Raw genomic sequence first — 115,343 nt, 5'->3', positions numbered from 1 at the left:
TCGATCATGGCGACACGGCCGTCGATATGGATGCTTGCTCCCAGCCGTGTCATTTCATTGACGTGCATGAAGCGGTTTTCGAAGATAGTCTCAGTGACCATGCTGGAGCCGGAAGCTACGCAATTGAGCGCCATGAACTGCGCCTGCATGTCGGTCGGGAAACCCGGATACTCGCTGGTGCGAAAGCTCTGCGCTTTCAGCGCCCTGCCACCCAAGCTACGGATGGTGATGGAGTGAGCTTTGGGGCCGTCTTCGCAGTGTGGCCCTCCCTGGGCCTCAATCTCTGCGCCGGCGTCGCGGAGTTTCTCAATCACCGCATCGAGGTGGTGAGCGCACGCATTGCGCAAGGTGGCTTCGCCGCCGGTAGCAGCCACGGCGCACAGGAATGTGCCGGCTTCGATACGGTCGGCGACGACCTCATGCGTGCAACCGTGGAGCTGCTCCACCCCAATAATACGGATGCGGCTGGTGCCGTGGCCTTCAATGCGTGCACCCATTTTGATGAGCATCTCGGCCAGATCGGTGATCTCAGGCTCCTGCGCCGCGTTTTCCAGTACGGTCTCACCTTCGGCCAGGGTAGCGGCCATGAGGAAGTTTTCTGTGCCCGTGACCGTGACCATATCGGTGGTGATCCGCGCACCCTTCAAGCGAGTGCGGCCCTCCGGCAAGCGCGCCAGCATATAGCCGTGCTCCACATCGATTTCCGCACCCATGGCTTGCAGACCTTTGATGTGCTGGTCCACAGGCCGTGACCCGATAGCACAGCCACCGGGCAAGGAAACCTTGGCTCGGCCAAAGCGAGCCAGCAGAGGCCCCAACGCCAGAACTGAAGCGCGCATGGTCTTGACCAGCTCGTAAGGCGCTTCTGGCGTCAGAGACGCCGCCGCATGGAAGCTCATGCCGCCACGCTCGCCGTGCGTTTCTGTCACGCAGCCCATGTTGTCGAGCAATTTGCGCATGGTGCGCACGTCCTGAAGGCGTGGCACATTGGTGAGCACCACAGGCTCAGCCGTCAGAAGAGCCGCGCACATTTCAGGAAGTGCGGCATTTTTGGCGCCGGAAATGACGACCTCCCCCCGAAGCGGTCGGCCTCCGCGGATCAGTAGTTTGTCCATGTCATTCTGGATTTTTTTGATATTCGGCGGGCGTCAATGTCTTCATCGACAGCGCGTGCACTTCATCGGTCTTCATACGATCGCCGAGAGCAGCATACACGCGCTGATGCCGCGCGATGGGGCGCAGGCCCTCGAAGGCGGTCGAGACGATGGTGGCGAACCAGTGGCGCCCGTCGCCTTCGACGTTGAGGTGTTCGCACGGCAAGCCGGCGGCAATAATGGATTGAAGTTCTTGCGCAGTCATGTTTTGTTTGGAAGAGGTGGAAGGGTGGACAACCCGGCGAAGACACTTACCAAGTCTCTAACGCCAAGGTTCAGCCGCATCCTCAACCTCTTAATTTGTACCCGATCTTGAGGAGGTGTAGCGTCAAAACCGCCATGCCGAGGCAACTGCCTCCGGCCACCGCAAGACTCAACCAGGGAGAAACGTCGCTCACCCCGAAGAACCCGTATCTGAAACCGTCGATCATGTAGAAGAACGGATTGAAGTGGCTGAGCTGCTGCCAGACACCCGGCAAAGAATGGATGGAGTAGAAGACGCCCGCCAGGAAGGTCATGGGCATCACGACAAAGTTCTGAAATACCGCCATCTGGTCGAACTTATCGGCCCACAGACCTGCCAGCAAACCCAGCACGCCCATCATCGTGGTGCCCAGTAAAGCGAATACGAAGATCCAAACAGGAGCAGCCGCCTGCGCCGGCGCATAAAACAGGGTGATCACATACACCCCTGTGCCGACCAGAAGGCCCCGCAAAATTGCCGCGCCTACGTAAGCAATGAACCAGTGCCACGGCCCCAGTGGCGTCAGAAGCACAAACACCAGATTGCCCATGATTTTGCTTTGTACCAAACTCGATGCGCTGTTTGCAAAGGCATTTTGGAGCATGCTCATCATCACCAGGCCAGGCACCAGGAAGGCCACATAGCTCACCCCTGGATAAACCTGCACACGGTCACTCATCACGTGACCAAAGATCAACAGATAGAGCACGGCCGTGAGCACAGGCGCGGCGATGGTCTGGAAAGCCACGCGCCAAAACCGGAGCACCTCCTTTTTGAGGAGCATCTTCCAGCCATCGTTGGGTGCGGGCACAGCCTCCAAGCGCGGCGGAGTTTGGGCAATTTTGGGCATAGCCACGTTGGCGTCGGTCATACGGTGGCCACCTCCGCCAAGCCAGCTTCGGTAACGCCGACCTCCGGCGCTCCGTTCATCAACTCGATGAATACATCCTCAAGGTCAGCCTTGCGAATCTCCATATCCTCCGCAGTGACGCCAGCCTCGCGCAGCGCAGCGAGATGGCGCTCGATGGCTTCCGGACCATCTGCCGGCAGCTCCACGATCCGGCCAGTCACCCGTGCCAGCCGAGCCAAATGCTCCGGAAGGGCGCTATCAGTTTTGAAGTGAAGCACGTTCGAAGTCGCATTGCTCAACAGGGTGCTAGTTTTCTCAAGCGCAATGACCCGCCCTTTCTTGAGCATGGCCAGACGCGAGCACAGTGCCTCGGCTTCTTCCAGATAGTGGGTGGTCAGAAGCACGGTATGCCCACGCTTGTTGAGATCTGCAACGAACTGCCACAGTGTCTGACGCAACTCCACATCCACGCCCGCCGTGGGCTCGTCGAGCACGATGACAGGGGGCTTATGTACCAGAGCTTGAGCCACCAAGACACGACGTTTCATACCGCCCGAAAGCTGACGCATGTTGGCGCCTGCTTTATCGGACAATCCCAGGCCATGGAGCAATTCATCAATCCAGGCGTCATTTCGGTGAAGCCCGAAATAACCTGACTGGAACACCAGCGCCTCGCGCACGGTAAAAAATGGATCGAACACCAGCTCCTGCGGCACGATGCCCAGATGGCGGCGTGCCTGAACGAACTCATGTCTGACGTCGAAGCCGTGCACCTTGATGCTTCCAGTACTGGCCCGCGCGAGGCCAGCCAGGATGGAGATCAAGGTGGTTTTCCCGGCGCCATTGGGGCCGAGCAGGCCGAAAAATTCGCCCTCTTCGATATCGAAGCTGACGTTGTCGAGCGCTTTGAGAGGGGATGAGCCGGGCTTACCGGAGGTCTCGTAGACCTTCGAGACCGACTGAATTGAAATAGCGGGCATAGGCTTAACCCGCGATTTTACGTGTTTGGGACTAAGCGCGCACGATCAACCCGCTCTCAGTCTGCAATGTCGTGAACAGATCCTTAAAGATCACGCCAGTTTGTAGATCAGACTGCCTGTTTTCAACACCTGCACACCATTGAGTGTTGAAAAGCTGACTTCGTTCAGATCCCGGCCATGATTGACCGAGATTTTGACGGAAGGGCCAGCGCGGTCATCGGCGAGTGGGGTTAGTAGCTGATAACCCATATCCGCACCGCCGAACAGGATGTATCCCGGCAGTTCAGCCAGCGTGCTCACTGAGACCGTCATATCGTCAGTCACGGTCCACGAAACCGACTCTCGTGACTCGTTGGTTGGCGACCATTTTGATTTCAGCCTGGCCTGCCACGCCGCGGAGATCTTGGGCAATGGTGCCAATTGCTGGCCTATCGGCAAGGTGATTCTTCCAAGCCCTGCTCCAGGCACCACTCGCTGTATCAAATATCGGTAACGGTAGGCCTTGCCGGAGTCATCGGTACCCGATTCCTCCGTGAAACGAAAGCTTGGCAGGGAACCGTTGTCACTCCACCACCACCCGTCGCTTCGGAAATGGAACCGCGGCGCATCCTTATAGAGTGAAGCCCAGGCTTGGCCATCCCATTGATGAAGCGTCAGGCTGGCGTCTGCCCCAAACGCCACCTGCATGGGGGCCTTATAGTTTCCATAGATTCCGGCTGCAGCCGCCAAGTTGGCAGGGGTGGCCTGAGCAGGCACGGTATTCACCACCGTTGGAGGAAGTGCAGCAAGGGCACCTTCTTCCTGCAACGCGCGCAGCAAGATGCCCTCGGCAATCGCGAGCGCCTTGCCGCCGTATGCGGCGTTGCCAGTCAATAGCAGGCCCATTTGTGCATCTGGCAGCACAAAAAATTCCGTGGAGAAAAACGCGGTTCCGCCGTTTTTCTCCCAGGCGAAGATGTTTGCATGCGCTAACCCGGGCTGCCGGACGCTGTCCCAACCCAGACCCCAACGCCATTCGGGCGACGGGTTGATCTGCAGGTTCTTCGTCTGATCGGTGGCCATGGCCGCAATACCGGCGGCAGAGACAATTCGAACACCCTGGAATACCCCTGCGCCAAGGAACATGCGGGCGAGGTTCATCATGTCCGACGGTGTGGAGCTCAAACCACCCGTGGCAAACGCATTGACGAACTCCAATGGGGTTTGCTTCCCTTCGAAACGTGGATAGGCAAAGTCGCCTTCCGGGTTCGGGCTTCGCAGGAAGCTGGAATTCGTCATTTTCAGGGGCTTGAGAATGTTTTCTTCCACGAAATCCGGATAGTGCTGCCCCGTGACAGCCAGCACAACCTGCTCGAACATGGTGAACCCGTCATTGCAGTACACAGCGAGCTGTCCGGGTGAGTGCTTCAGATGGGCGTTAGCAAGTTCACCCTCAGTGTCTGCGGAGTAACCGGGTATGGGCGCAAAGGAGAAGAGGTTTCTGCCATTCGTGCCGGGCAGGCCAGAGGAGTGGGACAGCAGGTGTCTTGAAGTGATCCGTTCGTACTCCGGTGACAGCATCTTGAACGCCGGAAGATAGCGGGTGATCGGCGTATCAAGATCAATCAATTTCCGGTCTTGAAGAATCACCCCCGTAAGGCCGGCCAGCACCTTGGAAACGGAACCAATATTGAAGCGAGTCCGGGTGGTCGCGGGTTTGCTTCCCTTTGCAGAAGCCGTTCCGAAGGCCTGTTGCCAGACGATAGTGTCACGCTTGAGGAGCGCTACAGAAATGGCGGCCGCATCGACTTGCTCTCCCATGACCTGTGCGATGGCTTTTTTCGCCCAGTCTATGGTGTTTACATAGGAGGGCACCACACTGACAGAGCCGCCGCAGCCAGGCAGGTGCGTGGCCAGTAGCCCACCGCCGGCAACACCTAGAAGCTGGCGACGGCTGACGTGTGTGGAGTCAAGGAAGTCTCTACTCATGGTGGTGTGGCTCAAAAAGCTTGAATTGATGGGGGCTGGAAAATGCCGATGCGCCTGCGAGTTGATGCATCAACACGGCTCAATATTTCGCCGGGAAGAATTTTTCTGTCACCACTGCGTCGTAGTGCACGCCGGTCTGTTTCAACCAGACACCAGTTTCGAATTGCGCGAGATCAGTGCCGTCCATGGGCAGGAGATTTACGCCCGACGTCACAAGGATGTGCTGGTAGATTCCGTCTGCAAACGTTTCGAGGAAAAATGAATCGTCGACTTCCCCTGCGCCATCGACACCGTCCATGAGACTGTTGATGCCTACGGGAGAGTACAGGTTGAAATTAAAATTGGCAACGGTGCAATCGAAAAGCCCTTCAACACTGAATTTCTTGGCGAACGCGGTGGATGGTGCACATACTTCAGAGGCAGCCGCGTAGGCCGCTTTGATCGCGTCTTTGATCTTGAGGTCCCACCCTGTGTCGACGAGCTTTTGATAAAGCTCTTCTTTGCTCACACCGCGTTCCATCCAACGCTCTTCCTTAAGCTCAACCGCCAAGCATACGCGTAACATGCAAGATCCGTCGTCCGGAACTTTCACGTGTTTGGCTCTCAGGGGCATGCGCTCGAAATCCTTCGGAAGCTTGTGAACGCTCTCCAGATCAAAAGTGCCTTCCACGCTTGGGGGCCGCATCATCCACCAGAGAGGACGCCATTCAGATTGATCAAAAGCCTGGACCGCTTCTTTGACTGCAAGTGGAATCGCTGAGCCGTCTTTCTCGCCGGTTAACCGAGTGGCCGCCAGCAACAAAAGCTCTGGCTGCGCCCGAGCGTGAGACGAGATGAACCCGCTGGTGATGTCCATCAGCTTCTGAACCATCTCCCGAACTGAAGACATAAAATCGTCTGAGCCTTTCGCAAACCTGCTGGCCAGCAGTGATTTTGAGAATGCAGCAATGTCTCCGCTACCAGCGGCACAGTTAATCACGAACTCATAATCGTCGGGCTCGCCGGAATCCACAAATGCAGTCAGGCACTCCCCTACTGTGCGTTGAGTGCCTGCCACTTTGCCGTTGACATCTCCAGAAGGATGGCTCGCTGCTTGCAGCAAGCTATTGCAGATGTCTTGTTGAGCGCCCGAGCAGTTGTCAAAGCCGACGACAGCGCCCAGATAGGGGGCGGCACGGGAATTAGAAATAGGAAGGGCGCTCATCTGGGAACATCCTTGGAAGCTTTAGCTCGTGTCATTCCTCATGAGTAACGAGCAACCGCCAAAGGTTCCACGGATGCTGACACCGTAGATCATGGATGCCAAAAAAAGGGGGACCATGACCCCAGCGCTGACTTGTCTTATGCCCCCATCCGCGTGAGTGAAATCCCGATGACTTCCAAATGAACTCTCTGCGTGAGTTCAAAGTGCTGTCTCACAGTGGTGGACTGAGAGGATGGCGAACATTAAACGGCAAGCTGCGCACATCTCGCCCTTCAATCACCAGAAGATTGCCCCTCTCTAGGAGCTACGCATGCTCGGGTAGTAATGCCGATATGCCGTATAAGCCCGCCAATTCGCGCAAACGCGGGGCCAATCCCCGCACTGCAAACGTTTTTCCGTCATGGATACATTCACGCCGGCATTCCAGCAAGACCGCCAATGCCGATGAGTCGAATCGCGCGAGCGCCTTGGCGTCCACGAGTATTTCTGTGCCAGACTCCGCCCGCGCGGCTTTCAGCAACATGTTCAGGCAGGGCTCAGCCTGCACAGAAGTGAGTTCAGCAGGAAGAACCAGCAATTCGATGTCCTAGTTCAGGATATAAATAGTTGATCTATCAGTTCTTCGTGCTGGCATTGGCCTGATTGCGCTCAACCAAAGACGCGACCAAGCCGTCAATGCCATTGGCATTAATCTGCTGGGCGAATTGCGGACGGTAAGTATCGACGAGCCAAATGCCAGCCACGTTCAGATCGTATATCTTCCAGCCGGCGCCCTGCCCGGGTGTTTTTTCCAGACGGTAATCAAGCTGAACTGGCTCGCCCTTGCCTTTGACCAAGGTGCGAACCAGCACCTCCTTGTCGCTATCAGTAGAACGCATGGGGCGCACTTCAATGGCCTGGTCGCTCACCTGCCTCAGCGCGCCAGCGTAAGTGCGCACCAACAGGGTCTTGAACTCCTGCTGCAGCTTTTGTTGCTGCTCAGGCGTGGCCTTACGCCAACCAGGGCCGGTAGCCGAAGCGGTCATACGACGGAAGTTGACGTTCGGCATGATCTTGCTGTCGACCACGGCCATGACGCGCGCCACATTGCCGTCTTGCAGCGATTTATCCGAGCGAATGGTGTCGAGCACTTCGGCTGAAAGACGCCGAATCATGGCGTCCGGGGCCTCATCTGCGGCATGAACCCAGGGCGCGGCCGAAGCTAGGGTCAAAGCTCCAACGAGGACAGCCGAGCATTTGAGGAATGAGCGGCGAAACGGCTGATTCATATTATTTCTTTCTCGCAAAATGACGCAACGCACGTCACCTGAATTTTGAATACACCGAACAGCTCGAGGTTCCCCTATGCTGTTACAAGTTGTTCTGTGAACCGCTGGTTCACGACACTTGCCACGGTGAAGTCTTCTCAGCGCGCGACGCGTCCCTGAGCAGGCCTGGGCGCGCGAGGGGAAGCAGCAGGGGCTTTGGGCGCCGTGCCAGAATCGCCCTCGTCGAGGTCGTAGCGCTCCTCGTTCGCAGAGCTGTTCCCGTCGGAGATATCACTCTGCCGCTTTTGGAGGTAGACATCTCGCTTGAAGGTGTAAGGATCCAGTGCGGCTGCATCCAGAATATTGCCAAGTTCGAGCAAACGTGCGCGGACATCCACTATTCCAAGCGCGGAAAGTGAGTTACGCAAGCGAACATTGTCGGCATGCCGGAGAGGCTGGCCATAAGAGTCGACTGGCAGCGCGACGGAGTCACGCAGCGTGCTTGGACCGAGGATGGGCAGCACCACATAAGGGCCCGACGGCACACCCCAGCGCCCAAGCGTTTGGCCGAAATCTTCTCGGTGGCGCTCCAGCCGCATCTCGCTCGCTGGATCGAAAACCCCACCAATGCCGATCGATGTATTGATCACCACACGCCAAAGCGAATGCAGCGAGCCTTCTGGTTTGGCTTGCAGCACGTTATTGACAAATGACCAGACGTCACTCAAGTTACCAAAGAAATTACCTACGCCCGTACGTACCGGCCGTGGCAAGACTTCTTTATAGGCCGTGGCCACAGGCTTCAACACGGCGTCGTCTACCGCGTCGTTGAACGTGGTCATCGAGCGGTTATAGGGCTCCCAGGGATCACGAGGGTCAGCGTTTGGCGCACTGGCGCAGCCAACCAAAGCCATTGCCAGCATGACTGCGGCCAATCGGCCAGACAACCGGAACCATGCCGGCGCTTGCGTATTCATCGAGTACCTTATTCTTAATTCATGCGATCCAACCTCTCGGGAGGAACCGCTTTTCGCTTATTTTGACGGCTATAGCAGCGCTATTTCGAGCCGTTTTTCTGTGCTTCTGATGCACCGCCTGAAGAACCAGCCCCAGCCGCCCCATTGAAGAGGAACTGGCTAATCAGGCTCTCCAACACAATGGCAGACTGCGTGCTGGTGACATTATCACCGGCGGCCAGATTTTTCTCATCGGCACCGGGTTCAACCCCAATGTATTGCTCGCCCAGCAGTCCGCTTGTAAGAATTTTCAGCGAGCTGTCTTTGGGAAACGCAAAGCGGGGATCCATGTCGAGCGCAATGTGGGCCTGAAATTTCTTGTCGTCGAAACCAATCGAGACCACGCGCCCCACCACTACACCCGAACTTCTCACAGCGGCTTTGGGTTTAAGCCCCCCAATGTTGTCGAAGTCAGCCGTAATGCGGTAGCCGCGCTGGAAATTCAGGCTCAGCAGATTAGCCGATTGCAGCGCCAGGAATACCAGCGCCACCAGACCGATGAGCACGAACAGCCCTACCCAGAAATCGTTTTTTGAACGTCCCATGTCGCTTGCAGTCCTTTAAACCAAGCACTCAAAAACTAAACATCATGGCCGTGAGCAGGAAATCCAGCCCCAGTACCATCAGCGACGCCATCACCACCGTGCGAGTGGTGGCTCGCGCTACACCATCGGCCGTGGGTTTGGAACGGTAGCCCTGCAGTAGCGCCACGAAGCTTACCGTGACACCAAACACCAGGCTCTTGATCACGCCATTGCCCAAATCGGCCCAAACATCGACCCCGCCTTGCATCTGGCTCCAAAACGCACCTGGGTCGACGCCAATCATCGTCACACTGACCACCCATCCGCCCAGGATGCCCACCGCATTGAAGACTGCGGTCAAGAGCGGCAGCACAATCACACCCGCCCAGAACCGGGGCGCAATGATGCGGCGCACCGGATCCACCGCCATCATCTCCATGGCCGAAAACTGCTCACCCGACTTCATCAGTCCGATTTCCGCCGTGAGCGAGGTGCCCGCGCGCCCGGCGAACAAAAGCGCCGCCACCACGGGCCCCAGCTCTCGTAACAGGGAGAGCGCGACCATCAAGCCCACGGCCTCGGCAGAGCCGTAGCGTTGCAGAATGTTATAGCCCTGCAGAGCCAATACGAACCCCACAAACAAACCTGAGATGGCGATGATGGCCAGCGAATAGTTACCTAAAAAATGGATCTGGTCGCGAACCAGCGAAAAACGCCGGAAAGTTGGCCCTGCCAGTTTGACCAGGCGCCAGAAGAAACGTGTGGCGTAGCCCATGTCAGCCACACTGGAGCGCAACGCGAATCCGATGTCAGAAGGGCGCCACCAGCTCATCGAGCCACCTCGGACGCATCTGCACCAAAATCTTGCTCAATAGTGGGGCCGGGGTAATGGAAACGCACGGGCCCATCTGCATCCGCGCCCACAAACTGCCGCACCAGCGGATCGTTACTGGCGCGAATTTCCTCAGGAGTTCCCTGGGCCGCAATACCCCCATCCGCCAAGATAATGACTTGATCCGCGATACGGAAGGTCTCGTCCACGTCGTGAGAAACCACGATGCTGGTGATGCCCAGTGCATCGTTCAGTTGGCGAATCAAACGTGCTGTCGTGCCGAGCGAAATAGGATCGAGGCCGGCGAAAGGTTCGTCGTACATCACGAGCTCTGGATCCAGCGCAATCGCGCGCGCCAAAGCCACGCGGCGAGCCATACCGCCAGATACTTGCCCAGGCATGAGATCGCGCGCGCCCCGCAAGCCCACCGCGCCCAGCTTCATGAGCACGATGTCGCGAATCAGTGCCTCAGGCAAGCTGGTGTGCTCACGCAACGGAAACGCGACGTTCTCAAAGACGGAAAGATCGGTGAACAGCGCGCCAAACTGAAAGAGCATGCCCATACGCCGGCGAGCCGCATAAAGAGGCGCCTCTTCCATGGTGCCTATGTCTTTGCCATCAAGCAGGACCTCACCTTTTTGCGCCCGATATTGCCCACCAATCAGGCGCAGAACCGTGGTCTTGCCGCCACCGGATGCGCCCATGAGTGCCGTGACTCTCCCGCGTGGCACCACGAGAGAGAGATCCTTGAGTATCGGCCGCTCTTCGTAACCAAAGGTCACGCCGCGCAGCTCAACCAGGGCATCAGCAACAGGGGAAACGTCAAGCGTCAAGACAAAAATCGCCGGGCGAAGCCGGCGTAAAAATTCGTTGAAGTCATTGTACAGAGCGGGCGTAATGCCCTTCAGGCAGCGTGTGGCCTTTCACTCTGTGCGCAAGAAACGCCTCAGGCGCGCGTAAAGAGCCCGAGTCCGTTACCGCTATACACCTCCACCCATAGGGTACCGGCGGCCACATTGAAGCGCAGCAAAGAGACACTTCCCGGGGGCAGGCTTTCGCTAGAAGGATAGTAGACGAAATCGTCTCCGCTCCAATGGCGCATCGAATACCGCTGCGGAATGGGCCCCAATGCAAGTCTCAGCATTCCGTCTTCGCCAATGTCCACGTTAAAAGCACCGAAGTAGTCATTTTTGTAGCTGCCCACGTAACGATCAAGCGCTTTAGGCGGCACGGGGTTGGTAGGCAGGGGTTGGCCCACCAGACTCCCCAGGGGTGCCGAGAGCTCAGCCAGGCCTTCGCTGTACAGGGTCCACCAATCCCGGGTTTCACGTCCTTCCACAACCAGATCCAGAAATTGGCGGCAGAGCGTTTCGGGCACGCCAATGGGAGAGCTGTTGGTCAGCACAATAACGGCAACATCGTGCTCCGGAACCATCATGAAGCAAGTGGCAGCCCCCAACCCAAAAGCGCCGGAGTGACTCGCCGTGCGGGGTCCTCCCTGGCTCATGATGCCGACATTGAAGCCATAACCATAGGATCCGTCTGAAGAATGCGGAGACATGGCATCTTGCAACGGGCCGGACGCGACCAGGGAGCGGCCGTCCCAGCGTCCTTCAGCCAACAACAACGCCAGCCAGCGCGCCATGTCACGCACACTGCTGCTGGCGCCCCCCGCAGGCGATTGGGGATCAGCGTTTCTCACCGCGCCCGGAGTCCACCCGGTGCCGTCACGCACATGCCCTACCGCTCGATTGCTCTGTGCAGCAAATTCTGCATAGCGCGAGGTAGTGCGCGTCATACCCAAAGGCGCGTAGAGCGTTGTCTGTGAGAGTGTGGCCCAGTCCGTGCCGGCACGGCCCGCTACGCCAACGCCCGCCACCGTGGGGCCCAGGTTTGTATATTTGTTGTACTGGCGAAACGGTAGAAGCGGCAGAAGGCGCGCCCGCTTGAACTCCTCGTGCTGAGGCCAGCCCATTTCTTCCAGATCATCGCCCCCATGACCAGGCAAACCACTGCGGTGCGAATAGAGATCAGCCACCGTCAATTGTTCGGTAGTCTCTGCGTTGCTGAGCTCAAATCCGGGCAGTAGGTCGCGTATCCGCGTATTCCAGCTCACCAGACCCTCACCCACCTGACGCGCCACCACAGTAGCGCCCAGCGGTTTGGAAATCGAGGCTAGCTGAAACACGGTATCGGCATTCACCGTTTCGGGACGCCCGATCTGGCACACGCCATACCCTTCAGCGAGCAGAATTTCGCCCCTGTGGACCACCGCTAAAGCGAGGCCAGGTACACCAGTTTTCTTCAACAGTTCACGGGCCATGTGAGGCAACGCGGCGGCGGCAGAGACTGCCGCGCTATCACTACCGCAGGCGGGCAGCCCCACCCCTAAGCCTATTCCAGCGCCCATGAAAGCCGCCCTCTGGAGCAAAGCACGGCGTGCAATCCCCTGCGTCGCGGGTAGTTCAAGAGCCGTTGAACGGGTGCTGAAGCGTTTGACTTTCATCTTAGTTTCTATCCTTGGAAATCCTGTTTGCCGAAGACCTTGCGAGCGTGCACGCCTCGGCAGAAGCGTAGACACCACGTGGTGGAGCGTGGCGGAGAACGTTTGCTGGTTCCACGCACACACGGCGATTTACCAGATAGAACCGTACAGACGCCCGAACGCGCACCAGCGTAAGCATGACTCTTCCTATGACTCTTCGCATGAATTTACAGGAAATGCACCCATTTGTACTCAGCCCGAGTTCCAGGTGCGCAGGTGTACGCACCCCTGCGACCCGCTCAGAGCCTTCGCGAGGGGAACTGCGGGAACCGCTTGAAGCGAACAGTGGAGTGTTGAACACGCCCCGTGAGCCCGCCGCGGGACATTTAAAAAAATCATGGGTCGCCACAAGGGGCACAACTGCCGCTGACTTTATAAAAAGCAGCTGATTTGAATAGATATTCGGCGTCTATTCCCCACTTACTCAATTGGACTGGTTAAAATCCAGTTTTATGAATCCCTCTGGAGTTAACTATGCAAGGTGATAAAAAGGCCATTGAGTTCCTGCAAGCTCAGTTGAAAAACGAACTGACCGCCATCAACCAATACTTCCTGCACTATCGCATGTACAAGCATTGGGGGTTGGAGAAGCTGGCCAAGAAGGAGTATGAGGAATCCATCGGCGAGATGAAACACGCCGATAAGCTGATGGACCGAATCTTCTCCCTTGACGGCCTGCCCAACCTCCAGGACCTGGGTAAGCTCATGATAGGAGAAGATGTACCCGAAGCGTTGCGCAGCGATCTGAAGCTCGAACAGGGCGCTCAAGCCACCGTAAAGGATGGCATGGCCCACTGCGAAAGCGTTCGTGATTACGTTTCGCGCGATCTGTTGCAGGAAATCCTCAACGACACTGAAGAGCACATCGACTTTCTCGAAACCCAACTCGATCTAATCGAAAAAGTGGGTCTGCAAAACTACCTGCAAACCCAGATGGGCAGCTAATGCCCCTCAGAAATCGGAGTGCTTTGAAATAGAAACCCGAGAATGTAATCAAGAATTGTTTTCATTCTTATTATTATCTCGGTTAGTTTCATATTGAAAAAACACTTTACAGACAACACTGAACTCCGATTAAAGGGTAATAGAAGTACTTTCTCCGTGCCAGCGGTGTGCGCCGGCACCGGATGCAGCCAGTCGGTGCTGCGAGCCAGGCACGCAATGCGCCCTACGCCGAAACGCCGGCCTCGACACCGTGCATTCGGCGCGCTCGGACCAGAAGGCTGTCGGGCTTGGAAATCACCGGTCACAAGCGTCTCCTTTTTGCAACAACACGAATGCAAACGATTCTCACTTGAGTAGAATCGCAAAGTTTTCTGATTCATTGCAAGCAAGCGAAACGCGCCTCAGAGATGGGACGCTCATGTAGCCAGCTCCCTTTTCTCATCCACTGTCTGACTGGCCCATCCATGTCCTCTCCTTTCCACGACCTTGAGTCTCCCCTGGCCCGTGCCGCGCGCCAGGCGTCTAGCCCTGTCGCAAGCACGGCTGCTCCGGCTTTGCGCCCTCTGGGGGCGATGCTTCTTGCAGGTTCGTTGGCGGGTGGGGCGTGGGCCCAGACGCAAGCGCCTGCCGCTCCCCCGGCGGCTACGCTGGGCACGGTAACCATTCGGGATTCAGCGCTGAAAGACAGCGGCGCCACCAACAGCAAAAACGAGCTGCGTGCCACCCGTACCCAGATCGGCAAGGGTGATCAAGAACTTCGCGACATCCCGCAAAGCGTCACCGTGATGACAGAAAAGCTCATCAACGATAGAAATCTGGATGACTTCCGTGATGTGCTGCGCACTACTGCAGGCGTCACCTTCCAGGCTGGTGAAACCGGCGAGGAAGATGTCCGCCTGCGCGGCTTCTCGCTCGGCCAGGCTGGCGACATCTATCGTGACGGCATGCGCGATGCACCTTTGTATGAGCGCGACACCTTCAACGAAGACCGCATTGAAATCATCAAAGGATCTGCCTCGATGCTGTTCGGCAAGGGCTCTACCGGTGGGGTGATTAACCAGGTCAGCAAGCAACCGTTCCTGATGACCCAGCACGAGTTCAACGCCACGATCGGCAGTGGCAGTGAAAAGCGCGTCACAGGCGATCTGAACTTCCAGACTGGCGATGACTCCGCATTACGCCTGAATTTGCTGGGCCACGACGCTGAGAACTGGGGTGCCAAACAACGCAAGATCGGTATCGCGCCAACATTCCGCTGGGGCATCGGGACGCGCGATGAGTTTTCCGTCGGGGCCTACTATCTGGACGTGCAAGGGCGCACAAGCTACTCGCACCCATGGCTTCTGGATTCCGCTGGCAACATTATTCCAACGCTGCCTGCGAAGGGCTTCTACGGTTTGGCCGGCGACCATCAGGACACGTCCGCCAAATACCTCACCTTTGGCCACACCCACCGCTTTGACAATGGCGGCGAACTCAAAACACGTCTGCGCGCAGGCCAGTATGAACGTGATGTGCTGGGCAGCACCATTGGATTCGCAACCCCCCGCCCAACGGTGCTGAGCGACATCACCGACAGCACAGTGCTGACGCGTGGATCCAAGGGGCGTATTGGCAAGAGCGACGTCGTACAGCTGCAAAGCGATTACAGCCAGACCTTCAATCTGGGTGGCCGCAAACACACCCTGCTGACAGGCGTCGATATCTACGATGAGAAAGCCAAGCGCAACAACAACTACCCGCTGCCCAACACTCCAGCGCGGCCCAACACGACCGTAGGCACTCCCAACGACGGCGCGTCCGTGCCAGATATGCGTGCCACGCCGGTGCCCTACAACACCTTCACCTCGCGCAGTATCAGCCTCTATGCGCAAGACACCATGGAGCTCACCGAGACGCTCAAACTGGTGGGCGGCGTGCGATTCGACCACTTCCGTGCGTCCTATCACAACGCTGATGGCTCGCTCAGCAATGCGCGTAACGACAACCTCTTTAGCCCACGTCTGGGCCTCATCTATCAGCCCAACGACATCTCCTCGTACTATGCGTCGTATGGCACTTCGTTCAACACCTCGGGGGACGCCTACCAATATGGCGTGTCCGTGGGAACAGGTACAGCCAAGTCTTCCAACACCCCACCGGAGAAAAGCAGGAGCTTCGAAATCGGCGGCAAATGGGACCTGTTTGAAAAACGCGCTCTGGCTGGCGTAGCGCTCTTCTATAGCCAGAAGTACAACGAACGCAATACCGACCCGGACACTGCGTCTTCACAAGAACTGCTTTCCGGCAAACGCCATGCTGCAGGCATGGAATTTAACTTCGCCGGCCGCGTGACCCCAGCTTGGGAAGTCTTCTGGAACCACACCTGGATTCCTCGCGCCAAGATTGACAGCAGCAACGTCGCACTGGCAGCCAACGGTGGCGGAGCGCAAGTGCAGGGAGATCGCCCAGGCCTCACGCCCCGGCATTCCGGCAGCCTCTGGACCACATACCGCGTCATTCCTCAGCTGCGTTTTGGTGTAGGTGCCAACTACCGCAGCAGCCAGAATCCGGAAGGCTCACGTGCCGTCCGCGCGGCCAGCTTCGTCACGTTCGATGCGATGGCTGAGTATGCGTTCAGCGAAAAGATCACGCTCAAGCTCAACGTGAGCAACCTGACCAACAAGCTGTACGCTGACGCCTTGTATCGCGGGTTTTACGTGCCCGGCGCACCACGCAAAGTGCAGCTCACGCTCAAGGCATTGTTCTGATAGCTTCCTAGCGACGGCCGGTTGAAAGCGCTCGCTGCCCTCGTGGCGCGAGCGCTAGCTTCTCTGCGGTAGTATCCACCGAAAGTAAACAACCGGCTAATTACCGCTCCAGGTCAAATGCTGCTGCACCTCAAAGGCCTGCTCACCCCCGACGAAGTAGCGCAGGCGCGCGCCCTCTTGTTGGCGCCGGATACGCCTTGGATAGACGGGCGCACCAGTGCCGGCGCACAGGCCGTTCAACAAAAAAACAACCAGCAACTGGCGCAGGAAAGCTCTTGCGCCCGCGCATTGGGAGAAATGGTGCTGGGTGCCCTGCGGCGGGATCCGGTGATGCTGTCTGCAGCCTTGCCGCGCAGGATCTTCAACCCGCTCTTCAATCGTTATAGCGGCGATGCCAATCATTACGGCCCCCATGTAGACGGGGCGGTCATGCACTCCTCAGCCAGTGGCGAATGGGTACGCAGCGATCTCTCCTGTACGGTGTTTTTCTGCGATCCGGTGGACTACGAAGGCGGAGAGCTGGTAGTGCATGGCGGCCCTGGTGAACCCTCACGCGAAGTCAAACTGCCGGCCGGAGATGCAGTGTTGTATCTTGGCACCAGTGTGCACGAGGTGCGACCGGTGACGCGAGGCGAGCGCCTGGCAAGTTTCCTATGGATCGAAAGTATGGTGCGATCGCCTGAACAACGCGCCCTGCTGTTTGACATGGATATGTCACTGCTAGCGCTACGGCAGCGACACGGAGAAACTGCCGAAGCGCGAGCCCTCACCGGCACGTACCACAACCTGCTCCGCATGTGGGCCAACACCTGAACGCTTGGGAACGTGTTCACCGGTGCAGAGCCTGACCATGAACTAAGCTTCGCCATGGCTGTTTCGCACATCACGCCCCCTCTTCAACCGGTGACTTTGGCCGACTACGAAGCCCAATCGCGCGAAAAGCTGGAGCCCGGTATCTGGGCGTACTTCAGCGGAGGCGCAGCCGATGAACTGACGCTTCGCAGAAATACCGAAGCCTGGCAGAGCCTGGAGCTATGGCCGCGTGTTCTGAGGCCATTGACCGGAGGGCATACCAAGCTGCGACTGGCAGGGCGCGAACTGGCACACCCCATCTTGCTGGCGCCCGTAGCCCACCAGAAGCTGGCACATCCGGATGGCGAACTCGGCAGTGCACTGGCCGCCGCCGCCCAAGGCGCCGGATATGTGTTGAGCACCCAATCCAGCACACCTATGGAAGCGATTGCCAGTGCGGTGTTGGACGATCCTGGTCGCGGCCCGCTCTGGTTCCAACTGTACTGGCAGCATGACCGCGCCTTCAATCTTGCGCTTGCCCAACGCGCACAAGCCGCCGGCTATGAATCACTGGTATTAACCGCCGATGCGCCAGTGAGCGGCGCGCGTGACCGCGAACGACGCTCCGGCTTCACACTGCCCACAGGCATGGGCAGTGTGCATCTGCAAAACCTGCCCGCCCCTTCATACCAACCAAGCGAGACCTACTGCGCAGGCCTGCCTGCGCACGCCCCTTGCTGGGAAGACATCGCCTGGCTACAGGAGCGAACACCCTTGCCAATCTGGCTCAAGGGCGTACTGCATCCGCAAGACGCGCTGCAGGCCAAACGACTCGGCGTGGCCGGCCTGATTGTTAGCAACCATGGCGGAAGGACGCTCGATACCGCCCCCACCACCACGCGTGCCCTGCCGCTCATTGCCAGGGCGCTGGAAGGAGGCTTACCTCTCATCGTAGACGGAGGGATTCGCCGCGGCACCGATGTTCTCAAGGCCCTGGCGCTGGGTGCCAACGCCGTGCTGATCGGCCGGCCCGCTATGCACGGCCTGGCCGTGGACGGGGCCCTGGGTGTGGCGCGCGTCATACGGCTTTTGCGTGATGAGTTGGAAATAGCCATGGCGCTGACCGGTTGCCGCACGCTGGATGAAGCCACGCCAGCGCTCCTCAGCCCCTCCTGATCGGGGCCCCGCTGCTCATTACTTTCCCCTATTGACGGCATAGCCATTGACAATGAGATTAATTCTCATTTATTATGGAGGTCAAGAATTCGCCTCCAAAGGTTATTTCATCATGATCGTTTGCGTTTGCAATCGGGTTTCAGATCGCGACATCACTCGTCATGCGCATGCGGGCATGAGCTTCGATGACATCCAGCTTGAGCTGGGTGTCGCGACGTGCTGCGGCGCCTGTGAGGGTTGCGCCCGGGACATCGTGAACCAATGCAGTGCGAGCCACCCCACCGCTGCTCTGCGCCAGGAAGGCGCAGCCAACGCGAGCGGCTTTAATAATTTCGCCGTCGCCTGACCTGGGTACCAGCAGATGAACGGTGGAGCTCTTCTGGCTTTCGGCGGTAGCTTGATCCTGGTGATCGGTGCGCTGCTGTGGGTACTGCGGCGCTAAAAATCTCTCCTTATTGAAACGCAAACCGCGGCCTTTTTTTCATTTCGTCCTGTATGGTCATGCAGCCGCAAGGGTTCCGCTGGCCGCCGCGATTACGATGTCCAACTCTTCTTCCTTGTCCCCTCAACAGACACGCACACTCCGCCTGAGCCGCAATACGGTCATTGTTGGCGGCGTACTGCTATTTCACGGTTTGGGATTGTGGGCACTTCAAAGCGGCTTGTTACGGCGCGCGGTAGAAGTGGTGGTTCCGGCTGAAATACTGGCCGAATTCATCACTCCCGCACCACCTGCGCCGGAACGCCCGCCCGTACCACCACCGCCGGCGCCCACCCCGCCGGTTCCTACACCTCCCAAACCGCGCCCCCAACCGGTTGAACGGCCACGCCCTGCGCCTGCGCCACAACCACTGGCGATCAACTCACCAGCCCCTGCGGTAGATAACGCGCCTGTCGTCACTGCGCCGGCGCCGGCGCCGGTTCCTGCGCCTCAACCGGCACCGGCGCCACCAGCTCCCCCTGCACCGCCCGCCCCACCCGCACCACCGAAAATGGTGCAACCGTCGAGCACTGCGGACTATTTGAACAACGCAGCTCCGCCCTACCCTGCCATGAGCCGCCGTCTGGGCGAAAGTGGTCGGGTTGTCGTACGGGTGTTGATCGGCCCTGACGGGCGCGCACAGGAAGCTCGAATTCAGCGTTCCAGTGGTTTTGAGCGGCTCGATCAAGTCGCTTTGGAAACCGCGCGCGACCGTTGGCGCTATAAGCCTGGCACCCGCGATGGCGTGGCGGAGGCGATGTGGTTCAACGTACCTCTTAATTTCGTTCTGGAGTAAGCATGGATTCTCAGTTTGGTCTTTATCACGTGTGGTCCCAGGGTGACTGGGTCACTCGCACGGTGTTCATCGCGTTGATTGGCATGTCGCTCGCGTCCTGGGTTGTGATCCTCATCAAGGCGCTGGATGTCATACGCGCCAAGAGCCTGGCCGCGAAAGTGGAAGGCTTCTGGCATTCCACGGACATGGCAGAAGGCTTGAACAAGCTTGGTACGTCAGACAGCAACCCTTTCCGTGAGCTGGCCATTGAAGGCCGCGAAGCAGCTGCCCACCACCGCGCTACGCAAGCCCAATTGCACGATTCGCTGGATGTGAGCGATTGGATCTCGCGCGCCCTGCGCAACAGCATCGATAACACCACCGGCAGACTGCAAGCCGGTTTGGCTATTTTGGCGTCTGTGGGCTCCACTGCTCCGTTCGTAGGTCTGTTTGGCACCGTGTGGGGTATTTATCACGCCCTGATGAGCATCGGTGCCGCCGGTCAAGCCACCATCGATAAAGTGGCCGGCCCCATCGGCGAAGCACTGATCATGACCGCGATGGGCCTGGCAGTCGCTATTCCTGCCGTGCTGGGCTACAACGCACTCGTGCGTGGCAACAAGCACATTCTGGCCAAGCTTGGTCGCTTTGCGCACGATCTTCATAGCTACTACGTCACGGGTGCCCGCGTCATTGCTGGTCCTGCAGATAGCCGCGTAGTGCCGATGAAGAAGGCATAAGATGAGTCGAGGAGCTAGATAATGGCCGGATTTATCGCCGACGATACCGACGAGGTGATGAGCGAGATCAATATGGTCCCGTTCATCGACGTGATGCTGGTGCTGCTGATCGTCTTCATCATCACCGTGCCTGTTATGAAACACGCCGTGAATGTGGAATTGCCTAACGTCTCGAACGAGAAAGAATTGATCAAGCCCGAGACGCTGAATCTTTCCGTGCAAGCCGATGGTAGCTATTTCCTGGGAGAGGAAAAGATTTCAGACGATGCACTGCCCGCACGCCTGACCGCCGAATCCGCGAAGGAGCCCCAACCAGAACTGCACATTCGTGGTGACAAGGAAGTTCGCTACGAGCGCGTGGCCATGGCCATGGCGGCGGCACAGCAGGCAGGCTTGAAGAAAATCGGTTTTATCACTGAACCCAAACGCTGAACGGGATTACCCATCATGCCAAGCGCCTCGGACATGCCCCAGCCGCATCCCTCCCAATCTGGGAAAGTGGCGGCAGCAGCCGAGCCGGCGGTTTCCCCCTCTCCACTACCTAGCAATCACCTGCTTCAAGGCCGCAAAACGATAGAGATCACTCACAACGGATCGGTCTATCGGTTGCAGGCCACCAAGCTGGGCAAACTGATCCTGACCAAGTAACAAGCCGGCATGCGGCAAGCGCCCGGCTCATAAAGCGGCCCTGTACGCTTTATCCCAGTCCAGCGGTCTATTCGCTTTGTTTCTTTCATCGTGGGAGGCGCCCGTCTGGCGCCATTGAAGAGCCTGCCAGCCGGCACCCTAGTGCTTGCCAGCGAGGCTCATTTTTTTCGTCCTCCCCCCGCCTCAGAGCAGACACGCTAAACTTCAGCGGTTACTACATCACATACAACCTGACAGCTACCGCTCTTAGCTTAACCATGCCGGAACCAGCCAAGTCCCAAGCTCATGAGCTGACCAAGCATCAGTCACTGGTGCTGGATGCGCTTGCGCGCGAAGAAACGCCATCCAGTGCGTACGCACTGTTGGACCAGCTGCGGGGTGAAGGGCTGCGTGCACCGCAACAGGTCTACCGCGCGCTGGACAAGTTGATGGAGTACGGCCTCGTGCATCGGGTGGAAAGCCTGAACTCTTTCGTGGCATGTGCGCACCCGCACGATCATGGACACGGACATGGGACCCACCTGGTTGTCTTTGCCATCTGCGACCAATGCGGACACGTGGACGAGTTCTCGGACACAGCAATCGATCGGCGCTTGAAAAGCTGGTCCCGCGAGAATTCTTTCAAATTGAACACGGCTGCAGTGGAAATGCACGGCATCTGCAGTGATTGCAGCCTCAAACCCAACTCATCGGAAGCGCCGGGCGGCCTGCACGGCACTGCGTAATTACGGACTCCCGCGACGCGTGATGAGGTGTGTGTGGCACGCCTCGCACGCGGCTCAATTGGGCAAGCTCGCAAGGAAACTGCCCCAGAGCCAGTCTTGCAGAGTGGCGCACTATGATCACCCCATGCCAACTTCTGACGACACCAACGACCGACTGACCGCACTGGAAATCAAGGCCAGCTATGGCGAAGACTTGCTCGACCAGCTCAATCTGACCATCTACCGGCAACAGCAACAGATTGATCGCCTCTTGATCGAGCTGGATGACTTGCGCAGACGGGTGCCCGAAGGTGGCTCACAAACCTCCACCAACGCACTCGACGAGAGACCACCGCACTATTGAGCCTACTGACGTTTTCGTCAATCGTGACAATCGACCTAGCCCGGTCACGTTGAGCCTAGCCTATCCTGAGCAGTCGAAGCGTCGAAGCGCCGCGCAAGGCTTCGACAGGCCCGAACGGGTATTGGTCATTATCTATAAAGTCTCAATGGGAGCCGCTTATAACGGCTTCGTCTACGCAGTCAATTTTTGAAGTTCAATCTCCAGCTCCCTGCTGACTGGTGTCATCGGCGCGCGCAGTTCATTGCGCATGCTCCCCAGTTGAGCAAGTGCAGCCTTCAACGGCCCGGGATTAGGTTCTGCAAAAGTGGCCTGTATGACCGGAACCAAGGCATGCCAGATCGGACGCGCTTCAGTGAGCTTCCCCTCCCGCAGCAAGCACGCCAGCGCAACGAACCGCTCAGGAAAAAGGTGCGCCGATGCCGCGATCGCTCCGCTGCCGCCCTCGCAAAGCACATTGAATAGATCGAGGTCTTCGCCGCAGAGCACTTCGAGGCGCCCATCGAGAATGAGAGACCGTGTCTTTTCAGGTGCGCCTCCACAGTCTTTAATGGCTGTGATTCGCTCATGCGCCGCGAGCTCCAGGAGTGTCTGCAATTCAAGCTCCACTCCAGTACGTGCCGGAATATCGTAGAGGATCACGGGAGCCTGGCTCGCGTCCGCGATTGCCGTGAAGTGGCCGATGATGCCTGCTTGCGATGGCTTGATGTAGTACGGCGCACTGACCAGTACCCCGGCAATGGGCCGGGCATTGAGTGCAGCCACACGGTCACAGACCTGTGCAGTATGGTTGCCGCTCACGCCCACCGCGACCGGCAGGCCGCCTGCTGCTGAGAGCACGGTGGCGAGCACAGCGTCTTGCTCGCGGTCATCCAGTGCAGCGGGCTCGCCCGTTGTGCCCAGGGCCACAAACCCGGAAATACCGGTGCGTGCGTAGCGCCGGACCAGCGCATCGAGCGCGATGAAATCGACGCTGCCCGCGTTGAACGGCGTCACGAGTGGAATCCAGATACCTGAAAAATGAGACATGTTTTTCCCTTGAACTCGACCGACTAAAAAGTCCGTTCAGAGGCGCGCTAGACAAGCGAGCCGGGAAAAAATGGGAGGGAGATGCCACCGGCCTGCTGTTCCGTCGCTCATCCGACGGAACAGCTGGCTCCGGTCAGATGAGCGACTGTTTCTTGGCTTTGGACTTCGCACTGACTGGCGCCGATGCGCGCTCGAGAACCACCATCGTGCAAGAAGCGACGAAGGCGTTGAGAGCGAATTGGCGAGGCAGAGAGCGAACCATGTCCCGGAGTATATCGATGATCAAGCCGCACTCCAATCCCTGCAGGGTGAGGTCAGCGCATCAGCCAGGGCCTGATAAATTTTCACCACACCATGGAGATGCTGGCTGCACCTACCCTGAACCAGCCGGCAGGGGGTGCGCCGTCTTCAGTCCGCCTTCTACTCTGCCTTGATAGCCAGCTTCTGGATCAGATCCCCCCAGCGCTTGTTCTCAGCCTTGATGAAGGCGGCAAACTCCTGCGGGGAGTTCACGCGCAGATTTCCCGAAATATTATCGAAGGCGGATTGGGCTTCGCCTGTCTTGGCACCCTCCGCCCAGGCATCGTGAAGCTTTTGCACGACAGCTGGCGGTGTCGCGGCAGGCGCCACCAGACCAAACCAAGTCTCCACCTCGAACCCAGGAAAGCCTGACTCCGCCACGGTGGGCACATCCGGCAAGGCCTTGGAGCGTTTGGCAGACGTCACGGCAAGAGCTTTCAACTTTCCAGCCTTGATGTGCTGCAAGGTGGTCGCCAGCGAGCTTTCCATACTGAGTTGAATCACTCCGGACAGCAAATCAGGAATGATCTGGCTGGAGCCTTTGTAGGGAATACTGGTGAGCTGAATACCGGCCACTGACTGCAGCAATTCGGCGGCCAGGTGGTTGCTGGTGCCAATGCCGGAAACGGCGTATTGCAGTTTGCCTGGATTGGCTTTTGCGTACGCCACCAAGCCCTTCAAATCACTGAACGGTGCCGAAGGATTGATCACAACAACGCAAGGCGTGGTGCCCACAAGAGAAATCGGCGCCAGATCCTTCTCGACGTTAAAAGGAAACTTGCTGTACAGGTGCGGACCTATCGCCAGGCTGCTGATGGCGGCCAGGGCAATGGTGTAGCCATCTGCCGCAGCCTTGGCGACCGCATCCGTGCCAATGTTGCCACCGGCGCCGGCTTTGTTTTCAACCACGAATTGCTGGCCCAGTTTGTCACCCATAGCCTTGGCAGCCGTGCGGCCCATGATGTCGGTGGGGCCGCCGGGCGGAAATGGGACGATCAGTTTCACCGGCTTGGCAGGGTACGCCGCTTGTCCCCATGCCAGGGTGGGCAGAGTACCGGTACTTGCTACTGCCGCTGCGGCGGCGATCAGATGGCGTCGTTTCATGAGGTCTCCTGATAAAAATGAGTTTTGAGTGAACTAAGAGCCAATTTCGAGTGAGCACGGCTTCCGGACGCCGGGCACTGAGCCGTGGGCGCACACCCGCGCGCCAACGCCCTCCCGCTTAAGGGGAAAGCGAGTTAAAGCCAGCAGGGTTCCCTATGACAACGCTGGAAAAATCTTGCGTGACCCTAGGGTTTGGAAAGACTACGGGGAAGCCTCGTACTGAAGCACGACCGCTCCTGAATCAAACGAATCGTGTTGAAACGCTGCCCATGCCTTGCACCCGCAGCGTGACGTTGTCGCCGGCCTTGACTGATACCGCCTCGGTGATCCCGCCAGAGAGCACCAAGCTTCCCGCCGGCAGGCTCTTGCCGCGCCGGCCCAGGTGATTGACCAGCATGGCCACTGCGGCAGCCGGATGACCCAGCACGGCAGCTCCGGCGCCAAGCGCCACCACTTCGCCATTCTTTTCCAGCACGATCCCGGTGGTACGCAAATCCACACTGCGCGCATCTACGGCATGGCCACCCACGACGAAACGTGAAGCGGATGTGTTGTCTGCCACCACGCTCTTCAAATCGAACTTGAAGTCGCGATAGCGGCTGTCGATGATCTCGATCCCAGGCAGGACGATGTCGCTCGCGGCGAGCACGTTGGCGATGCTGCAACCAGGGCCTTTCAGCTCCGCCTTGGTCACAAAACAGATTTCGGGTTCGACCTTGGGGTGAATCAACTCGCTGACTTTGATCTCAGCACCTTCGGCCACGATGTAGTCATCGACGAGGAAGCCGAACACGGGGTCGGTCACACCCATCTGCTTCATTTTGGCGTGTGAAGTCAGGCCCGCTTTGTAACCCGCCATGCGAGCGCCGCGTGCAAGCTTGGCGGCCAGGATACGGTCTTGAATAGCGTAGGCGTCATCCCAGTCCATGTCCGGGTGGGTGTCGGTCACCTTCAGTGTGTCTTTGCGTTCCAACTGGCAATTTTCCAGATGAAGTGCCAGTTGGTCGAGAGTTTGCTTATCAAGTGCCATGTTCGTTCGTCTCCAGTCAGGCAGCCTTGCGCGCTGCAGTTTCGCGTGCTTTGGCCAGGGTGAGTGCCGTGTCTTCGATCATGTCTTCCTGTCCACCAACCATGCCGCGGCGGCCCATCTCCACCAGGATCTCGCGCGCCGGCACGCCGTACTTCTTCTCCGCGCGCTTGGCAAACAGCAGGAACGATCCGTAGACGCCTGCATAGCCCAGCGTGAGCGCATCGCGATCACAGCGAATGGGGAAATCCATGATGGGCACCACAAGGTCTTCCGCCACATCCTGAATGGCGAAGACATCCACCCCGGTCTCAATACCCATGAGATCGCACACCGCAACCAGGATTTCCATGGGGGTGTTGCCCGCACCAGCGCCCAGACCTGCGGCGGCTGCGTCGATGCGGTTGGCGCCTGCTTCAATAGCGGCGATCGAGTTGGCCACGCCCATCGCGAGGTTGTGATGACCATGAAAGCCCAGTTCAGTTTCAGGCCGAAGTGCCTGGCGAACCCGGCTGAGCTTTTCCTTGGTATCTCCCGGCAGCATGTGGCCAGCCGAATCGGTGATGTAGATACAGTTGGCCCCGTAGCTCTCCATCAGCTTGGCCTGAGTGACCAGGCCTTCAGGGGTATGCATGTGGCTCATCATCAGGAAGCCGACGGTATCCATATCCATCTTGCGGGCCATGGAGATGTGCTGCTCGCTCACATCGGCCTCGGTGCAGTGGGTGGCTACGCGAATGGTGTGCACACCGAGCTCGCGCGCCATCTTCAGATGATCGACAGTGCCTATGCCGGGTAGTAGCAGCGCCGACACCTTGGCTTGCTTCATGAGCGGAATGACCGCGCCAAGATACTCTTCATCGGTATGCGCGGGAAATCCGTAGTTGACTGAACTGCCGCCGAGGCCATCGCCATGGGTGACTTCAATCAGCGGCACGCCGGAGGCATCCAGCCCCTGGGCAATGGTGGTCATCTGCTCCAGCGTCATCAGGTGGCGTTTGGGATGCATGCCATCGCGCAGCGTCATGTCGTGCACGGTGATTTTCCTGCCCTTCAGAGCGCCCGCGTTCGTTTGTCTGTTCATGTTCGCTTCTCCTTCAGGCGGCGACGGGTTGGAGCTTGAGAGTGCCGGCAAGGATCTCTTCGGCGAACATTTCAGCTGTTCGCGCAGCAGCGGCTGTCATGATGTCCAGGTTGCCTGCGTACTTGGGCAGGTAGTCCCCCAGGCCCTCGACTTCCAGGTAAATGGAAACCCGATTGCCATCGAACACGGGGCCATTGACCAGCCGGTAGCCCGGAACATATTTCTGCACTTCGCCAATCATGTCGTGGACACTTTTGGTGATCGCGGCCTGGTCAGGCTCATCAACGGTCAGGCAATGCACGGTGTCTCGCATGATCAGCGGCGGTTCTGCTGGATTGATGATGATGATGGCCTTGCCTTTTTGCGCGCCACCCACTTTCTCCACCGCCCCAGCCGTGGTGCGCGTGAACTCATCGATGTTTTTTCGCGTACCAGGGCCGACCGAACGGCTGGATACCGTGGCCACGATTTCGCCATAAGCCACAGCCTGCACTCGACTCACGGCCGCCACCATGGGGATAGTGGCCTGGCCACCGCAGGTGACCATGTTGACGTTCATCTCCGCCTTGCCTACGTGCTGCTTGAGATTGACGGGTGGCACGCAATAAGGACCGATAGCGGCGGGCGTCAGGTCGATCATCATGGCGCCCTCCGCATTGACCTTGCGCGAGTTCTCGGCATGAACGTAAGCGCTGGTAGCATCAAAGACAATTTGAACGCCGTCTTGCCTGATGTGAGGAATCAACCCGTCCACGCCATCAGCGGTGGTCTTGATGCCCATTTCACGGGCACGCTTCAGCCCGTCAGAGGCAGGATCAATGCCCACCATCCACACTGCTTCCAGCACCGGGCTGCGCTGGAGCTTGGCCAGCAAATCCGTACCGATGTTGCCAGGGCCGATCAAGGCACATTTGACTTTCTTGCTCATGAATTTTTCCTCGAAATCTCGATGACGTGAGGGATTGGTTCACACCTTCTCAGGTGAATCGCACGGAGCAGGAACCGATGCCGCCGATGCTCACGCGCAGGTTGTCGCCAGCCTTCACCGGAACCATGATCGCCAACGATCCGGACAACACCACCTCACCCGCCTCCAACGCAATTCCATGCGCACCAAGCGTATTGGCCAACCAGGCGACCGCGTTGGCCGGGTGCCCCAAGGCAGCGGCGCCAGCACCTGTGGCAACGATCTCGCCATTTTTCTCCAGCACCATGCCGCAGGTGGCGAGATCCACATCACGCACATCCACCAGCCGGTCGCCGAGTACGAACACCCCACAACTGGCGTTGTCCGCCACGGTGTCCTGGATCTTGATCTTCCAGTCCTGAATGCGCGAATCCACAATTTCAAAGCAAGCCATCACGCCTTCAGTGGCGGCCAGCACATCCGCTGCAGTCACCCCTGGGCCCTTCAGCGTTCGCTTGAGCACAAAGGCAATTTCACCTTCGGCCTTGGGCTGGATCAGCGTACTGGCCTCAATGGCCTCGCCTTCGTTGTAGACCATGCCGTCGGTCAGCCAGCCGAAATCAGGTTGATACACGCCCAGCATGTTCATGACCGCTTTCGAGGTCACGCCGATCTTCTTGCCCACCACTTTCTCGCCAGCATCGAGGCGGCGTTTCATCATCCGCTGCTGGATGGCGTAGGCGTCGTCGATGCTGATGTCAGGGTGGCGATTGGTCAACGGCTCTAGTGTGCGGCAGGCCTTGAGCGCTTCGTAGAGCTCATCGCCCAGTTGGTTGATATGTTCGTTTTTCATGTCACCTCAGCTTTTCTAATGACTTTCGGCACTCGAGCGGGGCGGTCATCCGCGGGCCGCGCGGCCCATAGGCTCACCGATGACCTAAGCGCTACGCCCTAAAACTTGACCATCACGTTGCGAAGATCTGTGTAGAACTCGAACGAATGCACACCGCCCTCGCGCCCGATGCCTGACTGCTTGGAACCGCCGAATGAGGTGCGCAGATCGCGCAAGAACCAGCTGTTGATCCAGCACAGCCCCACTTCAATGGATTGCGCCATGCGGTTGGCACGACCAATATCCTGGGAATAAATGGAAGTCGCCAGGCCGTAGGGGTTGTTATTGACCTTGGCCACCACCTCTTCTTCAGTGTCGAACGGCGAGATATGGCAGCAGGGACCGAAGATTTCGTCCGTGATGACGGCTGCGGTTTCCGGCAGGCCGGTCCAGATGGTGGGCTGCACCCAGCACCCATCTTTGAGCGATTCCGGCATGTCCGGCACACCGCCACCGGTGACCACCGTGGCCCCTTGATCCTTAGCTTTTTGATAGTAGGACAGTACCTTTTTCTGGTGTTCCTTGCTGATGACCGGACCGATCTTCGTGTCTTTCTCAAACGGCAGACCGGGCTTCATACCTTCTGCTTTAACTTTCAGCGCAGCCACGAACTTATCGAAGATGGGGCGCTCCACGTAGACGCGTTCCGTGCCCAGGCACACCTGGCCCGCATTCTCAAAGCAGGACCGGGTCACGGTATCTACAGCGGTCTGGAAATCACAATCAGCGAACACAACAGCGGCATTCTTGCCGCCCAGCTCCATCGACACCGGACGAACCCCTACCGCTGCGGCTTGCATGATGGCAGTGCCGGTACGTGTTTCACCAGTGAATGTGATGCCATTCACACCGGGATGCTTGGTTAGAAACTCACCGGCCGAGCCGGGGCCAAAACCTTGCACCACGTTGTACACCCCTTTGGGCATGCCTACGGCATTCATTACCTCGCCCAGCAACGTGGCGGTGGCGGGGGTGTCTTCAGAGGGTTTCACCACCACCGTGTTCCCGCACGCCAAGGCCGGGCCCACTTTCCAGGTCATGAGGAGAAGGGGCAGGTTCCAGGGGCAGACCACGGCGATCACACCACGCGGTACGCGCACGCCGTAGCTGAGCGCCGTCTTGCCATCTGGCGTGCGCATGTTGAATGATTCCGTCGACATGCTTTTGATGGTGTCGGCGAAAACCTGAAAGTTGGCCGCACCGCGTGGAATGTCCACGTGCGAAGCCAGATCGTATGGCTTGCCGGTGTCAGCGATCTCTGCCTGCAGGAAATCGTCGAACCGCCGGTTGATCTCATTGGCCACGGCGTCCAACAACTTGACCCGCTCGCCAATGGCGAGCCGGCCCCAATCGCCCTTGAGTGCCGCACGGGCAGCGATTACGGCGGCATCCACTTCTGCATGACCTGCTTCGAAGACGTTGCCGATGAGGCTGTTGTCCACCGGATTGCGGTTCTCGAAGGTCTTGCCGCTGGCGTTACGGACGTACTCGCCGTTGATGAAGTTAAGAAACTCTTTCATATCACCCCTGATTTCAGGCACTCTGGCGCGCCGTTGCTTGGATGGAGCCGATTCTAGAAGCGCATTCGTGCCGTGTCCACAAAAATATCGATAATTTATTGGATGCCTTAGATTTACCAGCAGCACATTCCAAATTATCGAAATATTTATCGATATTTAAGTGAAATCAGTCCTTTCCTGAAAACGAGCTACGCGCATGACTGCTATGCTCCGGCTACCGCGCCAACTCTTTCAGGACACCGCTCAGGCGCCCGCCAGCGCCGCGAACCCATGGTCAAACGATCCGCCCTTCCCACACCGCCTGCAGAAGGCTCTTTTCCGAGCGATGACACGACCACGCCGCGCACGCTGATCGAGCGCGCCTATACGCAGTTGCGTGACGACATCGTGGACGGCCGCATTGCACCGGGAGAGAAACTGCGGGTGGAGCATTTGCGGGCCCGCTACGATGTGAGCGCGGGCACCTTGCGTGAAGCACTTAATCGCTTGGTGAGCGATGCCTTGGTTGAGGCGGAAGGCCAGCGGGGCTTTCGGGTCGCACCCATCACGGTTCAGGATCTGGACGACCTGACGGATCTCCGGGTGCGCATTGAGATCGAGGCGCTCAGGCAATCCATACGGCACGCCGATGAAGCGTGGCGCCAGGAACTGCAGCAGGTCTACGCCCGGATGTCAGCCATTGAGCAACCGATTCTTCCGGAGCTTGTTCAGCGCTGGGAGGCCTTGAACACCCAATTCCACGAATTGCTGGTGGCCAACTGCGGTTCCGCCTGGACCGTGCGGCTGCTGCGCATACTGAATCGCCATAGCGAACGCTATCGACGCTACGCGATCGACCTGGGCCAGGGCAAGCGCAACGTGCACGAGGAACACCGCGGCATCTTTGAAGCCGCCATGGCCGGAAATGAATTCCGCGCGGCCCTGGAACTGGAGGCGCATATCCGCGCCACGCCGGAGTTGTTAAAGGCCGCAGCGCGGGAAGGCATAGATGTGTTCCGCGCTTCACCTGAATCAGCTGCACAGGCTCGCCCCGCTATCGCATGACTCAACGCTCGGCTTAACCTAAGCTATGGGCTGTTGCCCGCCTTCCGATCGGCGGAATCAATCTGCGGAAACACGCCACCATGCTCAATGAAACCGACCAGTACCAGGAAATTCGCGACGCTATCCGCCACCTATGCGGGCAATTCCCCGATGAGTATTTCCGCAAAGTAGACGAGCAACGAGGCTATCCGGAGGAGTTCGTTGATGCGCTCACGCGAGCGGGATGGATGGCCGCCTTGATTCCAGAGGAGTACGGTGGCTCCGGCCTTTCGATGGCCGAGGCGTCGGTCATCATGGAAGAGATCAACCGCTCCGGCGGAAACTCTGGCGCATGCCACGGCCAGATGTATGTGATGAACGCCATCGTCCGCAGCGGCTCCGAAAAGCAAAAGCGCGATCTCTTGCCTCGCATCGCCAGTGGTGACTTGCGTATCCAATCCATGGGGGTCACGGAGCCCACGACCGGCAGCGACACCACCAAGCTCAAGACCACGGCCATCAGGAAGGATGGCCGCTGGGTGATCAACGGTCAGAAAGTGTGGATTTCCCGCATCCAGCACAGCGACATGATGATCTTGCTGGCCCGCACAACGCCTCTGGCTGAAGTACAAAAACGCTCAGAGGGCTTGAGCTGCTTTCTGATCGATTTGAAGGAGGCTATGAGCCAGGGACTCACCGTACGCCCCATCCTCAACATGGTCAACCACGAGACCAACGAGCTGTTTTTCGACAATCTTGAGATCCCTGAAGAAAACTTGCTGGGGCCGGAGGGGAAAGGCTTCAAGACCTTGCTTGACGGACTCAATGCGGAGCGCACCTTGATCGCCGCTGAATGCATTGGTGATGGGTATTGGTTCATCGACAGGGCGACGCGCTACGCCAAGGAACGCGTGGTGTTCGGGCGCCAGATCGGCCAGAACCAGGGCATTCAGTTTCCCATTGCCGAATCACTCATAGAGCTCGAAGCCGCCAACCTCATGCGCTGGAAGGCTTGCGAGAAGATCGATGGGCACCAGAACGCGGGCGCAGCTGCCAATATGGCCAAGCACCTGGCGGCGAAAGCGAGTTGGGAGGCGGCGAATGTGTGCCTGCAAACACATGGGGGCTTTGGCTTCGCCTGTGAATACGATGTGGAACGAAAGTTTCGTGAAACCCGGCTTTATCAAGTGGCGCCTATTTCTACGAACATGATTTTCAGCTATGTGGCTGAGCATATTCTGGGGCTTCCGAAGTCGTATTGAGGTTCTGAGGGCTTGGTTTGCAGGGACTGCAGTGACAGTTCAACGGCTGCTGACCCTCACGCCGCAGCCGGCCGCCCCAACCCTCTCCCGCAAGCGGGAGAGGGGGTGAGACACCTCGCCGCGCGCGTTTCGTGCGAGGGGAGCAATTCAGAATCAGAAGGCCGCGGAGCTGGCTTTGCCAGGCCGCTGGCTGCGTCCCCCTCAGGGGGATGGCGCGTAAGCGACTCAGGGGGAGCCCTTGGTCAATACGTCTCGAGATGCAAGCGGCCTTCTTTCTTGAGCTTGCCGCCGACCTCTTCCCAGTTCAGACCGGCGTTTTGCGCCACGTCGCTGAGCGCCAGCACCACGCCTTCCTCCATGCTCTTCAAGCCGCAGACATAGATGAAGGTGTTTGGATCTTTCAGTAGCGCGACCAGATCAGCGGAGCGTTCGCGCATCAAATCTTGCACGTACTTTTTTGGCTGATTTGGCGTGCGGCTGAAAGCGAAACTGGTGTCGATGAAATCCTTGGGCAGGCTTTGCAGCGGCCCGAAGTAAGGCAACTCTTCCTTGGTGCGTGCACCGAAGAACAGCATCAGCTTGCCACCTTCGAATTTTCCTGACGCGCGCAAGCGCCGACGCCATTCGGTCATGGCACGCATGGGGGCTGACCCCGTGCCGGTGCAAATCATCACGATGTTCGATTTCGGATGGTTAGGCATCAGGAAGCTCGTGCCGAAAGGCCCGGTCACCTGCACCTGATCACCGACGTTCAGATCGCACATGTAGTTGCTGGCGACTCCGCGCACTGGGTTGCCCTGATAGTCTTCCAGCACACGTTTGATGGTCAGGCTGATGTTGTTGTAGCCTGGCCGTTCACCATTGCGGGGGCTGGCAATGCTGTATTGGCGTGGATGATTGGGTTTGCCGCGCGCGTCCAACCCAGGCGGTATGACGCCAATGCTCTGGCCTTCGAGTACAGGAAATGGCATGTTGCCGAAGTCCAGCACGATGTGGTGCGTGTCGTACTCTTTTCCTACTTCTGTGACTCGCACGTTCCCCACCACGGTGGCGGTCACGAATTTCTCAGCCGACTTGGGCCCATAGAGATTCGCGTACGCATGCGCAGCCGACCAGGGAGGCGTGGTCGCGCCATAGGCGGAGGAGTTGAACGGTGCCTCTCCAGTGGGATCCGAAGCCGGGGTGGCGGCTTGCTCTTGCACCAGAAGATCCGCAGCGGCGTCATCTCCACTGCCAACACCTTGCTCTGCCAATTGCTCCGCCGTGAGCTCCACGGGAAGGGAGTCCCAGCCCAGTTGCTCTTCAATGGTGTAGGGCTTGATGCGTGGCATCAGTCGCCAGTTGTCGATGCTTCCAGTGGGGCAAGGCGAGATGCAATCCATGCACCCGTTGCAGATATCTGCCTTCACCACGTAATTCATTGAATCGTGCGTGATGGCGCCGACGGGGCAGATAGCCTCGCAGGTGTTGCATCGGATACAGATCTCGGGATCGATCAGATGCTGTTTGAGGACGGAGGAATCGGTAGAGGTTTCCATGATGGCGGTTTTTTCGTGGGGCGCTAACTTTCAATCCCCTCCCACTCTGGGTAGGGCAAGGGCCGGCCAACCGGTGAGGCATGCAGCGCTACCCATGGAAAAGCCGCATGCCCCCTCCCCTGCCCTTCCCCAGCGGGGGAAGGAGCCCCTCACCTCTACCCGCTGGCGAGAGAAGGAGAAGTGCAAGGCTGCACAAGAATAACAAACACGCTCTTAGTTGAAACGCACGTACTCGAAATCCACTGGCTGGCGGTTCACGCCCATGACTGGCGGGGCAATCCAGTTGGCGAACTTACCGGGCTCCACAACCCGGCCCATGAGCGAGCCCACGTAGGCGCGGTCTTCGTCGCTCGGCAACCATTCGTTGACGCGTTTGCTCCACTCTTGCTCGCTCACGACACGGCCGTCTGGAGCGATCTTGGCACCAGAGAGAGCGCCAATGTTGCGGTGGAAGGCCTTGTGCGGAACCGTGAGCTTGACGGAGATGCCCGCCTTCTCGATCACGCGGTTCCAACGCTCGACACCGGCCCTGGAATCAGTGATGTAGTCGTCACGCAGCACTTCGTTGAGCGCATTGAGCATGGGGACTTCTTTTTCGACCAACTTGTCACCCACGACGTTCAGCACCTTGTAGGTCTGGCCTTTGAGCAGGTGATCATCCACGCGCTTGCCTTCTTCGTAGCGGCCTTTCAAGCCCGTGCTGTAGAAAGTGGCGGCGTTGCTAGACTCGTCTGCACCGAACAGATCAATGGTGACGCTGTAATGGAAGTTGATGTAGCGTTGGATCGTGGGCAGATCGATCACGCCCGCTGCGCGCAGCTTGGTCACGTCATCGGTCTTGAGCTCGTTCATGGCGTTGACCGTGCGCTGGATCACACGAGAGATTCCGGACTCACCCACGAACATGTGGTGGGCTTCTTCGGTCAGCATGAACTTGGTCGTGCGGGCCAGCGGATCGAAGCTGCTTTCGGCGAGTGCGCAGAGCTGGAACTTGCCGTCACGATCGGTGAAGTACGTGAACATGAAGAAGCTGAGCCAATCAGGCGTCTTCTCATTGAATGCCTGCAGGATACGTGGGTTGTCCGCGTTGCCGCTGTTACGCTCCAGCAGTGCCTCGGCTTCCTCGCGGCCATCACGGCCGAAGTAGCGGTGCAGCAGGTACACCATGGCCCACAGGTGGCGGCCCTCTTCCACGTTCACCTGGAACAGGTTGCGAAGGTCGTACTGACTAGGGCAGGTCAGGCCCAGGTGGCGTTGCTGCTCGACAGAAGCGGGCTCAGTGTCACCCTGCGTGACGATGATGCGGCGCAGATTGGCACGGTATTCGCCAGGCACATCTTGCCAGACGGCTTCGCCCTTGTGATCGCCGAAGTGAATCTTGCGGTCTTGCTCGCCAGGGTTCAGAAAGATGCCCCAACGGTAATCAGGCATCTTGACGTGACCAAACTGCGCCCATCCCTGCGGGTCTACGCTGATTGCGGTACGCAGGTATACGTCGAAGTTTTGCGAACCGTCCGGCCCCATATCGTTCCACCATTGCAGGTAGTTGGGCTGCCAGTGTTCCAGCGCGCGTTGCAGCGTGCGGTCTTCCGACAGATTGACGTTATTGGGGATCTTTTCGCTGTAATCGATGCTGCTCATGGTGGGACTCCTCTAGGAAAAGTAACGCGTTGGATGTGCGAGGCGTGGAGATTTAGACGCGGTTCAGATCGAACTGAGCCTTGTCGCCCTTGCCGTACACCTTGAGTGCACCCTTTTCGCCCACGGCGTTGGGGCGCTGGAAAATCCAGTTCTGCCAGGCGGTCAAGCGACCGAAGATGCGGGTGAGCATGTTCTCGCGCTGAGCGAAGCGCAGGTTGGCTTCCAGACCGGTGAGCGCGTCCGGGCTCATGGCGGCACGCTCTTCAAAAGCAATGCGGATCTCATCTGCATAGTCAATATCGTCTGGCGTGGCGGTAACCAGGCCCAGCGCCAAGGCATCTTTAGGCCCCAGAGCTTTACCTGCGGCGTCGCGGACTGCGTCCATGGCACTTTGCTCTTCATAGAAGCGGCGCGCCAGGCGCGACTGACCATTGACCATGGGCAGCAAACCGAAGTTGAACGAATCAAGCGTGATGCTGGCAGCTTGTTCGTCGTCAAGCATATAAGTGCGGTCTGCGCAGAAAGCCAGCTCCGCCAGGATGCCGGCGAAGCACGAGCCTGGCTCCACCAGCGCAAACAGTGAGCGCGATGTGACATCAAGGCGTGCGAAGGTACGACGCAGCATGCCAATGGTTTCGTTGACGAACCAATGGCTGCTGTTGGCTTCCAGCGCCGCGCCAACGGCCAGCACAGCAGCGGCTTCACCGGTGGTCTTGAGTACCCAGGTGCCAATGTCCAATTCATTGGTACGCATGTGCAGGATGGCGTCATCCAGTTCACGCGCCATGGCCAGCGGCCACCAAGCCACGCCTGCGGCTTCGATGCCTGCGATGTCTTTCGGTTGTACCGCTGCGGGCGCCTTGATGGTGAAGACGGCTTGGCGTTTGACACGGTCAATCGTCACCTCTACATGCGAGTAGCTAACTTTGTCGCCGTCCACTTGGCGCTCAAGGGGCGTCAGAGCCACGCCTTTGCCGCTGCCGCGGTGGCTGCTGGCAGACAACTCAGCCGCACGCTTGGCCACGGTTTCCTTGAACACCTGCGGCTTGGCAATGGCATCAACCAGGCGCCAATCGACAGCGCGCTGACCGCGCACACCCTCTACGCTGGTGCAGAAGATGTCTGCCAGATCATGGCGGACATGGCGTTTATCCGTGACGCGGGTCAAGCCGCCGGTGCCAGGCAGCACGCCCAGCAAAGGCACTTCGGGCAGGCTGACGGAAGAGTTGCGGTCATCCACCAGGATGATTTCATCGCAAGCGAGAGCCAGCTCATAGCCACCGCCGGCGCATGCGCCGTTGACCGCCGCGATGAATTTCAGGCCGCTGTGCTTGCTGCTGTCTTCCAGGCCGTTGCGCGTTTCGTTGGTGAATTTGCAGAAGTTCACCTTCCATGCATGGCTGGAAACGCCCAGCATGAAGATGTTGGCGCCAGAGCAGAACACTTTGTCCTTGGCGCTGGTCACGATGACGGACTTGACTTCTGGGTGCTCAAAGCGGATGCGCTGCACGGCATCGTGCAATTCAATATCTACCCCCAAGTCATAGCTATTGAGCTTTAGCTTGTAGCCAGGACGCAGGCCAGCGTTTTCATCAATATCGATCGCCAAATGCGCCGTGCTGCCCTCGAAGGAGAGCTTGAGGTGGTGGTATTGGCTTGGTTCAGTCCGGTAATCGACGGTCAGCTCTTGCGACATGGGAATCCTTTGGGCTAGATTTTTCTAGTGACGGCGCTGTGGCTGGCTTGTGAGATGAATCAAGATGCGCCGGAAAGCCAGTACATGAATAATAGTGCATGTTCAGATTGCCGTCAATGCATTTTATTGCAACAATCTATTCGAGGCAGGTTCAGGTGACTACGTTGGCGCGCACCAGGTCTCGCAACGCGTGGAACGCGGAATCCTCGTCCGGGTGGTGGCTGGTGTCAAAACGCAGATCCGCCTTGGCATAAAAGGCAGATCTGCCCGCCAGGATGCGCTTCAAATCCTCCATAGCCTCAGGACTGGCCGCCATGGGACGCATATCACCCTGCGCCGCCACTCGCGACATGTGATCTGTAGCGTCAGCCTGCAGCCACACTGTGGTGCAGTGCTGTAGCAGCAAGTTGAAATTAGCGGCATCCGCCACCAGACCACCAGGTGTGGCGATCACTACTTCGGGGTAGATTTGAATGGCTTCTTCCAGCGCTCGACGCTCATAGCGACGGTAGGCATTGGTGCCGTAGAGATTGTGGATTTCGTTGATGCTGCAACCAGCGAATTGCTCAATTTCCCGGCTGAGTTCGATAAAGGCATAGCCCAGATCAGCGGCCAGGCGCTGGCCTAGCGATGTTTTGCCCGCGCCGCGCAGGCCAATCAGCGCAATGCGAGCACCCTTGGCCCGGTCTGACCCGGCGTGATGAAACATCTCGCTGAGTGACTGACGCGCACGGCGCAAATCACTTTCTCCGCGGCGCTCCAGCAACTCACGGATCATCAACCATTCTGGCGATGACGTGGTCACATCGCCCAGCAACTCGGCAAGCTCGCATTGCAGCGCGTTCGCCACTTGCAAAAGCACCAATATAGATACGTTGCCGGTGCCGTATTCCAGGTTCGCCAGGTGCCGCTCCGACACTTCAGCCGACTTGGCGACGGCTTTACGCGTCATGCCGCGACGAAGGCGGAGTGTTCGCACCCGCTCGCCCAGGGCGACGAGGAAAGGGTGGCGCACGGCATCCGGCGCAGGGGACGCAGTGGCGGCCAGGGGGGACGCTTCTTCAATCTCCATGCTCATTCTCTGTTTTGATCGGCTTGACATGCACTTTACTGCATGTTAGGGTTGGCACAATAATGCATTTCACCACGGGGGCGCTGAAATATCAATTCCGAAAGGCTTTGATTTTTTGACGCCACAGGCGCGGACTTGTTCCGACAGCAGTCCACGAAGGACACTCGCCCCCGTCGTACGATTCGTTTAGAAAAAGCCAGCCATTACGCCAGCCCTTAATTGGAGACAAAACCCATGAGCACTCCTGCCGCACTGCCAGAGCGTTTCAATTTCGCGGAGCACCTGCTCGCACAAAACACAACCCACCCGGAAAAGCCGGCGTTCATCGACGACAGCGGCTCGCTCGCCTACGGAGTACTTGATGAACGCGTGCGCCGCATGGCCGCCGCCTTGCGCAGCTTGTTTCTGCGCCGGGAAGAACGTGTGCTGGTCTTGATGCACGATGGCAACGACTGGCCTGTGGCGTTCCTCGGCAGCGCCTTTGCTGGTTTGGTGCCCGTGGCCGTGAACACGCTGCTCACGGCAGACGACTACGCCTACATGCTGGAGCACTCGCGCGCCCAGGCTGTATTGGTATCCGGAGCGTTGCTGCCCACACTGAACGCCGCGTTGACCAAGAGCGATCATGAGGTTCAAAAGGTGGTGGTCTCGCACCCTCAGGCGCCACTTCACCCTTCGGAGATCGAATTCGAAGCTTTTCTGGCGGCGCATGCGCCTTTGGACAAGCCAGCACCCACCACACCGGATGACCCTGGCTTTTGGCTTTATTCGAGTGGTTCCACCGGACGCCCCAAGGGAACCGTGCACTCCCATGGAAATCCTTACTGGACTTGCGAGCTCTATGCGAAAGACGTGCTGGGCTTGAATGAAAGCGACATCTGCTTTTCCGCCGCCAAGTTATTTTTCGCCTATGGCCTGGGCAACGGCCTCACCTTCCCGATGAGCGTAGGTGCCACCACTCTTTTGATGGGTGAACGACCTACTCCCGAGGCCACCTTTAAGCGCTGGGTGGGCTTGGTGGGAGACGTCAAACCCACCGTGTTCTTTGGCGCGCCCACCGGGTTCGCAGGCATGCTCGCGCACCCCCAGTTGCCGGCGCGCGAACAGGTCGCGATGCGACTCGTTTCGTCAGCTGGTGAAGCCTTGCCGGCCGAACTAGGGGAGCGCTTCAAGGCCCACTTTGGCGTGGACATTGTGGATGGCATAGGCTCAACCGAGATGCTGCACATCTTTCTCTCCAACCGGCCTGACAGGGTTCGCTACGGCACCACCGGTTGGCCCGTCCCCGGCTACGAGGTAGAACTGCGCGGCGACGATGGCAAACCCGTCCCAGATGGCGAGCCGGGAGACCTTTTCATTCAAGGCCCATCCGCCGCCATGATGTACTGGGGCAATCGCCAAAAAACCCGCGATACCTTCCAGGGCGGCTGGACCAAAAGCGGCGACAAATACGTACGCAATGAAGATGGCAGCTATACGTACGGCGGCCGCAGCGACGACATGCTGAAGGTGAGCGGGATTTACGTGAGCCCGTTTGAGGTCGAAGCCACCTTGGTGCAGCACCCCGCTGTGTTGGAAGCAGCCGTCATTGGCAAGGAAGATGCTGAAGGGCTCACCAAGACCAAGGCGTTCGTGGTGCTCAAATCAGGCCAAAAGGCGACAGAAGATGAGCTCAAAGCGTTCGTGAAGGATAGGCTTGCACCTTACAAGTACCCACGTTTTATCGAGTTCGTGACCGACCTGCCAAAAACCGCCACGGGGAAAATACAGCGATTCAGGTTGCGGGAGCAAGAGCGCGGGTAAGGGCGCTCAAGGCTTGCAAGTCCAAAGGGAACCGGTCAGGACGGGTTTCGTCGGTCGCATCGAGCTAGTGCGTCAGTCATCCGCACCCGCCACCTGTGCCTCCAACGCCAAAAACGCCTCGGCAAACTCTTCTTTGAATGACTGAACTACTTGGGTAGCGCTCAGCACGTTTTCGACCAATCCGACGCCCTGACCCACGAAGTAACTCACAAGAGGCAGTGCGTGCTGGTTACCGCCCTCCACCGCTTTGTTGATCTTCTTGAAAGCTGCCTGAGACACCATGCCCATGAGAGGCATCGGCAGGGCGCCGGGACTGGAGTCACCGTCCCAGGCGTCATGCCAAGCGGAGCGAAGTTGGCGGGCGGGCTTGCCGGTGCGGCTTCTGGAGCGCACAGTATCACGTGAGCTGGCTCGTACAATTTTTTCGCGAATGGCTTCGGTGGTCTCGGCCTCGGTGGTAGAAAGCCATACCGATCCAGTCCAGGCGCCGTCGGCGCCCATCGCCATACAACCAGCCATTTGAGCTCCTGTCATGATGCCCCCCGCCGCCAGCACGGGAACGTCGCGCACCGCCTTGACAGCCCGGACCACCTCGGGAACGAGCACCAGCGTAGAAACTTCGCCGCAATGGCCTCCGGCTTCACCGCCCTGGGCCACAATAATGTCGACGCCCGCCTGCACCTGTCTTAGCGCATGCTCCTTTGCTCCGACAAGTGAAGCCACAGGAACTCCGTGTACCTTGGCCCGAGAAATCATGGAAGCAGGCGCAATACCCAACGCGTTGGCAATCAACCGAATCGGGTGCCGGAAAGCCACATCAAGAAGTTGTTCGCTAATCTGGGGTAGTAGGGTTGGCAGCATATCGCGCACGACCTCGTCTGGCGTCGCGGCAATACCGTGCTTGGCGAGCAGTTCGACGACAAAGCGCCGATGCTCCGGCGATATCTGGTCCATCAGTTGCTCTTTGGTCGTCTGAGTCAGTACGGCGGAGCCCATGTTCTCAGGGATGAGCACATCGACACCATACGGCTTTCCATCGACATGATCATCAATCCAGCGCAACTCAATATCAAGCTCCTCCGGCGTGCAACTGCTTGCGCCGAACACGCCGAAACCCCCAGCACGACTAACAGCAGCTACAACATCACGACAGTGACTGAACGCAAACAGCGGAAACTCGCAGCCTACAAGCTTGCAAACTCGGTTTTTCATACAACGTTCCTCACTGGATTTCATTTCACTGGAATATTGAGTTCGCGAATGATGCTTTGCCCTGTCTCCGTATCGGTTCTTATCAAGCTCATTAACTGTTCGCGGCTCATGTCCTTCCAGATCAGCGCATTGGACTGATAGAAGTCTTTCACTGCCTTGCTGTTCATGGCGGTGGCCACGTCTCGCGCGATACGAGACACTACACTGGGGTCCATTTGAGCAGGTCCCTGAAGATAGTTCCAAGGTGCAAAAACCACGTCTACTCCCTGCTCTTTGAGCGTAGCGATGTCCGGTGCGAACGGCACCCGTGTAGTCGAAACAACCGCAATGCCTTTAAGCTGCCCCCCTCGGATCATCGGAAGAGCCGAGCCTATGACGGGCATTCCCAACGGGATTTGCTTGCCGATCACGTCGGTGATCATCGGGCTGTCCCCTTTGTAAGGGATGTCCTGCAAGTCAACGCCGGTACTGCGCTTGATCTGAACGCCCGCCATGTGCGTCGTACCGCCGACTCCACTGGTCCCGTAGGACGGCTTCGCGCCTGTGCGCTTACTCCAGTCGACGAACTCCTTCCAGGTATTGAAAGGGCTCGACGACGCAGTGGCCAGAACCAATGGGTACTCAGACAGGAAGCTGATAGGCGTGGCTGCTTCCAGTGGAGCGTATCGTGAGCCATGAGCCAGTGGTAGCACACTCATAAATCCAGAGACCTGCATACCCAGGACGTGGCCATCGTTCGGTGCAGCCATCAGTGCTTGAAGAGCGATCAATCCTGTCCCGCCGGGTTTGTTGTCCACGATCACGGTTTGGCCCCAGGCTCGTGTCAATTCGGCAGCGAGTACCCGCAAGGTGCCATCGGTAATTCCGCCGGGCGGGCCCGGAGTAATGATGCGTATTGACTTGGAAGGAAATTGATCCGCTTGGACATTCGTCATGCAAAAGACAGAAGCAAAAGCCAGTATTCCGTAGCGCCGCAGGTTCAGTTTCGACATCATCGTCTCCTTAAAAAACTACTTATGACCGCCGCAACAAAGCCGGAGATCGTCTTATTCACATGCAATAAAGTGTTTTCTGAGATAGCGCACTCAGTTGAGGCGTTCGGCCTTGCGATTCAGGCCCAACCCGCGCGTAGCGATCAGATTCCGCTGGATCTCCTGCGTGCCACCGCCGATGGTGTACATCAGTGAATGGCGCAAGAGCTGCTCCAGCTCACCGTTAAGCAGGTTGCCTTCCGCCGACCATGCGAGCGTGGCTTGCATACCAAGCAGATCTAACGATGCTTCACCCAACTGCTGCATTAAATCGGCGGAATACACTTTGCTCATAGCTGCTGCATGAGCCGACTGGTCGGCAATGACATCTCCTTCGATGCTATTGGCCAGAAGCGCTCGTGCAGCTTCCACCTTCGCGGCTAACGCGCCAACGCGTGAGCGTAGGTCATCTTTGTTTGCCAAGTCAGACGTTTTCCTAATTTGCGCGACCATCGCGTCAAAAACTCGGCGGCAGCGAAATACCACGCTGCCCATCTGGATCCGTTCCTCTGCCAGTGCCCCAGTCAGAATCCTCCAGCCACCGTTGAGAGGTCCCACCAAAGCCTCGCGCGGCACGCGCACATTCTCGAATCGGATGGTGCTAAATGGCCGGCTGTACATAGCCATACCAGGACGAATAGATACACCGGGGTAGTCCTTCAGAGGAACGAGAAACATGCTGATCCCGGCATGCCGGGGTTTAGCCTGCGGGTCGGTGCGTACTGCCAGCCACACATAATCTGAAAAGGTGGCATGGGTGCTCCAGAGCTTTTCTCCATTGATGACCCATTCATCACCGTCGAGTACGGCGCTTGTGGTGAGCGCGGAAAGATCTGAGCCCGCACCTGCTTCGCTGTAACCCAGGCAGATGCGGATTTCACCCCGCAGCAGGCGTGGCAGATAGAAAATCTGTTGCTTGGTCGTACCCCAGCGCATCAAGGCTGGCGCCTGTAGAGACATGCGCTGTCCCGGGGCATCCGCGTACTCCAGCTCCTGAATATAAGCAAGCTGTTCTTGGGGGGTACGCGCTTGGCCGCCGTGCTCCTTCGGCCAGGCGATCCCCAACCAGCCCTCAGCGCCCAAGGCGCGTTCGAACTCGGGGTGGTGCGCACGCTCGAGGTAAGGCAGCTCATCATGCGCGGCCTTTCGCTCGGCACTCCAGTGCTGCTCAAGCCATTTCCGAACTTCACAGCGAAAGCGCTCACCAGACTCGCCCAGCGGCGTATCCGGTAGTGCGCTGCTTTGATCGATCAACCGGTCAGCCAACTCACGCTCGGCTCTACGCACACCGCCGTGTCGTGCCAAATCTGCATGTACCCGCCGAAAATGACGTGGAAGCTCGTGTGATTCGTCATAGCCTACAGCGCCGAGCACCTGGTGTGCATCAAGCGCAACCTGCCGCAACGTGGCGCCTGCAGCAGCCAGCGCGGACAGGGCCGCCATGCGCCAAACTGGCTGACCCGCATCGCGCCATTGACCTATGCCGCGCAGCATTGCGCTGATGGCTTCGAGCGTGATGTAGGCGTTTGCCAGCTTGTGCTGAACGGCCTGAAAGCTTCCGATAGGCTTACCAAACTGTTCCCGCAAACCTGCATGCTCTACAGCGAGATCGAACATCCGTCGTGCAGCCCCATAGGCGCGTGCCAATAGCAGCAAGCGCGCCGAGAGTCCAAGATCAGCAACGCGGTTCGAATCGACGTCTATGCGCGTGGCGCTCACCTCCTCGAAAGCGATTGCGCCCAACGGAGGTACGGCCAGCCCGGGCAAGGACGACACGGGCAAACCGTCAAGGATCACCACTACAGCGACAGTGGTATCCCCGTCCAGAGCCAGCACCACCAATTGGGTGGCGTCCAACAATGCCTCGACATAACGCAAGCTGCCCGAGACGGCTCTTCCTTCCCAGCAGGCACGACCAGCATCCGCGTCGCCGTCATGCGATCCCAGGCTGAACGCAGCTTGAACAGCGCCGCTGCGCATCACATCCAGCATGGGCTGAGCTACCTCGCAGGACGACAGAAGCTCGTTGGAAAGAGCCAGCGCGGCCATCGGTGCCGGACAGGCAGCGCGCCCAAGCTCCTCCATGGTTAGAAGTAGCTCTTGCCAGCCACCAGCGCTGGCGTCATCGAGGCTACCTAAAGTTCCTAAGCCTACCTCCAGCAGTGCACGCCACACCGCCTGACGCTGCTCAGGCGTACCGCCATTGCCCGCCATATCGGCCGACCAATGGCGCTCAAAGAGTCGACGTAGGCTCGTTCGAAGCAAGTCCAGTTCGGCATGTTTCTCGGCATCGGCGCGGGCCATACCTTTGCTAGTTGCAGCTGTCATCTTCATCTTTCCAGATCGCGAGTCCATCAAGGGCTTCCGCCCCATCGCTCCCTACGCGAAGAGGGTTGACTTCAAGTACAGAAAGCTTTGGCCCAAGCGCAAGCGCCGCGTCTCCTATGCAAGCGATGACTTTAGTCAGTGCATCCAGATCGGCTGCCGGTGCTCCGCGCCAACCGTGAAGCAGGCGTGCACCACGTAGCTCGCCGAGCATGTCGCGAACTTGCTCCGGAGTCACGGGCAACAAGCGCAATGCGCAATCGCGCAGCACTTCTATCCACACGCCACCTAGACCTAATGTCAATACCGGGCCCCACTGCGCGTCTGTCGTCACGCTGACGAAAAGCTCCAAGCCCGCATCGCGCATAGGCGAGACGATCACGCCTTCGAGCCGAGCGGAGGGTGCCTTGCTACGTACTTCCGCCACCAGCTCTTCGTAAACCTTAGCCACTTTCTGGGCAGTCACATTCAAGCGCACCCCTCCCACCTCCGTCTTGTGCGCGATGTCGGGCGAAAGGATCTTGAGCGCCACTGGCCCATTCAGGTCCCTTTGTGCTGCCAGAGCCTGTTCAGGTGACTGGACCACGATGGCAGGAATTACCGGCACTCCGTGATGAGACAGGTGGAGCAAAACATCGCGTTCGTGCACGAGTCTGGGCGACACCTGGGCACTAATCGCCATTCTCTGCATGACTGTCGCGGTTTGTCGAACGCGTGCTGACCACCACAGGGCCTTCTTGACCGCACGCAAGGTAGCGGCCAGACCACCGAAAGCTCCACGAATGCCATGTTCACGCAAGACCTCCAAGCCTGCCCCGGTATACGGACGCACTGCGGAGGAGGAAAGAATTCCTCGCGAGCCGAGCTCACGCAACCCCTCTCCGATAGCCGTCACGAGCGGGAGACGAGGAGTCAGGCGCGTCTCGTCGCTAAACAGGCTGTAGCCAGCAATCACCAGACCGATGGAAGGATCTGAACCAACCGCGCGCAAACAGGATACGAAAAGCTGCGGGTTGCGAATCGCGGCACCGGTGATGTCAAAGGGATTGAGCGTCGCAGCGAAATCAGGTAAGTCGCAGCGCAACTTCTGCACGGTTTCTGCTGAAAAGGCGGGCATGGGAATGCCCAGCTTGTCGGCGTAGTCTGCAACCACGCCGCAGCCGCCGCCCGACAGTGAAACCAAAGCCACCCCTGGTTTTTCGATTACGCCAGTGTGTGCCAACAAGCCTGCAGTAGTGACCAGATCTTCCACACTCTCCACGCGCACAATTGCGTGCCGTTCGCAAGCGGCATCGAACACCTGATCATTGCCCACCAGCGAGCCAGTGTGTGCTTGTGCGACCGCTGCGCCCATGTCGCTAGCACCCACCTTGAACACCACCACCGGCTTTGCCTTAAGTCGTGCGATTTCGGCAGCACGAGCGAAGTCGGCCGGGTTGCGGATCGATTCGACGAACAATGCGATGGAACGTGTGCTCGGGTCGTCCGCTAGTGCTTCAATCACAGCGGCGACATCCACCATGGCTTCATTGCCTACAGCGCAGATAAAACTCAGACCTATTCCCTGCTGAACAGCGTAGTCTGCAATCTCGGAGCAGATCGCTCCACTTTGCGAGATTACCGCGACGTGGCCACTCAGCAGCGGCTGCGGAGGAGGAAGCGCGGCCAGCGCCCATCGATTAGCGACATGAGCAAAGCCCAGGCTATTGGGGCCCATGAAGGTGATGTCACGGCGCCGTGCCACCTCGACAACCGCTTCCTGCAGAGCTTTACCTTCCTCTCCGACCTCGGAGAAGCCGGAACTGAGAATGACGACGGTGCGGATGCCGGCGTCAGCCAAGTCTTCCAGAGCACCGACGACTGCTGAAGATGGTACGAAAACATAGCCCATATCCACGGGCTCAGGGATAGCAAGTGCACTGGTAAACCCCGGCAGACCGTGTGCCGGTGCGCCACGCTGGTTAACTGCATATATCGGACCTTCAAAGCCGTAGGCGCGAATGGATGCAAAGATGGACCGTGACCACTGCGAGCTATCGGATGCCCCGTACATCACAATGGACCGTGGCGGTGTGAACAGCGCCGTCATGTCCGGCCTGGTGCTAGTTTTTGCAACTTCCGTCATGTCACCTCCTGTTGATCAATGGTGTTGACTCCACCGGACTGGCAACTCACCTCGATGCGCCGCCCGATCGGCTCGCCATGCAGCAAGGCTGCGATCAATGCACCATTCCCCTCTACTGTCGCAAGGCAGCGCGTTCCGTCATCGACCATCCGTGCCGCAGCGATGAACGCTGTGGGCTGGCCACCTTCATAGCGCGCGGTGAAGCTTTCGATCACTGCCGGCCCTTGAGGCCGAACTGCCCGTGAAGGCGCTGGTAGAGCGTCAATTTGATCCTGCATAGCCGTGCTGCTGCACTCATGCCATGGCGCAGGTCGGGCTGAGTAGATTCCGGCTGCATGCTTAGACAAATAACCGCCATTGGCACCAATAAAGCCATAAGCTTGCCTGTCCAAACGCAAACGACCCAAGAGTTCCGCTATCGCATGCATCGAGTAGTTATTCCCCGGCCCGCCAAAATATGGCAACCCTCCGGTGACCGTGAGTCCACGCTGGTCCTCGAATTCGAGGCCAAGACCGTCGCAGGCGATGCTGGAAACAGCGATTGGAAAACAACTGTAGAAGTCGAAATATTTGCATGACGTCACATCAATGCCCGCTTGCTCGATGGCCGCATGAGCAGTCATGCGGGCAGCTGGCGAGGCTCCAAGGTCTTGGCGCTCCATCACCTCGCGCTCAGCGAGTTGCGCGTAACCGTGTAAATAGATCCATCGCTCCGATGAGATGCCCAGCTCTGATGCAACCCTAGTGGAAGTGAGCAGCAGTGCTGCACCTTGGTTAACTTGATCCTTTGCAACCATGCTCAGAAGGTAAGGGTCGCACACTAGGCGGTTACGCGTGCTCCCGGTTGCAATCTGTTCCGGTGCCTGTTCCGTTTGCACAAAAGCGCTATAAGGATTGGCAGCGGCCACCTTGGTAAAGGGCGCCAAAAGCCGTCCCATCTGCAGCATGTAGTCCTCACGGGTGAAGCCGAGAGTGGCGCGCCTCGCATTCTCAAGCAGGCCATAGGTAAGCGGCGCGCCCAACAGCCCGTGCTTTCGGTTGTATTCGGTGATGAGGCTTCCAACCGCGGGGCCGTGGTCCTCGACGTCACCAGCGGGTGACTCGTTCCAATCGAGCCGGATTCCTTGTTTGAGCAAGTGGCGCACGGTAGAGATTGCCTCTCCGCCAGCTAGCAGAACCATGCGAGCATCTCGACGCGCGATGCGTTCGCAGAACTCATTGACCAGTGTTTGAGGCGTGTCACCGCCAGCTCTCTCCCATAAGCAAAGACGTGGTTTGAGTCCCAGTCGATCGGCCACGGAACGGGGGAAGTTTCTACTCCCACCAAATGGGGCCGGCAGCCCACGCGAGTCGTCGAAAGTGCGCGTGGTTGCCACGACATCAATGTGAGGAGCCAAACGCACTAACCCCAAGGCGTCATCCACCGCAGCGTGTGCTGCCATAGCGGCAATATCCACAGGTGACCTCTGACCGTAGTCGAGTTCGCCGATGCGTTCGCAGAACTGTCCAACTCCGACCAGGATAGGTTGATCTTGTGAGGTTGATTTCATTTCTCAACGCCCTGTCCAGACCGGTGCTCGCTTCTCCGCAAAAGCACGAGGGCCCTCGATGGCGTCCGCGCTGGCTCGATTGCGCGCTGCGCCTTCTGCGCTGATGCGCCACGCGTCGCCATCCGCCTCCAGGTCGGACATTAGCGAGCGATGGATAATGTCCTTGCTGGCTCGCACTGCGATGGGCGAGTTCTCGCAAATGCGCTGGGCTAATGCAAGTGCCGTAGCGACCACCTCCCCTGGCTCAACCACTTCGTTGATAAGCCCCCAGCGCAGTGCCTTCTCTGCACTCATCGGGTCGCCAGTCAGGATATGTTGCATGGCCACTTTCAAAGGGATCTGCCGCGGCAACCGTAGTAGGCCGCCAGCCGCAGCCACTAGACCGCGCTTGACCTCAGGTAATCCGAAGTTGGCGGTGCGTGAGGCAATGACTATGTCGCTAAACAGCGCCAACTCCGTCCCACCACCCAGTGCATGTCCATTAACTGCAGCAATGACCGGCTTGTCCGCATACTGTTTGACCAACCCGGCAAAACCCCAACGCTGCATCTGCTCCGTCTGCTGAAGAAGAACCCCTGACGCCACTTCCTTGAGGTCAGCCCCTGCACAAAAACATCGGTCACCGGCTCCCGTGAGTACTGCGGCCCATAAGTCTTCGTCGGCTACAAAGCGCTCAAACGCATTGCCTAGATCATTCCAAGCCTGCACGTTGATGGCATTCATGGCTTCGGGTCGGTTGATCGTGATCTTTGCGACTCGGCCAATGCGTTCGAACAAAATGGTCTGGTAAGTCATGAGCGCTCCATCTCAAAAGGAAGGCGGTTGTGGTGTTTGGAGAACGTGTTCCACCAGCACTTCGATACCAATGTGATCGAAGTGCAAATACACAGGCTCAACGCTAAGGGGGTAGAAGTCCCAGGGCGCCGTTCTAAGAGCGACGAGTTCTGACGAATAGAGTCGACGCTTTTTTTGCCAGAGCCAGACCCTACTCACCTTTGTGAGCTAGCGTGCGCGAGATGGCATGCGTCGTACCAAGTACAAAGCCCTGATAGTTGTTGCGTGCCACTTCGTCACAGTGCGCGCGGAACGCACCCACACCTCCCATGTAGGGGATGAACCCGCGCGGCTTGCCCGGTATGTTGGCCCCGGTGTACCAGGAAGAGGCTTGAGCCAGCAGCGAGCGACCAGCGACCTCGTTCACATGCTCACACCAAGCTTCTTGTGCCTCAGGTAACGCTTCGATGCAATGCAGACCAAGGGCTTGCATATGACCAAGGCAATCCGTGATCCATTCCACGTGCTGCTCGATAGAAACCACCACATTGCTAAGCACGGAAGGACTCCCGGGACCGGTCACCATGAAAAGATTGGGCAACCCTGCCACCATAAGGCCAAGATAGGCATGAGGCCCGTCCGCCCACAGTGATTTGAGCGTGGGGCCGTCTTCTACACCGATATCGATGGCCAGTAAAGTTCCGGTCATCGCATCGAAGCCCGTAGCGAACACCAGAGCATCGACCTCGTAGGTGGCGTCTTGTGTTTGCACGCTGGACGGCCCCATCGCGCTGATGGGTGAGCGGCGAATGTCGACCAGGGTGACGTTGTCTCGGTTGAAAGTCTGAAAGTAACCCGTGTCAGCGCACAGTCGTTTAGTGCCGATGGGGTAGGTCGGTGTCAGTGCATCAGCCACCTTCGGATCCTTGACCACCTCGCGCATTTTCCGCTTCACGTATTCGGAGGTGATTTGATTGGATTTGGCGTTAAACAACACATCGTTAAACGCACGCGTCAGGCCGATACCACCCCAGTTCCAGCGCCGCTCGAAAGCAGCGTCGCGCTCCTCGGGTTGAACTTCCAGCACGGATTGCGTGGGAACGTTGAATCCCGCAACACCAGAGGGGCTCTCCCGCGCTTGCTTGCGTAACGCGGTGTAGCGCCCTTTGGATTCTCGTTCAACGTTCGCGTCCTGCGGGCCATTGCGCAGCGGAATGCAGTAGTTGGCCGTCCGCTGGAAAACATAAAGATGCTGAGCTTGTTCGGCGATCCTGGGGATCACCTGGATACCGGTGGATCCAGTGCCCACCACGCCCACTCGCAGACCGGAGAAATCAACCGGATCTTTCGGCCACGCGCTGGTGTGAAACCACCGCCCCTGAAAACTCTCAATGCCTGGAATATTGGGAACGCTCGCCTTGGAAAGATTGCCGGTGGCCATAATGCAAAAGCGGGCCCGAAACTCCTCGCCAGCCTCGGTCTTCAGCGTCCACTCGTTCTTGGCCGGCGCGAAACGCGCGCTCGCCACACGGGTGTCAAACATCACGTCTCGACGCAAATTGAAGCGGTCAGCGACGTGTTGAAGGTAGCGAAGGATTTCGCCCTGGCCTGCATAGCGCTCAGACCATTTCCATTCTTGCTGAAGCTCCTCGGAAAACGAAAACGAGTACTCCAGGCTCTCCACGTCACAGCGTGCACCGGGGTAGCGATTCCAGTACCATGTGCCACCTACGTCATCGCCAGCTTCGAACACTTTCACTCGCATACCCAGCGCCCGCAAGCGGTGAAGCAAGTACAGACCTGCAAAACCCGCACCAACCACGAGCGCATCGTATTCCTGGATCTTCTTTTCTTCTGACATCATGGTTCTCTTTTGTCGAGCAGTTTCAGGCTTTACAGGCTGTAGCCATCGCGAGCGCGGCGCTCAGCACAGCGGTGCGCGCGGTATCAACCAGGTTGAAAAGACGCACGAAGCCATGCGTCAGGCCTTGTACACGGTGGAGCTCCACACGTATGCCGGCAACGCGTAAGCGTTCGGCATAAGCTTCACCTTCATCCCGTAGAACGTCATACTCGGCCGTCGCGATCCAGGTAGGGGGGGTACCCGCCACGACCCCACGCAACACCGATATGCGCGGATCGCTCCAGAGCGTCGGCGGCGCATAGTGCTCGAAGAACCAGCGCATATCACTGCTGAGCAGGGGCATACCTTCGCTGTAATTTTTATAGCTATGGCGCTCCAAGTCGCAGTCTGTGACCGGGTAAAAATAGGCCTGCAACGCTACATCGACACGCCCAATCGTCGCCCTGACTGCGGCGATGCCCAGGTTGCCACCCGCGCTATCTCCAGACACGATGAGCGGGACGCCCCGACCCAGCAGTTGCTGCATGCCGTCTCGCTGAATCCACAGCAACGCATCCTCGGAGTCTTCAAGCCCGGCCGGAAATGGATGCTCGGGTGCAAGCCGATAGTCGAGCATGAGCACGGTACAACCGCTCTCCTCGGCCAACAAGCGCGCCAGAGAATCAAAATCCTCCAGTGCACCGCAAACCCAACCACCGCCGTGCAGGTACAGCACCAGCCCCTGTGACTCAGCGCCGGGTTTGTAGCAACGAGCGGGCACCGAGCCAGCACGCGTGGGTACCTGCAGCTCCTCCATGCTTACGCCGACTGGACCAGGGCCCAGCGCGTCGCGCGAGGTCGCCAGCAAGGCGCGCGCATCGGCTGGCGTGCCGGCACCGAGAGCGGGGCGGCCGGAAGCGCGCGCGGCCTCCAGCATCTTATCTATGAAGGGGTGTAAGGCCATGGCCAAGTCCTCCGCTGAATTCAAGGTACCAGCACAACGCGGCCTACCACTCGCCCGGCGCGAAGGTCCTGCAGGGCCTGATCGGCCTCGGCCAGCGGACGACGATCCACGCGCACCGCGAGGCCACCGCTCTTGCGCACCAGCTCAATCAGCTCGCGCAACTCGGCGGGACTGCCGATGTAGCTCCCCTGAAGAGTGACCGCCCGCATGGGCAGCAGCGGCACGGAGAGCTCCATCGCGCCCCCAAACAAGCCCACCACGACCATCTTGCCCACGCGATCAAGAAGTTCATACCCCAGCGAAGCTGACTCGGCGCTGCCTACCAGATCCAGCACGAAGCTCACCGGATTTCCCAAAGCGTTGCGCACCTGTTGTGCAGCATCCGTGGCGCCGGGGTCAATGGCAGCCAAAGCGCCGGCTTCCAGCGCTGCCTGGCGCTTCTCAGCATTGGGCTCAACTACCACCGCTCCCGGTACGCCCAGAATGCGCAAGAGGTTCAATGCCATCAAACCCAGGCCACCTGCGCCAATCACCACGATGCGGTCTTGCTGCAGCACCGGACCGGCTTTCTTGAGCGCGCTATAGGTGGTGAGTCCGGAGCATACGAGGGGTGCAGCAGCCACAGGATCGAGGTCGCCGATATCGATCAGATAACGCCCGTCGGGCACCAGGATGTGGTCCGCATATCCGCCATCGCGGTTGACGCCCAAAAAGCGAGGTGCCACGCATAGGTGCTCATCACCAATCTTGCAGAAGCGGCAGTCGCCGCAGCCGATCCAGCTGCACACCGCGTATCTGGAGCCCAAGGAAACGCCTTGCGCCTGTGGGCCAAGACCCACCACTTCACCAGAGGTCTCGTGCCCCATCACCAAGGGAAACTTGATGCGCTCAGCCATGGACATGGTGCGTCCACCGCCGAGATCGTATTGACCTTCCCAGATGTGAGCATCGCTATGGCAGACGCCCGCACCAAGAACCTTGAGCAGCACTTCCGTGCCCGTGGGCACCGGGGTGGGTTTTTCAACCAATTGCAATAACGACCGGAATCCTTGCAGATGCACGCATTTCATTTTCATCTCCTTTTCTTTTGTGAGGCCTGACGGTTGCGCCGCACTCGAACCGTCGTCAGTGATAAACAGGGCATGAACAGTCGATTAGTTCGGCGACACCCCTTCGTCCGCGGTTCGTCCCGAAGCTTTCATCCGGGAGCGCTCGCGCAGGGCGCGGAACGTACCGGCTATACCGCGTGGCAGCACCAGAACAGCCAATACGAACACCGTTCCCTGTGCAACCGGCATCCACTGCGCGAGTCCCTGCAGAGAGCTTTGAAGCGTCAGCATGAAGGCGGCGCCAAGGAGCGGGCCAATCACTGTTCCGATGCCGCCAATAAGTGCCATGAGAATTACTTCACCAGAGGTGGTCCAGGAGACGTCAACCAGCGTCGCCAGCCGGAACACGAGCACCTTGAGTGCTCCGGCGAGGCCAGCTAACGAAGCGGAAAGCACGAAGGCCAAAAGCTTGTACCGCCCTACCTGGTAACCCAGGGAAACAGCCCGCGCTTCGTTATCCCGGATCGCCCTAAGCACCTGCCCGAACGGTGAATGCATGATGCGATAGACGACCAGAAATGAAGCAAAAAAGCAGACCAGAACGAAGTAGTAGAGAACACGATCGTTTGCAATGTCAATCACTGAGAACAGCGCACGCCGCGGCACCGAGCTGATGCCGTCATCGCCTCCAGTGGCCGGCGCCGCAACACAGATATAGAAGAACATCTGCGCCAGTGCCAGCGTGATCATTGCGAAGTAAATGCCGTGGCGCCGAATCGCTATCAAGCCCACGATCAATCCCATGAAAGTGGCAAATACAACGCCCAGCAAGATGGCCACTTCCGTGGGAAGATGCCATTCCTTGAGAGCGTAGGCGGCTACATAGGCCGAACCCCCAAAGAACATGGCGTGACCGAAGGAAAGCAACCCGGTTTGCCCCACTAACAGATTGAAGGCCATTGCGAATAGCGCGAAACACAGCAACTTGGTCATGAAGATCGGGTAGATCATCAAAGGTGCCACGATCAACACCAGCAGCAGTCCCGCGAACAGGGCAAACTCCCTCGGGCGGTGGCCGTTGTTCACACGTTGCTTCAGGATAGGCTCGGAATTTGTCATGCGTGCTTTCCGAACAAACCGGTGGGACGAGTCAGGATCACCAGCGTCATGATGAGAAAAATAACCATGCTGGAAGCGGGCGGGTAATACACCTTGGTCAATGCCTCAAGTAACCCCAGTGCAAAGCCAATCACAACCGAGCCGACAATCGAGCCCATCCCACCGATCACCACCACGGCGAACACGGTGATGATCATTCCCGATCCCATCGCGGGTTTGACCTGATCCATGGGTGCGGCCAGCACTCCCGCGAGAGCGGCCAAGGCAACGCCGAACCCGTATGTCAATGTGATCATGCGCGGCACGTTGATGCCAAAAGTGCGCACCAAGTGGGGGGACTCGGTGGCAGCGCGCAGATAAGCTCCAAGACGTGTTCGCTCGATAAGGAGCCACGTAGCCAGGCAGACCAGCAACGATGCGATGATGATCCATGCCCTGTAGTAGGGCAGGAACATGAACCCCAGATCGATCCCGCCCGGCATGGGGTTGTCGTATGGGAGGCCAGAGGAGCCATACAACACCGACAGAAGGCCTTCAATGATCAGAGCGAGCCCAAAGGTAAGCAACAGCTGGTAAAGCTCATCCATCCGATAGACACGACGCAGCAGCACGCGCTCTGTCAGCATGCCTAGCGCCGCCGTGATCAGAGGAACCAGTATTAGCGCGCCCCAGTAGGAAATTTGCAGGTACCGCATCGCAGCCCAAGCGCCGAAAGCACCCAAAGTGAACTGCGCGCCATGCGTAAAGTTGATCAACCGCAACATGCCGAAGATCACGGTCAGCCCCAAGCTGAGCATGGCATAGAAAGCCCCATTGATCAGGCCCAGCGTGAGCTGCCCAGCTAGAGCCGGAAAAGGAATTCCGAAGATGTCGGTCATAGCCTCACACGCCCAGGTAGGCTTGCAACTGGTCCGGGTCGGCCAGCAGCGAATCGTTGGAAAAAGCGTCTACCACCCGGCCATGCTCAACGACGTAATGGCGGTCCGCCACCGACATCGCGAAATCCAGGTTCTGCTCCACGAGCAGAATCGTGTAGCCGCGCTGCTTGAGGTTTTCGAGCACTTCGCCTATGTGTTCAACAATGACTGGTGCCAGCCCTTCGGTAGGTTCGTCCAGTAATAAAACGCGGGCACCTGTGCGCAGAATTCGGGCGATGGCCAGCATCTGTTGCTCGCCACCTGAAAGTTTGGTGCCCGGGCTGTTCGCTCGTTCGCCCAGTCTTGGAAACAGGGCCAATACTTCCTGAGAAGAAAGGCCACCGGGACTCAGAACTGGCGGCAGCATAAGGTTTTCCTGCACGCTGAGCGACGCAAAAATCCCACGCTCCTCCGGGCAGTAAGCCAGGCCCAGTGGTGCAATTTTTTCAGGAGGCAAGCCAATCGTTTCATGACCGTTGACGCGGACGCTACCGGTGCGCTGAGTGAGCAAACCGATCAACGCGCGCATGGTGGTGGTCTTTCCGGCGCCATTTCGGCCCAGCAGCGTCACGACCTGGCCGCTAGGTACATCGAAGGCCATTCCATGCAGTACGTGCGAAGGCCCGTAGTGGCCATGCAAGTCGCGTACGCACAAAGCTTGGTCGGCGTCCGCGACGTGCGCACCGCCCAAGGTGAGCTCAGGTTGCTGCATTTTTTTTCTTCCCGATATAGGCTGCACGTACACGCTCATCGCTCGAGACTTGGGCATAGGTACCCTCAGACAACACCTGCCCTTCAGCAAGCACCGTGATGCGGTCAGCGAGGTCAGCCACTACACCCAGGTTGTGTTCCACCATCAACACCGTGCGCCCTTCAGATACTCGTCGGATCAAAGAGGCGATCGCTTGCACATCCTCCAGGCCCATTCCCGCAGTGGGCTCGTCCAGTAGCAGCATCTTCGGCTCTAGCGCCAAGGTCGTGGCGATCTCCAGCGCGCGCTTTCGGCCATAGGGCAATTCACCCGCCACGCGCTCTGCCAACGACGCCAGTCCCACGTCAGTCAGCAAAGCCATAGCACGCTCATTCAATGAGGCGAGCACCCGGTCGGATTGCCAAAATTGCATGGAACGCCCCTGCCTGCGTTGCAGTGCCACGCGGACGTTGTCCTTCACGGTCAACGTGGGAAAGATCGCTGAAATCTGGAAGCTACGCACCATGCCTAATAGGGCTACTTTTGCAGGCGGCAGCTTCGTGATGTCACGACCGTCGTAGTGGATACTGCCGCCGCTCGGCTCCAGCGCCTTGGTCAATAGATTGAAGCAGGTGGTCTTGCCGGCCCCATTGGGGCCAATCAAGGCATGGATATGGCCCCGCTTCACCTGCAGATCGATGCTACGGACTGCCTGAAAATTGCCAAACTGTTTGCACAGCCCGCGCGTTTCGATCAAATACTCACTCATGATGCCCGCGCTGCTTACTTCACCAGCGAACACACGGACTTGTCCACCGGTGGGAATACTTCGAGTGCAGGTACGATGGACGTCTGCGAATACAGATCCCACTCGCCTTTGGACTCCGAAGGTTTCTTGATCCGGAAGATGTAGAAGTCGCGCATCATGCGGCCGTCCTCCCGGATCGACCCGTTCTTGGTCATGAAGTCATTGACTGGCGTACTCTTCATCTTGGCCAGCACAGCGGCCGTATCGTCCGTACCCGCAGCAGCGACCGCCTTCAGATAGTGTGAGACCGAGCTGTATGTGCCGGCCTGGATCATGTTGGGCATCTTGCCGAAGCGCTCTTTGTACTTATTCGCAAACTTCCGGGTCTGGTCGTTCTGATCCCAGTAGAACGCCTCTGTTACGAACAAGTCTTGTGTCGGTTTCAGGCCCAAGGCTTTGACGTCGTTGAGAACCAGACTCAACGGCGCCAGCTTCTGCCCGCGTGCCCGCACGCCGAACTCATCCGCCTGCTTGATCATGGCAGCGGCGTGAGCGGTGGTGGTGGCCAGGGCAATCACATCCGCCTTGGAGGCCTGAGCCTGCAACAGTTGGGACGAGAATTCAGTGCTGCTAAACGGGTGTGTGGTGGAACCAATGACCTTGCCGCCCCCTTTTTCAATAATGGCGGTGGCGTCGCGCTGCACGTTCTTGCCGTAGGTGTAGTCCACGGTAATGAAATACCAAGTTTTGCCACCAGCGGCCAGAGCGCCCTTGATTGCGCCGTAGGCCTGCGCATAGGAGTTATAGGTCCAATGGATGCCGTTAGGAGAGCAGTTTTTTCCGGTGAGATCGGAACTGGCTGAACTACCGTAGACAACGATGCGATTTTTCTCGCGAGCCAGATCCTGCATGCCCAATGCCACGGTGGTGATGCCGATGTCAAAGATGGCGCGCACATCGTTGTCATACCACTGGCGCGCCATTGTCAAGCCGGTGTCTGGTTTGTTGAGGTGATCACCTTGCAGCAGCTCAATGGGGCGGCCAAGTACCTTGCCGCCCGCGTCCTCGATCGCCATCTTGGCCGCCACCACTGAACCCGGCCCCGACAGGTCAACCACAATGCCCGACATATCGCTGAGCACGCCGATTTTTAGCGGTGCGGGTTGCTGCGCCATGGCGGCTAGCGGCGTAATGCCCAGGCCAAACGCAGCGGCCGCGAGCATTGCACGGCGCGCGAATTTCTCCAACAGAATCTTCTTCATACTTGTCTCCTTTAAGTAGTTCTTAGCGCTCCGGGATGGCGAATAGACGCCTCCGGCTTCTCTGACGTCACACGCTTTATGCGTGGTGCACGTATTTCTGGTGCATGTAGGCCTCCAGCCCTTCCGAGCCTCCTTCCAACCCATAGCCGCTGTCCTTGAGGCCACCGAAGGGCGCTTCAATATGAGAGACAGCGAACGAGTTGATGCCGATGCCGCCCGCGTGCAGGCCCTCCGCGACGGTCAACGCCGTTTCCGCGGAACGGGTGAAGGCATAGGCCGCCAGTCCATAAGGCGACTGGTTCGCACGGGTCAGGCCTTCTTCGAGAGTTTCGAAGGTGCTGACCAAAGCCAAGGGGCCAAAGGGTTCGACCTGCATTGCGCGCGCATTGCTCGGCACATCTGCCAAGAGCGTGGGCCTGAAGAAATTCCCGTGATCCGCGCAGCGCTGGCCGCCCGCAGCGACACGCGCGCCGGCGCTCACGGCGTCAGCCACCAACTCTTCCATGGCGGACAGGCGCCGGCGGTTGGCCAGTGGACCCATCTGGCTGGACGCATCGGTGCCATCACCTACCTTCAGAGCATCAAGGGCTTGCGCATAGGCGGCCACGAAGCGGTCGTGGATGCCGCGCTGTACGAGAAACCGGGTTGGCGACGTGCACACCTGTCCGGTGTTGCGCGTCTTTCCTTGTACGCATGTGGCAACGGTGCGGTCAAGATCGGCATCGTCAAAGATGAGCACTGGCGCGTGCCCTCCTAACTCCAGCGTACAGGGCTTAGGGGCTTCGGCCGCCAATCTGGCCAGCGCGCGGCCCACACCCGTGGAACCTGTGAATGTGATCTTGCGGATGATGGGCGAGGCAATGAGCAACTCGGAGATGTCTCGCGGCACGCCCAGCACCATGCTCAGCACACCAGCGGGCAAGCCCGCATCTGCCAATGCTTCAACCAACGCCAGAGCGGAAGCCGGTGTTTCCTCTGCCGGTTTCATGACCATCGTGCAGCCTGCCGCTAGTGCGGGTGCAATTTTTCGGGCGGGTAGCAGCGCTGGGAAATTCCACGGTGTGAACGCCGCCACAGGACCAAGCGGCTGCGGCAGCACCATCTGCCTGGCCCCACGGACTCTCGACGGCATCACGCGCCCGTTGGCGCGCAGGCCTTCGGCGGCGTACCACTCAAAGGTCTCCGCGCTTAACTCCACTTCCATGCGCGATTCAGCCAGCGTCTTGCCCTGCTCTAGCGTCATGAGCAAGGCGATGGAATCGGCCCGCTCGCGCAACAGCTGTGCAGCGCGGCGTAGCACAGCGCCACGCTGGTGCGCCGATGTGGAGCTCCATCCCCCGAACGCGCGCTCAGCGCCGGCTAGCGCGTCGTTCAGATCTTGACGGCTTGCTCCATGAATTTCGGCTAACACCACGTCGTTAGCGGGGTTGGTGACTACACCTACGGCGCCTGCGCCGCCGACACGCCATTGGCCGTCCACATACTGCCTGGGTGCTGGATAACTGAATAGGTCTTTTGATTTCATGATGTTGTCTCCTTTGGCACGCTGGGCGGCTCGTTTTTTCAGACGCTAGCTAGGGAAAGGCCAGCTTGCTGCGTAATAACCCCCTGACTCAGAAGGGCCTCGATCTCTTTGTCGTCGCAGCCTGCCTCGCGCAAAATCTCTGCGCTGTGCTCGCCGACCATCGGCGGCGGTTGGCGCTGCGGACAACGTTCGCCATCGAACCGCAAAGGTTGAGCAACCCCTTTCATCGGTCCAAAGTGCGTATGCTCATACTGCAGCAACATGCCAGATGCTTCCGTATGCGGATGGGCGGACATCTCTCCCAACGTATGCACGGGCGAGCAAGGAATCCCCACATCGTCCAGCAGGGACATCCAATAGCCGCGTTTGTGCTGCTTGAGTGCGCGATTCACCAATGCCTCGGTGGCTTCACGATGCTGAACACGCGCATCATTGGTGGCATAGAGCGGATCGCTCACCGCCGAATCCATGCCAGCGAGGACACAAAATTTCCGCCACAGTGAATCATTGGCAATGCCAACAATCAGCGGTTTGTCCGCCGTTTCGAAAACGCCATAAGGACACAGCGATCCATGACCCACGCCGACCTTGCGCGGTTCTCGCCCGGTAAGCCAGTGGTTCTGCAAAAAATAGCCAAGAAACGCGGCCGAGGTATCGAATAGCGAGGCCTCCACGCTGCAGCCCTCGCCAGTTCGTTCACGTCGCAGCAGCGCAGCCTGAATGCCGATTAGGGCATGCATGCCAGTAGCCTGATCCACCGGTGAGAACGGACTGCGCGTGGGCGGGCTGCCCTCTTCGCCGGTGATAGACAACATACCGCTGAAGGCCTGCAAGATCAGGTCATAACCTTTGCCGTGGCACATAGGCCCCACGCTGCCAAAGCCCGAGATGCTGCAATGAATGAGGCGGGAGTTGAGGCTGCGCAGCGTATCGGCGTCTACGCGCAGCCGTGCGGCCACCCCGGGCGCGAAGCTTTCAATCACCACATCCACCGAGCGTACAAGGCCATGAACGATGGCGAGCCCTGCTTCACTTTTGAGATCTAGCGCCAGACTGCGCTTGTTGCGATTGGCGCTCAGGAACGGACCCGAAGCACGTTGCCCATCCGCGGATACGCAGAAATCAGGCCATGAGCGCGTGTCATCACCTTCCCCTGGGGCTTCGACCTTAATCACGTCTGCGCCCATATCGCCAAGATATTGGCCGCACAGCGGTCCTGCCAAAACCCGCGATAGGTCAAGCACACGGATGCCGGAAAGCAATGCAGAGGTTGATGCGGAAGGTTGCGGTGAAGTCATTGGAGGCCATTGTGTGAATCACCTTTCCATCTGTAAAATTAAATAAATATCTACATGTAGTAATTTTTTTAATTCGCTCGCAAACCACCCATGCATATCTCCGACCATGTCCTGCGCTGTTTCCTCGCTTTGGCGGATTCAGGTCAGTTCACGCTGGCGGCGGAGCAATGCCACCTGACCCAATCCGCGCTCAGCCAGCTCATCTCTCGTCTTGAAGGACGGCTGGGGGTTCTGCTGTTCAACCGCGAGCCGCGCTCTGCCACCCTGACTAATGAGGGCCGGCGTCTGGCGGAGACTGCCCGACGCGTGCTGGCTGATCTTGGTCAGGTCGTGACTGAACTGCGCGATGTAGCCACCTTGCAAACCGGCCAAGTCTCCCTTGCGGCGGTTCCTTCTCTCTCAGTGATGTGGCTACCCAGTCTGTTGAAGCTCTTCGGTTCGCGTTACCCGGGCGTGAGACTCCGGTTGCACGATCAGTCCTCCGTCCGTTGCCTGGAACTGGTACGGCAGGGGGTCGTGGATTTCGCGCTCAACTCACAACCGGGTATGCCTCACGAAATGGATGCAGAGCTGCTGTTCGAGGAATCGCTTTACGTGGTTTGCGCGCCTGATCATCCTTTGAGCAAAGTGAAAGTAGTCACCCCGGCGGACCTGGCTGGCGTAAGGTTTCTCCACCTGCAGGGGACTGAGGACATGTTGGTACGCACTCCGACAGGTCTTAAAGGTGCCAGACACGTCTTTTCTCAAGCGGGAGTGGTCGATAGTGGCTTCGAAGTCACCAGCCTTGCCACCCTTGCGGGTTTGGTCTCCTCAGGTCTCGGGGTCGGCCTGGCTCCCGAAACCTCGCTGGATCAGTTTCGCCTTTTACCTACGCACGCCGCACGCATCAGTCCTCAAATGATGATGCGCCCCATCTACTTCATCTACCCGAAAGGCCGCGCGCTTACCAATGCGGCTCGCAGCATGCATGGGCTGCTGCTTGAAAGCTTGCCCAAATTGGCTCGGGTGTCCTAGGGCGTGTTCACGCACCATCGCGGGTGCCTTGTCAGGTAAACACCTGAAACGCGTAAGCCAACTTTGTCCATAAACGTGGGGAATTCACACCTTCGCGCAGAAGATGCGATTTGAGCCCATGTATCGTGAAGATAGGAACTGTTTGCACAGTTATCCTACGGGATTGTGTTTTACCTATCCCGATTACCCCATGCAGACTTCGTCTTCTAGACTGGCCCGACTGTCCTATTGGTGCGCGCTGGCTGCCGTTTCTGCAAGTTTGGCAGCCTGCGGCGGCGGCGGCGACGATGCGCCGCCTCCCGCGCCCACACCAGCGCCCACGCCAGGGCCTGCACCGACGCCCGAGCCTACTCCTGCGCCAGCCCCGACCCCGGCTCCCACTCCTGCGCCTACGCCGGCCCCCGCGCCTACCCCTGCACCCGCACCAACACCCGCGCCGCCACCCATGCCCGCGCCTGGGGAGCGCGGCGGCCTGCAGTCTGCTCAGCTCGTCAACACCTTGACCGCGACCCAGGTTCAAGCTGCCTTGGCCGGCAGTCGACTGGGCCCGACCACCACCGCTGTGGCGCGCTACGACGTGAGCAACTACCGCATCAACTACACCACTACCGACAAGGATGGGCAGCGGGTGGTGGCTTCCGGCCTGGTGAGCGTACCCGCCAAGGCTGTTGGCGCAGCCAGCCCAGTGCTCAGCTACCAGCACGCCACGATCTTCCGCAACGACGAGGCTCCGAGCGTTCGTACCGAAGCTGGCGAGCCGCCCATTGTGCTGGCCTCTCAGGGCTACATCGTGGTTTCTCCCGACTACGTGGGTTTTGGCAGTACCCAGGGTCTGGAGCACCCCTACCTGATTGCAGACGCTACTGCAAACTCCGTGGTGGACTTGCTGGTCGCTGCGCAATCCTGGCGCTGGCAACAAAGCGTCGCCGACAATGGACAGCTCTTCCTGGTGGGCTATTCCGAAGGCGGTTATGCCACCATGGCAGCCCACCGCGCCCTGCAAAGCGCGGGCGCCAATGGCTGGCTGATGCAACGTGTGGCGGCGTCTGTACCTGGCGCTGGGCCCTATGACGTTCAGTTCACGCTCGATCAGTTGCGCGAAGGCCTGCCCAATTGGCTACGCGCATTGTTCAATCCAGGCAACCTGAGCCGGGCACCAGAATCGGTCCGCAATGAGGTTCGCCGCTTGCTGGTGGGGCAACTGTTTCCCAGCGATGCAGATGTGGGGTATCAAACGCTGTTCATAGATCGCTATCTGGCGGACGACCGTGAAGCGATTGCCCGCGACCACAGCGTTCACCTGGGGTGGGGACCTCAAGCACCGGTCTACCTCTTTCATGGCAAGGACGACAAAACGGTGCCTTACGGTACCTCGGTCAATGCCTTGCAAGCGCTGCGTAACGCAGGCGGCACGAATGTGAGCTTGACCGACTGCAGTACAGCGGACCGCGGTCATCTGGGTTGCGTGCCGGAGTACTTTGAGTTCACGATGAACCGCCTGCGCCAATTGGCGCGGGACTTGTGAAGACCCTCTGGAAACATAGCCAGTAGATGCGCCCCGAGAACCCGGGGTCGCTCTGGCGCCAGCTCTTCCCCGAACCATTGGGCACCAACTGGGCGTGCAGGCCTCCAAAGATGCCGAGCAGGAGCTCGGCGGTCCTGGCAGCAAGCGCTTCACAGAACCAATCTCTTGCCAGGCAGGTCAACGCTTCCGTTTAAGCAGAGCGTCGGAGAAGGTGCGCACCGACTGCTGCCGGAAACAAGTCCGGAAACACCAAACTCCATTCGCCCAGTGAACCGAGTGCTCCTCATCCTCGACCCCCTGCCCTTGTGGGGGCAGGAAGTGGGAAATGGCCCCCTGAATTTCAAGCAGTTTTTCACACAACTGCGCTTTCCCAATACCTTCGCGCCAGTATCGTGGCTGGTTAATGGTTGCCAGCCACCGCACCGAGCGAAATAATGCGTTGCACGCAAAACAATTTTTATGATGAACGCATCATTCACTTACATGAGGCAAAAACACCATACGCCGAACGGCCCATAGCGGTTAGTGGAGCGTCACGCTATCCTTGGAACCCCATCGACGGTCTTTAAATGAGGCGATTAGACTTACTCGATGACTTCGCCATTTTGCTGGTGGACGATCATCCGCTATTCCGAGACGGTTTGACGGCTGCACTGCGCCATCATGTACCGGGGCTTCGAGTGCATGCGGTCGGAACGATGGCCAGCGCGCTGGAGATGTTGGGCTCGGCAGGCGACAAATTTGATCTAGTTCTTTTGGATTATCGGCTGCCCGGTACAGACGGCCTGTATTGCGCGGAATTACTGATTCAACAATACCCTGGGATAGCGGTGGGGCTGATGTCAGGCCTGGACGATCCCACGTTGCCCGAGCGCGCGCGCGAAGCGGGCCTGATCGCCTATTTGTCCAAATCGCTGGAGATTTCCTCGCTGATCGAGCACCTACGCCGGTTGGCCATGGGCGAGCCTGTCTTCAGTGCGCCCGATCCACCACAGCAAGCATTCGATGCCACTCGAGCGGACCCCATGAACCTGACGGCGCGCCAACTGGATGTGCTTCGCGCCATGGCCAGCGGCAGTAGCAACAAAGAGATCGCGCGCACCATGGGCATCTCACCCGCCACGGTCAAAAAACACCTTGAGGCGGTCTTCGCCAAGCTGGGAGCGACTAACCGCTTACAGGCCGCGATGCTGGCACGCACAGTGCTCGGCGATCCCCCGCCTTGAATATGGTCACCGACCGAATCCAAGCTGCGTATAGCCGACTCATGTTGACTGCCGACGGGATGGTTCCCGCTGGCGTAGACAACGACAAACGACTCCAGATCGAACGGCAGATGCTGGATATGCTGGCAGGGGGCATGCGCCAGGCCATGGCGACTTCGATCATCATCGGGCCCCTGCTGACGGCGTGGATGACAGAGCCCCACATTGGCACGCTCAAAGCCGTGATCCCTGTATTGCTTCTATGGGCTTTCGGGGTGGAACGAATGTTCTTCTTACGGCGCATGGCACGCGAGCGCGCCCTGCGCGACGATGCGCCGCGTCGCTGGGCTCGTGGGATTGGCTGGCGACTGGGGCTAGGCAGTCTCGTGGTGATTGTCTGGTTTCACTTCGTGGTGGAGTCCGAGAACCGCATCCTGATATCTCAGATGTTGGCGCTTTTTACCATCGTCACCGCTGGTGGAGCCGCCTTGTTTTCCAGTTGGCCCCCCGTCATGTGGGTGGTTGTCAGCACGCAGTTGCTGGGCATCGCCGTACAGTTGGCCAGGTTTGGCGACTCGGAACGCATGGTGGAAGCCGTGTTCTGCGTGGTGTTGTGGCTTGTATTGATCTTCGCCAGCCTGCGCTCAGCTCGCATCCTGCACAAAGAAGCCCTGACTCGACTACACAACGAAGATCTGGTGCGCGAGTTGCACGAGAAGCACGCCCAGGCGGAGGCAGCCACTGCGGCTAAATCCCGCTTTCTTGCCGCTGCGAGCCATGATCTGCGCCAGCCACTCCAGGCAATGGGGCTTTACCTCAGCGTGCTGCAACCCCGTATAGGCCAGCGCGATAACCATGACAGCGATACCCTGGTGCACATGCAGCAATGTATGACGGCACTTGATCAAATCCTGGAATCCCTGCTCGATCTCTCACGCATGGATTTCGGGCAGCTGACCCCAACACGCCAAGCCATTCCTCTGCAGGCATTGCTCGATAACCTGGCCGGAATGTACCAAGTCGGGGCACGACAGAGAAATTTGCAGTTGCGCGTGCACCCCACCAACGCCTGGGTGAATACAGACCCGGCTCTCTTGGAGCGCGCCCTCTCGAACTTGGTGAGCAACGCATTGCGCTACACCCTGAAAGGAGGCGTTCTTCTAGCCGCACGGCGGCGCGGTGAGTATGTCCGCCTGTGTGTGGTGGACACCGGCGTGGGCATTTCGGAGAGCGATCAAGCACTGATCTTTGAAGAGTTCGTTCAATTGAACAACCCTGGACGCGATTCAGACCCAGGCCATGGCCTGGGTTTGGCAACGGTCCAGCGGATTGCGGACCTGCTCGAACACCCCATCACTTTGCGCTCGCGCGTGGGACACGGCTCGAGCTTCATGATGGACGTGCCCGCGGCTCAGCCTCAGGACGCTCCCGTGACACTGCCCTCATCGGGCGTGTCCACCAAGCTGGCGGGCCGCATCCTGGTGGTTGAGGACAACCCCCGGGTTCGGGAAGCCCTGACTGGCCAACTAACGGACTGGGGACTGCAAGTGGATGCGGCGAGTGACGGGCAGGCGGCCTGCGAACTCATGGCGCTCAAGGTTTTCGACGCTGTCCTGAGTGACTGGCGCCTACCTGGATCCATGGACGGGGCAGCTATTCTGCGCGAGGCCAAGGCTCGGATACCAGGACTTAAATTCAGCCTGCTTCTCACTGGCGAAGATACACCCGTATTGCAGGAGCTCCAGCATGAATTTACCGTTCTGCGCAAACCTCTGCGCCCGCTCAGGCTCCGTACTCTGTTGGCACGGCATTTGAAGTCTGCTTGAAAGATCAGACGCGGTACATCACTGCTCAGAGCGCTGGGGTCAACTCAGCGCTACTTCCCCTGGAGACGCTCGGAAAAACTCTTGGTGCCCCAAGGTTTTCACAGGCCCAAGATGCCGAGCAGGAGCTCGGCGGTCCCAGGGGCTGGCGGGTTGCCAGGCGGAGAGCCAACGCCCAATCGCTCAAGTATCTTTCGATATCTTGATTGAAGGAAACTTGGATGAGAAATCCTTGGCTTTCTCTGCAATCTTCAGAGCTACCTGCCGCGCCACCGCTTTGTAGATCTCGGTGGCTTCGCCGTCGGGATCAGCCACTACAGTGGGTCGTCCGCTATCTGATTGCTCACGAATTGATAGCTTAAGTGGGAGCGCGCCCAGATAGTCGATACCTTTTTCAGCCGCATAACGCTTGCCGCCTTCGGCACCGAAGATGTGTTCCACATGGCCGCAGTTGGTACACACGTGCACCGCCATGTTCTCGACCAAGCCGAGAATAGGCACGCCCACCTTCTCGAACATCGCCACGCCCTTCTTCGCATCCGCCAAAGCGATATCCTGGGGAGTGGTGACGATCACGGCGCCGGTCATGGGCACGCGCTGGCTCAGTGTGAGCTGTATGTCCCCGGTACCGGGTGGAAGATCGACGATCAGGTAATCCAGATCGCGCCAGTTTGTTTGGCGCAGGAGTTGCTCCAGCGCCTGGGTGGCCATGGGGCCGCGCCAGATGGTGGCCTCATCCTGGTCCACGAGGAAGCCGATCGAATTGACCTGCACCCCGTAGTTTTCCAGGGGCTCCATGGTTTTGCCGTCGATGGACTCAGGACGGCCGCTGATGCCCATCATGATGGGCATGCTGGGGCCATAGATGTCTGCATCAAGAAGCCCCACGCTCGCGCCTTCGGCGGCCAATGCCAGCGCCAGGTTGGCCGCCGTGGTGCTTTTGCCCACACCGCCCTTACCCGAAGCCACGGCAATGATGTTCTTCACGTTGGGCATCAACTGCACGCCCCGCTGAACTGCATGCGCCGTGATTTTGCTAGATATATGAACAGACACGTTCTGCACGCCCGCAACGCTCCTGGCCGCAGCAATCAGAGCCTGGCGCAGGGCCGGAATCTGGCTTTTGGCGGGGTAGCCCAATTCGACTTCGAAGGCGACATCGCCGCCACCCGCCTGCAAGTTCTTTAATTGCTTGGTCGATACAAAGTCTCGGCCCGTGTTGGGATCGATCACATTTTTCAGCGCGGCTAACAGCGCGCTTTCATCAACTGCCATTTGGCTTTCTCCGAATATCCAGGCTTGTGGGAAGGCTCTGCCTAACTTCAACTCGAGTTACGCATAGCCGCCTTAAGTCTATAGTGAAAAAAGAGTCCCGCCGGCCGTTCACCAAGTCGCCACTATCCGGCGCAGCAGTATGGGATGGCTTCAAACGGCAAAAAACACGCAATCCTGACCAAATTACGCGTTGGGCACCGTCACGCATAAAATTGAGGGTTCCCCCTAGGGCATGTCATGAATTAAAAGACCCACGCATGACGCGTTTATCCATGACACGCCCTACACCCTAGAGAGCACCGAATGACCGCGCAGCGCCAGATCTTTGTTACCACTGCCTTGCCGTACGCCAACGGCACGTTCCACATCGGCCACATCATGGAATACATCCAGGCCGATATCTGGGTGCGCTTTCAAAGGATGCAGGGCCACGCGGTGAATTTCGTCGGTGCGGATGATGCCCATGGCGCGCCTATCATGATCGCTGCAGAAAAGGTGGGTAAGACGCCTGAGCAGTTCGTGGCCGACATTGCAGCCGGTCGCAAACAGTATCTGGATGGCTTTCACATCAGCCACGACAACTGGCACAGCACGCACAGCCCGGAAAACACCGAAATGGCCCAGGCCATTTACAAAGACCTGAAGTCCAACGGGTTGATCACGTCCCGCAGCATCGAGCAGTTTTTTGATCCACAGAAGGGCATGTTCCTTCCCGATCGCTTCATCAAGGGTGAGTGCCCCAACTGCCACGCCAAGGACCAATACGGCGACAACTGCGAAGTCTGCAGCGCGGTCTATTCGCCCACGGATCTGATCAACCCCTACTCAGCCCTCACAGGCGCCAAGCCAGAGCTGAAAAGCAGCGAACACTTCTTTTTCAAACTCTCGGACCCACGCTGCGTGGAGTTCCTGGAGCGCTGGACACAGGACGGACGCCTGCAAAGCGATGTAGCCAACAAGGTGCGCGAGTGGATCGCTCCTGGTGAAGACGGCAAGCCCAAGATGGGTGATTGGGACATTTCCCGCGATTCGCCGTACTTCGGTATTGAAATTCCTGATGCGCCGGGCAAGTACTTCTATGTCTGGCTGGATGCGCCCGTGGGCTACCTCGCCAGCCTGAAGAATCTGCTGGAAAAACGCGGCGAGAGTTACGACGCCTACATGGCTCAGCCGAACCTGGAGCAGTATCACTTCATCGGCAAGGACATCATCACATTCCACACGCTGTTCTGGCCGGCCATGCTGAAGTTCAGCGGTCGCAAAGTGCCTGACAACGTGTTCGTGCACGGTTTTCTCACGGTAAACAACGGCGAGAAAATGAGCAAGAGCCGCGGCACAGGACTCGATCCGCTCAAGTACCTGCAACTGGGGATGAACCCAGAATGGCTTCGCTACTACCTGGCTGCCAAACTTTCCGCGCGCAACGAAGATCTGGATTTCAACGCCGAAGATTTCATGCTGCGTGTAAACAGCGACCTGATCGGCAAATACATCAATATCGCCAGCCGCGCAGCGGGCTTCATCAGCAAGCGCTTTGATGGCCGGCTGGGCGAAATATCGGCCGATGGCGATGCCTTGCTCACGCACCTTCGCGATGCCAAGCCTCAGGTGACTGCGCTCTATGCCGAGCGCGAGTTTGGCAAGGTCGTGCGCGAGATCATGGCTCTGGCCGACAGGGTGAATGCCTATGTAGACCAGAACAAGCCCTGGGAGTTGGCCAAGCAGGAAGGCATGGACGGCCGCCTGCACGACGTTTGCACGGTGTGCATAGAAGCATTCCGCACGCTTACCATCTATCTGAAACCCATCTTGCCCAAACTGGCAGCCGATGTGGCGTTCTTCCTCATGCTGCCACCTGAGGACTTCGCCAGCGTGGAGCAGCCCCTGGGCGCGGGCGCGCAAATCGGCGAGTACAAGCACCTGATGCAGCGTGTGGATACGAAGCAGTTGGAAGCCCTGTTCGAGCCTCCCGCCTCTGCGCCCCAAGCCTTGGCAGCAAGCAATGGGCTGGCTCCCGCCAGCAGTGCCCCGGGCGGAGAGCCCATCGCGCCCACCATCACCATTGACGACTTCGCCAAGATCGACTTGCGCATTGCCAAGATCGTCGCCTGCGACAAAGTCGAGGGATCCACCAAGCTTCTGCGCCTGACGCTGGATGCAGGCGAAACCGCTGAAGACGGGCAGCCCAAGCTGCGCAACGTATTCAGCGGCATCGCCAGCGCCTACCAGCCCGAACAGTTGGTGGGCAAACTCACCGTTCTGGTTGCCAACCTGGCGCCCCGCAAAATGAAGTTTGGAATCAGCGAAGGCATGGTGCTTGCAGCAAGCCATGGCGATGAGAAGAAAAATCCAGGGATTTACGTGCTGGAACCGGGGAACGGTGCGCAGCCTGGGATGCGGGTAAGCTGATTCAGGACACGTTTTTTCGGGTCGGTGGGCCGCCCTGCGTGATGGCGGTACATTCTTCCTTATGAAGAAAGTTGTGCTGCCTCGCTTTCGACCGCGCCTGATAGACGCGCTTCAGGACTACGACAAGACTCGTTTCACGAAGGACGTGGCGGCGGGAGTGACCGTCGCCGTGGTGGCACTGCCACTGGCCATGGCGTTTGCGATCGCTTCGGGGCTGAAGCCAGAGGCTGGCATCTTCACCGCCATCATTGCGGGATTTCTCATCTCTGCATTGGGTGGAAGCCGTGTGCAGATCGGCGGACCGGCGGGCGCTTTCATCGTGATCGTCTACGGCATCGTGCAGCAGTATGGCGTGGCCAATCTGATCATCGCCACTGCGATGTCAGGTGTGCTGCTGTTCCTGATGGGCCTGTTCAAGCTGGGCACGCTGATCCGTTTCATTCCCATCTCCGTGGTGATCGGCTTCACCAACGGCATTGCGGTGCTGATCGGCCTCTCCCAGATCAAGGATTTTCTTGGCCTGAACGTGGCCAATATGCCGGGCGATTTTTTCGGTATTCTGGGCGCGCTTTGGGGTCACCTGGACACGCTCAACCCCTGGGCTCTGGGCGTAGCAACCGCCTCTCTGGCGATCATCATCGGCTGGCAGCGAGGCATTGCACGCATCCCGGCGATTAGACGTGCCCTGCCCTTTAGCCACAAGCTCTCAAGCGTGCCGGGCTCCATCGTGGCGCTGGTGCTGGCGACCTTGGTGGTGGGCCTTTTTGATCTGCCCGTGGAAACCATAGGCAGCAAATTTGGTGGTATTCCGGCAGCCTTGCCTGCGTTCGCACTTCCGAGCTTTAGTTGGGAATCCGCGCGATTTCTCCTGATGCCCACCATTACCTTGGCGCTTTTGGGCGCGATTGAATCCTTGCTCTGCGCACGCGTGGCTGACGGCATGATTGGTGATCGACACGACCCGAACCAGGAACTCATGGCCCAGGGTGTAGCCAACTTCGTGACGCCGTTTTTCGGCGGCATGCCCGCCACGGGCACCATTGCACGCACCGTGACGAACGTGAAAAGCGGCGCCAGCAGCCCGGTGTCCGGGATTGTGCATTCCATCGCCTTGTTGACGGTGATACTGATCGCAGCACCGATGGCGGGATCCATACCGCTGGCATGCCTGGCTGCCATTTTGATGTTCGTGGCCTGGAACATGGGGGAATGGCGCGAATTCGCCCGCCTTAAGACCTACCGGGTGCCTTACCGCATCACCTTGCTGGCGGTATTTTTCCTGACTGTGGTGTTCGATCTCACGGTGGCCGTTCAGTTTGGCATCTTCGCCGCGTGCATTACCTTCATCTACAGAATCTCGAGCCTGTCGCGTGCTGAGGAGCAGAGTGCCAACGATCATCCGGCCCTGGCCGGTCACGAGGGACAACTGCAAGTTTGGCGGCTCTATGGTGCCTTGTTTTTCGGTGCGACCAAACTGATAGAGGCCATGGAGGATCACTTGCCGCCAGGTGCACTGGTATTGGATTTGAAGAATGTGATCTACATTGACTCCACTGGCGCTGAAGCACTGCAAAATCTGCTGGAAACCTGCCATAAGCGTGAGGTGCGTCTGATCGTCAGCGGCTTGATGAACCAACCGCTTGATATTGCTCGGCGCACTGGGCTGCTGGAGCAGCTCCAATCGAATCCATCCAATCTGCAGCCTCATGTGGCAGCCGCTGTTCTGGAGGCTGTCAACGGGGAGTACGCGCGGGCACAACCCAGCCCCGGAGGTGTGGCGTGAGCTGGCATGCACGCGGGTTTCTGATCGAGCCCGCCCGTCCGGAGATCAACCTGACCACAGCGGTGGCATTGGCCTCAAAGTGAAACGTATTCGGCTGCCCTCCACCACCACGCTCGCAGCCTTCGAATGCGCAGCGCGGCATTTGAATTTTGGTCGGGCTGCGGCTGAGTTGCACCTGACACCGGGTGCGATCAGCCAGCAGGTGCGCCATCTGGAAGAGCAACTCGGTGTGGCGCTTTTCGCGCGCGTGCGTCAACGCGTGTTGCTCACCAGTGCCGGTGAGGGCTATCTTCGCGAAGTGCGGCGCATCCTTCGAGATCTGGGAGAAGTCACCCACCAGGCGATGGCCAGTGGAGACAAGGAAATCCTGAACCTCGCAGTGGTTCCCACATTCGCGGCCAAATGGCTGGTCCCTCGTCTGCCCGGTTTTTTTGCCAAGCACGCTCGCATCAATTTGAACCTCGTGTCGCGAAACGCGCCGTTCAATTTTGGCGCGGAACCCTTCGATGCAGCCATTCATTACGGCGAAGCTTCATGGCCCGGTGCGGTGTGTACGCACCTGCTTGATGACAACATGTGGCCGGTATGCAGTGCGCACTATCAGCGCTCGCTCAACCTTTATTCCCCAGCGGATCTGGAGCGCGCCACGTTACTGCAGCAGTTCACCCGCCCTTCCGCTTGGCAGGAGTGGTTTGCGCAGGCACAGATCGAACCATGGAATGCCTTCCAAGGGCCGCGATTCGATAGCTTCAATATGATTTTGGAAGCGCTGCAGGTGCACATGGGCGTGGGCCTGCTGCCAGACTTTCTAGTGGCAGAGGGTATCGCCCGGGGAGATCTGGTGCGCTTCTCCTCCCAAGGGCTGCCTAGCACACGAGGCTACTACCTCGTGTGCCCTGAGGCCAAGCAGGATGTACCTGCCGTGGCGGTACTTCGTGAATGGCTGCTCGAGGAAATAGCGAAATCGAGCGGCGGCCATTAGGCCGCCACCTCAGAAGGTGTGAACGGATCCCTCATACCCGCCTTGGCCACACCGGACTCATTCACACTTTCTCACTGCGTTTTAACCGTATCAACGGAGTTATTCAGTTTTTCTATTCAACTGGATACTAATCATCGCTTTTCTACAGAGAACGGGCTCCGGACAATACGCGCATTAAAACTGCTTGCGGAGATTGCGAATCATGTCCTTTCAGGCCCCTGACCGCCGCTGGAAAAACCCGCTCACGCCGTTCATTTTCAATCGCGACTTCGAACGCCCTGCGGCAGAGGATGTGGCAACGCTAGCCAGCGCGGAGGTCACTCGAGTCAGCGATCTGGCGGGGCGAATGTACACCTGCCATCCCGCCATTCATTCCCTCATCGCACCCGCGGTTCCGATGTGCGGCCCAGCCTTCACCGTCAAATGCCCACCGGGTGACAACCTGGGCGTGATGGCGGCAGTGCGCACGGTAGGACGCGGGGACGTGCTGGTGGTTGATGGGCTGGGCTTCACTCAGTGGTGCATGGGTGGGTTCGAACTTCTGAAGTACGCCCGCGACGAACGCGGCATGGCTGGCCTGCTCGTGCATGGCGCCTGGCGCGACGTGTTGGAGGCGCAAGCCGAAGGCCTTCCCGTCTACGGCCTTGGGATTTCTCCGCACTCAGGTCCAAAAATTGGACCGGCGGAAGTCAATGTCCCCGTATCTTGCGGCGGCGTAGTCATCAGCCCGGGCGATGTGATCTGCGCCAGTGCTGAGGGCGTGGCTGTCGTGCCGCGCGCCAGCGCGGCCGCGATTGCGCGGGAACTGCGTCACAAAACGAGCGGCCATGGCATCGAGAGTTTTTTGCAGGAAATGGACCAACACGTGGCCGCCTGGCTGCCAGACCAGCCCCAATGAATCCGCTCGGACTGACTCAGGCGCTGGCCACGTTCGTGGCCGATTTGCACGCCGATGGCATACCGCTGGCTGCCAAGCAGGAAGCACGCCGCGCCATCGCGGATTGTCTGGGCGGAGCGCTGGCCGGAGTCAGCGACCAGGTAACGCGCATAGCCTCCTCTGTGCAGGCGCGCCAAGGGGCTGCCTGCACGCTCTGGGGCAGCCTGGACCGTGCGGACGTCTCTGAGGCAGCTCTGATAAATGGCTGCGCCGCGCACGCCCACTCATTGGACGATACGCACGAATCCATGCGAGGCCACGCGTCTGCGCCGGTGGTGCCCGCCATCCTCGCGCTAGGTGAACTTCTGGACTCCAGTGGCGAAGATATCGTGACCGCCTACGTGGCTGGGGTGGAAGTGGCAGGCCGCCTGGGCCGCAGCATCAATGACAGGCATTCCCAATTGGGCTGGCACACCACCAGCACGCTTGGCACAGTAGGAGCCGCTGCAGCATGCGCGCGGCTTTTGAAATTGAACACCGAGCAGACTGCGCACGCCCTGGGTGTGGCCGCTTCCATGGCTGGGGGGCTCCGGGTCAACTTTGGCACCATGGGTAAGGCGTTGCAAGCTGGCTTGGCGGCTCAGCGAGGCGTACAGGCAGCCCGATTGGCCGCAGGCGGCATGGTGACCAGCCCTGTCGCTTTGGAAGGCTACGAAGGTTTCCTCCAATTATTTTGCGATAACGGTAGCCAGGACGTGGCCCGTGCTTTGAGCGGCCTGGGTGAAAGCCTGGAGGTGCTCACGCCCGGCATTGTCTACAAGCAATACCCTACTTGCTCGCTGATGCATGCCTTGATCGACATGGTGCTGGAGGCGCGAGCACAAGGGCTTCTGTCCGACATCGATGCACTGGACTCGCTGGAATTTCGCTGCGCCATCAGTGAGCGCCTGGATGCCGCGCGAGGAAAGACTTGGCCCATTAGCGGCTTGGCTGCCAAATTCCACGTGGAGTACTGCGTGGCCGTAGCAGCGTCACACGGCACCCAAGGTGTTTCTGATTTCACAGGCGATGCGCTGCACCGCCCCGGATTGAACGAAACGGCGCGGCAGGTTCAGATTTCTCTGGGACAGGATTTCCCTCCGGGCAACGGCGACTTTGCCGAACTGGTAATCCTGCGCGGTGGTCAGGAAATTTTCCGCCGACGACAGGCGAAGCCGCTTGGTCACCCCAGCATGCCGCTTTCGACGGTGCAGCACGAAACCAAGTTTATGGACTGCGCCACCCCGGCGTTGGGCCTTCAGCGCTCACGTTGGCTCCTCGAACGACTGCAGGGCCCTGTGCCTTGCTCGGCCCGTGAACTAGCGCTTGCTCTCTCCTCTGATTGAAAAAAAAGGATTTCCACCATGTTTTCACTTTCCCGCCGCCAACTTCTGATCAGCGCCGCCGCACCCCTGGCCGCTCACGCGGGCCTGGCCCATGCCCAGAGCAAGGACACCACCATCATCGTGGGTTATCCGCCCGGTGGCTCGCTCGATGCCATGGCGCGCGTGCTGGCTCAGCGATTGGCAGTGCTGCGCGGCAGCACCGTGATCGTGGACAACAAAGCTGGTTTCTCCGGCAATATTGGCGCCCAGTACGTGGCCAAGGCACCCGCCAATGGAAGCGTTCTGCTCATGACGGCCCTCACCACCTACGCCATCAATCAGAAACTGATGGGCGCCACCATGGGGTACGACTTGCTCAAGGACTTTCAGCATGTGGCGATCGTGGGCTATTTGCCTAATGTGCTCATCGTGCCAGCCAGCTTGCCAGTGAACAATCTGCAGGATTTCGTCAAAGCTGCCAAGGCCAAGCCTGGGGGCTTCTCCATCGCCACGACCGGCGTCGGATCCCTGGAGCACATCGCTGGGGAAATGTTCAAGCGCGCGACTGGAACTGACTTGCTGGCAATTCCCTACAAAGGCTCCACACCGGGCGTGACGGACCTGATCGGCGGGCAGATCCAAGCCATGTTCGTCAACACCTCCACGGCTATCAACAACCTGAAATCAGGCCGAATCAAGGCACTGGCCATTGCAGGGCCGAATCGCGTGGAGGCATTGCCTGGTGTTCCCACCCTGGTCGAGCAAGGTGTGAAGATGGGCAACGATGTGGTCTCCATCTTCGGGATTGCAGCTCCGGCAGCTACTCCGGCAGCAGTGGTCAATCAGCTCAATGCAGATTTGAATACGGTGCTTCGCGAACCTGAGGTCAGTGGCCGATTCTCAGGCCTGGGTGTGGAAGTGGTTACAGAGACCAGCACTTACGCCCGCAACCGCATCACGCAGGAAGTAGGCACCTGGGACAAGGTGATCCGCGAGACGGGTATTACGCTCTAGGAGTCAACGCAGTACGTCGATCAAAGCCCGGGAACGAATGAGTTGCAGCACGTTGCTTGCCCGATGTGGGCGAACCACCGGGCACTGAAGGCGGGGCAAGCATCAGCGCCTCAGGACGCTCAAAACGCAGCGACGTAGGGAGCGCGGAGGTTCGCGCCTCCGCTATGACGGGGCCGCACCTCGGCCGAACTGGGTAGGTGTGAGCAGATCCCTCATGCCCACCCGATTCATTCACACCTTCTGAGAACGTACGCAAAGCGATTGCACGATCTCCGTGAAGCGCTCCAAGTGCGGCTCCCAATGGGTGGGGCGCGCCACTCTCCGGAAGGAAGCGCGCTCGCGCCAACATTCCAACACCCAGTCGGCGGCATGATCGACGTCGTTGGTGACTTCGATGCCAAACTCACGGTGTGCGGGAATGTCAGAGGCCAGTGTCGGCAAGCCCATAGCCAGTGCCTGGCCTATCCCGAGGTTGTAGCCCTCCCAGCGCGAGAAATTCGCGTAGGCGTCGGCTGCCAGATAGATATCGATCAGTTGTGGATCACTCAAGTTGGCCATGGGCACCAGGCCAGCCGCACTCACGGCCTGCACATCAGCCCCTTGAGCCTTGCCGCATTGCACGAACACGATCTCGCCGGGGCTCGCTTGGCCGCGCTGCTGCACCGCAGCCAGTACGGCGCTATAGGTGTCCACCCCTTTGTAGCGGCGCTCAGCTTCATGAAAACGGCATACGTTCAGCACGATGAATCGATCCGACCAGCCAAGAGCCTTGCGAATGGCCTGCCGTCTCGCCAGCCGGTCATCACTCCATTGGCCGAGGTGCCCGTTGGCCAGAGGGAGCACACCTGTGACCGGTGTCCGACTTTCATCGGCCACGGCCTTGGAGTTCGCATACACAGCCATGGCAAGCCGCAGCGAACGATCTTTCTCCTCCAGTAGCTTGAGACGCTCCGCATGGTCGGAAAACCACTCAGCAGGGGGTTCTCCATGGTCATATGCCAGCACGGAACAAACTCGAGGTGCGTGCACCACGCTGTAAAACGGCGGTGTCAGCGCCACAATCAGATCGACGCCAAATCGTTCGGCCGCCAAAGCTGCATCTTCCGGAGCACTGAGATCAATCCGTGCGCAACCCGGATAGGAATAGTCCTTGCCACTGGCTGGCCCTGCAATGAACACCCCCATACCGCTGCGAACCAGCGCACCCGCTTGCAGCGCCAGCACCACGGCGACTCCTTGGCCGATAGCATGCGTACTCGAAGCCAGCATCACCCTCCATGGCCTTCCCACTTTCAAGGCCTGAGGCATCAACCACCGCCTTGCATTTCGGTGCTATCCATGTCCGGACCTGTTTCTGTACGGATCACACGGTATTCAGGATTGAAGACCACATGAAACATCTTCTTGGCGTTCTCGGAAGAATCCATGAAGCGCCACGACCAAACCACCTCGCGCTTGAGCGCATAGGGAATCTGCCGAGCCGGCTTGCCCAGCATCTGGCGCACTTCCTCAACGCCCATACCGGCCTGAACCCTGCGGAAGTTGTCGGGGTTGAGCACTTGCCGCAACGCACTCATCTTGCCGTCTGGGCCGATGCTGATCATGTAATTTTGCGTACCTGCGGGCTGGCGGTTGTACTCGAAGACGCGAGTCCCGCCAGAACCGTTCCAAACGCGCTCGGGTTGACCGAATCGCGCCACCACATCGGCCTCCGTAGAGAGGCCCTCTTCAAGCTCCTTGATGGCCTGCGGGTCACAAGCCGCGAGGCCCAACAGGCTTACCGCAAGCAGCACGCCCGCCAGCCGGCGGGATAAGAATGGGGGTCGAAAGCTTTGCATAGTTGGGGTACCGGTAAAATCTATAGCCACCGCCTCTCCAAGAGGACGCCGGCTGGCTACAGGCTGCCAGCCAATCCCGAATAGCCACAGCAATAGTTTATGTCCATCGCCAACATTTTTCGCCGTCCCCACTACACCTCGGATACCACCGACTTCATCGCGCAGCTCAAGCACGAAAAACCGGGCCTGGATCAGGCTCAAGTGCAAGGCCGTGCATTGCTGTGGGACCGCAAGCAGGACAGGGATTTGCAATCCGAATTCAGCGCCGCGCGTGTTCCCCAGAAGCCTTATGTCTACCAAACCGCCTCTTAAATAGGTCAATAGTTCGTATTGAAGCGCGTGCAGCCGACTGTTGATGCCGCCGCCCTGCTGGTCCCCGCACCGGCAGAGGAAGTGGCGACTCCTCAAGTCATCGACCATGTGGCGGTGGCCCGTCTCTATGGCGAACCTTTGTTCGCCATGCCGCAGGATCTCTACATTCCCCCTGATGCGCTAGAGATTTTTCTTGAAGCCTTCGAAGGCCCGCTGGATCTGCTGCTCTACCTGATCCGCAAGCAGAACTTCAACATCCTCGACATCCCGATGGCTGGCGTCACGCGCCAATACCTCAGCTACGTCGAAGAAATCCGCTCCAGAAACCTGGAACTCGCCGCCGAATACCTCTTGATGGCAGCGATGCTGATCGAGATCAAGTCGCGCATGCTGCTGCCGCCTCGCAAAGTGGCAGAGGGCGAGGAGCCAGAAGATCCGCGTGCAGAGCTGGTGCGCCGCCTGCTGGAATACGAACGCATGAAACTCGCCGGCGCGCGCCTCTCAGAGGTGCCGCTATACGGCCGTGATTTCCTCAAAGCGCAGGTGTTTGTGGAGCAAAGCCTCGCACCGCGTTTTCCTGATGTCGAGCTATCCGATCTCCAGGCCGCTTGGCGCGACATCCTGGGACGTGCCAAGCTGGTGGCTCACCATAAGATCAGCCGCGAGGAACTCAGCGTACGTGAGCACATGACCTTGGTGCTGAAGAAGCTGCAAGGCCGTCGCTTTGCGCCCTTCGAAGAGCTTTTCGACATCGAACAAGGTGCGCCCGTGCTCGTCGTCACTCTGCTGGCACTCCTTGAACTGGGTAAGGAAACCTTGGTCGAGATTACCCAGGCAGAGGCGTTCGCGCCCATATACGTTCGTCTGGCTTATAGATCCCCCCCCTGAGGCGCTGGCGCGCCTTCCCCCCAGGGGGACGCAGCCAGCGGCCTGGCAAAGCCAGCTCCGCGGCTACCCTCGTATGGCCTGCTCCGCGGCCTTCTGACCTTGCTCCATTTCCGGCGATCGGCCTACCCCTGAGGCGCTGGCGCGCCTTCCCCCAGGGGGACGCAGCCAGCTCCGCGGCTACCCTCATATGGCCTGCTCTGCGGCCTTCCGATCTTGCTCCCTCTCCCGCAAGCGGGAGGGCTGGGGTGAGGGTAGGCATCCATGATGAAGGAGCTCCTTTTAGCGCGCATGATGTCCGAAATAATCCTGCCGATGTGGGCCTGAAAAGGATGGTGGTGCTTGAGACGCTGACCCTCACCCCTCCCTCTCCCGCCTGCGGGAGAGGGGGTAAGCCCTTCGCTTGCGACTGACAGTGCAGGGCCGAGCGTAGCAATGGCCCGAGTCAGGCTCCCCACCCCTCTGGCCGCGCTGAGAAGCGGAGGGCGAGGGGCGGGCAAGAGCACTGAAAGATGCTCTTGCTTCGTGAACTAGCTTGCAGCCGCTGTTTGAACGTAGAGAACGAAGTGAACGCAGTGAGTTCGGCTGCACCGCCCCTCGAACGAGCATCGCAGGCTGCCCGGAGCGCAGCGCAGGGACGCGTCCGGCGGGGTCGCCTTTCTTTGGCCTACATTTCTTTGGCGAGCAAAGAAACGTAGGTGCACTGCCGGGGGCATTCCCGGCCTCCGACCTCGGAAAAAGAACGAAGGGTAACTAGCAACCGCAGCGCTTCAATCGACCGCCGCTCGCCCTCACCCCCGCCCTCTCCCGCATGCGGGAGAGGGGGTAAAACCAGTCCACCGCCTCGGGTTCCGGGGCTCAAGCCGACAGGCGTGTTTGCATCAGGCTCTCCCGCAAGCGTGAGTTCAAATGGCGACCCATCTCCCGCTCATCAAAAACTCCCAAACACCGTCCCCAAAGCAATAACCACCGCCAACGCAATCAAGGGCGCCCCAATAGTCATCGCAGCCAGATTCAGATACGACTGCCTGTGCGTCAACTTGCAGATCGAAAGCAGCGTGATCACCGCGCCGCAATGCGGGAGCGAATCAAATACACCGGCTGACATCACAGCCACCCTATGCAGCAGATCCGGGCTGATGCCTGCTTCATTGGCCATGCGAAGGTAATCAGCCCCCAGGGTCTGCAATGCGATCGACAACCCTCCCGAGGATGAGCCGGTGATACCGGACAGCACGTTCATGGCGACAGCCTCTGAAATCAAGGGATTGGTGGAGACATTCAGTACCGCATCGCGGATAAGCGTGAAACCCGCCAGCCCGGCAATAACCGCGCCGTAACCTACTTCGGATGCAGTGTTGAAGATAGGCAGCATAGAACCCAGAACGCCCTTGTTGATGCTTTCCCGCAGATTGGCCCAGCGGCCAAAACCAGCGAACAGCAGCACGACGATGGAGGTAGCGAGCGCAATGATCAAGGCCCACATGCCTGCTTGCCGGGAGGGAGCGAGATGCGGAAAGCTCTGCTCCATGAAACTCCAATCCTTGCCCGGAAAAATGGCGTAGGTGAACAGCGCGTTGATGCCGATCACCAGCACCAATGGCAGCAGCGCCAGAAACAGCGGCATAGGACGGCCACTTTCTCCGCTCATGCCCACCACTTCAGCGGCGTTTGGCGGGATGGCCTCGTCCTCGTGCTGGCCATAGCCCTCACCGCCAGCGCGCGCCTTCCGCTCGCGTGAACGCAGCCACAGCATCCCCAGAGAGAACATGATCAAGCCGCCAATCAAGCCCAGGCCAGGTGCGGCGAAGGTATTGGTGCCGAAGTAAGGAATCGGCATGGCGTTCTGAATGGAAGGCGTTCCCGGCAAAGCCGTCATCGTGAAGGTAAACGAGCCCAGCGCGATGGCCGGCACGACCAAACGCTTGGGAATGTCGGCATCGCGGAACAATGACTTGGCAATGGGGTAGATGGCAAAAGCAACCACAAAGAGCGACACGCCGCCATAGGTCAAAATGGCGCATGCCAGCACCACAGTCAGACTGGCGTACTTGCTGCCGAGCGTGCGTTCAATCCATTTGGCGATCGCCATGGCGGCGCCGGAATCTGCCATGAGTTGGCCAAATAGCGCACCCAGCAGGAAAATGGGGAAGAACGCGAGCATATAGTTGCCCATCGCGCGCATGAAGGTTTCGGTGTAGATGGGCAATACCTGGGCCACATCACCGGACAGCAGCACTGCCAATATCGCCATGATGGGCGCCAAGAGCAGCACTGTGTAGCCGCGATAGGCAAAGAACATCAGCAGCAACAGGGATAAAACGATAGCAAAAGTGCTCATGAACAGCGATTTTCTCCAGCCAAACTCTTGATTATCCCGGGCAATTCACACTTCAAACTTACGAAAAACGTTCTCAATTTAATAAACGTGCAGCCCAGAAAATGGGCACGCCAGAACCGCTCCTGACCACACACACCGACTTTCATGCAAATCGTCCACTCCATCGCCGAACTACGCCACGCACTTCGCCACACCACCCGTCCATCGTTCGTACCCACCATGGGCAACCTGCACGCTGGTCATCTGGCGCTGGTGGAACAAGCGAAGCCGCTGGGCGATGCCACGGTGGCCAGCATCTTCGTCAATCGCCTTCAGTTCTTACCGCATGAAGATTTCGACAGCTACCCACGCACCTTCGGCGACGACAGCCAAAAGCTGGAGGTCGCAGGCTGTGACGTGCTGTTCGCGCCGCGCGAAAAGGATCTGTACCCCGAGCCGCAGGTCTTCAAGGTGCAACCCGATCCCGTTCTGGCCGATCTGCTGGAAGGCGAATTTCGCCCCGGGTTCTTCACCGGGGTGGCCACGGTCGTGATGAAGCTTTTCATGGCCGTTTTTGCAGGCAAGGCCCACGGCACAGCGGTCTTTGGCAAGAAGGACTACCAGCAACTCATGGTGATCCGCCATATGGTGCGTCAGTTTGCGCTACCGATTGACATCGTGGGCCATGAGATCGAACGCGCGGCCGATGGTCTGGCACTCAGCTCCCGCAATGGCTACCTGAGCGCCGCTGACCGTAGTCAAGCCCTGCAATTGCCGCAGGCGCTACAAGTCCTGGCCCTTGAGGCAGCCACAGCTTCAACTGCGCAACTATTAAAACTGGAAGCAGCCGCCATGCAAAATCTGGCAGCGCTTGGCTGGCAGCCCGACTACCTCACCGTCCGCCGCCGCAGCGATCTGCAGCCACCTCAGGCAGGAGATGGTGCAGGCGACCTGGTAGCCCTGGGCGCAGCGCGGATTGGCGCTACGCGCCTGATAGACAACCTGGAAATCTGATCAGCCGGGCATCTCGGCGGAAGGCTCTCAAAGCAGTTCGCCCTTAGGGTCGCGACCCATCAGCGCGGCCACCGCTTCCACCGGCTTGAGCTCTCCATCCAGCAGAGCCACCACATTTTCAGTAATGGGCATCTCCACACCCACATGGCGTGCCCGCTGCAACACGGTACGTGCGCAATAGACGCCTTCAGCCACATGCCCGAGCGACTTCACGGCCTCACCCACCGTCTTGCCTTCAGCCAGCAATAACCCCACCCGGCGATTGCGGCTCAGATCTCCGGTAGCCGTCAGCACCAGATCTCCCAGGCCAGACAGTCCCATGAATGTGTCTGCACGCCCACCAAGCGCTTGCCCCAGGCGGGACATTTCGGCCAGGCCGCGGGTGATGAGGGCAGCGCGCGCATTCAGACCCAGGTTCATGCCGTCAGCCAGGCCGGTGGCAATGGCCAACACATTCTTGACTGCCCCGCCCACTTCAACGCCTGGCAAATCATCATTGGCGTACACGCGCAAAGTCAGGCCGTGGAAAGCGGCAACCAGTGCGTCGCGCACCTCCGCATGCCGGCTGGTAGCCACCAGCGCCGTGGGCTGACCACGTGCGACTTCCTGCGCAAAGCTGGGGCCGCTGAGCGCTCCAGCGAGCAGTTCGGGCGCGGCTTGCCGCTGCACCTCGTGAGGCAACAAGCCAAAGGGATAGGGGGCGGCCTCGTCCTGCGCAGGCTCAAAGCCCTTACAGAGCCAGGCAATGGGCGCCCTGGTTCCTCGCAGCGAGGTGAGTACCTGCCGCAGCCCGGCCATTGGAGTGGCCACCACCACCAAGTCAACCCAGCCGCTATGGGCCGCCAGGGTGCCCGCATCACCCCCGCGCACCAGCAGTTCGTGGGGCAGTGGAATGCCAGGCAGATAACGCGCATTCTGGCGTTCGCTGTGCAAGACAGCGGCCTGGGATTCATCCCTCGCCCACAGCTCCACCGAGTGCCCGGCCGGATTCCGGCAAGCACTCACTGCGATGGCTGTACCAAAAGCCCCTGCGCCAATAATGACGATCTTCATGCCTGGACAAAAACCGTCAAGACTTGATTACTGAGTGACAACAGACGCGCCAGCGCCTTGTTGCTGTTGCTCATACATGGACTGGAAATTGATCTCAGCCAGATGCACGGGCGGGAAACCAGCGCGCGTAATCAGGTCTGCCACGTTGCCGCGCAGGTAGGGATAGACGATCTGCGGGCAGGCAATACCCACAACGGCACCCATCTGGTCTTCAGGAACGTCGCGGATTTCAAAAATGCCGGCTTGCTTGCATTCAGCCAGGAACACAGTCCTGTCCTGAATCTTGGTTTGCACGGTGGCACTCACACAGACCTCGAAGATGCCTTCAGTGACGTTCTCGACATTGACGCCAAGATTGATCTCTACGGATGGCTGCTCCGATTCCAGCAAGATGCCAGGTGAATTGGGTTGCTCCAGTGAAGCCTCTTTGAGGTACACGCGCTGGATGTTGAACACGGGATCAGCCATAAGGATTCTCGGTTGGTATTTGTAAATAAACGCGCTGCAGGGATGCCCGCTGCAGCACTGGCCTGAAAAGGCCCTTGGAACATGTTCGCCATCTATCCGGATACCCGTGACAAATGCTAAACAAGTTGATGCGCCTAGGAAGCGTACGGGAGCATTATCTCAGCAGCCGGTGACATGCTCGTCCTAGGAGGCTGTCGGACTTGGAAATCGCCGGCTGCAAATGGGCCGCAGCGGTCCATTTTCGCTATCGGCGCTCCAAGTCCCACAGCCTCCTAGTGCCCTCAAGAATTTACCGACCCGCCAGAAGGGGGTCCAGCCCTCCCCGTGCATCCAGTGCTACCAGATCATCATGCCCGCCCACATGCGTGCCACCGATAAAGATCTGCGGCACGGTACGCCGGCCAGTGATCTCGGCCATGACATTACGCTGCGAAGGATCGAGATCAACGCGGACCTCCTCGATCTGATCGACACCCTTGCTCTTCAGAATTTGCTTGGCACGGATGCAGTAAGGGCACGTGCCCGTGGAATACATTTTGACTATCTGCATGGCTTTAACTCTTTCAGGCTGCTGTGCGGTTGCCCATGATGCACCGAACAGAAAAACACTGGCGGCTACTGCGATTCGGATAAAAAAGGTACCTGACGCCGCTTGGAACTTCATGTCTCTACCGGCAAGTTAGCGTCACGCCAGGCCTTCATACCGCCACCCAGCGATTGCGCCTTCTCGTAGCCAAGCTTCCTGGCCACACCCACGGCGCGGGCAGAACGCGCACCCGAGGCGCACACCAAAATGAGCGGCAGCGTTTTGTTTTTGACCGTCGTGGGCAGTTTGGCCTCCAGTTCAGCCAACGGAATGTTCTTGGCGCCGGTCACATGGCCAGCGGCGTACTCAGCCGTCTCGCACACGTCGACCACCACAGCCTTCTCCCGGTTCATCAATTGCACTGCCGCGGTTGGCGTCAGCGCGCCCGCCGCACGGCCGCCGGAAATCAGGGGCCACGCCAGCAGACCGCCGGAAACGAGGGCCAGCAATATCAGCGTCCAGTTCGCGATCAAGAAATTCACTTAACTGTTCCTTTTAATAAAAAAACGGGCCGCATCAGCAGCACTCCAGGCGAGATTCTAGAATGTCGGGTTCATCCTCGAATGTTTTAGCCCTAATCGGCCCTCCCATGCACAAGCTTGTTCTGATACGCCACGGCGAATCCACCTGGAATTTAGAAAACCGCTTTACCGGCTGGACAGACGTCGATCTGACGCCCACCGGCATCGAACAGGCCAAGCAGGCCGGCCGGCTACTCAAGGCCGAGGGCTACGAATTCGATGTGGCCTACACCAGTGTGCTCAAGCGCGCTATACACACACTCTGGCATACGCTGGACGAAATGGACAGCGCTTGGCTGCCTACCGTCAAGCACTGGCGCCTCAATGAGCGCCACTACGGCGCCCTGCAGGGCCTGAACAAGGCAGACATGGCCAAACAGTACGGAGACGAGCAGGTACTCGTCTGGCGCCGAAGCTACGACACGCCTCCGCCTGCGCTGGAACCCACCGACCCCCGCAGCGAGCGGGGCGACGTTCGTTACGCCAAACTGAAAGCCGATGAAATTCCGCTCACCGAATGCCTGAAAGATACCGTGGCACGTGTGCTGCCGTTCTGGAACGAATCCATGGCGCCCGCCATATCGGCCGGCAAACGGCTACTGATTGCCGCTCACGGCAACTCAATCCGCGCACTGGTGAAATACCTGGACGACATCCCCGAGTCCGAGATCGTGGGACTGAACATCCCTAACGGCATCCCGCTGGTCTACGAACTTGACGCCAATTTAAAGCCTATTCGCCGCTATTACCTGGGCGACGCAGAAGCAGCCGCCAAGGCAGCAGCAGCAGTCGCCAGCCAAGGGAAAGCCTGAGAATACGGTCCGCGCTCCGTAAACCCCGCGAAAAGCCTGGGGAAACACGGAACTAAGCGGAGTCTGGCGTACCCCAAGACAAGCAAACATGTATATTGGATCGAGGCAGACCTCGATCAACCCAGGAACCGCAACGCCATGAGTCAAAAAGTCAAAATCGCCGGCTGGGTCGCTGCCGGGGCACTGGCCGGCGCGCTCGCCACCGTTTCGCTGCAGACCGTGGCACGTGGAACGCTGTCTCCCCTGCCGCTGGAGGAGTTGCAGCAACTGGCTGCGGTCTTCGGCATGATCAAAAGCGACTATGTCGAGCCGGTGGACGAGAAAAAACTCATCACTGACGCCATTTCCGGCATGGTCGCCAGCCTCGACCCCCATTCACAGTACTTCGACAAGAAATCCTACAAGGAGTTTCGAGAAGGCACCACCGGCCGTTTCGTAGGCGTGGGCATTGAGATCACCCAAGAAGATGGAGTGATCCGCATTGTTTCGCCTATTGAGGGTTCACCGGCTGACCGCGCAGGCCTGAAGCCGGGAGATCTGATCACCAAGATCGACGACACGGCCGTCAAGGGCCTGTCCATGAACGATGCTGTCAAGCGCATGCGGGGCGAGCCAGGCACCAAGGTGCTGCTCACGATTTTCCGCAAGGACGAGAGCCGCACCTTCCCGGTCACCATCACGCGTGAGGAAATCCGCACGCAGTCGGTCAAGGCCAAAGTGATTGAGCCTGGCTACGCTTGGCTGCGCCTCTCGCAGTTCCAGGAGCGAACCGTAGAAGACTTCGTCACCAAGATCGAAGACATCTACAAACGCGAGCCCAATCTCAAAGGCCTGGTGCTGGACCTGCGCAATGACCCGGGCGGCCTGCTTGATGCAGCGGTCGCAGTGTCTGCCGCTTTCCTGCCTGCCAATGTGACCGTGGTGTCCACTAATGGTCAGATCGAGGAAAGCAAGTCCATCTTCAAGGCCCGTCCAGAAGATTACATGCGCCGCCGTACGGCCGACCCTCTCCGGCGTCTGCCGGCTGCCCTCAAGACCGTCCCCCTGGTGGTGCTGGTCAATGAAGGCTCTGCTTCCGCAAGCGAAATTGTGGCCGGAGCGCTACAAGACCACAAACGCGCCACCATCATGGGCAGCCAGACCTTCGGCAAGGGCTCCGTGCAAACCGTTCGCCCTCTTGGGCCGGACACCGCACTGAAGATCACCACGGCACGCTACTACACACCGAGCGGCAAAACGATCCAAGCCAAGGGCATCGTGCCCGACATCATGATCGATGACACTGCAGAGGGCAGCCCTTACGCCGTGCTGCGCACGCGGGAAGCTGACCTTCAAAAGCACCTGGTGGTGGGCGGCGAGCCCGAGAAACCAGATCCCGCCCTGGAAAAAGAGCGCGAAGCAGCGCTGAAGAAGCTTGAGGAAGAATCACGCAAGCCAGCCGCACAGCGCAGGCCGCCTGAATACGGCAGCGACAAGGACTTCCCGCTGCTGCAGGGCTTGGCGCAGCTGAAAGGCCAACCGGTCAAGGTCAGCAAGACTCTGGTTGAGCGCAAGGATGAGCCCAAGACCGAGTAATGCAGAAGCGGCGGTTCGATGAATGATCGGCAACTGCTGCGCTATTCCCGCCACCTGCTCCTCGATGAACTAGGCATCGAGGGGCAGCAGAAGTTGCTGGAGGCGCACGCCTTGATCCTGGGCGCCGGAGGGCTTGGCTCTCCGGTGGCGATGTACTTGGCCAGTGCGGGTGTTGGTCGCCTGACTATCGTCGATGACGATAGCGTCGACCTGACCAACTTGCAGCGCCAGATTATTCACACTGAAGCGCGTGTGGGTCTTCCCAAGGTGGATTCTGCCAGGCAGACCATCGCCGCCCTCAATCCCGAGGTGATCGTGGAAACCATCGCCCGGCGAGTGGATGCACAACAGCTCACCGAACTGATGGGGCGGGCCGACATCGCCATCGACTGCACCGACAATTTCGCGACTCGGCAAGCACTCAATCATGCGTGCGTTGCAACACGAAAACCCCTGGTGTCCGGTGCGGCGATCAGCTTCGATGGCCAGATCTCCGTCTATGACTCGCGAGACCCCGTGTCGCCGTGCTATGCCTGTGTGTTTCCTCCCACGCAGGAGGTCGAGGAAGCGCGCTGCTCCACCATGGGTGTGTTCGCGCCTATCGTTGGGATGGTGGGCACGCTCCAGGCAGCCGAAGCACTGAAAGTACTCTGCGGAATCGGCTCTCCGCTAGTGGGACGATTGTTGCTGATCAACGCCCTGCGCACGGAGTTCAATGAAATGCGGCTGCTGCGTGATCCTGCGTGCCCAGTGTGTGGCCATACCGCTCATTCATAAGAACGTCGTTTCTCGAAGTATTCCAACTTACGCCACTTCGCAAGAAACGCGCCTTCGAGCACACACGCTCCAAACAAGGCCTTTTGTGCAACCTCACTCGCTGAAAGCGTAGGAAAAGTCCTACACGCGCAAGCTCTTGCTGCTGTCAGACCGGGCGGCGTAAGCCCCTTATATTCGATGTAAATCCTTACTGTTTGGGTTGATGACCCTTACAGTTCATTAGGTTTTATTTTCACCAACTTTCAAAATCTTACCTTTCAAAAGTTCTCCAAACCCCTTTTGTAGTTAAGTAGCATTCAGTGCGCGCATACATCGTCGAAGACAACCCCACCATACGAGAGAATTTAGTAGGTACTCTTGAGGAGTTGGCGGGGGTGAAATCCGTGGGATTTTCGGAAACCGAAAACCACGGCGCGCAGTGGTTACAGGATCACCGTGACCAATGGGACGTGGTCATCGTGGACCTTTTCCTTAAGCAAGGCAGCGGCTTGGGGGTGATAGAAGCCTGCCGTAACCGTGATCCGCAGCAGCGGGTCATTGTGCTGACCAATTACGCTACGCCTGACATTCGCAACCGGTGCTACCACCTGGGTGCTGATGCCGTATTTGATAAATCCACAGACATCGACTCGCTGATCGACTTCTGCGTGGGTTTAGGCGGCGTCAACTGAAGTGACGGCTCTCGCCCAGAGGCAACTCGGGCGAAAGCGCGCTCCGGGCCCCAAAGACACCCATGACACCGCAGAGGGCGACCTCCGCGGCATTCCTGCTGGATCAATCGATCAGCTTATTTTTAAGTGCGTAGTAGGTCAGATCGCTATTGGAATTCAATCCCATTTTCTCCATCAAGCGGGTGCGATAAGTGCTCACGGTTTTGACGCTGAGCGAAAGGGATTCGGCGATATCGCCGGCGGTTTCGCCTTTGGCCAGCTTGAGAAACACCTGGAATTCACGCTCCGACAACTGCTCGTGAGGAGGCGCATCCGTTTTGCGATTGAGTTGCTGCGCCAGCAATTCCGCCACGGACGCCGTGATGTAGCGCTTTCCCAAAGCGATGGTACGAATGGCCTCGACGATCTCCGAAGGCTCGCACTCCTTGTTCAGATAGCCACTGGCGCCCTGGCGGATCAGGTTCATCGCGTAATGCTCTTCCGGATAACCGGAGAGGATAAGAACACCCACATCTGGCGCCTTGGCGCGGATCATGCCAAGCGCATCGATGCCACTTTGACCAGGCATGGACAAATCCATGACCAGCACATCCAGCTCGGTTGTCCGCACGAGGTCGATGGCCTCACGGCCGGTGCTGGCCTCTCCTGCTACACGAAGATCTACGTGCTCGGAGAAGAACTGTTTGAGCCCGGAACGCACGATGGCGTGGTCGTCCACAATACCGATTCTGATCACGGTTTACCTTTCCGGGTTTTATTGACTACTGCACGCTAATGAACACCAATTCTAGTTCGCCAGGCGTCACAGCCCAGCCTATATCTGCATCCCCGGCATCGAAACGTCATTCCGTACGCAACTTGACAGCGATATGGATCTTCGCTGCTCTGTGTGCAGTTCTGGTCTGGTTTGTCAATGAAACCACACATCGAAAAACAAACGAAGTCATGGGCGAGATCCAGAATGCCCACCAAGTCCGCTGGACCATCAACTCATTGGTCCGCGCGCTGAGCGAAGCAGAATCTGGCCAACGAGGCTTCATCTTGACAGGTGACCGCCGGTACCTGGAGCCCTACGATAGCGCACTGGCGGACATTACCCGCCTGAGAAGAATGCTGGACACCCAACACACCAGTGCGCTCTTCGACACCGACAGAATCATGAGCTTTCGCGGCTTCATGTCGCAAAAAATGGCCGAGATGGCGCTCACGGTGCGTATGCGAGAAGACAACCGTCCGGAAGTAGTTGACTTCGTCGTTAGCAGCAACGTCGGGCTCGAACAAATGGCAGCGTTTCGCGCACAGAGCGACGCCCTGCTCGCCCAGAGTGAGACCTTCATAGAACAGAAACGGCTGGAACTCAGAAACCTGCTGAATGTCTCTCGTTTTGGTATGGCGCTGGGCGTGTTCGCGGCGCTCGTAGCCTTCTTTTTGCATGTCCGGCAGACCCGTGCACTCCATCGGGAGAGTGAAGCTCATCAGCGCGCCTTGGAGGCCGAGCGCGATGCCCTCGAATCCCAGGTGCGTGAACGAACCAAGCGGCTGGGTGAGCTGGCCACACATCTCCAGCAAGCGGTGGAAGACGAACGCGCGCACTTGGCGCGTGAGCTGCACGACGAACTGGGCGCTTTGCTAACCGCCGCCAAGCTTGATGTGGCTCGCCTGAAATCACGGCTACCCAAAGACACACCAGAATTTGGCGAACGGTTGCAACACCTGACCGAAACGCTGAATCAGGGCATTGCGCTCAAGCGACGCATCATCGAAGACCTGCGCCCATCCTCGCTGTCCAATCTGGGGCTGGTGGCCTCCCTGGAGATTCTCTCGCGCGAATTCTCCGAACGTTCCGGCATCCCCGTAGAAACGGCCCTGGAGCCGGTGGATCTCGACCCCGCCGCTGAATTGACGATTTATCGCACTGTGCAGGAGGCGCTGACCAATATCGGCAAGTACGCCGAGGCTCGCAGCATCAGGGTATCGCTTAAAAACTACGTCTATCACGCGGAGGTTTCCATCGTCGACGACGGCCGCGGCTTCGACCCCAGCGTGTTGCCACAGTCTTCCCATGGGCTCGTGGGTATGCGTCACCGCGTGGAAGGTGGTGGAGGCAGGCTGGACATCAACTCTGGCTCCGGTCGTGGGACCCGAATCACGGGTACGGTGCCCAGACATCAGGCCCGGGTTCAAAGTGAGCTGGCCTCCGCTTCGGGCGCCATGTCAGCGAATTCCTACGCGCCGGGCATCAAACCACCGACATCCGGCAGCGCACCCGGCTGATCGCATCCGCCGGGGCATCACGTAAGCTAAGTACCAAGCAACCGGAGCAGTACAGGCCCACGCCTCTTACCCCGATTGCGAATCTTGACTTCGCTGGATCACCAAAGGAATTCGACATGGGCAATAGAAACATCAGCTCGATAGACAAACTGGCCGACACCGCAAACACCGCGACTGACACACTGGCAGATAAAGCAGAGAGCACTGTGGATTCCGCGCGATCGTTCGCCAACGAAGCGTTGGACAAGGCGGATGCCAAAGTCCGTAGCCTGCGTGACGACATCAAACCCGCGATCGACGCCATTTCGGCTCGTGTGCAGGTTATGGCCGAACAGGGCAAAGCAGCGGCTTCCGATACAACCGCTCAAGCGCGGGAAAAATTCAATGATGTCGCTCACAAGACGAGTGCTTATGTCGCTGAGCAGCCGATGAAGTCCATGGCTATCGCGGCGGCGGCTGGAGCCGTCGTTGCCATGCTGCTGGGTCGCCGCCGCAAGTAAAGCGTTCGCGGAACACCAGACACGCGCGCATCTAATACAACAACAGGACATTCACCATGAAAACACTTCGCACAGTCGTCATTGCGGCCATGACTGGCCTTACCTTGGTAGCCACTGGTTGCTCCGTCTTCCGCGGTCAGGAAACGGTGGGAGCCTATGTGGACGACGCATCTATTACCACCGCCGTGAAAGCCAAATTCGTTTCCGACAAAACGGTAGATGCTGGCGCCATCAACGTGCAGACCTTGAATGGTGAGGTTTCACTGGCAGGCTTTGCCAAGAGCGCTGAAGAAAAATCCAAAGCCTCTGAAATTGCACGTGGTGTGAACGGCGTCAAAAGCGTTCGCAATAACCTGGCCGTTCGTTAAAAGAATCAGGGCTGATTCTTCAGCCCTCGACACGTCTAACCATCCCCGGGGCCTCAAGGCTACCGGGGATTTTTCTTTTAACCACGCTTGGAGCCTTTTCACAATCCAGAGATATGTCCGGCCGTCTGGCGTAGCATAGCGGCATGCGCATTTCCTGGTCCCGTCTGATCCCAGCCCTGAGCTGGCCGCGTCCTAATACCGAGATGCTGCGGGGTGAAGCCATGGCCGGCCTCACCGTCGGGCTGATGGTGATCCCGCAGGGTGTGGCGTATGCCGCTCTGGCGGGGATGCCGCTGGTCACGGGAATTTATGCATCCATGCTACCGGCGCTCTTTGCCGTGCTGTTTTCGGCATCAGCGCGATTGTCGGTAGGTCCTACCGCGTTAAGCGCACTGCTCATTCATGCATCGCTCATTGGGATGGCAGAGCCGGGAAGCGCGCAATGGGTCGAGCTGGCGGTATGGCTGGCGCTGCTGTCTGGAGCGATGCAGATGGTGCTGGGTTTCGCCCGTTTCGGGTGGCTGCTCAACGTAGTGAACGCTCCTGTACTAATGGCCTTTACACAGGCCGCGGCAGTTTTGATCATCGCCTCCCAGCTCCCCGCCTTGTTAGGCCTTCAGGGTGGGTGGACACAGTTGTCCGACTGGCATGGCATTTCCGCCATTTATGGAGTGATCGCACTCGCATTGCTGATGGGCGCACGGCGTTGGCGGCCCACCTTCCCTACCGTGCTGGTGGTGGTGCTCGCGGCAGCCGGCGTGAGTTGGCTGAGCGGTTTCGAGGGTTCGGGCGGCAAGGTGGTGGGCGAGCTGCCACAGGGCTTGCCGGAGCTCTACCTGCCAGGTTGGCCTGGTTGGGCCACCATGGGACAACTGGTCATGCCAGTACTGGTGATCACGCTGGTGAGTTTTCTTGAAACCGCCTCCAGTGCGAAGGTGGATAGCGAGCGCAAGAATACCCGCTGGGACCAAGACCAGGATTTAATCGGCCAGGGGGTGGGCAAGATTGTTTCAGGCCTTTCAGGCGCCTTCCCCACCAGCTCTTCGTTTTCCCGCTCGGCACTCAACCTGTACGCGGGCGCCCAATCAGGCTGGGCCACGGTATTTTCGGTGGTGGTGGTGCTGATCGCTCTGCTGACCTTCACTCCGGTACTGCGCTATGTACCGCAACCCGTGCTGGCGGCCATTGTGGTGGCGGCGGTGGTTGGACTGCTCAAACCCAGCGAATTCAAAAGGCTGTGGCGCATCTCACGCGTTGAGGCACTGATTGCCGCCGTAACCTTCGTGGTGACGATCCTGGCGGCCCCGGCGTTGTATTGGGGCGTGCTGGCGGGCGTGCTGATGATGCTTTCGCTGTTTCTCTACCAGCATTTGCATCCACGCATCATTGAAGTCGGTCTGCATCCTGATGGCAGCCTGCGCGACCGCCATCTATGGAACCTTCCTCCACTGGCATCTCATACGTATGCACTGCGCATGGATGCCCCGCTCGACTTCGCCGCGGCCAGCCAGTTTGAACGCACGCTCGTCGAGTACTTGGCAGATCACCGGGACACCCGGCACGTGTACCTTTTTGCGCAGCCCATCAACCGCATCGACGCCACGGGTGCAGAGGTGTTCACGCGCTTGCTGAGAATGCTGCAAGGCCATGGCATAGCCCTGCATATCAGCGGATTGAAGCTACCAGCAGAAAAAGTGTTGACCGCAGCAGGAGCCCTGACCGAGAGCCCTTTGCTGCATTTGTACAGGACCGAGGGAGAGGCGCTGGCTGGCCTCGCACGCCCTGAAGCGCCTGTGGGTGACTAGGGCGTGCTCACACCAAATTCGCCCCCGCGCCACTAAGAACACGTCACACTTAGCGAGCGTGGGTTCTTTACCGCTCGATCAGAAGCGCTCTATCAGGGGCGCCCGACCACGCTCGCAGTCGCCATCAGTTCGTCAATCAGAGCCATTGAAACCTTACCTGTGACCAAATAGGGATTCAGTTCGGCCTGCTCGCTGTATTTAAGCAGCGTGCTCGGATTGATGCGGCTGGTGTTGACCATTCCCATCGTCCAGCCTCCAAAACGCCGCTCTGTGATCTCTTCATAATGGAGCAGCACGACCTCCTTGTGGCGCGCATCCCGCTGGATCACGCCATAAAGGTCGCTGACGATCTGGCGGCCACCTTCCAGCACCTGCATGAAGATCCCACCGCCGTACACCAGCACACCAGTAACGCCCTGTTCAGCGTTGTGCTGCTGCGCACTGGCGCATATCGCATCAATGGCGGCCGGAGTGGTGTCGACGGCGCGGCTGGCGTAGAGCAATCGGACAAGCATTATTTAATCCTGAGTTCAGCGTGCACGTGGAATGAGTGCGAGAAATTCGCGCCGCAGGTTCACATCCTTGAGGAACACGCCGCGCATGACCGAATTGATCATCTTGCTGTCCATGTCCTTCACACCCCGCCATGCCATGCAGTAGTGCGTGGCTTCCATGACCAAGGCCAGGCCATCAGGTTTCGTCTTTTCCTGGATCAGATCGGCCAGCTGGACCACAGCTTCTTCCTGAATCTGCGGCCGGCCCATGATCCATTCAGCTAAACGGGCATATTTAGAAAGGCCAATGACATTGGTGCGCTCGTTGGGCATCACGCCTATCCACAACTTGCCCATGACCGGACAAAAATGGTGGCTACAGGCAGAACGCACAGTGATCGGGCCCACAATCATCAACTCGTTCAAGCGTTCCGCATTCGGGAACTCGGTGATCGTGGGCCCCTTGATGTAGCGCCCACTGAACACCTCGTTGATATACATCTTGGCCACCCGACGCGCGGTGTTGGCTGTATTGTGATCCGTAGCGGTGTCGATCACCATGCTGTCGAGCACGCCTTGCATCTTGTCCTGCACCTCGTCCAGAAGAAGCTCCAGCTCCCCCGGCTTGATGAATTCGGCAATATTGTCATTGGCGTTGAACCGGCGGCGCGCTTCCTTCAGGCGTTCACGGATCTTGACCGAAACGGGAGTACCGACATCGTCGGAAGCCACCTCGCTGGCGGATGAGAGTTCAGGCAGGGATTTCATGTCTGCCAGCATGGTAACAGCGCTGCTAAAGCCTTGCCTTCCAAGAAAGTGTTCCGGATCTTTTCGGGCGCCGGGCATTCGAGGCCCGAAAAGATCGGGAACACGTTCTCAGGCCCCTGCGCGCATCCTGAACTCAGCAATCAGCGGCAGGTGGTCCGACATCCGACTCCACGCGCGCCCGCGCGGCGCGGCGAGGCCAAGCGGCTCCATACCACGCGCGTAAATATGGTCAAGCTGCACCACCGGCAAACGGGAGGGATAGGTGAAGGTACGGGGCCCTTCAAACGAATGCAGCGCCTCGGCGCGGAGCAGTTTTTTAACCTGCGTCCCCCAATCGTTGAAATCTCCTGCGACGATCACAGGCGCATCGATTGGAACTTCGCGAGCAATGTAGCGCTGCAGCTGAGCCGTCTGCCGCAAACGGCTGGCCGGAATCAGCCCGAAGTGGACCACGATGGCATGAAGAGGGACTTCACCGATCAGAATCTCCACGTGCAGGAGGCCGCGCTGCTCGAAACGATGGTCAGACATGTCTTCATGACAGTGTTTGATGATCGGCCAGCGTGAAAGCAAGGCGTTGCCGTGCTCTCCATGCTTGGTCACGGCATTGGTAGAGTAAACCGCCTCGTAACCTTCCGGCGCCAGAAACTCCGCTTGGGGCACCTGCGGCCAGAGAGAGAAAAAATCAGCCTCCCTGCGGTTCACCATGCGAACTTCCTGCAGGCAAACGATATCTGCATCCAGCGTATCCACGGCCAATGCGAGGTTATGGATTTCCAGCCGCCTGGTGGGCCCAATGCCCTGCACGCCCTTATGAATGTTGTAGGTGGCGACGCGCAGCACCCCGTCGTCGTGTTCGGTGGAATCAGCAGAGGCGGACATGAGCGATCAGGAAACGAATCGGGGCAGCAGCAGGCAAGCCTCGGCATTGGACGGGGAAAAACAGCGATCGGCAGCGGCTTGCCAGGGTAGCCAGATCCAATCCGTATGCTCACGTGGATTGAGCTGCACTGGTGTGTCGGCTCCTACACGTAGCCCAAACACATGTTCGGTGTTCATGGTAATGCCCGGCGCATAACGATGGCGCCACCGAGGATAGATTTCGTAAACGTTCTCAAGTTCCCAATCTTGCAGCAGGCAAGAGGGATCACGGGCATTGATGCCTGTTTCCTCGAACACCTCCCGGACGGCGGTGTCTGCAAAGGGGTCTTGATCGCTGTCTTTGCTCCCGGTAACCGATTGCCAAAAGGCGTCTGAGGTGTCGGCTCGGCGAATCAGCAATATGTCAAGCGAGGCGGTATAGATCACCACCAACACAGACTTCGGAATCTTGTAGGAGCGTGGCAAGGCGGTGGCCTCAGCCATATGAATTTCTCAAAGAAACTGGCGCAGGAATGCGTTCGCCACAGGACGCACACGCTGAAACATCTGCCAGCCCGACCAAGCCCGTAAACCCAGTCCAACCATCGCCTTTGGCCGCGCAGCGGCGGCGCCCAGCAAAGCAGCCCCCACTACGGCGATCAGGGCAGGATTGGATTGCATCCACGACGCGCCTTCGCGCACCTTGTCAGCGGCACGAAACGCAGGCTGGATGACGCTGGAACGATGGGCCAGCTGTTCGCGCAGCTGGGCCGAGCGAAGCAGAAGCTGCTCGCGGCGCGCGGCAAGTTCGGCTCGTTGACTCATGAGCGAAGCCGCTCCTGATCGCGCTGCGCCTCATCCCTGGTGCCGGCGAACATCCGGAAACCTTCCTTGAAGCGCATCCAGGCCAAGCCGAACAAAGCCAGCCCACCACCTAGAAAAACGACCGTGCTGATGCCCAAAGCCAGCAAGCGGTGCGTGTCCCAAAACAGCACGGTGAGAAACACGGCCAGGAAAATCAGCCCAAAACTGAGAAACGTGACCGCGAATGCCCCAAACATCGCCATCTGAGCCAGGCGCAACAACTCTTCCCGTGCTTCGACGGTAAACAGCTCAAACCGCACCTGAGCCAACTCAAGCACATCGGCCAGGAGCGCGCCCACGCGCGCTGCCGTGCCGGGCTGTTCAGACGCCGAGGGTCGTGCCATGCTGGATTGGATGTTCTAGATCAAATGGAGATTACCGACGACCGAGCAACACACCTACCAAGATGCCCAGCGCTGCAGCAGCACCAATGGACGACCATGGGTTGTCGTGTACGTATTCGTCGGTAGCGGCGGCGGCATGGCGGGCACGAGCGCGCACAGCGGCATCGGCATCAGCCAATTTTTCACGGGCCAGGACCAGATTTTCCTTGGCACGGCTACGCAATTCGGCCATTTTGCTGTCGGTCTGACCCGCAGTTGCGGACAGCAGTTCCTCTGCATCAGCAATGACGCGGCGAAGATTGGCGACCAATTGATCTTTAGTTTCTACAGCGGAATCGACCATATCTGACATGATGAGCTCTCTCTCTATGTTTGAGGAACTCATCCTAGCAGAGCCCAAGCGGCGATGGCGTAGGACGGCATCGCCGCGCGGCCAAATCAGGCCGCAGGCGTGGTGTTACGCAGCCGGATATGCAACTCGCGAAGCTGCTTTTCTTCCACCGGGCTAGGCGCTTGCGTGAGCAAGCACTGCGCGCGCTGGGTCTTGGGAAAAGCGATCACATCACGGATCGAGTCTGCTTTGGTCATCAGAGTAACCAGGCGATCGAGGCCAAAGGCCAATCCACCGTGCGGCGGCGCGCCATATTGGAGCGCGTCCAGCAGGAAACCGAATTTCTGCTGCGCATCTTCACGCGAGATTTTGAGTGCATCGAACACCTTGGCCTGCACATCAGCGCGGTGGATACGCACTGAGCCTCCGCCCAGTTCCCAGCCGTTCAGAACCATGTCGTACGCTTTGGAGACGCACTTGCCCGGATCAGAATCCATGTAGTCTTCGTGGCCGTCTTTAGGCGCCGTGAACGGATGGTGCACCGCATTCCAGCGGTCTTCCTGATCGTCGTGTTCGAACATCGGGAAATCCACCACCCACAGCGGCGCCCAACGATCTTCGAATAGGCCAGTTTTACGGGAAAACTCCCCGAGCCCGATCTTCAGACGCAGCGCGCCAATGGCATCATTCACCACCTTGGCCTTGTCAGCGCCAAAGAACAGGATGTCGCCGTCCTGCGCACCGCTGCGCTCCAGGATTTGAGCGATTGCGGCATCGTGGAGGTTCTTGACGACAGGCGACTGCAGTCCATCCCGGCCCTTGGCCACTTCGTTGACCTTGATCCAGGCCAGCCCCTTTGCGCCATAGATCTTGACGAATTCAGTAAAGCCGTCGATTTCGCCGCGGCTCATCTCACTACCACCGGGCACGCGCAATGCAACCACGCGTCCGCCGGGGGTGGTCGCCGGACCGCTGAACACTTTGAAATCAACGTCGGTCATGACGTCTGTCAGCTCGGTGAATTCGAGTTTCACGCGCAGATCAGGCTTGTCAGAGCCGAAGCGATACATCGCTTCGGAATAAGGCATGACCGGGAACTCACCCAGATCCACATTCAGCGCATTCTTGAAAACCGTGGTGATCATTCCCTGGAACAGATCTCGGATCTCTTGCTCGTCCAGAAACGAGGTTTCGATATCGATCTGAGTGAATTCAGGCTGACGATCCGCCCGCAGGTCTTCGTCTCGGAAGCACTTGGTGATTTGGTAGTAGCGGTCGTAGCCGGACACCATGAGCAACTGCTTGAACAGTTGAGGTGATTGAGGCAGGGCGAAAAACATCCCGTCGTGCACGCGGCTGGGCACCAGGTAATCGCGCGCACCCTCTGGTGTGCTCTTGGTGAGCATGGGTGTTTCGATGTCGATGAAGCCGTGTGTATCCAGAAACTTGCGCGCCTCCATGGCAACCCGATAACGCAGCATCAGGTTGTTCTGCATGTAAGGCCGGCGCAGATCCAGCACTCGGTGCGTGAGGCGCGTGGTTTCGCTCAGGTTGTCGTCGTCGAGCTGAAACGGAGGCGTGACTGATGGGTTGAGTACCGTCAGCTCGTGACACAGCACTTCAATGCCGCCGCTCTTGAGGCCATCGTTCGTGGTGCCTGCCGGACGGGCGCGCACAACGCCCACCACCCGCACGCAAAACTCATTGCGCACATCTTCGGCAACCTTGAACATATCTGGGCGATCAGGATCGCACACCACTTGCACGTAGCCTTCGCGATCACGCAGATCGACAAAGATCACGCCACCGTGGTCGCGGCGGCGGTTGACCCAGCCGCACAGGCTAACGCTCTGGCCGATCAGTTCTTCGGTCACCAAGCCGCAGTAGTGGGAACGCATCGACATACCGTGTTTCGCTTTCAGGATTCGGATCTGGCGGCCCCATCGGCCACCGGTGTTGCAAGAGGGAGCACGTTCTGCTCCGCGGAAGTGGAATTGGGTTGCGCCAGCGGGGCAGTTGCCGGGGCAGGCACGGGCACAGAAGTGGGGGGCGACACGACCCCCATGGAGATCACGTACTTCAACGCTTCATCCACGCTCATCTTCAATTCGACCACATCAGCCCGCGGGACCATCAAGAAAAAACCTGAGGTTGGATTGGGCGTGGTAGGCACGTAAATGCTGATGTAGTCACCGTCCAGGTGGCGCGCCACCTCACCACCGGGCCGACCGGTCAGAAAGGCGATGGTCCAGGCGCCCTGACGGGGGTACTGCACCAGCACCGCCTTGGAAAAAGCCTGGCCAGAACCTGAAAAGAGAGTGTCAGAGACCTGCTTGACACTGCTGTAGATGCTGCGAACCACGGGGATCCGCGTCATGACCTTGTCCCACTGGCGCAGCCACCACTGGCCGAACATGTTGGCGACAAAAAGGCCCGTACCCAAAATGACGAGCGCCACCAGGATCACGCCTAACCCTGGAACATGGCGCAGCTTCCCGGCCAGGACACCGGCGTTGGGCAACATGGCTTCGGCGGCCGCAAGCACTCCGAGGAAGATGCCGTCGAGTATGCCGACGAGCCACATCAGCACCCAGACTGTGACGCCCATGGGCAGCCACACCAGCAAGCCGGTGATGAAGTATTGCCTGACGCGCTGCATCATGGTGGTGCGAGGGGTTGAATCAGAAATGGAAGGGCTCAGCTCTTGGAAGATGACCCGCTCGAGGCACCGCTGCTGGAAGCGGGAGCAGGCGCCGGCGCGGGAGCCGGGGCAGCAGCCGGCGCCGCAGCGGAGGCAGCTGCTGGAGCTGGCGCGGCGGCAGGCGCGCTGTCCGACTTGCCGCTATCGGAACTCTTGGAGCCCCCCTCTGACGAGGAAGCGGCTTGCGAGCCTCCACGAAAGTCCGTGACATACCATCCCGAGCCCTTCAGCTGAAAGCCGGCAGCAGTGACTTGTTTGCTGAAAGCCGAAGCGCCACACTCCGGGCAGACCGAAAGAGGCGTGTCAGACATTTTCTGCAACACATCCTTGGCGTAGCCACAGGAAGAGCATTTGTAGGCGTAGATAGGCATGGCAATCCAGCTCAGGGCGCGTGAGCCGAGGGCAAGTTGAGATAGGAAAAACCCTCAATTATAGGCTTGAGGAGAGACTTCGAGCTTATTTGCGGCGCCGAGTACAAAGTAAGCCAGGTGCGCCGCACAGCATTCAAATACACCGATGCCGTTTGCGCCCAAGCAAGGCTCGCTCAATCAGGCGCTTCCCCACTCCGCCCAGGGAGAAGTTCACGGGAGGCCCAGAAGGCCCAAAAGACCCTGAAGACCGATATCTCAGCCCAGGCCCTGCAACTTGTGGTGGGAGGCGCGCGTGTCGCGCACGACCTGGGGGCCAAGCGAGCCAATCAGCATCCCCACCACAGCGGCGAGTACGCCGGCAAGCTGCGCCGGGAACATCTCACCAGCTGGTGTGAGCAACAGCGACAACCAGGTGAGACATCCCAAGGCAATGGAAAGCACAGCGCCCTGAGTGGTGGCGCGCTTCCAGTACAGCCCGAATACGAGCGGTACGAATGCGCCCACCAGGGTGACTTGATACGCCCCCGAGACCATCTCATAGATCGACGTTCCCTGCATGCGGATCGAATACATCAGTACCAGCATACTGAACACGAGTACTGTGATGCGCATGGTCAAAAGCTCCTGACGATCACTCTGCCGGGGGCGGAACTGGCGCCAAATGTTTTCCACAAAGGTCACGCTCGGTGCCAGCATGGTGGCAGAAGCCGTGGATTTGATGGCTGAAAGCAACGCGCCAAAGAACACCACCTGCATGGCAAACGGCATCTGATCCATCACCAGGCGCGGCAACACTTTTTGCGGATCATCTTGCAACAACTGAGTGGCCTGCTCAGGCATGATGATCAGCGCGCTGGTGACCAGGAACATCGGGATGAACGCGAACACGATATAGAGAGAGCCACCGATGATGGAGCCCCGCGTGGCGGCTTTCTCGCTATTGGCCGACATCACGCGCTGGAAAACGTCTTGCTGGGGGATAGAGCCGAACATCATGGTGATCGCCGCTGCGATGAAAAAGCTGATGTCGCGCCACGTGGGTTCGGGAAAGAAGTTGAACATGTCACGGCTGACAGCCAAAGCCAGGACTTTGTCCGCACCACCCGCCTGCCCGCTGGCATACACCGCCAGGATGATGAGGCCGCTCACCAGAATGATCATCTGGAGAAAATCCGTGACGGCCACAGACCACATGCCACCAAACAGGGTGTAGGCCAGAATGGAAACCACACCAATCGTCATGCCCATCGGCACGCTGATGGCACCGGCTGAGAGCACGTTGAACACGAGCCCCAATGCGGTGACCTGAGCGGAAACCCAGCCCAGGTAGCTGACCATGATGAACAGCGAACACACCAGCTCAATCACGCGGCCGTAACGCTCGCGGTAGTAATCGCTGATGGTGAGCAGGTTCATCCGGTAGAGCCGGGCCGCGAAGAACACGCCCACCAGAATCAAGCAGAACCCGGCACCAAACGGATCCTCCACCACGCCGCCTAGCCCGTCCTTGACGAACTTGGCTGGAATCCCGAGCACGGTCTCAGAGCCGAACCACGTGGCGAATGTCGTGGTCACGATCATGATGAGCGGCAAATTGCGCCCTGCGATCGCGAAGTCGACCGTATTCTTGACCCGCTTGGCGGCGATGAGGCCGATGGCGATCGTGACCAATAGATAAGCGAAGACCAATGTCAGCAGCACGGCAAGCGCTCCAGAGGAAGGGGGTGGGAAGCCTTGGGGAAACGCGGATTTTAGTGTGACAAATCGCTAAAAAATTGCCGAGCGACGAGAAAGCCGCCGACCTCGCGCCGTCTGGAGCCTGCCACCTCTCGTTCAGCGCCTCTAAAACGATCGTATTCGGCTCATGCACCTGGAGCATTTGACGAGGCCTGTTCGCGCCCACGTATGCCTTTTCCACTCGATTCGCCCGATTCAAGAGCGCGCATCAACAAGCTTAGGAACACAATGCTGATCTGGATTCAAACCGACAGAAGCAAGCCATTCAGGCCCCAGTGGTGCAACATTTCGCGCACGATCACTAAACGCGCGGCGCTCGCACCGTCTACTGACAAATTGTCCTGTGCCGCAGGACGCCCCTCGGAGCGCGCCACCAGACGGTTGAAAACTTGTTCGACCGCCTCCACATCCCACCAGATTGGCGCACTTGGGAGCTCCGCCACATTAAGCTCGTCGGTCACCGACTCTCCACGGCCTCCGAGAGCCGCGGCAGCCAGCCCACGCAGCAGTGGATCAGCGCAAACCAATTGGAGCGAAGCAGGCAGCTGCGCACGGAGCGGCATGACCGCATCCTCCACCACCTCGATAGCTTGTTCGATTTCCAGCGGGTGAGGCGGTACATGGCGCAATACGTCACGAGCCAACGCGCCAGCGCCCACCGGTAAAGAGAGCACCACCTGCAAATCAGCTCCTGGCGCCGAGCGAACCCAGGTCAGCAGATCCTCGAACTGGAGCTGGAGCTGGAGAACAGCAGCGTCGACGTTCATGCCGACGCCCCTATGGAAAGGGCGAAAAATATTCGCTCGTTTGACCGGAGCCTGGGCGTCAAAAAATACGTCATGATCGATCCGAGTGCCTTATGGGTACACGAGGGCCCGACCCTCGCCATCTCTTGAGCCTGTAGCGCCAAGAAATGGTAACAGCGGAAAAACCAGGAGATTCGGGGGCCTGTGCATAGTTGAATTGACCGTCGCGTGGCAAAGGCTATTCCAGATGGAACTCACGGGCGCGCGGGGTGACTCACTCTGTACAGCACACTCTAAGCGAACTTCCAGATGCCTGCGCAGATCGACGGCCCAACTCACGCCACCCCCTTGCCTTTGGGGTTTGCGGTACCTGGTTTCTCGCCTTCGCCCGCCAGCAGATGCAGCGTAGGCGCCACTGATGTGGGCAACTCGCTCTCAAGTGGCCGCGATGAAAGCACACAAGACATCAACCACTCCCTCACGCAAGTAAGCGATAGTGAAGGAATCGTTGCCTCGGCCATCACCGCCGTACAACAGTTGATGACCGCTGCCGTCGGAGCACCTGCAAGCCTCTGGAATGTCCTCAGCAACTTCCCCTACAGAATCTTCGCTTTAGTCTTCCCTGAACACGCAGTCCACTCGCTGCTCAACGTGGCTTCAGAGGGCAAACTAGACGAAATGCGCGCATGGCTCCAGGCCGGCGTCCACCCCGATTCAAAATCAGCGTCGGGGCAAACCGCGTTGACGACCGCCGCTTATGAAGGGTTTGCAGACGCCGTGGAGCTCCTGCTGCAAGCGGGCGCCAGTGTCGACATCGCGGACACGGAAGGCCGCACCCCGCTGATGAATGCGGCTGAAGGAGATCACTGGGAGGTGATGAAAATTCTTCTGAACGCCAAGGCTGACGTCAACGCCCGCGATACAGATGGCTATTCACCACTGACGGTGGCCGCCAGTAGCGGGCTCACAGCCGCTGTAGACATACTGCTGAGCGAACATGCCGATATCGCCACCGTCGACATAGAGGGCTACACCCCACTCATGTTTGCGGCGCAAGGAAATTATCTGGGAGTGATGAAAGCCCTGCTCAGAGCTGGCGCCGCCGTTGATGCCCGCAACGTTCATGGCCATTCAGCACTGATGCTGGCCGCCAGGTGGGGAGGACTCGAAGCGGTCAACGTCCTGCGAGAAAGCGGCGCCAGCCTCCGTATCTTCGATCTATTCGGGTGCACTCCGCTGGCCAGCGCCGCTGAAGGAAATCAGTTGGAAGTGATTGAGACGTTGTTGTTGGGTGGAGCTGACGTCAATGACAATAGCGGTGGATGGCCTGCGCTGGGGAGGGCAGCCCGGGGCGGGCATGCCGAAGCCATGAATCTTCTTCTGGAAAATGGCGCCCATATCGACATCCGCGACAAGTTTGACCACACCCCGCTGATGTGGGCATGCCATACGAAGCATCTGGAATTGGCCGAAACGCTTCTGAAAAATGGAGCCGACCTCAACGCCGAAGATCGGAACGGCCATACAGCTCTGAGACATGCGGTGCACGCAGGAAATTTCGAGGTCATGGACTTCTTGCTGAAATGCGGCGCGCAGTTCAATGTGGAGTCCTACGGCCACACTTCCCTCCCCAGCCTGCAGACGGCGATTGAGAAAAAATGCTGGCATGTCGTGGATGCGCTCATCGCCCCCAGTGTCACAGCCTTCCAGAACGACTTGAAATTATTGGGTCTATGGCCGCTCACGCCTATAAGCCGTGCGGGCCTCACTCAGCAGCTGGTGTACGCGCTTGAGGCTGGGCACCACCAAATCACCACACTGCTGATCTCAGCGCTGGATACCCGCGGCGATGCTTTCGTTAAGAACGAGGATGCCTCTGGCGAAGGACTCTCCCACGTGGGGCCTCTCACCCTGCTGGAATTCGCGGCTAGGACAGCTCCAATCCCCATCGTGCTGGGTCTGCTGAGTGAGCTTCATCAAGAAAGGGTGTACACAGAGATCACCACAGACGAGAACCCCGAGAAGTGGGAGGCGAGCCCAGCAGTTCGCGCGATGCTGGAACAGCTGCAGTCAACGCCCCAGGGCAACGAAGCTGGCGCCAACGAAAGCAGCGGCTCACCAGCTCACGTCGGGCAGGCACCGAGATTAAACGCCAGAGTAGAGCTCAGGGGCGAACCAGGAAATTTGCCAATTTCGCGAGAGGATTGGTGTACGCCAGAACCGCGGCAGGCAGACTATACGGAGCATCTCAACCGCGCATTGGCGGCTGCCGTACACGCCAATCGCCGCGACGTGATCCAAGCCCTGATGGCGCTCGGCGCAGATCCTTACGCGCGCTTTGATGATCGGCTGCCGGCCATATCCGCCGCCAAGGCTAACGGAAATCTGGACACATTCCATACGCTGACAGGATCGTGAGCGAATCAAATGCATCTGCAGCAGGCCAGATCAGCTACCGACTCTTCTCAACCCTCCTGGAGCCAGGCGTTCCAGCCAAGCCAGCATGGAGTCGGCCGTCACGGTTTCAATGCGGTCGGAAAACCGCTGTGCGTTGGGATGATCGTCAAAAGCCACTTTGGCGGTGGTCGCCCTGCCACCCAACCTAGTGAGTGCGCGAATTTGCAGGGTATCAGGCCTGTAATCCCTCAACCGAAGCCACCCCTGTGCCTGCTGCCGAGTCAGCACGCCCGGCTCTGCAGCAAGTGCCAGCGTTTCAATGGCCCATTGATTGGATTGCTGATAGCGCGTGCCCCAGGCGTAGCTGACCATGCTGTAGAGCGGCTCGTGCAGCGCAGCCACGCGCGCCTTGTCTTGCAGCACATTCCATAGTTCGTCTTGCCAAGCGTGCGGAACTGTATGCCAGGCGGCCTCATAACGCCACAGGTCGTCCAGAAAGAAATCACCCAACCCTTGGCGCATGAGCATGGAACGATCGGTTCCGCACTCGTTCAGCTTGTGCACCAGCTGCCACCCGCCCTCAGGCAGGCGGTAGGCCCAGGCCACGTGGGACCAAGTTTGATGGTAACGCGTGAGATCCTGCCCTGCGCGTGCCAGCAGCACGACACGTGTGCCGCCCTCCGCGTAAGCCTTCTCAAGGGAATTGGCAGTACGCTGCGCCAGATTCAAGCTACGACCAATGAGCTCCGCGCTGGGTTTGGCCGCTGTACACACACGCCCCGCATGGGCGCCGCTGCAGCCCAAAGCGAGCACGAAGACAGCAAGGCCCGCTCGCAAAGATGAAGAGTATTTCATCAGCCGCTTAGATCAGTCGCTCGCTGTAGAGCAAGGCCTGTCCAGCGGAATTGGGGACGAATGCAATCGCCTCCCCACCCGCGGACAATATTGCTCCGCTGGCAATCACGGTCACTACCAAGGCAGTGCCCGCAATGGCTGATGCGCCGCCAAGCACGCCTGTGGTCATGAGCACACTGGCCGTGGCGCCATCGCCGGCGCGTTCCAGTAAATACACCGTGCCTTGCGCTGATGCCTGCACAGCTTTTACTGTGAGCACAGCGCCGCTCACCGCCAGAGCGGCGGGCACTTCCGCCAGCTTGCTCAATACGGCGCCGGCAAGAGAAGCGGGAACAACCACCGAAATGACCGGCAGCAAAGAGATTGCCGTGGATGTAGTGCTTTGAGCCCAAGCAGGGGTACTGGCCGCCATGAATACGGCGCCTGCGCACATCAGAGAGGTTCGAAAGCGAAACAGCCTCTGAAGCGCAATTGATGCAAGAGGCAGGAGGCGGCTCCGTACGGGCCGCGCCAATGGTTCAGGTATTAGATTGAGCATGGGCGCGGAGTGTGCGACCTGCTCCGTCACGGAAGGGCCCTCAACATGGCAAGTTGTCTTCCAGAGCCTGACCAGTATCGAAAATTGATACTTTTAAATTAATTCAAAAGTATTCTCACTATGCTCACCAGCCTAGGAGGCTGTCGGACTTGGAGCGCCGATAGCGAAAATGGGCCCCAGCGAGGACAGTTTTCACGGGATTTGCAGGCCCATAGCCTAGCTATGGGTCAAAAAGACCGTGAAAAATGGACCGCTGCGGCCCATTTGCAGCCGGCGATTTCCAAGTCCGACAGCCTCCTAGGGGCCTCTTCAAAACCCCTCACAGCCCGGATGGCCGGCCCACCAAGTGTGGTGTCAATCAAATCTGAAGGCGGAGATCACAGTGCGCATTACTTCGTCAGAAAACACCTTGCGCCCTGAGCCCTCCCCTGCGGCGCCGGCCACCACATGCAGAGGCAGCAGATGCTCTTCGGCGCGCGCTGGATGAGACAGGCGACCCGCCGGGCCGCTGGCTGTATCCCAGTGGCTCAACCGGTCATTGCGCTCCTGCGCTGGCAGCCCCACAGTGTCCGTCAACCAACGATCGAACTCGGCGCTGATTGGTGTGGAGCGCGGGTCTCCATAGCCGCGCATGTTGTGGTAACTCATGCCACTGCCAATAATCAGTACGCCTTCATCGCGGAGCGGCGCCAGCGCACGGCCATAGTTGACGTGGGCCCCTGCGTCGAGGCTGCCCAGGAGCGAGACTTGCAGCACGGGCACATCGGCGTCTGGAAAAGCCACTTTGAGCGGAATGAAGGTGCCGTGGTCGTAGCCTCGCTCCGCATCCACTGAGGAGGCAATATGAGCGCCAGCCAGCAAGCCTCGCACACGCTCGGCCAGTGCGGGTGCACCGGGGGCGGGGTAACGTAGTTCGTAAGTATGCGGAGGAAAACCGTAGTAATCAAACAACATGCCTGGCTGCGCCGCGCCGGTCAGTGTGACCTCTGGCGCCAGCCAGTGGGCCGTGACCAGCAAGATGGCTTTGGGCGGCGCTGGCAAGCTGCCAGGGATGCTGCGCAGGAAACCAGCGGTTTTGTCCCAGGCGTCAGCTGGATTCCAGTCCATGAAGAAGCAAGGCCCGGCTCCGTGGGGGATGTAGAAGGCGGGCATCCGGAGTGCAGATGCAGTTGAGGCGGAGGTGGTATTCATGATGGCTTCAAGTTTGCGCTTTGACGGCTGCTTTTCAAAGGGCCAGAATCGCCAATCAGTTTTAACCTGGAGTACGAAATGAAAGGCTTGCCGTGGATAGATTGAACAGCATGCGCGTGTTCACCCTGGCTGCTCAGTCTGGCACGCTTTCAAGTGCGGCGCGTGCCCTGGACATGTCACCCTCCATGGCCACCAAGCACGTGGATGCGCTGGAGGCACGCCTGGGCGTAAAGCTGCTGCACCGTTCTACGCGCAAGCTTGTGCTGACCGAGGCAGGCGAAGCCTATCTTGAAGCTGCGCTGCGCATTCTGGACGATGTGGATGACGCCGACGCAGCCGCCACCGCCCAGCGAACGCGCGCCACGGGCGTGCTGCGGCTGAACATGCCTCATTCATACGGGATGCGCCACATCGCCCCGCTCATTCCGGCGTTCAGTGAGGCTCATCCGGCGGTCAGCCTGGAGCTGGGCATGACAGACGCACCGGTAGACCTGGTGAGCGAGCGCTGGGATATGGCGGTACGCATTGGGCATCTGCACGACGATACCTTGCAGGCTCGCCGGCTGGGCGATTGCCGCATGATCCTGTGCGCCTCGCCCTCCTATCTCAAACGCCATGGTGCTCCAAAAACTGTGGCTGATCTGGCGCATCACAACTGCCTGGGTTACACACTGTCCATCACCAATACGCCCGCGCAGTGGCGATTTGGCGCCGATGGAAGCATCACCCAAGCCGTACAGGGCAATCTTCGCGCCAACAGTGGTGAAGCGCTATTGGCCGCCGCCCTGGGCGGCCAGGGTCTGATTTATCACCCCACCTTTATCCTGGACGCTTCCATAGCCAAGGGCGAGCTGGTCGCGTTGACGCTGGATCACCCCACACACGAGCTGGGTGGCATCTATGCGGTTTGGCCGGCGAATCGCCACCCGCCCGCCAAAGTGAGGGTGATGGTGGATTTTCTGGTGGCGAAACTGGGCCAGGCGCCCGGCTGATACCCACTTGCTGCCAGTAGGCACCAAGCAGGCCCCTAGAACCAGTTCATTCGGACAAATACGAAAGCCGCCACCAACGCCAGCAGGAAGCCAAGGAAGGCTAGCGCGATCACCTTGAGAAGGCTATTGGTGCGCTGCTGCTCGGCCACCAGGGCGAGCAACTCGCGCTTCAGGCCATCACTGGGCCTTTGCGAAAGGTAGCCGTGCAGCAAGCGTGGCATTTCCGGCAGCATCTTGGCCAGATACGGCGCTTGGTCCCGGATTTCCCGCCACAGACGCTTGGGCCCGATCTGATCAAGCATCCATTTCTCAAGAAACGGCTTGGCGGTGTGCCAGAGATCGAGGTCGGGATCAAGCTGGCGTCCCAGGCCTTCCACATTCAGCAAGGTTTTCTGCAATAGAACAAGCTGCGGTTGAATCACCACTTGAAAGCGACGCGATGTCTGGAACAGGCGCATAAGCACCATGCCGAGCGAAATTTCTTTCAACGGCCTATCGAAGTAGGGCTCACACACGCTGCGGATGGCCGCTTCCAGCTCGTCCACCCTGGTGCCCGGGGGAACCCAGCCACTTTCCAGGTGCAGCTCGGCCACGCGTTTGTAATCTCGCCTGAAGAACGCGGTGAAGTTCTGGGCAAGGTATTCCTTGTCGTATTGCGTGAGAGTGCCGACGATGCCGAAATCAAGCGAGATGTAGCGCCCGAAGGTCGCTGGCTCCACGCTCACCATGATGTTGCCCGGGTGCATGTCGGCATGGAAGAAGCCGTCGCGAAAGACCTGGGTAAAGAAGATCGTGACCCCATCGCGCGCCAGCTTCGGAATGTCCACGCCGGCCGCTCGCAAGCGTTCGACCTGGCCAATAGGAATGCCTTTCATGCGTTCCATCACCATGACGTCCGGCCGACAGTAATCCCAAAAAATCTCAGGGATCATGACCAGGTCCAGGCCAGCCATGTTGCGCCTGAGCTGAGCGGCACTCGCGGCCTCGCGCACGAGGTCCAACTCGTCGTGGAGGTACTTGTCAAACTCCGCGACCACCTCGCGGGGCTTCAAGCGCTTTCCGTCGGCGGAGATATTTTCTATCCACGCTGCCATGGTGCCGATCAGATTCAGATCCTTCTCGATCACCTTCTGCATGCCAGGACGCAGCACCTTGACGGCGACCTCACGCTCCCTCCCACTGGCATCGCGGAGGACAGCAAAGTGCACCTGGGCAATCGATGCACTGGCTACCGGCTCTCTCTCAAAACTGACGAATATCTTGTCTATGGGCTGGCGAAAAGCACGCTCTATCGTGGCGACAGCCACTTCAGCTGGAAAGGGCGGCACGCGATCCTGCAAAAGGGCCAACTCTTCCGCGATATCGGTGGCGAGCAAATCGCGCCGGGTGGAGAGCACCTGCCCAAACTTGACGAAGATAGGCCCCAGACGTTCAAGCGCCTCTCGCAAACGTTGCCCGCGCGGCGCTGAGAGATCCCGCCCAATTGAAGCGAAACGGGCGATCAGGCGCAGCCAGGGTTTTTGGAAACTGGTGAGGACCAGTTCATCCAGCCCATAACGCAGCGCCACCCAAGCGATGGTGGTGGCCCGCAGCACGCTCCTCATGAATCAGCCTTACCGCCAAAAGAGCCTGAGCCTGAACCGGGCGCAGAGGGCCCCGAAGTAGCCTTGCCTACGAACTGCCTCAAACTGGCGGCTGCGCTGCGCGCCACGTTGGCAATCGTATGGGCGGGTGCATCGCCTATGAAACGCGCGAGATCTTCCTCGGCGTCCCAGCGGACGTTGTCGACCAGCCAATTGACTTCAGCTGCGAATTGCACGTCGCCTTCAATGCGCACTGCCGGTCTTTCACCACGCAAGACACCCTGCGCCAATGTCAAAGGGGAAGCATCCGTTACGGTGAGCAGCAGATCGGGCGTGGCTTCAGGGGCTAGCTCCAAGAGCCCTGCAGGTGTGGCGGACAACTGCATCGCCAGATCTCGCCACTGCAGACGAACCACGCGACCTTGTTGTTTTAGAAGGCGGGCCTGAGCCTCTGGCTCCTGCATCAGCACATGGTTCAAAAACAGCACTGAACGGTGCTGCATCTCTTCTACCAGCCAAGTAGGTGCCGACAGTTTTTCGGTGAGCTTGCTGAAGGCTTCGGCCAGCAATGAAAATGGGGACTGTGTTGCCATAGTCCCCATTATCGGTCGAGTGGTGAGCAGTGAAGGGTCAGACCCTGCTACTTAGTCGCCCTTCGGCGCCTGAAGCAGGGCTGATCGCTCAGTTTCTCATCACTGGAGTGCCTGCACTCCAGCCACCAGCCAACCACCCCGGCCAGTACGTGATTTCGTCATGTTCCAAACTTCACGGAACGGGCTAGGACCGGCGGAGAGGTCTTCGCGGATCATGCCGCTGAACTCCACGCTCGCCATGTAAGCGTCATCAACTTCCTCGATTCCGAGCAGTTGGGCTTCCAGCATGACGACTTCGGTCTGGTTGGTTTGACCAGGGGCGGTGCGTTCACGCTCGGCCAATTGGCTCTGGATTTCAGTCAGCATGTCATCGGTCATCATGGCGCGCAGAGCCGCAATATCAGAGCGATCCCAGGCGTCTTGCAGGCTGATGAAATTGCGCTTGGCAGCGGCGGTGAAACCTGCAATATCAAAATCAGCAGGAACACCCCAGTTTTGCGAACCCGCGAGCCCTGCCCCAATCATGGAGCCACCAGCCACACCAGACGCCGCACCGGCAGCACCCGTATTGAAGCTGGCGGTCTGGCCCTCCCAAGGGCGGGCAGACGCATCATTGCCAACTTTTTCAGGGCTGTACTGACGCGGCGTGACCGGATTGGCCGCTCCGGCACCTTGATAGGCCAAGGGGCTGGAAGCGTTGCCGGCCGAGCGGCGGCGCAGCATGTTGAATACCACCACGGCGGCAACACCCAGCAGTACGATCAGCAAAATGTTGCCAAAAGCAGCGCCGAGGCCGAGCGAACTCGCCAGCCACGCGAGTCCCAAGCCGGCGGCGAGACCGCCCAGCATGGCGCCCCATGGCTTGCGGGTGGCAGCAGCTGCTGCACCAGCGGTACCGGCGGCGCCCGCTGCGGCAGTTTGGCTTGGCGTATTGGGTGCAGCCGCTGGCGGCGATGCATCACGCTGAGTGACGTTACTGGATTGGCGGCCCATGGACTTTCCACCGCCCATACGGCGCGCCTCGGCGTCGAATGTGAAAGCGCCAACCATGACCACTGCCAAAAGCAAGGTACAGAGGCGCGAAACAATGGCAGACAGGTTCATGTGGTCGTATCTCCTAGAAGTTAAATTTTTGTAGCCGGATCACCCAAAGACTACCCGCATTTGAGGCCAACGTGTAGGGAAACAACCCCAGCAGTCATGTTGTGATAATCCACGTGTCCAAACCCATTGACCTTCATTAGCGCTTTTAGTTCCGCCTGATTAGGGTGCATGCGAATGGATTCGGCCAAATACCGGTAACTGGCGTCGTCTCCTGCCACCAGTTTTCCCAGGCGCGGAAGCACCTTGAATGAGTACAGATCGTAGGCTTTTTGCAACGGTGCGGCCACACGCGAGAACTCGAGCACCAAAAGCTTGCCGCCAATTTTGAGGACGCGGGCCATTTCGCGCAGTGCAGCATCCTTGTGCGTCATGTTCCGCAGCCCAAAAGCGACGCTGACCACATCAAAATATCCGTCGGGGAAAGGCAGTTTTTCTGCATCGCACACGGTGGTGGGGAGGATCACGCCAGCATCCAGCAGGCGATCGCGCCCCGTGCGCAGCATGGCTTCGTTGATGTCCGTATGCACCACCTGGCCACTGGCACCTGCTTTTTTCGCGAACGCCAGCGCCAAGTCACCCGTGCCGCCGGCGATATCCAGCACACGATGCCCTTCTTTGACGTTGGCCACAGTCACGGTATAGGCCTTCCACACACGGTGCAAGCCCCCGGACATCAGATCGTTCATCAGGTCGTAACGAGAGGCTACGGAGTCAAATACGCCGCGCACGCGACGTGCCTTGTCTCGCTCATCAACGTCTTCGTAGCCGAAATGGGTGGTAGCCATACTAAATAGGATGCAATTAGTTAAGTCTGGAAGATTTGACGATACCGCGCTGGCTCAATGATGCCCACATGCGCCGCCGGTCTGCTGGCCCATCGGGGCGTCACGATCCGTGCCCGCCGTGACCAGGCGTTCTTCGTAGTCGCGCCACAACTCGTCCTGGCGCGAACCCAGAAAGTATAGATATTCCCATGTGAAGATACCGGTGTTGTGACCATCTGAAAACGCTGGTTGCACGGCGTAATTGCCTACGGGCTCCAATCCGGTGATCGTGACCTCGCGCTTTCCAGTCTGCAAGACCTCTTGCCCCGGTCCGTGGCCCTTCACTTCGGCGGAAGGCGAATACACGCGCATCAGCTCAAAGGGAATGCGAAAGTGCGCGCCGTCCGGCCAGGCCAGTTCAAGCACGCGTGATTTGGAATGCACGACCAGGGTCTCGGGAGCAGGGACGGGCGTGGCGGTAGGGCTGGGCATGGTTTGAATAATCCGGAGCTCGGGGAGTTACCCGATTGTGACCGCCCATCGCGTTGCTTGCGTCTATCCCCGGGCATCTCCTCAGGTTATAGTCGCTCCGCTATGAATACCCCTGCTTTGCAACGCATTGTTTTCCTGCTGCTCCTGGCTTTGATCACAATCGCTTTCGGGTGGGTGTTGATGCCTTTCTTTGGCGCCGTGTTCTGGGCCATGACGCTGGCTCTGATGTTCGACCCCATCTACCAGCGCCTGTGCGTCAAGCTGCGAGGACGTAGCAATACGGCAGCGCTGATCACACTGATGGCCTGCCTGGTGATCGTCATCTTGCCGATGGCGCTGATCACATCTACCCTGATCACAGAGGTGACGGGCGTGACGCAGCGCATCAAAGCCGGGGAAATTAATTTCCGTTCGTATTTTCAGCAGATCCTGAGCGCGCTGCCTAATTGGCTGCTCGACTGGCTGGATCGCTTTGGCTTGTCCAACCTGCAGGGCGTGCTAGACCGTGTCTCCAGCGGCCTGGCCCAAGGCGGCCAGATGTTGGCCTCCAATGCCTTGGCCATTGGTCAGAACACCTTCGACTTCCTGGTCAGCTTTGTGATCATGATGTATTTGCTGTTCTTCCTGCTCCGTGATGGCCGAGACCTGTCGAAGCTGGTGCGCGACTCGGTGCCCCTGGAGCGCGAACATACCCGCTACCTGCTTTCCAAATTCGCCACCGTGATTCGAGCCACCGTCAAAGGCAATGTCCTGGTTGCGTTGGCTCAAGGTGCACTGGGCGGATTGGCCTTTTGGGCCTTGGGTATCCACGCTGCCGTGTTCTGGGGGGTGGTGATGGCCTTGCTGTCGCTGCTTCCGGCCATTGGTGCTGCCTTGGTCTGGGCTCCCGTAGCCATCTACCTGATTTCCACTGGCTCGGTCTGGCCAGGCATTGGTCTGGTTTTGTGGGGCGTGCTGGCCATCGGCCTTTCGGACAACGTGTTGCGGCCTTTGCTGGTGGGCAAAGATACCAAGATGCCCGATTACCTGGTGCTGGTGAGCACCATTGGAGGCATGTCACTCTTCGGTATCAACGGCTTTGTGATTGGCCCCACCATCGCAGCGATGTTCATGGCTTTTTGGGCCCTGTTCAACCGTCGCGACGACGAGGCGATGCCAGAAGACCCAGAGGGCTGAACAAGCGCCCTCTTCCTGTCCGTGGGGAAGAGTTCATTCTCCATTATCGTAAAATGAATTCTTTTTACTACTTTTAATCATGAGAATTGCATGATTACGAAAAACGGATAGATGAAAAAGTTTAAATTCCCCCTTCTCAGCGCTTTGATCGTTGTTGCGCTGACCACTGGTTGCGCTTACCGCACCGATTCCAATATTCCCTCGGATCCATCGGATACCAGTGCGGCGGTGAGCACCGGCACCAATGCTGCCGGTAGCGCAGCTCAGAAAGCAGCTGCCGTCAAGACCGCTCGCAACAAGGTCCAGATTTCAGAAGACTCGTTGCCTGGCAAGAAATACGCGGAAATCGGGCTGATTGAGGTGAGCGTCAAGAAATTGACGGTTTTTCACAAAGATCCCACGAAGGATCAGGCGGATGAGGTTCTGAAGGAAAAGGCGGTTGCTATTGGGGCGGATGCGGTGGTCAATGTGATTTATAAGAGCGGGATTGGGTTTACTACTTGGGGGTATATGGATGCGGAAGGGACGGGGGTTAAGTTCTTGGAATAGGGTCCAAGCCTGCCCTTTGAAGGTCTTACGCGCCGGCGTTTTAACTCCCTCTCCCCCCTGGGGAGAGGGCTGGGGTGAGGGCAAGCGGCGGTTGATTAAGCGCTGCCGTTGCTAATTACCTTCTGCTCTTTTCTTTAGGTCGGAGGCCGGGAATTGCGCCCGGCGACGCACCTACTTGTTCTTTGCTTCGCCAAAGAAAAGTAGGCAAAAGAAAGGCGACCCCAAGTCCGTGTCCCTGCGCTGCGCTGCGGGCACCCTCCGGTGCTCGGTCAAGGGGCGGTGCGGCAGAACTCGCTTCGTTCGCTTCGCTCTCTACCCTCAAACAACTGCCGCAAGCTAGTTCACGAAGCAAGAGCATCTTTCAGTGCTCTTGCCCGCCCCTTGCCCTGCGCTCCTCGGCACGGCCTCAAGGGGTGGGAGCCATGCTCGGGCCATTGCTGCGCTCGGCCTTCGAGTGGCATGTCTTTCCCCTGCCGGGGAAAGATAAATTCAATCAGCGCCTGCGCAAGGTTTCAGCGAAAGCTCCATGCAATCCGAACCGCAAGCAGCCTCTGCCTTGGCCGCGGGTGCAGGCC

Annotated in this window: 108 protein-coding genes (1 of these 108 running past the window's edge); 39 read left to right on the top strand and 69 right to left on the bottom strand. The window is 58.8% G+C overall.

The window, feature by feature from the left end; genetic code table 11:
* From murA to G518_RS0114800, 13 genes are all read right to left on the bottom strand, one after another.
* Positions 1-1,115: the 5' portion of a UDP-N-acetylglucosamine 1-carboxyvinyltransferase gene (gene murA / locus G518_RS0114860; protein ID WP_028603232.1), read on the bottom strand. It extends 193 nt beyond the left edge of the window; 1,115 of the gene's 1,308 nt are visible here — the first part of the coding sequence; the start codon lies at positions 1,113-1,115; its stop codon lies beyond the left edge, outside the window.
* A 1-nt stretch (position 1,116) separates the two neighbouring features.
* Positions 1,117-1,359, bottom strand: coding sequence for a BolA family protein (locus tag G518_RS0114855; RefSeq protein WP_028603231.1), 243 nt, complete (start codon positions 1,357-1,359; stop codon positions 1,117-1,119).
* Positions 1,360-1,441: 82 nt separating this feature from the next.
* Positions 1,442-2,248, bottom strand: coding sequence for an ABC transporter permease (locus tag G518_RS0114850; RefSeq protein ID WP_051236740.1), 807 nt, complete (start codon positions 2,246-2,248; stop codon positions 1,442-1,444).
* A gap of 17 nt (positions 2,249-2,265) precedes the next feature.
* On the bottom strand, positions 2,266-3,228 hold the full coding sequence (locus tag G518_RS0114845; protein ID WP_028603229.1) for an ABC transporter ATP-binding protein: 963 nt from the start codon (positions 3,226-3,228) through the stop codon (positions 2,266-2,268).
* Positions 3,229-3,318: 90 nt separating this feature from the next.
* The gene (locus G518_RS0114840) at positions 3,319-5,196 is read right to left on the bottom strand and encodes a serine hydrolase domain-containing protein (RefSeq protein WP_028603228.1); all 1,878 of its coding nucleotides are present in this window, start codon (positions 5,194-5,196) and stop codon (positions 3,319-3,321) included.
* 79 nt (positions 5,197-5,275) lie between these two features.
* Positions 5,276-6,298 carry a hypothetical protein gene (locus tag G518_RS0114835; RefSeq protein WP_156909406.1) on the bottom strand — a complete coding sequence of 341 codons (1,023 nt, stop codon included), beginning with the start codon at positions 6,296-6,298 and terminating at the stop codon, positions 5,276-5,278.
* A 406-nt stretch (positions 6,299-6,704) separates the two neighbouring features.
* Entirely contained in the window at positions 6,705-6,977 is a 273-nt protein-coding gene (locus G518_RS0114830; protein ID WP_028603226.1) for an STAS domain-containing protein, read from the bottom strand.
* Positions 6,978-7,014: 37 nt separating this feature from the next.
* Positions 7,015-7,668 (bottom strand): MlaC/ttg2D family ABC transporter substrate-binding protein, encoded by a 654-nt coding sequence (locus tag G518_RS0114825; RefSeq protein ID WP_028603225.1) that lies wholly within the window; start codon positions 7,666-7,668, stop codon positions 7,015-7,017.
* Between the two features lie 137 nt (positions 7,669-7,805).
* Positions 7,806-8,624 (bottom strand): MlaA family lipoprotein, encoded by an 819-nt coding sequence (locus G518_RS35260; RefSeq protein ID WP_051236719.1) that lies wholly within the window; start codon positions 8,622-8,624, stop codon positions 7,806-7,808.
* Positions 8,625-8,704: 80 nt separating this feature from the next.
* Complete coding sequence (mlaD, locus tag G518_RS0114815; protein ID WP_028603224.1) at positions 8,705-9,208, bottom strand: outer membrane lipid asymmetry maintenance protein MlaD; 504 nt, start codon at positions 9,206-9,208, stop codon at positions 8,705-8,707.
* Positions 9,209-9,236: 28 nt separating this feature from the next.
* A complete protein-coding gene (gene mlaE / locus G518_RS0114810; protein WP_028603223.1) occupies positions 9,237-10,019 on the bottom strand; it encodes a lipid asymmetry maintenance ABC transporter permease subunit MlaE in 783 nt (260 codons plus the stop codon).
* Complete coding sequence (locus G518_RS0114805) at positions 10,016-10,852, bottom strand: ABC transporter ATP-binding protein (protein ID WP_028603222.1); 837 nt, start codon at positions 10,850-10,852, stop codon at positions 10,016-10,018. Before G518_RS0114805 ends, mlaE begins: the two co-directional genes overlap by 4 nt.
* A 113-nt stretch (positions 10,853-10,965) precedes the next feature.
* Positions 10,966-12,525 carry a serine hydrolase gene (locus G518_RS0114800; RefSeq protein WP_084651838.1) on the bottom strand — a complete coding sequence of 520 codons (1,560 nt, stop codon included), beginning with the start codon at positions 12,523-12,525 and terminating at the stop codon, positions 10,966-10,968.
* 513 nt (positions 12,526-13,038) lie between these two features.
* On the opposite strand from G518_RS0114800, the gene bfr reads away from it, so the two are divergent.
* From bfr to G518_RS0114745, 11 genes are all read left to right on the top strand, one after another.
* Positions 13,039-13,509: a bacterioferritin gene (gene bfr / locus G518_RS0114795; protein WP_028603220.1), complete on the top strand. Its 471-nt coding sequence runs from the start codon at positions 13,039-13,041 to the stop codon at positions 13,507-13,509.
* 464 nt (positions 13,510-13,973) lie between these two features.
* Complete coding sequence (locus G518_RS0114790; protein ID WP_051236716.1) at positions 13,974-16,259, top strand: TonB-dependent receptor; 2,286 nt, start codon at positions 13,974-13,976, stop codon at positions 16,257-16,259.
* A 117-nt stretch (positions 16,260-16,376) separates the two neighbouring features.
* The gene (locus G518_RS0114785) at positions 16,377-17,072 is read left to right on the top strand and encodes a Fe2+-dependent dioxygenase (protein ID WP_028603218.1); all 696 of its coding nucleotides are present in this window, start codon (positions 16,377-16,379) and stop codon (positions 17,070-17,072) included.
* 54 nt (positions 17,073-17,126) lie between these two features.
* On the top strand, positions 17,127-18,227 hold the full coding sequence (locus G518_RS0114780) for an alpha-hydroxy acid oxidase (protein WP_036594819.1): 1,101 nt from the start codon (positions 17,127-17,129) through the stop codon (positions 18,225-18,227).
* Between the two features lie 112 nt (positions 18,228-18,339).
* Positions 18,340-18,573 (top strand): (2Fe-2S)-binding protein, encoded by a 234-nt coding sequence (locus tag G518_RS39330; protein WP_084651852.1) that lies wholly within the window; start codon positions 18,340-18,342, stop codon positions 18,571-18,573.
* Between the two features lie 193 nt (positions 18,574-18,766).
* The gene (locus G518_RS0114770) at positions 18,767-19,504 is read left to right on the top strand and encodes an energy transducer TonB (RefSeq protein ID WP_051236714.1); all 738 of its coding nucleotides are present in this window, start codon (positions 18,767-18,769) and stop codon (positions 19,502-19,504) included.
* A 2-nt stretch (positions 19,505-19,506) separates the two neighbouring features.
* Positions 19,507-20,223: a MotA/TolQ/ExbB proton channel family protein gene (locus tag G518_RS0114765; RefSeq protein WP_028603214.1), complete on the top strand. Its 717-nt coding sequence runs from the start codon at positions 19,507-19,509 to the stop codon at positions 20,221-20,223.
* A gap of 21 nt (positions 20,224-20,244) precedes the next feature.
* A complete protein-coding gene (locus G518_RS0114760; protein WP_028603213.1) occupies positions 20,245-20,655 on the top strand; it encodes an ExbD/TolR family protein in 411 nt (136 codons plus the stop codon).
* A 15-nt stretch (positions 20,656-20,670) separates the two neighbouring features.
* Positions 20,671-20,871 carry a hemin uptake protein HemP gene (gene hemP, locus G518_RS0114755; RefSeq protein WP_028603212.1) on the top strand — a complete coding sequence of 67 codons (201 nt, stop codon included), beginning with the start codon at positions 20,671-20,673 and terminating at the stop codon, positions 20,869-20,871.
* Between the two features lie 257 nt (positions 20,872-21,128).
* Entirely contained in the window at positions 21,129-21,596 is a 468-nt protein-coding gene (locus G518_RS0114750; RefSeq protein ID WP_028603211.1) for a Fur family transcriptional regulator, read from the top strand.
* A gap of 124 nt (positions 21,597-21,720) precedes the next feature.
* Positions 21,721-21,939 carry a SlyX family protein gene (locus tag G518_RS0114745; protein ID WP_028603210.1) on the top strand — a complete coding sequence of 73 codons (219 nt, stop codon included), beginning with the start codon at positions 21,721-21,723 and terminating at the stop codon, positions 21,937-21,939.
* A 171-nt stretch (positions 21,940-22,110) separates the two neighbouring features.
* On the opposite strand, the gene dapA is transcribed toward G518_RS0114745, so the two are convergent.
* The 7 genes from dapA to G518_RS0114705 form a co-directional block, all read right to left on the bottom strand.
* On the bottom strand, positions 22,111-22,965 hold the full coding sequence (gene dapA, locus G518_RS0114740; RefSeq protein WP_028603209.1) for a 4-hydroxy-tetrahydrodipicolinate synthase: 855 nt from the start codon (positions 22,963-22,965) through the stop codon (positions 22,111-22,113).
* A 420-nt stretch (positions 22,966-23,385) separates the two neighbouring features.
* Positions 23,386-24,369 carry a Bug family tripartite tricarboxylate transporter substrate binding protein gene (locus G518_RS0114730; RefSeq protein ID WP_028603208.1) on the bottom strand — a complete coding sequence of 328 codons (984 nt, stop codon included), beginning with the start codon at positions 24,367-24,369 and terminating at the stop codon, positions 23,386-23,388.
* 241 nt (positions 24,370-24,610) lie between these two features.
* Positions 24,611-25,399, bottom strand: a complete 789-nt coding sequence (gene dmpH, locus G518_RS0114725; RefSeq protein ID WP_028603207.1) for a 2-oxo-3-hexenedioate decarboxylase — start codon at positions 25,397-25,399, stop codon at positions 24,611-24,613.
* 16 nt (positions 25,400-25,415) lie between these two features.
* Positions 25,416-26,480: a 4-hydroxy-2-oxovalerate aldolase gene (dmpG, locus tag G518_RS0114720; protein WP_028603206.1), complete on the bottom strand. Its 1,065-nt coding sequence runs from the start codon at positions 26,478-26,480 to the stop codon at positions 25,416-25,418.
* 13 nt (positions 26,481-26,493) lie between these two features.
* The gene (locus G518_RS0114715; RefSeq protein WP_028603205.1) at positions 26,494-27,408 is read right to left on the bottom strand and encodes an acetaldehyde dehydrogenase (acetylating); all 915 of its coding nucleotides are present in this window, start codon (positions 27,406-27,408) and stop codon (positions 26,494-26,496) included.
* A gap of 49 nt (positions 27,409-27,457) precedes the next feature.
* Positions 27,458-28,240 (bottom strand): 2-oxopent-4-enoate hydratase, encoded by a 783-nt coding sequence (gene dmpE / locus G518_RS0114710; protein WP_028603204.1) that lies wholly within the window; start codon positions 28,238-28,240, stop codon positions 27,458-27,460.
* Between the two features lie 98 nt (positions 28,241-28,338).
* Entirely contained in the window at positions 28,339-29,799 is a 1,461-nt protein-coding gene (locus tag G518_RS0114705) for a 2-hydroxymuconic semialdehyde dehydrogenase (RefSeq protein ID WP_028603203.1), read from the bottom strand.
* Between the two features lie 270 nt (positions 29,800-30,069).
* On the opposite strand from G518_RS0114705, the gene G518_RS0114700 reads away from it, so the two are divergent.
* Positions 30,070-30,843 (top strand): GntR family transcriptional regulator, encoded by a 774-nt coding sequence (locus G518_RS0114700; RefSeq protein ID WP_028603202.1) that lies wholly within the window; start codon positions 30,070-30,072, stop codon positions 30,841-30,843.
* An 80-nt stretch (positions 30,844-30,923) separates the two neighbouring features.
* A complete protein-coding gene (locus G518_RS0114695) occupies positions 30,924-32,084 on the top strand; it encodes an acyl-CoA dehydrogenase family protein (protein ID WP_028603201.1) in 1,161 nt (386 codons plus the stop codon).
* A 242-nt stretch (positions 32,085-32,326) separates the two neighbouring features.
* Here the strand turns inward: G518_RS0114695 and boxA are convergent, their stop codons facing one another.
* The 4 genes from boxA to G518_RS0114670 form a co-directional block, all read right to left on the bottom strand.
* Positions 32,327-33,622, bottom strand: a complete 1,296-nt coding sequence (gene boxA, locus G518_RS0114690; RefSeq protein ID WP_028603200.1) for a benzoyl-CoA 2,3-epoxidase subunit BoxA — start codon at positions 33,620-33,622, stop codon at positions 32,327-32,329.
* A gap of 213 nt (positions 33,623-33,835) precedes the next feature.
* Positions 33,836-35,263 carry a benzoyl-CoA 2,3-epoxidase subunit BoxB gene (gene boxB, locus G518_RS0114680; RefSeq protein WP_028603198.1) on the bottom strand — a complete coding sequence of 476 codons (1,428 nt, stop codon included), beginning with the start codon at positions 35,261-35,263 and terminating at the stop codon, positions 33,836-33,838.
* A 52-nt stretch (positions 35,264-35,315) separates the two neighbouring features.
* The gene (gene boxC, locus G518_RS0114675) at positions 35,316-36,959 is read right to left on the bottom strand and encodes a 2,3-epoxybenzoyl-CoA dihydrolase (protein ID WP_028603197.1); all 1,644 of its coding nucleotides are present in this window, start codon (positions 36,957-36,959) and stop codon (positions 35,316-35,318) included.
* A 151-nt stretch (positions 36,960-37,110) separates the two neighbouring features.
* Positions 37,111-38,031, bottom strand: coding sequence for a helix-turn-helix transcriptional regulator (locus G518_RS0114670; protein WP_028603196.1), 921 nt, complete (start codon positions 38,029-38,031; stop codon positions 37,111-37,113).
* A gap of 234 nt (positions 38,032-38,265) precedes the next feature.
* Between G518_RS0114670 and G518_RS0114665 the strand changes: the two genes are divergently transcribed.
* Complete coding sequence (locus G518_RS0114665) at positions 38,266-39,834, top strand: benzoate-CoA ligase family protein (protein ID WP_028603195.1); 1,569 nt, start codon at positions 38,266-38,268, stop codon at positions 39,832-39,834.
* A gap of 72 nt (positions 39,835-39,906) precedes the next feature.
* Here G518_RS0114665 and G518_RS0114660 read toward each other — a convergent pair whose 3' ends face one another.
* The 16 genes from G518_RS0114660 to G518_RS35240 form a co-directional block, all read right to left on the bottom strand.
* Positions 39,907-41,046, bottom strand: coding sequence for a nitronate monooxygenase (locus G518_RS0114660; protein WP_028603194.1), 1,140 nt, complete (start codon positions 41,044-41,046; stop codon positions 39,907-39,909).
* Between the two features lie 20 nt (positions 41,047-41,066).
* On the bottom strand, positions 41,067-42,038 hold the full coding sequence (locus tag G518_RS0114655; RefSeq protein WP_028603193.1) for a Bug family tripartite tricarboxylate transporter substrate binding protein: 972 nt from the start codon (positions 42,036-42,038) through the stop codon (positions 41,067-41,069).
* Between the two features lie 93 nt (positions 42,039-42,131).
* Positions 42,132-44,405, bottom strand: coding sequence for an acyl-CoA dehydrogenase family protein (locus tag G518_RS0114650; RefSeq protein ID WP_051236712.1), 2,274 nt, complete (start codon positions 44,403-44,405; stop codon positions 42,132-42,134).
* Positions 44,389-46,527 (bottom strand): acetate--CoA ligase family protein, encoded by a 2,139-nt coding sequence (locus G518_RS0114645; RefSeq protein ID WP_051236709.1) that lies wholly within the window; start codon positions 46,525-46,527, stop codon positions 44,389-44,391. Before G518_RS0114645 ends, G518_RS0114650 begins: the two co-directional genes overlap by 17 nt.
* Positions 46,524-48,077: a hypothetical protein gene (locus G518_RS35255; protein WP_051236708.1), complete on the bottom strand. Its 1,554-nt coding sequence runs from the start codon at positions 48,075-48,077 to the stop codon at positions 46,524-46,526. Before G518_RS35255 ends, G518_RS0114645 begins: the two co-directional genes overlap by 4 nt.
* 3 nt (positions 48,078-48,080) lie before the next feature.
* A complete protein-coding gene (locus G518_RS0114635; protein WP_028603190.1) occupies positions 48,081-48,872 on the bottom strand; it encodes a crotonase/enoyl-CoA hydratase family protein in 792 nt (263 codons plus the stop codon).
* Positions 48,873-49,062: 190 nt separating this feature from the next.
* Positions 49,063-50,712, bottom strand: a complete 1,650-nt coding sequence (locus G518_RS35250) for a flavin-containing monooxygenase (RefSeq protein WP_156909405.1) — start codon at positions 50,710-50,712, stop codon at positions 49,063-49,065.
* A gap of 25 nt (positions 50,713-50,737) precedes the next feature.
* Positions 50,738-51,658: an alpha/beta hydrolase gene (locus G518_RS35245; RefSeq protein WP_051236706.1), complete on the bottom strand. Its 921-nt coding sequence runs from the start codon at positions 51,656-51,658 to the stop codon at positions 50,738-50,740.
* Positions 51,659-51,678: 20 nt separating this feature from the next.
* A complete protein-coding gene (locus G518_RS0114620) occupies positions 51,679-52,728 on the bottom strand; it encodes an alcohol dehydrogenase (protein ID WP_028603189.1) in 1,050 nt (349 codons plus the stop codon).
* A gap of 84 nt (positions 52,729-52,812) precedes the next feature.
* Positions 52,813-53,826: a branched-chain amino acid ABC transporter permease gene (locus G518_RS0114615; protein WP_028603188.1), complete on the bottom strand. Its 1,014-nt coding sequence runs from the start codon at positions 53,824-53,826 to the stop codon at positions 52,813-52,815.
* On the bottom strand, positions 53,823-54,704 hold the full coding sequence (locus G518_RS0114610; protein WP_028603187.1) for a branched-chain amino acid ABC transporter permease: 882 nt from the start codon (positions 54,702-54,704) through the stop codon (positions 53,823-53,825). The genes G518_RS0114615 and G518_RS0114610 overlap by 4 nt, the downstream gene beginning before the upstream one ends.
* A 4-nt stretch (positions 54,705-54,708) precedes the next feature.
* A complete protein-coding gene (locus G518_RS0114605) occupies positions 54,709-55,455 on the bottom strand; it encodes an ABC transporter ATP-binding protein (RefSeq protein ID WP_051236704.1) in 747 nt (248 codons plus the stop codon).
* The gene (locus G518_RS0114600) at positions 55,442-56,203 is read right to left on the bottom strand and encodes an ABC transporter ATP-binding protein (RefSeq protein WP_036594766.1); all 762 of its coding nucleotides are present in this window, start codon (positions 56,201-56,203) and stop codon (positions 55,442-55,444) included. Before G518_RS0114600 ends, G518_RS0114605 begins: the two co-directional genes overlap by 14 nt.
* A 14-nt stretch (positions 56,204-56,217) precedes the next feature.
* Positions 56,218-57,444, bottom strand: a complete 1,227-nt coding sequence (locus G518_RS0114595) for an ABC transporter substrate-binding protein (protein ID WP_169457950.1) — start codon at positions 57,442-57,444, stop codon at positions 56,218-56,220.
* Between the two features lie 76 nt (positions 57,445-57,520).
* The gene (locus tag G518_RS0114590) at positions 57,521-58,969 is read right to left on the bottom strand and encodes an NAD-dependent succinate-semialdehyde dehydrogenase (protein WP_036594764.1); all 1,449 of its coding nucleotides are present in this window, start codon (positions 58,967-58,969) and stop codon (positions 57,521-57,523) included.
* A gap of 38 nt (positions 58,970-59,007) precedes the next feature.
* Positions 59,008-60,267 (bottom strand): CaiB/BaiF CoA transferase family protein, encoded by a 1,260-nt coding sequence (locus G518_RS35240; protein WP_051236702.1) that lies wholly within the window; start codon positions 60,265-60,267, stop codon positions 59,008-59,010.
* Positions 60,268-60,357: 90 nt separating this feature from the next.
* Here G518_RS35240 and G518_RS35235 point away from each other — a divergent pair, with 90 nt between their 5' ends.
* The 4 genes from G518_RS35235 to G518_RS35220 all read left to right on the top strand — a co-directional run bounded on the left by G518_RS35235 (position 60,358) and on the right by G518_RS35220 (position 65,837).
* Positions 60,358-61,281: a LysR family transcriptional regulator gene (locus tag G518_RS35235; RefSeq protein WP_051236701.1), complete on the top strand. Its 924-nt coding sequence runs from the start codon at positions 60,358-60,360 to the stop codon at positions 61,279-61,281.
* A gap of 190 nt (positions 61,282-61,471) precedes the next feature.
* Positions 61,472-62,806 carry an alpha/beta hydrolase family protein gene (locus tag G518_RS35225; protein ID WP_156909403.1) on the top strand — a complete coding sequence of 445 codons (1,335 nt, stop codon included), beginning with the start codon at positions 61,472-61,474 and terminating at the stop codon, positions 62,804-62,806.
* A gap of 569 nt (positions 62,807-63,375) precedes the next feature.
* Complete coding sequence (locus tag G518_RS0114565) at positions 63,376-64,032, top strand: response regulator transcription factor (RefSeq protein ID WP_028603182.1); 657 nt, start codon at positions 63,376-63,378, stop codon at positions 64,030-64,032.
* A 41-nt stretch (positions 64,033-64,073) separates the two neighbouring features.
* The gene (locus tag G518_RS35220) at positions 64,074-65,837 is read left to right on the top strand and encodes a hybrid sensor histidine kinase/response regulator (protein WP_169457949.1); all 1,764 of its coding nucleotides are present in this window, start codon (positions 64,074-64,076) and stop codon (positions 65,835-65,837) included.
* Between the two features lie 180 nt (positions 65,838-66,017).
* Here the strand turns inward: G518_RS35220 and apbC are convergent, their stop codons facing one another.
* Positions 66,018-67,109, bottom strand: coding sequence for an iron-sulfur cluster carrier protein ApbC (gene apbC, locus G518_RS0114555; RefSeq protein ID WP_028603181.1), 1,092 nt, complete (start codon positions 67,107-67,109; stop codon positions 66,018-66,020).
* A gap of 303 nt (positions 67,110-67,412) precedes the next feature.
* Between apbC and metG the strand changes: the two genes are divergently transcribed.
* From metG to G518_RS0114525, 6 genes are all read left to right on the top strand, one after another.
* On the top strand, positions 67,413-69,518 hold the full coding sequence (gene metG / locus G518_RS0114550; protein WP_028603180.1) for a methionine--tRNA ligase: 2,106 nt from the start codon (positions 67,413-67,415) through the stop codon (positions 69,516-69,518).
* 61 nt (positions 69,519-69,579) lie between these two features.
* The gene (locus tag G518_RS0114545) at positions 69,580-71,301 is read left to right on the top strand and encodes a SulP family inorganic anion transporter (RefSeq protein ID WP_028603179.1); all 1,722 of its coding nucleotides are present in this window, start codon (positions 69,580-69,582) and stop codon (positions 71,299-71,301) included.
* A gap of 79 nt (positions 71,302-71,380) precedes the next feature.
* Entirely contained in the window at positions 71,381-72,283 is a 903-nt protein-coding gene (locus G518_RS0114540) for a LysR substrate-binding domain-containing protein (RefSeq protein ID WP_028603178.1), read from the top strand.
* A gap of 202 nt (positions 72,284-72,485) precedes the next feature.
* On the top strand, positions 72,486-73,181 hold the full coding sequence (locus G518_RS35215; protein ID WP_051236689.1) for an RraA family protein: 696 nt from the start codon (positions 72,486-72,488) through the stop codon (positions 73,179-73,181).
* Positions 73,178-74,545 carry an MmgE/PrpD family protein gene (locus tag G518_RS38485; RefSeq protein WP_051236685.1) on the top strand — a complete coding sequence of 456 codons (1,368 nt, stop codon included), beginning with the start codon at positions 73,178-73,180 and terminating at the stop codon, positions 74,543-74,545. The genes G518_RS35215 and G518_RS38485 overlap by 4 nt, the downstream gene beginning before the upstream one ends.
* 18 nt (positions 74,546-74,563) lie before the next feature.
* Positions 74,564-75,538, top strand: coding sequence for a Bug family tripartite tricarboxylate transporter substrate binding protein (locus tag G518_RS0114525; RefSeq protein WP_028603177.1), 975 nt, complete (start codon positions 74,564-74,566; stop codon positions 75,536-75,538).
* 231 nt (positions 75,539-75,769) lie between these two features.
* On the opposite strand, the gene G518_RS41300 is transcribed toward G518_RS0114525, so the two are convergent.
* Together G518_RS41300 and G518_RS0114515 are read right to left on the bottom strand one after the other, a co-directional pair.
* The gene (locus G518_RS41300; protein WP_028603176.1) at positions 75,770-76,807 is read right to left on the bottom strand and encodes a glycosyltransferase; all 1,038 of its coding nucleotides are present in this window, start codon (positions 76,805-76,807) and stop codon (positions 75,770-75,772) included.
* A 38-nt stretch (positions 76,808-76,845) separates the two neighbouring features.
* A complete protein-coding gene (locus G518_RS0114515) occupies positions 76,846-77,376 on the bottom strand; it encodes a hypothetical protein (RefSeq protein ID WP_051236684.1) in 531 nt (176 codons plus the stop codon).
* A 99-nt stretch (positions 77,377-77,475) separates the two neighbouring features.
* Here G518_RS0114515 and G518_RS0114510 point away from each other — a divergent pair, with 99 nt between their 5' ends.
* Together G518_RS0114510 and G518_RS0114505 are read left to right on the top strand one after the other, a co-directional pair.
* Positions 77,476-77,688, top strand: a complete 213-nt coding sequence (locus tag G518_RS0114510; protein WP_028603174.1) for a DUF3460 family protein — start codon at positions 77,476-77,478, stop codon at positions 77,686-77,688.
* 57 nt (positions 77,689-77,745) lie between these two features.
* Positions 77,746-78,576: a segregation and condensation protein A gene (locus G518_RS0114505; protein WP_245597977.1), complete on the top strand. Its 831-nt coding sequence runs from the start codon at positions 77,746-77,748 to the stop codon at positions 78,574-78,576.
* 928 nt (positions 78,577-79,504) lie between these two features.
* Here the strand turns inward: G518_RS0114505 and G518_RS0114500 are convergent.
* Entirely contained in the window at positions 79,505-80,914 is a 1,410-nt protein-coding gene (locus tag G518_RS0114500; protein WP_028603172.1) for a GntP family permease, read from the bottom strand.
* 144 nt (positions 80,915-81,058) lie between these two features.
* On the opposite strand from G518_RS0114500, the gene panC reads away from it, so the two are divergent.
* Positions 81,059-81,907 carry a pantoate--beta-alanine ligase gene (gene panC / locus G518_RS0114495; RefSeq protein WP_028603171.1) on the top strand — a complete coding sequence of 283 codons (849 nt, stop codon included), beginning with the start codon at positions 81,059-81,061 and terminating at the stop codon, positions 81,905-81,907.
* A 27-nt stretch (positions 81,908-81,934) separates the two neighbouring features.
* Here panC and G518_RS0114490 read toward each other — a convergent pair whose 3' ends face one another.
* From G518_RS0114490 to G518_RS0114475, 4 genes are all read right to left on the bottom strand, one after another.
* Positions 81,935-82,960, bottom strand: a complete 1,026-nt coding sequence (locus G518_RS0114490; protein ID WP_028603170.1) for an NAD(P)H-dependent glycerol-3-phosphate dehydrogenase — start codon at positions 82,958-82,960, stop codon at positions 81,935-81,937.
* A 27-nt stretch (positions 82,961-82,987) separates the two neighbouring features.
* Complete coding sequence (gene secB, locus G518_RS0114485; protein WP_028603169.1) at positions 82,988-83,428, bottom strand: protein-export chaperone SecB; 441 nt, start codon at positions 83,426-83,428, stop codon at positions 82,988-82,990.
* Between the two features lie 289 nt (positions 83,429-83,717).
* Positions 83,718-83,978 (bottom strand): glutaredoxin 3, encoded by a 261-nt coding sequence (gene grxC, locus G518_RS0114480; protein WP_028603168.1) that lies wholly within the window; start codon positions 83,976-83,978, stop codon positions 83,718-83,720.
* A 110-nt stretch (positions 83,979-84,088) separates the two neighbouring features.
* Entirely contained in the window at positions 84,089-84,496 is a 408-nt protein-coding gene (locus G518_RS0114475) for a rhodanese-like domain-containing protein (RefSeq protein WP_028603167.1), read from the bottom strand.
* Positions 84,497-84,603: 107 nt separating this feature from the next.
* Here G518_RS0114475 and gpmA point away from each other — a divergent pair, with 107 nt between their 5' ends.
* The 4 genes from gpmA (at position 84,604) to G518_RS0114455 (ending at position 88,370) form a co-directional block, all read left to right on the top strand.
* Complete coding sequence (gene gpmA / locus G518_RS0114470) at positions 84,604-85,347, top strand: 2,3-diphosphoglycerate-dependent phosphoglycerate mutase (RefSeq protein ID WP_028603166.1); 744 nt, start codon at positions 84,604-84,606, stop codon at positions 85,345-85,347.
* 138 nt (positions 85,348-85,485) lie between these two features.
* Positions 85,486-86,922 (top strand): S41 family peptidase, encoded by a 1,437-nt coding sequence (locus tag G518_RS0114465; RefSeq protein ID WP_028603165.1) that lies wholly within the window; start codon positions 85,486-85,488, stop codon positions 86,920-86,922.
* An 18-nt stretch (positions 86,923-86,940) separates the two neighbouring features.
* Entirely contained in the window at positions 86,941-87,699 is a 759-nt protein-coding gene (locus G518_RS0114460; protein ID WP_028603164.1) for a HesA/MoeB/ThiF family protein, read from the top strand.
* A 299-nt stretch (positions 87,700-87,998) separates the two neighbouring features.
* Positions 87,999-88,370 (top strand): response regulator, encoded by a 372-nt coding sequence (locus G518_RS0114455; RefSeq protein WP_028603163.1) that lies wholly within the window; start codon positions 87,999-88,001, stop codon positions 88,368-88,370.
* Between the two features lie 103 nt (positions 88,371-88,473).
* On the opposite strand, the gene G518_RS0114450 is transcribed toward G518_RS0114455, so the two are convergent.
* On the bottom strand, positions 88,474-89,106 hold the full coding sequence (locus G518_RS0114450) for a response regulator (RefSeq protein WP_028603162.1): 633 nt from the start codon (positions 89,104-89,106) through the stop codon (positions 88,474-88,476).
* Positions 89,107-89,144: 38 nt separating this feature from the next.
* Here G518_RS0114450 and G518_RS35205 point away from each other — a divergent pair, with 38 nt between their 5' ends.
* The 4 genes from G518_RS35205 (at position 89,145) to G518_RS0114430 (ending at position 93,317) form a co-directional block, all read left to right on the top strand.
* Complete coding sequence (locus G518_RS35205) at positions 89,145-90,644, top strand: CHASE3 domain-containing protein (RefSeq protein WP_084651829.1); 1,500 nt, start codon at positions 89,145-89,147, stop codon at positions 90,642-90,644.
* Positions 90,645-90,760: 116 nt separating this feature from the next.
* Positions 90,761-91,144, top strand: coding sequence for a glycine zipper domain-containing protein (locus G518_RS0114440; RefSeq protein WP_028603161.1), 384 nt, complete (start codon positions 90,761-90,763; stop codon positions 91,142-91,144).
* A 56-nt stretch (positions 91,145-91,200) separates the two neighbouring features.
* On the top strand, positions 91,201-91,512 hold the full coding sequence (locus tag G518_RS0114435; protein WP_028603160.1) for a BON domain-containing protein: 312 nt from the start codon (positions 91,201-91,203) through the stop codon (positions 91,510-91,512).
* 143 nt (positions 91,513-91,655) lie between these two features.
* Positions 91,656-93,317: a SulP family inorganic anion transporter gene (locus G518_RS0114430; RefSeq protein ID WP_028603159.1), complete on the top strand. Its 1,662-nt coding sequence runs from the start codon at positions 91,656-91,658 to the stop codon at positions 93,315-93,317.
* A gap of 92 nt (positions 93,318-93,409) precedes the next feature.
* Here the strand turns inward: G518_RS0114430 and G518_RS0114425 are convergent, their stop codons facing one another.
* The 12 genes from G518_RS0114425 to G518_RS35190 form a co-directional block, all read right to left on the bottom strand.
* The gene (locus G518_RS0114425; protein ID WP_028603158.1) at positions 93,410-93,832 is read right to left on the bottom strand and encodes a BLUF domain-containing protein; all 423 of its coding nucleotides are present in this window, start codon (positions 93,830-93,832) and stop codon (positions 93,410-93,412) included.
* A gap of 15 nt (positions 93,833-93,847) precedes the next feature.
* Positions 93,848-94,579 carry a GTP cyclohydrolase I gene (gene folE / locus G518_RS0114420; protein ID WP_036594795.1) on the bottom strand — a complete coding sequence of 244 codons (732 nt, stop codon included), beginning with the start codon at positions 94,577-94,579 and terminating at the stop codon, positions 93,848-93,850.
* Positions 94,580-94,687: 108 nt separating this feature from the next.
* Positions 94,688-95,461 carry an endonuclease/exonuclease/phosphatase family protein gene (locus tag G518_RS0114415; protein ID WP_028603156.1) on the bottom strand — a complete coding sequence of 258 codons (774 nt, stop codon included), beginning with the start codon at positions 95,459-95,461 and terminating at the stop codon, positions 94,688-94,690.
* Between the two features lie 6 nt (positions 95,462-95,467).
* A complete protein-coding gene (gene nudB, locus G518_RS0114410; RefSeq protein WP_028603155.1) occupies positions 95,468-95,944 on the bottom strand; it encodes a dihydroneopterin triphosphate diphosphatase in 477 nt (158 codons plus the stop codon).
* Between the two features lie 9 nt (positions 95,945-95,953).
* On the bottom strand, positions 95,954-96,265 hold the full coding sequence (locus G518_RS35200) for a YqjK family protein (RefSeq protein WP_051236682.1): 312 nt from the start codon (positions 96,263-96,265) through the stop codon (positions 95,954-95,956).
* Positions 96,262-96,648: a phage holin family protein gene (locus G518_RS0114400; RefSeq protein WP_028603154.1), complete on the bottom strand. Its 387-nt coding sequence runs from the start codon at positions 96,646-96,648 to the stop codon at positions 96,262-96,264. Before G518_RS0114400 ends, G518_RS35200 begins: the two co-directional genes overlap by 4 nt.
* Positions 96,649-96,679: 31 nt before the next feature.
* A complete protein-coding gene (locus G518_RS0114395; protein ID WP_028603153.1) occupies positions 96,680-97,000 on the bottom strand; it encodes an ElaB/YgaM/YqjD family protein in 321 nt (106 codons plus the stop codon).
* A gap of 86 nt (positions 97,001-97,086) precedes the next feature.
* Positions 97,087-98,883: an aspartate--tRNA ligase gene (aspS, locus tag G518_RS0114390; protein ID WP_028603152.1), complete on the bottom strand. Its 1,797-nt coding sequence runs from the start codon at positions 98,881-98,883 to the stop codon at positions 97,087-97,089.
* A gap of 14 nt (positions 98,884-98,897) precedes the next feature.
* On the bottom strand, positions 98,898-99,641 hold the full coding sequence (locus tag G518_RS35195; RefSeq protein ID WP_084651827.1) for a DUF502 domain-containing protein: 744 nt from the start codon (positions 99,639-99,641) through the stop codon (positions 98,898-98,900).
* A gap of 35 nt (positions 99,642-99,676) precedes the next feature.
* Positions 99,677-100,051: an FmdB family zinc ribbon protein gene (locus G518_RS0114380; RefSeq protein ID WP_028603151.1), complete on the bottom strand. Its 375-nt coding sequence runs from the start codon at positions 100,049-100,051 to the stop codon at positions 99,677-99,679.
* A 255-nt stretch (positions 100,052-100,306) separates the two neighbouring features.
* Complete coding sequence (locus tag G518_RS0114375; RefSeq protein ID WP_028603150.1) at positions 100,307-101,752, bottom strand: high affinity choline transporter 1; 1,446 nt, start codon at positions 101,750-101,752, stop codon at positions 100,307-100,309.
* A gap of 278 nt (positions 101,753-102,030) precedes the next feature.
* On the bottom strand, positions 102,031-102,555 hold the full coding sequence (locus G518_RS35190; protein ID WP_051236679.1) for a hypothetical protein: 525 nt from the start codon (positions 102,553-102,555) through the stop codon (positions 102,031-102,033).
* A 288-nt stretch (positions 102,556-102,843) separates the two neighbouring features.
* Here G518_RS35190 and G518_RS38480 point away from each other — a divergent pair, with 288 nt between their 5' ends.
* Positions 102,844-104,952: an ankyrin repeat domain-containing protein gene (locus G518_RS38480; protein ID WP_028603149.1), complete on the top strand. Its 2,109-nt coding sequence runs from the start codon at positions 102,844-102,846 to the stop codon at positions 104,950-104,952.
* Positions 104,953-104,982: 30 nt separating this feature from the next.
* Here the strand turns inward: G518_RS38480 and G518_RS0114355 are convergent, their stop codons facing one another.
* The 3 genes from G518_RS0114355 to G518_RS0114345 all read right to left on the bottom strand — a co-directional run bounded on the left by G518_RS0114355 (position 104,983) and on the right by G518_RS0114345 (position 107,515).
* Positions 104,983-105,786, bottom strand: coding sequence for a DUF2145 domain-containing protein (locus tag G518_RS0114355; protein ID WP_156909401.1), 804 nt, complete (start codon positions 105,784-105,786; stop codon positions 104,983-104,985).
* 7 nt (positions 105,787-105,793) lie between these two features.
* The gene (locus tag G518_RS0114350) at positions 105,794-106,198 is read right to left on the bottom strand and encodes a hypothetical protein (protein WP_245597973.1); all 405 of its coding nucleotides are present in this window, start codon (positions 106,196-106,198) and stop codon (positions 105,794-105,796) included.
* 480 nt (positions 106,199-106,678) lie between these two features.
* Positions 106,679-107,515 carry a DODA-type extradiol aromatic ring-opening family dioxygenase gene (locus G518_RS0114345; RefSeq protein WP_028603146.1) on the bottom strand — a complete coding sequence of 279 codons (837 nt, stop codon included), beginning with the start codon at positions 107,513-107,515 and terminating at the stop codon, positions 106,679-106,681.
* 92 nt (positions 107,516-107,607) lie between these two features.
* On the opposite strand from G518_RS0114345, the gene G518_RS0114340 reads away from it, so the two are divergent.
* The gene (locus G518_RS0114340) at positions 107,608-108,507 is read left to right on the top strand and encodes a LysR family transcriptional regulator (protein ID WP_028603145.1); all 900 of its coding nucleotides are present in this window, start codon (positions 107,608-107,610) and stop codon (positions 108,505-108,507) included.
* A 35-nt stretch (positions 108,508-108,542) separates the two neighbouring features.
* Here G518_RS0114340 and ubiB read toward each other — a convergent pair whose 3' ends face one another.
* The 5 genes from ubiB to G518_RS0114315 form a co-directional block, all read right to left on the bottom strand.
* Complete coding sequence (ubiB, locus tag G518_RS0114335) at positions 108,543-110,111, bottom strand: ubiquinone biosynthesis regulatory protein kinase UbiB (RefSeq protein ID WP_028603144.1); 1,569 nt, start codon at positions 110,109-110,111, stop codon at positions 108,543-108,545.
* Complete coding sequence (locus G518_RS0114330; protein WP_028603143.1) at positions 110,108-110,683, bottom strand: hypothetical protein; 576 nt, start codon at positions 110,681-110,683, stop codon at positions 110,108-110,110. Before G518_RS0114330 ends, ubiB begins: the two co-directional genes overlap by 4 nt.
* 99 nt (positions 110,684-110,782) lie before the next feature.
* Positions 110,783-111,787 (bottom strand): Tim44 domain-containing protein, encoded by a 1,005-nt coding sequence (locus G518_RS0114325; RefSeq protein WP_036594752.1) that lies wholly within the window; start codon positions 111,785-111,787, stop codon positions 110,783-110,785.
* 50 nt (positions 111,788-111,837) lie between these two features.
* A complete protein-coding gene (gene ubiE, locus G518_RS0114320; protein ID WP_028603141.1) occupies positions 111,838-112,572 on the bottom strand; it encodes a bifunctional demethylmenaquinone methyltransferase/2-methoxy-6-polyprenyl-1,4-benzoquinol methylase UbiE in 735 nt (244 codons plus the stop codon).
* Between the two features lie 54 nt (positions 112,573-112,626).
* The gene (locus G518_RS0114315; RefSeq protein ID WP_028603140.1) at positions 112,627-113,043 is read right to left on the bottom strand and encodes a gamma-butyrobetaine hydroxylase family protein; all 417 of its coding nucleotides are present in this window, start codon (positions 113,041-113,043) and stop codon (positions 112,627-112,629) included.
* A gap of 102 nt (positions 113,044-113,145) precedes the next feature.
* Here G518_RS0114315 and G518_RS0114310 point away from each other — a divergent pair, with 102 nt between their 5' ends.
* Entirely contained in the window at positions 113,146-114,219 is a 1,074-nt protein-coding gene (locus G518_RS0114310) for an AI-2E family transporter (RefSeq protein ID WP_028603139.1), read from the top strand.
* A gap of 111 nt (positions 114,220-114,330) precedes the next feature.
* On the top strand, positions 114,331-114,768 hold the full coding sequence (locus G518_RS0114305; protein ID WP_028603138.1) for a hypothetical protein: 438 nt from the start codon (positions 114,331-114,333) through the stop codon (positions 114,766-114,768).
* The last annotated feature ends 575 nt before the right edge of the window (positions 114,769-115,343 follow it).

This window comes from Ottowia thiooxydans DSM 14619 (assembly GCF_000422885.1).
GTDB classification, from domain to species: domain Bacteria; phylum Pseudomonadota; class Gammaproteobacteria; order Burkholderiales; family Burkholderiaceae_C; genus Ottowia; species Ottowia thiooxydans.
This window is presented reverse-complemented; position numbering and strand designations above follow the sequence as displayed.

Bases quoted from the DNA above. Each gene is read 5' to 3' on its own strand.
- G518_RS0114855 (WP_028603231.1), bottom strand. From the start codon at position 1,359: ATGACTGCGCAAGAACTTCAATCCATTATTGCCGCCGGCTTGCCGTGC.
- G518_RS0114850 (WP_051236740.1), bottom strand. From the start codon at position 2,248: ATGCCCAAAATTGCCCAAACTCCGCCGCGCTTGGAGGCTGTGCCCGCA.
- G518_RS0114845 (WP_028603229.1), bottom strand. From the start codon at position 3,228: ATGCCCGCTATTTCAATTCAGTCGGTCTCGAAGGTCTACGAGACCTCC.
- G518_RS0114840 (WP_028603228.1), bottom strand. From the start codon at position 5,196: ATGAGTAGAGACTTCCTTGACTCCACACACGTCAGCCGTCGCCAGCTT.
- G518_RS0114825 (WP_028603225.1), bottom strand. From the start codon at position 7,668: ATGAATCAGCCGTTTCGCCGCTCATTCCTCAAATGCTCGGCTGTCCTC.
- G518_RS35260 (WP_051236719.1), bottom strand. From the start codon at position 8,624: ATGAATACGCAAGCGCCGGCATGGTTCCGGTTGTCTGGCCGATTGGCC.
- mlaD (WP_028603224.1), bottom strand. From the start codon at position 9,208: ATGGGACGTTCAAAAAACGATTTCTGGGTAGGGCTGTTCGTGCTCATC.
- mlaE (WP_028603223.1), bottom strand. From the start codon at position 10,019: ATGAGCTGGTGGCGCCCTTCTGACATCGGATTCGCGTTGCGCTCCAGT.
- G518_RS0114800 (WP_084651838.1), bottom strand. From the start codon at position 12,525: ATGAAAGTCAAACGCTTCAGCACCCGTTCAACGGCTCTTGAACTACCC.
- bfr (WP_028603220.1), top strand. From the start codon at position 13,039: ATGCAAGGTGATAAAAAGGCCATTGAGTTCCTGCAAGCTCAGTTGAAA.
- G518_RS0114790 (WP_051236716.1), top strand. From the start codon at position 13,974: ATGTCCTCTCCTTTCCACGACCTTGAGTCTCCCCTGGCCCGTGCCGCG.
- G518_RS0114785 (WP_028603218.1), top strand. From the start codon at position 16,377: ATGCTGCTGCACCTCAAAGGCCTGCTCACCCCCGACGAAGTAGCGCAG.
- G518_RS0114780 (WP_036594819.1), top strand. From the start codon at position 17,127: ATGGCTGTTTCGCACATCACGCCCCCTCTTCAACCGGTGACTTTGGCC.
- G518_RS39330 (WP_084651852.1), top strand. From the start codon at position 18,340: ATGATCGTTTGCGTTTGCAATCGGGTTTCAGATCGCGACATCACTCGT.
- G518_RS0114770 (WP_051236714.1), top strand. From the start codon at position 18,767: ATGTCCAACTCTTCTTCCTTGTCCCCTCAACAGACACGCACACTCCGC.
- G518_RS0114765 (WP_028603214.1), top strand. From the start codon at position 19,507: ATGGATTCTCAGTTTGGTCTTTATCACGTGTGGTCCCAGGGTGACTGG.
- G518_RS0114760 (WP_028603213.1), top strand. From the start codon at position 20,245: ATGGCCGGATTTATCGCCGACGATACCGACGAGGTGATGAGCGAGATC.
- hemP (WP_028603212.1), top strand. From the start codon at position 20,671: ATGCCAAGCGCCTCGGACATGCCCCAGCCGCATCCCTCCCAATCTGGG.
- G518_RS0114750 (WP_028603211.1), top strand. From the start codon at position 21,129: ATGCCGGAACCAGCCAAGTCCCAAGCTCATGAGCTGACCAAGCATCAG.
- G518_RS0114745 (WP_028603210.1), top strand. From the start codon at position 21,721: ATGCCAACTTCTGACGACACCAACGACCGACTGACCGCACTGGAAATC.
- dapA (WP_028603209.1), bottom strand. From the start codon at position 22,965: ATGTCTCATTTTTCAGGTATCTGGATTCCACTCGTGACGCCGTTCAAC.
- G518_RS0114730 (WP_028603208.1), bottom strand. From the start codon at position 24,369: ATGAAACGACGCCATCTGATCGCCGCCGCAGCGGCAGTAGCAAGTACC.
- dmpH (WP_028603207.1), bottom strand. From the start codon at position 25,399: ATGGCACTTGATAAGCAAACTCTCGACCAACTGGCACTTCATCTGGAA.
- dmpG (WP_028603206.1), bottom strand. From the start codon at position 26,480: ATGAACAGACAAACGAACGCGGGCGCTCTGAAGGGCAGGAAAATCACC.
- G518_RS0114715 (WP_028603205.1), bottom strand. From the start codon at position 27,408: ATGAGCAAGAAAGTCAAATGTGCCTTGATCGGCCCTGGCAACATCGGT.
- dmpE (WP_028603204.1), bottom strand. From the start codon at position 28,240: ATGAAAAACGAACATATCAACCAACTGGGCGATGAGCTCTACGAAGCG.
- G518_RS0114705 (WP_028603203.1), bottom strand. From the start codon at position 29,799: ATGAAAGAGTTTCTTAACTTCATCAACGGCGAGTACGTCCGTAACGCC.
- G518_RS0114700 (WP_028603202.1), top strand. From the start codon at position 30,070: ATGGTCAAACGATCCGCCCTTCCCACACCGCCTGCAGAAGGCTCTTTT.
- G518_RS0114695 (WP_028603201.1), top strand. From the start codon at position 30,924: ATGCTCAATGAAACCGACCAGTACCAGGAAATTCGCGACGCTATCCGC.
- boxA (WP_028603200.1), bottom strand. From the start codon at position 33,622: ATGGAAACCTCTACCGATTCCTCCGTCCTCAAACAGCATCTGATCGAT.
- boxB (WP_028603198.1), bottom strand. From the start codon at position 35,263: ATGAGCAGCATCGATTACAGCGAAAAGATCCCCAATAACGTCAATCTG.
- boxC (WP_028603197.1), bottom strand. From the start codon at position 36,959: ATGTCGCAAGAGCTGACCGTCGATTACCGGACTGAACCAAGCCAATAC.
- G518_RS0114670 (WP_028603196.1), bottom strand. From the start codon at position 38,031: ATGGAGATTGAAGAAGCGTCCCCCCTGGCCGCCACTGCGTCCCCTGCG.
- G518_RS0114665 (WP_028603195.1), top strand. From the start codon at position 38,266: ATGAGCACTCCTGCCGCACTGCCAGAGCGTTTCAATTTCGCGGAGCAC.
- G518_RS0114660 (WP_028603194.1), bottom strand. From the start codon at position 41,046: ATGAAAAACCGAGTTTGCAAGCTTGTAGGCTGCGAGTTTCCGCTGTTT.
- G518_RS0114655 (WP_028603193.1), bottom strand. From the start codon at position 42,038: ATGTCGAAACTGAACCTGCGGCGCTACGGAATACTGGCTTTTGCTTCT.
- G518_RS0114650 (WP_051236712.1), bottom strand. From the start codon at position 44,405: ATGACAGCTGCAACTAGCAAAGGTATGGCCCGCGCCGATGCCGAGAAA.
- G518_RS0114645 (WP_051236709.1), bottom strand. From the start codon at position 46,527: ATGACGGAAGTTGCAAAAACTAGCACCAGGCCGGACATGACGGCGCTG.
- G518_RS35255 (WP_051236708.1), bottom strand. From the start codon at position 48,077: ATGAAATCAACCTCACAAGATCAACCTATCCTGGTCGGAGTTGGACAG.
- G518_RS0114635 (WP_028603190.1), bottom strand. From the start codon at position 48,872: ATGACTTACCAGACCATTTTGTTCGAACGCATTGGCCGAGTCGCAAAG.
- G518_RS35250 (WP_156909405.1), bottom strand. From the start codon at position 50,712: ATGTCAGAAGAAAAGAAGATCCAGGAATACGATGCGCTCGTGGTTGGT.
- G518_RS35245 (WP_051236706.1), bottom strand. From the start codon at position 51,658: ATGGCCTTACACCCCTTCATAGATAAGATGCTGGAGGCCGCGCGCGCT.
- G518_RS0114620 (WP_028603189.1), bottom strand. From the start codon at position 52,728: ATGAAATGCGTGCATCTGCAAGGATTCCGGTCGTTATTGCAATTGGTT.
- G518_RS0114615 (WP_028603188.1), bottom strand. From the start codon at position 53,826: ATGACAAATTCCGAGCCTATCCTGAAGCAACGTGTGAACAACGGCCAC.
- G518_RS0114610 (WP_028603187.1), bottom strand. From the start codon at position 54,704: ATGACCGACATCTTCGGAATTCCTTTTCCGGCTCTAGCTGGGCAGCTC.
- G518_RS0114605 (WP_051236704.1), bottom strand. From the start codon at position 55,455: ATGCAGCAACCTGAGCTCACCTTGGGCGGTGCGCACGTCGCGGACGCC.
- G518_RS0114600 (WP_036594766.1), bottom strand. From the start codon at position 56,203: ATGAGTGAGTATTTGATCGAAACGCGCGGGCTGTGCAAACAGTTTGGC.
- G518_RS0114595 (WP_169457950.1), bottom strand. From the start codon at position 57,444: ATGAAGAAGATTCTGTTGGAGAAATTCGCGCGCCGTGCAATGCTCGCG.
- G518_RS0114590 (WP_036594764.1), bottom strand. From the start codon at position 58,969: ATGAAATCAAAAGACCTATTCAGTTATCCAGCACCCAGGCAGTATGTG.
- G518_RS35240 (WP_051236702.1), bottom strand. From the start codon at position 60,267: ATGACTTCACCGCAACCTTCCGCATCAACCTCTGCATTGCTTTCCGGC.
- G518_RS35235 (WP_051236701.1), top strand. From the start codon at position 60,358: ATGCATATCTCCGACCATGTCCTGCGCTGTTTCCTCGCTTTGGCGGAT.
- G518_RS35225 (WP_156909403.1), top strand. From the start codon at position 61,472: ATGCAGACTTCGTCTTCTAGACTGGCCCGACTGTCCTATTGGTGCGCG.
- G518_RS0114565 (WP_028603182.1), top strand. From the start codon at position 63,376: ATGAGGCGATTAGACTTACTCGATGACTTCGCCATTTTGCTGGTGGAC.
- G518_RS35220 (WP_169457949.1), top strand. From the start codon at position 64,074: ATGTTGACTGCCGACGGGATGGTTCCCGCTGGCGTAGACAACGACAAA.
- apbC (WP_028603181.1), bottom strand. From the start codon at position 67,109: ATGGCAGTTGATGAAAGCGCGCTGTTAGCCGCGCTGAAAAATGTGATC.
- metG (WP_028603180.1), top strand. From the start codon at position 67,413: ATGACCGCGCAGCGCCAGATCTTTGTTACCACTGCCTTGCCGTACGCC.
- G518_RS0114545 (WP_028603179.1), top strand. From the start codon at position 69,580: ATGAAGAAAGTTGTGCTGCCTCGCTTTCGACCGCGCCTGATAGACGCG.
- G518_RS35215 (WP_051236689.1), top strand. From the start codon at position 72,486: ATGTCCTTTCAGGCCCCTGACCGCCGCTGGAAAAACCCGCTCACGCCG.
- G518_RS38485 (WP_051236685.1), top strand. From the start codon at position 73,178: ATGAATCCGCTCGGACTGACTCAGGCGCTGGCCACGTTCGTGGCCGAT.
- G518_RS0114525 (WP_028603177.1), top strand. From the start codon at position 74,564: ATGTTTTCACTTTCCCGCCGCCAACTTCTGATCAGCGCCGCCGCACCC.
- G518_RS41300 (WP_028603176.1), bottom strand. From the start codon at position 76,807: ATGCTGGCTTCGAGTACGCATGCTATCGGCCAAGGAGTCGCCGTGGTG.
- G518_RS0114515 (WP_051236684.1), bottom strand. From the start codon at position 77,376: ATGCAAAGCTTTCGACCCCCATTCTTATCCCGCCGGCTGGCGGGCGTG.
- G518_RS0114510 (WP_028603174.1), top strand. From the start codon at position 77,476: ATGTCCATCGCCAACATTTTTCGCCGTCCCCACTACACCTCGGATACC.
- G518_RS0114500 (WP_028603172.1), bottom strand. From the start codon at position 80,914: ATGAGCACTTTTGCTATCGTTTTATCCCTGTTGCTGCTGATGTTCTTT.
- panC (WP_028603171.1), top strand. From the start codon at position 81,059: ATGCAAATCGTCCACTCCATCGCCGAACTACGCCACGCACTTCGCCAC.
- G518_RS0114490 (WP_028603170.1), bottom strand. From the start codon at position 82,960: ATGAAGATCGTCATTATTGGCGCAGGGGCTTTTGGTACAGCCATCGCA.
- secB (WP_028603169.1), bottom strand. From the start codon at position 83,428: ATGGCTGATCCCGTGTTCAACATCCAGCGCGTGTACCTCAAAGAGGCT.
- grxC (WP_028603168.1), bottom strand. From the start codon at position 83,978: ATGCAGATAGTCAAAATGTATTCCACGGGCACGTGCCCTTACTGCATC.
- gpmA (WP_028603166.1), top strand. From the start codon at position 84,604: ATGCACAAGCTTGTTCTGATACGCCACGGCGAATCCACCTGGAATTTA.
- G518_RS0114465 (WP_028603165.1), top strand. From the start codon at position 85,486: ATGAGTCAAAAAGTCAAAATCGCCGGCTGGGTCGCTGCCGGGGCACTG.
- G518_RS0114460 (WP_028603164.1), top strand. From the start codon at position 86,941: ATGAATGATCGGCAACTGCTGCGCTATTCCCGCCACCTGCTCCTCGAT.
- G518_RS35205 (WP_084651829.1), top strand. From the start codon at position 89,145: ATGAACACCAATTCTAGTTCGCCAGGCGTCACAGCCCAGCCTATATCT.
- G518_RS0114440 (WP_028603161.1), top strand. From the start codon at position 90,761: ATGGGCAATAGAAACATCAGCTCGATAGACAAACTGGCCGACACCGCA.
- G518_RS0114435 (WP_028603160.1), top strand. From the start codon at position 91,201: ATGAAAACACTTCGCACAGTCGTCATTGCGGCCATGACTGGCCTTACC.
- G518_RS0114430 (WP_028603159.1), top strand. From the start codon at position 91,656: ATGCGCATTTCCTGGTCCCGTCTGATCCCAGCCCTGAGCTGGCCGCGT.
- G518_RS0114425 (WP_028603158.1), bottom strand. From the start codon at position 93,832: ATGCTTGTCCGATTGCTCTACGCCAGCCGCGCCGTCGACACCACTCCG.
- folE (WP_036594795.1), bottom strand. From the start codon at position 94,579: ATGAAATCCCTGCCTGAACTCTCATCCGCCAGCGAGGTGGCTTCCGAC.
- G518_RS0114415 (WP_028603156.1), bottom strand. From the start codon at position 95,461: ATGTCCGCCTCTGCTGATTCCACCGAACACGACGACGGGGTGCTGCGC.
- nudB (WP_028603155.1), bottom strand. From the start codon at position 95,944: ATGGCTGAGGCCACCGCCTTGCCACGCTCCTACAAGATTCCGAAGTCT.
- G518_RS35200 (WP_051236682.1), bottom strand. From the start codon at position 96,265: ATGAGTCAACGAGCCGAACTTGCCGCGCGCCGCGAGCAGCTTCTGCTT.
- G518_RS0114400 (WP_028603154.1), bottom strand. From the start codon at position 96,648: ATGGCACGACCCTCGGCGTCTGAACAGCCCGGCACGGCAGCGCGCGTG.
- G518_RS0114395 (WP_028603153.1), bottom strand. From the start codon at position 97,000: ATGTCAGATATGGTCGATTCCGCTGTAGAAACTAAAGATCAATTGGTC.
- aspS (WP_028603152.1), bottom strand. From the start codon at position 98,883: ATGTCGATGCGTTCCCACTACTGCGGCTTGGTGACCGAAGAACTGATC.
- G518_RS35195 (WP_084651827.1), bottom strand. From the start codon at position 99,641: ATGATGCAGCGCGTCAGGCAATACTTCATCACCGGCTTGCTGGTGTGG.
- G518_RS0114380 (WP_028603151.1), bottom strand. From the start codon at position 100,051: ATGCCTATCTACGCCTACAAATGCTCTTCCTGTGGCTACGCCAAGGAT.
- G518_RS35190 (WP_051236679.1), bottom strand. From the start codon at position 102,555: ATGAACGTCGACGCTGCTGTTCTCCAGCTCCAGCTCCAGTTCGAGGAT.
- G518_RS38480 (WP_028603149.1), top strand. From the start codon at position 102,844: ATGCCTGCGCAGATCGACGGCCCAACTCACGCCACCCCCTTGCCTTTG.
- G518_RS0114355 (WP_156909401.1), bottom strand. From the start codon at position 105,786: ATGAAATACTCTTCATCTTTGCGAGCGGGCCTTGCTGTCTTCGTGCTC.
- G518_RS0114350 (WP_245597973.1), bottom strand. From the start codon at position 106,198: ATGGCGGCCAGTACCCCTGCTTGGGCTCAAAGCACTACATCCACGGCA.
- G518_RS0114345 (WP_028603146.1), bottom strand. From the start codon at position 107,515: ATGAATACCACCTCCGCCTCAACTGCATCTGCACTCCGGATGCCCGCC.
- ubiB (WP_028603144.1), bottom strand. From the start codon at position 110,111: ATGAGGAGCGTGCTGCGGGCCACCACCATCGCTTGGGTGGCGCTGCGT.
- G518_RS0114330 (WP_028603143.1), bottom strand. From the start codon at position 110,683: ATGGCAACACAGTCCCCATTTTCATTGCTGGCCGAAGCCTTCAGCAAG.
- G518_RS0114325 (WP_036594752.1), bottom strand. From the start codon at position 111,787: ATGAACCTGTCTGCCATTGTTTCGCGCCTCTGTACCTTGCTTTTGGCA.
- ubiE (WP_028603141.1), bottom strand. From the start codon at position 112,572: ATGGCTACCACCCATTTCGGCTACGAAGACGTTGATGAGCGAGACAAG.
- G518_RS0114315 (WP_028603140.1), bottom strand. From the start codon at position 113,043: ATGCCCAGCCCTACCGCCACGCCCGTCCCTGCTCCCGAGACCCTGGTC.
- G518_RS0114310 (WP_028603139.1), top strand. From the start codon at position 113,146: ATGAATACCCCTGCTTTGCAACGCATTGTTTTCCTGCTGCTCCTGGCT.
- G518_RS0114305 (WP_028603138.1), top strand. From the start codon at position 114,331: ATGAAAAAGTTTAAATTCCCCCTTCTCAGCGCTTTGATCGTTGTTGCG.